Source organism: Burkholderia stagnalis (assembly GCF_039848545.1).
Classification (GTDB): domain Bacteria; phylum Pseudomonadota; class Gammaproteobacteria; order Burkholderiales; family Burkholderiaceae; genus Burkholderia; species Burkholderia stagnalis.
This window is the reverse complement of sequence record NZ_CP156685.1, coordinates 3,121,186-3,232,626: the sequence shown is the minus strand read 5'-3', so window position 1 is coordinate 3,232,626 and position 111,441 is coordinate 3,121,186. Positions and strand designations below refer to the sequence as shown.

Genomic DNA, 111,441 nt, shown 5'->3' with positions numbered 1-111,441 from the left:
GATTGCCTTCGACGTAGGACGGCGGCCCGTTGCCCTCGGCGAGCGCGACGCTCGACGCGAGCAACGACGCGCACAGTGCCGGAATCAACATGGACGACAGGCGGATATTCTTCATTTTTCGAGTCTCCATGCCGATGGAGTGAGTGGGTCGAAACAAGTCTACGAAATTGGCAAAGTCAATTGCATGAAATATCGGTGGAATTCGGGAAAGTCTGATGAGGGAAAATACGTGGAGCGCCTATGAGACGGGCGTTTTCAGGATTGACGCGCGATCGTGGAAAACCGTTTTCGTGATTTTAAGAAGGCTGACGGATAATCGGTCAATTTCGAATTGATTTGTAATGTCCAGCGTAATGCGCCGGAAAATATCCGTGACGCCGGACGTGCGTGAATCATGAATCGCTTCATGAAATTGCCGGCGCGGCGCGATTCCGCATACAGTTCAGCGTGGGCCGCATCGGCCACGCCGCATCGTCACCGAGGAGTTCCCTTGTTCCAATCGATCGTCGCGATCTTCGTCGGCGCCGGGCTCGGCGCGCTGCTGCGCTGGTTCCTGAGCCTCGCGCTCAACGCGTTCCTGCCCGAGGTGCCGCTCGGCACGCTCGCCGCGAACCTGATCGGCGGCTACGTGATCGGCATCGCCGTGGTGGTGTTCGCGACGCGCGCCGGGCTGCCGCCCGAGTGGCGGCTGTTCGTGATCACCGGCTTTCTCGGCGGGCTCACGACGTTCTCGACCTTCTCGGCCGAGGTGATGACGCATGCGCTGCAGGGCGAGTTCGGATGGGCGTTCGCGGTGGCTGCCCTACACTTGATGGGATCGTTCACGTTGACGGCCCTCGGCATGTGGACCGCCCGTGCGTGGCTCGCCGCGGCCTAGCGCCGGCGCAAGCCCGTTATTGGCGCGAACAGGCCCCAGGCGGCCGGCGTCGGAGGTGGCGATGGACAGGATCTTCTTGCGCTTCTATGTGCACGAGCAGCACCGGCTGCACTGGAAGCCGCTCTGGGAATGGCTGCTCGAGGAAGGCCGGCGCATGGGCGTCGCGGGCGGGTCCGCGTTTCGCGCGATGGCGGGCTTCGGCGCGCACCGGGTGCTGCACGAGGACCGCTTCTTCGAATTGCAGGGGTCGCTGACGATCGAGGTCGAGTTCGTCGTCACCGACGACGAGGCGCGGCGGCTGCTCGAGCGGCTCGGCCAGGAAAAGGTGCGCGTGTGCTACGCGATGATTCCGGCGCGCTTCGGCGTGATCGACACGCTCGGCGCGCCGGCGGAGCAGGCTGGCGGTTAGATGCCTAGATGCCGAACAGCGTGAGCGACACGGCGGCGCGCGTCACGATCATCAGCAGCACCTGCACGATCACGAACAGCAGGATCGGCGACAGGTCGACGCCGCCGAGGTTCGGGATCACGCGGCGCAGCGGGTTGAGGAACGGCGCGGTGAGCTGGTAGAGGATCGGCATTGCCGGCGAGCGCGGGTTCAGCCACGACAGCAGCGCCATCAGGATCGTCATCCAGATCACCAGGTTGAGCGCCCACTTCAAGACGGTCAGCAGCGCGACGATCACGATCGTCGGCACCAGCGAGGTCGGATCGACGCCGGCCATCACGATCATCAGCACCACGTACACGAACGACGTCAGCACCGCGGCGACGACGCTCGCCCAGTCGATGCCGCGCACGCCGGCGATCACGCGGCGCAACGGCAGCACCAGCCAGTTGGTGGCCTGCAGCACGGCCTGCGTGACGGGGTTGTACGGCGGCACGCGGACGGCTTGCATCCAGACGCGCAGAATCAGCGCGGCGCCGAACAGCGTAAAGACGGTATTGAGCAGAAAACGGGCGATTTCGCCGAACATCGTTGGCATCCTTTTTTTACAGTCGAGTAGCGTGCGGCCGCCAACGCCGGATGGCGGCGCATCGGCCGACACCTTATCACGCCTCGTCGCGCGCGGGGGAGGGCGGCGCGGCGGTGCGCGCGAGTGACGCTTCGACGGCGTCGGCGAGCGCCGGCAGCGACGCGGGCGGCGCCGCGCGCTGCGCCGCGAGCGCGACCGCGCGGCGCGTCATCAGCGCATAGAGCGTCGCGTGATCGCCGCCGCGCGCCTCCAGCAGCGCGAGCTGGCGTTCGACGATGCCGGTGTCGCCGCGCGACACGGGCCCCGCGAGCGCGTTCGACAGCCCCTTGTCGCGCGCCGTCTCGATCGTGCCGGCCAGCATCGGCAGCAGCGCGCGCAGCGCGGCGTCCTCGTCGAAGCCGAGCGTGCGCCACAGGTCCACCGCTTCCGCGAGTCCGCACAGGGCGAAGCTCGCCGCATAGTGCGCGGCCGCGTGGTACAGCATCCGGCCGCCGGCCGGGATCGACAGCGGATGGCAGCCGAGCGCGGCCGCGAGGCGCGCGAGCACCGCGTGCAGCGCGCCGTCGGCCTCGATCGTCACCGAGCAGCCGTCGATGCGGGTCAGGTCGGCGTCGCCGCCGCCGAACAGGTAGAGCGGATGGAACCCGCCCGTCGCCGCGCCTTGCCGTTTCGCGGGATCCAGCAGGTCGACGCTCGACGCGCCGCTGCAATGCACGAGCGCCTGGCCGGCCGCGCGCGACGCGTCGAACCGCAGCAGCGCGGCGCTCGCCGCGAGATGGTCGTCGGGCACGGTCAGGAAGATCAGGTCGGCCGCATCGACGACGTCCTGCGGCGACGCGAGCGCGCGGCAGCCGTCGATGCGCGCGGCGAGCGCCGCGGCCGACGCCGGCGTGCGGCTCGCGACCGCGACGACGGGAAAGCCGGCCTGCGCGAAACGCTGCGCGACGCAGCGCGCGAGGCGGCCGGCGCCGATGAAGCCGAGACGGGGCATGGCGGGAACGGTCATGGCAGTGGACGAAGCGAAAACGGGAAGCCGCCAGTATCGCAGGAACGGGGAGGTGGCCGCGGCAGACGGGCGGCGGCTTGAACGGTCGCGATCCGGCCCCGAGCAGCGCGCCGGCCGGCAGCGCCGCGACAGCTGTCGGCTTTTTGTCTCAAATTTGTAATCGTTCATTACGGCGGCCGGCACGCCCCGCGCGCGGCAATCGGTAAGGCTGACCTGACGACCCGTCGCCGACGGTCCGACCCGCGGATTCATGCGGTCCGCCGGGGCGCTCGGCGGGCGCGTGCGCCAGGCGGCGCGCGGCCGGCACGGGGGCGCGATTGCAATTTGCTACAAATGCAGACGACGGGCTCGAGTGCTTTTCGCTACATTGCATGCATGCGACGTGCACGCCCGCCGTTGCCGACAGGAGCGCATAAAATGATCGCTCCAGCAGGAGAATCGAAGTGAAAAAGCTCATTCCGTTCATCGCCGCCGCCGCGCTGGGCCTGGGTGCCGCAAGCGCCGCGCAGGCTCACGTGTCGATCGGGGTCGGCATCGGGATTCCGGTCGCGCCCGCGTATCCGGTCTATGCGGCGCCGCCGCCCGTGTATTACGCACCGCCGCCGCCTGTCGTCTATGCCCCGCCGCCGGTCTACTATCCGCCGCCGGCCGTGGTGGTCGGTGGATACGGTGGCTATGGCGGCTATTATGGCCGTCCGTACTGGCGCCACCATGGCTACGGCCACGGCTACTGGCGCCGCTGATTGACGCCCGCGCGGCTCGTCCGCGCGTGGCAAACGGCGCAGCGTCCCTCGCGGGAGGCTGCGCCGTTTTCTATTGGGGCGGCCGTTCGCTGCGCGTTCAGACCGCGTGTGCGATCAGGTCGCGATAGCCGCCGACGATCACGCTGTACGAGAAATACGCGAACAGCAGCGCCGACGCGACGTGGCACGCGCGCATCAGCCCCGCGCCCGCGCGCTTGCGGCCCTGGCTCGCGAGCGTGCACATGAACAGCGTCCACGCGAGGCCGCCGAGGAAGAAGCCGGACAGAAATACCGACGCGGTGGCAGGCGTGGTCGCGCCGGCTTTCGCGATCAGCGCGCCGCCGACCGCCGCGAACCACAGGATCGCGCTCGGCGACGACATCGCGAGCAGCATCCCGCGCATGAAGCTGCGCCGCGCGCTCGCGCGCGGAGGGAGTGCGCCATCCGCGGCGGCGTGGTCCGGCGCGTTGCCGGGCGCCAGCGCTTCGCGCGCCATCTTCCACGTCAGGAACAGCAGCACCGCGCCGCCGCCGATCCAGACCACCCAGCGCACCGCTTCGAACTGCAGCAGCACGGCCATCCCCGCGAGCGCGAGCGCCGCGTATACGAGATCGCCGACGCACGAGCCGATGCCGAGCCAGAAGCCCGGCCGGAAGCCGTGCGACAGCGTGAGCGACAGCATCGCGACATTCACGAGGCCGATGTCGAGGCACAGCGACAGCGACAGGAAGAACCCGTCGGACAGCATCGAGGCAGGGGGGAAGCTCATCGTCGGTCTTGTCTGGGCGCCCGGCGGGCCGGGCGCCGGTTCGCGTTACAGGCCGAGGTCCGGCCAGATCCGGTCGACGCGCGCCTTCACGGCGGCGTCCATCTCGATCGGGCGGCCCCATTCGCGACTGGTCTCGCCGGGCCACTTGTTGGTCGCGTCGAGCCCCATCTTCGAGCCGAGCCCCGCGACCGGCGACGCGAAATCCAGGTAGTCGATCGGCGTGTTGTCGACCATCACGGTGTCGCGCACCGGATCGACGCGCGTCGTGATCGCCCAGATCACTTCCTTCCAGTCGCGGATATTCACGTCCTCGTCGACGACGACGATGAACTTCGTATACATGAACTGCCGCAGGAAGCTCCAGACGCCGAACATCACGCGCTTCGCGTGGCCCGCGTAGCTCTTCTTCATCTGGACGATCGCCATCCGGTAGCTGCAGCCCTCGGGCGGCAGGTAGAAGTCGGTGATTTCGGAGAACTGCTTCTGCAGCAGCGGCACGAACACCTCGTTCAGCGCGACGCCGAGCACCGCGGGCTCGTCGGGCGGCTTGCCCGTGTAGGTCGAGTGGTAGATCGCGTCGCGGCGCATCGTGATGCGCTCGACCGTGAACACGGGGAACCACTCCTGCTCGTTGTAATAGCCAGTGTGGTCGCCATAAGGACCTTCGAGCGCGTGCTCGTACGCGGCGCTCGCGCCGTTTGCCGGGCGCGGCGGCGCGCCGGCGGGGGCGGGCGCAGGCGCGCCTTCCTGCGGGTAGATGAAGCCCTCGAGCACGATCTCCGCGCGCGCCGGCACCTGCAGCGTGTCGACGCCGGGCGTCAGGCACTTCGCGAGCTCGGTGCGGCTGCCGCGCAGGAGGCCGGCGAACTGGTACTCGGACAGCGAATCGGGCACCGGCGTCACCGCGCCGAGCGTGGTGGCCGGATCGGCGCCGAGCACGACGGCGACCGGATACGGCTTGCCGGGGTTGCGCAGCGCGAACTCGCGGAAGTCGAGCGCGCCGCCGCGGTGCGCGAGCCAGCGCATGATCAGCTTGTTGCGGCCGATCAGCTGCTGGCGGTAGATGCCGAGGTTCTGGCGCGGCTTGTTCGGCCCGCGCGTGACCGTCAGGCCCCAGGTGATCAGCGGGCCCGCGTCGCCCGGCCAGCAGGTCTGGATCGGCAGCTTGCCGAGGTCGACGTCGTTGCCTTCCCAGACGATTTCCTGGCACGGCGGCGACGACACCGTCTTCGGCGCCATGTCCCACAGCGCCTTCGCGAGCGACAGCAGCTTGCCGGCGTCCTTCAGGCTGCGCGGCGGATCGGGTTCCTTCATTGCGGACAGCAGGCGCCCGAGATCGCGCAGCGAGTCGAGCGCGGCCTCGTCGCCGGCATCGACGCCCATGCCGAGCGCGACGCGCCGCGGCGTGCCGAACAGGTTGCCGAGCACCGGGAAGTCGCTGCCGGGCGGCGCATTGAACAGCAGCGCGGGGCCGCCGGCGCGCAGCACGCGGTCGCACAGTTCGGTCATCTCGAGCACCGGCGACACGGGCTGCGTGACGCGCCGCAGCTCGCCGAGCGCCTCGAGGCGCTGGATGAAATCGCGTAAGTCTTTGTATTTCATGAATAAGGTCCGGGCCGCCCGCACAGCGGGGCGGCGATGGGCGGGCGCAGCGGCCGGCTGCGGCCCCGAATCGACCGACGATTTTACCCGGCCGGCCGCGCGGCTGCCCGGCGCAGAAAAAAGTCGACGGCGCGCAAACCCCCTACGGCAAGGGGCTCCGGCTTCTGAAGGGTCAGCTGTAATTACTTTTTGTTATGATTTCGAGTTTTTATAGTGTTGACGATCTATAAAACCCTGATAGAATCCGCTCACATTGGTTGCAGGGTAAAAGGCTTCAAGCCGCCAATCACCGATCTTTGACGCAGCGCGTCACCGTCCGCCGGAACCTGCACGGCCTGTCGACGGCTCTAGTCGTAGTCACAGCCAGCGCCTCCTGACGCTGGTTTTTTGCGTGAGTGCCACCGCATTTGCCCGCCTTGAGAAAGGCGCCGGCCCTGTCCTGCCGTGGCCTCGAACGGTACTTATACCGTTTCTCCGATGCCTGCGCGTCCAGCCATGACGTGCGGCGTCGTGATTCCGCGGCGCGTGTTCCGTCTCGCCATCGAGCAGAGCGAGCCGCATGAATCATGTTCATGGGAGATCTGAATGAACGCTTGGTTATCGTGGCGTCCCAATGAGCGGCATACGCACCTCGTGCGTGAAATGCTGCGTCGCGGGACGCGTGTCAGTCACCACTTATTCAGCGTCGTAGGTTGTCTCGCTGTTGCGGTCGCGCTTGCCCTCTGGATGCTGCCGGCCGTGCGCGGCACGCTCGCCGCGAAGTTGATGCCGGTCGTGTCCGCGGCCGTGCAGGCTGGCCCGGCCCGTTTGCTGACCGGCCATCCGCTGCCGAATTTCGCGCCCGCGGGCGCGCAGCCGCAGCAGGACGACGGTCCGGAGACCGACGCGCTGGCGGCCGATCTCGACGTCGCATCGGAAGCCGTCTCGCAGAACGACGCCGCCGACGACGCCCGCAACGGCCAGTCGCCGGTCACGCTCGCGAAGCTGATCCCGGCCCAGCGGGTGCCCGCCGATGCGCGCGACGACCGCGCGCTCGCGTCGAACCGCCAGCAGGCGCTCGTCGCCACCTACCTGTCGCGCCGCTACCGCGTCGCGCAGGAGCCGGTCGGCCAGCTCGTCAAGGCGGCGTTCCAGACCGGCCACGACGTCGGCCTCGATCCGCTGCTGCTGCTGTCCGTGATGGCGATCGAATCGGGCTTCAACCCGTACGCCGAGAGCGGCGTCGGCGCGAAGGGTCTGATGCAGGTGATGTCGAAGGTCCATTCCGACAAGTTCGAGTATTTCGGCGGCACCGGCACCGCGCTGCAGCCGCTCGCGAACATCCAGGTCGGCGCGCTCGTGCTGAAGGACTGCATCGCGCGCGGCGGCTCGCTCGCGAGCGGCCTGCGCCTGTACAACGGCTCGACGAACCCCGATGACAACGGTTACGGCTCGAAGGTGATGGCCGAGCGCGGCCGGCTGCGCGACGTGGCCCGCGGCCGCAGCGTGTCGGTGTTTGCGCCGCAGGCGCCGGCCCAGCAGGCGAAGCCGATGGTCACGGCCGCGGTGTCGTCGACGGGCGGCGCGAAGCGGGTCCGTGCCACGCTCGACAACGTGCAACCGATCGTCGCCGCCAAGTCGGCCGCGCCGAAGGCGCCGCAGCAGGACGACGCGAGCGTCGATTCCGCCAAGCAGTCGCGCGGCGATCACTCGGAGTTCGGCGCATAACGTGCGAATCCGGGCCCGGAGAAAACGAAAAAGCACCCGCGAGGGTGCTTTTTTTTCGCCTGCCGGCTTGCGCCGGCGTGCCGCGCAGCCCCGCTCAGCGCTGCCCGAACAGCGTCGCGAGCCGCTCGACCGCTTCCTCGAGGCGCGGGTACGCGGTCGCATAGGACAGCCGGATATAGTCGCGCGGCGCATGCACGCCGAAATCCATGCCCGGCACCAGCACGACGCCCGCGTCGTGCAGCATCGCCTGCGTGAGCGCCGCGCTGTCGCCGGCCGCCGGATGCGCGACGCCGCCGCAGTGCGCATATACATAGAATGCGCCGTCCGGCATGACGGGCACCGTGAAGCCGAGCCGCTCGAGCGCCGGCGCGATGAAATCGCGGCGCCGCTTGAATTCGAGGCGGCGCGCTTCGTAGATCTCGAGCGCGGCCGGTTCGAAGCACGCGAGCGCCGCGTGCTGCGCGAGCGCGGACGGGCAGATGAACAGGTTCTGCGCGAGCTTCTCGAAGGTGCCGACGAGCGCCGGCGGCACGACCAGCCAGCCGAGCCGCCAGCCGGTCATGTTGAAGTACTTCGAAAAGCTGTTGACGGTGACGACGTCGTCGCCGAACGACAGCGCCGACACGGGCGGCGCGTCGTAGCTGAGCCCCTGGTAGATCTCGTCGACGATCGTGAAGCCGCCGCGGGCGCGTACCGCCTCGACGATTCGCTTCAGCTCGTCGGGCTCGAGCGACGTGCCGGTCGGGTTCGACGGCGACGCGAGCAGCACGCCGCGCGTCCTGTCGCCCCATAGCCGGCGCACGTCGTTCGCGGTGAGCTGGAAGCGCGCGGCCGGGCCGCTCGGCACGAGCACCGCGCGGCCTTCGGCCGCCGCGACGAAATGCCGGTTGCACGGGTACGACGGGTCGGGCATCAGCACCTCGTCGTCGCGGCCGACGAGCGCAAGGCACGCAAGCAGCAGCGCGGCGGACGCGCCCGCCGTCACGACGATCCGCTCCGGGCTGACCGTGATGCCGTACGCGCGCGCATAGTGGGCGGCGATCGCCTCGCGCAGCGGCGCGATGCCGAGTGCGCTCGTGTATTGCGTGACGCCGCGGCGCAGCGCGGCGGCGGCGGCCTCGACCACCGGCTCCGGCGCGGTGAAATCCGGTTCGCCGATGCCCATGTGGATGATGTCGCGGCCCGCGGCTTCGAGCCGCTGCGCCTCCTTCACCAGTTCCATCACATAGAACGGCTGGATCGCGTCGACGCGCGCTGCGAGCGTCACGAGCGAATCGGCGGTGGTATTCATCGGTCGGTCGGAAGAGGGGAGCGTGAAATGAAAAACGGGCGCATGCGCGCCCGTCGGAGGTCAGCCGTTGCGGCGCGCCTGCGTTTCGGCGGGGCGCAGCTTCGCGGCGAGCTTGTCGAGCACGCCGTTCACGTACTTGTAGCCGTCGGAGCCGCCGAACGTCTTGGTCAGCTCGACCGCTTCATTGATGATCACGCGGTACGGCGTTTCGAGGTGATGCGTGAGTTCGAAGGTCGCGATCAGCAGCACCGCCCGTTCGATCGGGGAGAGCTGGTCGATCGGACGGTCGAGGCACGGCGTGAGCGCTTCCGCAAGCGTTGCATGCTCGCGGATCACGCCGTGCAGGATCGCGTCGAGCAGATCCTTGTCGGCCTTGTCGTAACCCAGCGCGCCGCGCAGTTGCGCGTCGATCTCGCCTGAAGACGCGTTCGACAGCAGCCACTGGTACAGGCCTTGCGTCGCCAGCTCGCGCGATTGTCGGCGGGCGCTCTTCTTCATGCGCGCTCCTCTTCGTCGTCTTCGTCCTCTTCTTCGTCTTCGTCGTCGCCGAGCTGGTCGAGCGCCATCGTCAGGTTGGCCATCTCGACCGCCACGCGCGCCGCGTCACGACCCTTCTCGGTCATGCGCGCGACGGCCTGCTCGTCGGTTTCGGTCGTCAGCACCGCGTTCGCGATCGGCAGGTTGAAATCCAGGCCGATGCGGGTGATGCCCGCGCCGCTCTCGTTCGATACGAGTTCGAAGTGGTAGGTCTCGCCGCGGATCACCGCGCCGAGCGCGATCAGCGCGTCGAACTGGCCGCTTTCCGCGAGCTTCTGCAGCGCGAGCGGGATTTCCAGCGCGCCCGGCACCGACACCAGCAGCACGTCTTCGCCGGAGACGCCGAGGCGCTCCAGTTCCTCGACGCACGCATCGGCGAGGCCGTTGCACACCGGCTCGTTGAAGCGCGATTGCACGATGCCGATACGCAGGCCGTCGCCTTCGAGATTCGGTTGGTATTGTCCGATTTCCATGATCTTTGTCCGTGGTGTGGATGAACGGTTATAAGGCGAAAGCGCCGTGACGGGTTACGCGTGCGGCGTCGAGCCGCAGGCCTTGGCTTCGCCGCCGGGCATCGGAATGAAGCCCGTGACTTCGAGGCCGTAGCCGGACATGCTGCCCAGCTTGCGCGGATTCGACAGCACCTGCATCTTGCTGACGCCGACATCGCGCAGGATCTGCGCGCCGATGCCGAACGTCTTGAAATCGACCGGCCGGCGCTTCAGCACCGCGGCCTTCTCTTCCTCGTCGAACGCCTTGAAGACGTCGACCAGATGTTCCTTCGTGTCGCCGCAGTTGAGCAGCACGATCACGCCGTGGTCGCGCTGCGCGATCTCGCGCATGGCCGCGTCGAGCGTCCACGAGTGGGTCGACACGCCGGTCTCGAGCAGGTCGAGCACCGACAGCGGCTCGTGCACGCGCACCGGGGTGTCGCGCTCCGGCGACGGCGTGCCGCGCACCAGCGCGATGTGCGGCGAGCCGGTCGGCTGGTCGCGGTACAGCACCGCGCGGAACGTGCCGTGCGCCGTCTGCATCGTGCGCTCGGCGACGCGCTCGATGATCGACTCGGTGCGGCTGCGATAGTGGATCAGGTCGGCGATCGTGCCGATCTTCAGGTTGTGCTCCTGCGCGAACTCGATCAGGTCGGGCAGGCGGGCCATCGTGCCGTCGTCCTTGATGATTTCGCAGATCACAGCGGCGGGCGTAAGGCCCGCGAGCGCCGTGAAGTCGCAGCCGGCCTCGGTGTGGCCGGCGCGCACGAGCACGCCGCCCGGCTGCGCCATGATCGGGAACACGTGGCCCGGCTGCACGATGTGCTCGGGGCGCACGTCGTGCGCGACCGCCGTGGCGATCGTGTGTGCGCGGTCCGCCGCCGAGATGCCGGTCGTCACGCCTTCGGCCGCTTCGATGCTGACCGTGAACGCGGTGCCGTACTGCGTGCCGTTGCGGTACGTCATCAGCGGCAGGTGCAGCTGCTTGCAGCGTTCCTGCGTCAACGTCAGACAAATCAGGCCGCGGCCGTATTTGGCCATGAAGTTGATCGCTTCCGGCGTCACGAACTCGGCGGCGATCACCAGATCGCCTTCGTTTTCGCGGTCTTCTTCGTCGACCAGGATCACCATCCGGCCGGCTTTCAGCTCGGCAATGATGTCGGGCGTGGAGGCGAGCGTCATAAAGGGGGAAGGGCGAGAAAGAGGAAAGTGCGTATTTTACGCCAGCCGGGCCCGGTTTCGGCTGGCGCGGGCGGCGGCCGTCGCGCCGCGGGGGCAAATGCCGGCGCAGCCGGCCGCCGGGCAGGCCCGGCCGGCGTGTTGCGCGCCGGCCGGGGCGGGGCGCCGCCGTTACGGGCGGCCGAGGAAATCGAGCTTGCCGAGCTCGACGCCGTTGTGGCGCAGGATGTCGTAGGCGGTCGTCACGTGGAAGAAGAAGTTGGGCAGCACGAAGCCCAGCAGGTACGACTGGCCGGTGAACTCCAGCGGGCCGGTGCGCATCTTGAGCACGATCTGGCGGTCTTCCGTGCCGTCGATCTGCACCGCGTCGAAGTGCTTCAGGTAGTCGATCGTCTTCTGCAGGCGCGCCTGCAGCTCGTCGAAGGTCTGCTCGACGTCCGGGTAGCTCGGAATCTCGACGCCGGCCAGCCGCGCGGCGCAGCCCTTTGCCGTGTCGGTCGCGATGTAGACCTGGCGGACGAGCGGCAGCATGTCCGGGTAGAGGCGGGCGCCGATGAACACCGACGGATCGATCTGCTTCTCGGCCGCGTGCGCCTGAGCCTTGCCGAGGATGTGCTGCAGGCTGGTCAGGCCGCGAATCAGGACAGGCACGGAGGCCTGGTACATCGAAATGGACATGGGGATACCTCGATGGAGTGCGTGAGCGCGATGGGGCGCGTGACGGTTCTCGGGATTGCGCGCTGGGCGCTTCGGCATCATAGCGCGGACGCAATGTCGCGCGCGCACGCGTGAGCGCGCGGCGCTCGCGTGCCGTCAGCCGCAGCGGTTAGAATGCGCGCACCGTTCGCACGACGTGCGGGCGGACCAGAACGCCGGGCGCGACGGATCGCGTCCGTACCGACCCGATCGCATCGCCGGCGCGCAAGCGCGGCACGCACTTTCGGCGGGGCCAGCCAGACGGCGCGACGCGCCGGGGGGCGGCACACGGGCGGCGGCGTTCGGCGATTCAGATTGGGCGCTCCGGACATGTCGACTCCCGCCGTTCTCCTGCTGATCCTGTTGATCCATTGCATCGTGTCGCTGGCCGTGCTCGGCTCGCTGCTGCGCGCCGGCCTGCCGGGCCTGCGCAGCTGGCTCGCCGCGCAGGCGCTGATGGCCGTGTCGATCGTGCTCGCGCTCGCGGACGGCACATCCACGGCCGTGGTCGGCGTGGCGGCGGCGCTGTATGCGTGCGCGACGCTCGCGGTGCTGCACGGCTTCCGGCAATTCTTCGGCGTGCGCGCCGTGTATCGCGCCGAGCTGGCCGCTGTCGCGCTGCTGATCCTGGTGCTGGTCGATTTCGCGCTGAACGGCGGCGATTCGCGCGTGCGCGTCGTGCTGATGTCCGCATTCGTCGCCTACACGCGCTTCTCGATCGGCTGGCTGGCGTGGCGTCGCCGGCCGGCGAACCGGCCCACGTACAGCTACGTGTTCGTCGCCGTCGTGGCCGCGGCCGGCGCGCTCGCCCATGCCGCACGCAGCGCCGGGTTCATGCTCGGCCACCTGCGCGACACGTCGGTGGCGAGCGTGGCCCCGGCGAACGTCGTGTTTCTCGCGCTCGGCGTGCTGAGCCTGCTGTGCCTGTCGATGGGCGTCGTGATGCTCGCGCACGACCGGGTGGCGGAACGTCTCGAGCGGCTTGCGACCATCGACGGCCTGACGGGGGCGATGATGCGCGGCGCGTTTCTCGAGCGGGCCGAGCAGCATTGCCTGCGCGCGGTGCGCACCGGCGTGCCGCTGTCGCTCGCCATCGTCGACCTGGACAACTTCAAGACGATCAACGACCGCCACGGCCATGCGGCCGGCGATCAGGCGCTCGTGCATTTCGCCGCGGTCGTGTCGGGCGGGATCCGGCCGTGCGACCTGTTCGGGCGGCTCGGCGGGGAGGAGTTCGCCGTGCTCTGCCCGGAAACCGCCGAGGGCGATGCCACGCGCGCGATCGAGCGGCTGCGTGCTTCGCTGGCGCGTGCCGCGGGCGGCGGCGGGGCGGGCGGTGTCCGGTTCACGTTCAGCGCCGGCGTGGCCGAGCGCGCGGCCGATGAACCGTTGTCGCAGCTGATGGCCCGCGCCGACGCCGCGCTCTATGCGGCGAAGGCGGCCGGGCGCGACCGCGTGACGGCCGCCGCGCACGCCGATATCGCGGCCTGAGACGCGGGCGCCCGGATGGCTCCGGGGCGCCCGCGCCGGACGGTCAGTCCTGCGGGGTGCCGGCGGGTTGCGACGCCGACAGCATCCGCTCCACGTACCGCGCGATCATGTCGACCTCGAGGTTGACCGTGCTGCCTGCCTTCAAGTGCCGCAGCGTCGTCACGTCGACCGTGTGCGGAATCAGGTTGATCGAGAATTCGCAGCCGTCCGCGCGGTCGGCGACCGAGTTCACGGTCAGGCTCACGCCGTTCACGGTGATCGAGCCCTTGTATGCGAGGTAGCGGCCGAGCTCGCGCGGCGCGACGATGCGCAGCTCGTGCGATTCGCCGACCGGCGCGAAGTGCGACACCGTGCCAAGCCCGTCGACGTGGCCGGACACGATGTGCCCGCCGAGCCGGTCATGCGCGCGCAGCGCTTTTTCCAGATTGACGTCGCCGGGCGCCGCGAGGCCGATCGTGCGGTTCAGGCTCTCGCGCGACACCTCGACGTCGAACGCGTCGGCCGACTTCTCGATCACCGTCATGCACGCGCCCTGGATCGCGATGCTGTCGCCGAGCGCGACGTCGGCGAGGTCGAGCCCGCCGGCTTTCACGGTGAGGCGCACGCCCGCGTCCGGCGACGCGCCGAGCGGCTGGATCGATTCAATGCGGCCGACGGCCGCGACAATTCCGGTAAACATCGTGACGATTCCGTTCAATGAGAGGCGTTGAGCGGCGCGAAGCGCGCCAGGATGCGCAGATCGTCGCCGATCCGCTCGATGCTGTGAAACGTGAGCCGCGCGCGCGCGTCGAGGCTGGCCGGCGCGGCGAGATCGAACATGCCGGCCGCGTCCGCGCCGAGCAGGCTCGGCGCGAGATAGACCAGCAGCTCGTCGACGCAGTGTTCGCGCAGCAGCGAGCCGTTCAGCTTGTGGCCCGCCTCGACGTGCAGCTCGTTGATGCCGCGCGCGCCGAGCGCCGCCAGCATGCCCGGCAGGTCGACCTTGCCGTGCGCGTTCGGCAGCGGCACGATCTCCGCGCCGCGCGCCTTCAGCGCGGTGGCGCGCGCTTCGCCCGCTTCGTCGAGCCGGCCGCAGAAGATCAAGAGCGGCGCGCCTTCGAGCAGGCGCGCGTCGAGCGGCAGCTCGAGGCGGCTGTCGACGAGCACGCGCTGCGGCTGGCGCGGCGTGTCGATGCCGCGCACGGTGAGCTGCGGGTTGTCCTCGCGCACGGTGCCGATGCCGGTGAGGATCGCGCAGGCGCGCGCGCGCCACGCGTGGCCGTCGAGGCGCGCGGCGTCGCCGGTGATCCACTGGCTCTCGCCGGACGGCAGCGCCGTGCGGCCGTCGAGCGACGCGGCGCTCTTCATCCGCACCCACGGGCGGCCGCGCGTCATCCGCGACACGAAGCCGATGTTCAGTTCGCCCGCCTCGTGCGCGAGCAGGCCGCAGCGCACGTCGATGCCCGCGTCGCGCAGCATCCCGAGGCCGCGCCCCGACACCTGCGGGTTCGGGTCTTCCATCGCCGCGACGACTTTCGCGACGCGCGCGTCGATCAGCGCGTTCGCGCACGGCGGCGTGCGGCCGAAGTGGCTGCACGGCTCGAGCGTCACGTAGACGGTCGAGCCCGCGACGTCGTGGCCGCGCGAGCGCGCGTCCTTCAGCGCCTGCACTTCCGCGTGATCGTGGCCGGCCGGCTGCGTGTAGCCTTCGCCGATCACGTTGCCGTCCTTGACGATCACGCAGCCGACGCGCGGGTTCGGCGTCGTCGTGTACATCCCGCGCGCGGCCAGCGCGAGCGCGCGCTGCATGTGGGCGAAATCGGTGTCGGAGAACATCCGCGCGGCCCCGCGTCAGGCTGCCAGCGCGGCGAACGCGCGGCGGGCGGCGGCGAGCGTCGCGTCGATCACCGCGTCGTCGTGCGTGCTCGACACGAAGCCGGCTTCGTACGCGGACGGCGCGAAATACACGCCTTCGTCGAGCATCAGGTGGAAGAAGCGGTTGAAGCGCTCGACGTTGCTCTGCGTGACCTCGGCGAAGCTCGTCGGCACGCGCTCCGCGAAGTAGAGGCCGAACATCGCGCCGATCGAATCGGCCGCGAACGGCACACCGGCCGCGCGCGCCTCGGCGGCGAGGCCGTCGGCGAGGCGCTTCGTCTGCGCGGTGAGCGCGTCGTAGAAGCCGGGCGCCTGGATCAGCTGCAGCGTCTTCAGGCCCGCGGCGACCGCGATCGGGTTGCCCGACAGCGTGCCGGCCTGGTAGACGCCGCCGAGCGGCGCGAGGTGGGCCATGATGTCGCGGCGGCCGCCGAACGCGGCGGCCGGCATCCCGCCGCCGATCACCTTGCCGAGGCAGGTGAGGTCGGCCTGGATCCCGTAGTGGGCCTGCGCGCCGCCGAGCGCGACGCGGAAGCCGCACATCACTTCGTCGAAGATCAGCACCGCGCCGTGCTTCGTGCACAGCGCGCGCAGCGCGTTCAGGAATTCGGGCGTGCCGCGCACGAGGTTCATGTTGCCGGCGACCGGCTCGACGATCACCGCGGCGATCTCGTCGCCGAACGCGCCGAACGCTTCCTCGAGCGCGGCGACGTTGTTGTATTCGAGCACGGTCGTGTGCTTCGCGATGTCGGCGGGCACGCCTGCCGACGTCGGGTTGCCGAACGTCAGCAGGCCGGAGCCGGCCTTCACGAGCAGGCTGTCCGCGTGGCCGTGGTAGCAGCCCTCGAACTTGACGATCCGGCTGCGGCCCGTGAAGCCTCGCGCGAGGCGCAGAGCGCTCATCGTCGCCTCGGTGCCGCTCGACACCATCCGCACCTGCTCGATCGACGGCACGAGCTTGCAGATTTCCTCGGCGATCACGATCTCGGCCTCGGTCGGCGCGCCGAACGAGAAGCCGTCGCCGAGCACCTTCTGCACCGCCGCGAGCACTTCCGGATGGACGTGGCCGACGATCATCGGCCCCCACGAGCCGATGTAGTCGATGTACTGCTTGCCGTCGGCATCCCAGAAATACGGGCCCTGCGCGCGCGCGACGAAGCGCGGCGTGCCGCCGACCGAACGGAACGCGCGGACCGGCGAGTTGACGCCGCCGGGGATGGTTTGCTGCGCGCGTTCGAAAAGGATCTGATTGTTGGACATGGGCGAAACCTGCGAGAGAAGGGCGCGGGCGGGCCGGTGCACGGGCCGCGGCGCCTGGGCGGAACGATCGTCCGATTGTACCGGAGACGCGCGCGGCGAGCCGGCGGGCGGCCCGCGGCGATTCGGCGCGCGGGGGGGCGGCGGCGCGGCGCTCAGCGCGGCGGCTTGCGCTTGCCGCCGGTCAGCTCCGCCCAGCGCTTTTCGAGCGGGCCCTCGACCATCGGCTTGATCGACGTGCCGGACGTCTGCGCGTCCCAGGTCTGCACCGAATACGGGTGGACCCGCAGCGCGTCGCGCGGGATCACGACCTCCTGGTGGCCGTCGACGAGCCAGTCGTAGACGAAATCGATGCAGAGCCGATAGCCGCGCCTGGTCGACGGATCGGGCACCTCGTACGGCGCGCGCGTCACGTAGCCGGAGCCGAACACGCCCTTGGGCTCCTTCGCGACGCGGTGCAGGAACACCCGGTCGCCCGGCAGGATGCCGCGCGCGAAGCCGCAGCCCCACGCATCGTGCACGGCCTCGCCGGCCTTCACGCGCGCGGCGACGTCGGGCAGCTCGGGCCACGGCCATTTCTTTGGGCTCCAGATCAGCAGGAAGGCGGTCATCGGTTCGGGCGGGACGCGGATTGTTCAGACAAGGGCTGCAAGCTTAATCCAATCGGCGCACGATCGCGCGCCGCGCAGTGCGATCCGCGTGGGGCCGCGACGGCGGGGCCGGCCGCCGCCGTCGCGGCCACTCGAAAAAGTTGCGCGTACAATCATGGGCTCGGCGGCGAGCCGCATCCGGCCGCCGCCTTCCGTCTCACCGCCGCGCGCCCCCCGGGGCGCACCGGCTCCTTTCCGGATCCTCATGTCTCACGTCGTCCGGCGCCGGCCCGATGCCCGGCTGATCCTGCTGCTCGGCGCGCTTGCCGCCTGCGGACCCATCGCCACCGACATGTACCTGCCGAGCCTGCCGTCGATCGCGCAAGGCTTCTCCGTGAGCGCCGGCGCCGCGCAGCGCACGCTGACGAGCTTCATGGCCGGCTTCTCGATCGGCATGCTGCTGTACGGCCCGCTGTCCGACACCTGGGGCCGGCGCCCGGTGCTGCTCGGCGGCATCGCGCTGTTCACGCTCGCGAGCATCGGCTGCGTCGTGGCCGGCTCGATCGACATGCTGATCGTCGTGCGCTTCCTGCAGGCGCTCGGCGCGGGCGCGGCATCGGTGCTCGCGCGGGCAATCGCGCGCGACGCGCACGAACCGAGCGACGCGGCGAAGGTGCTGTCGATGGTCGCGATCGTCACCGCGGTGGGCCCGCTGCTCGCGCCGCTGCTCGGCGGGCAGGTGCTGCGCTTCGCCGGCTGGCGCGGCGTGTTCGTCGTGCTCGCGGCGTTCGGCGCGCTGTGCGCGGCGACCGCCTACCTGCGCGTGCCGGAAACCTGGCCGAAGGAGCGGCGCAAGAGCGCGGCCGTGCTCGCGTCGTTCGCGTCGTACGGGCGCATCCTGTCCGATCCCGTCGCATGGGGCCACATGCTGTGCGGCGGAATGGCATTCGCGTCGATGTTCTCGTACATCACCGCGACGCCGTTCGTCTACATCGAATACTTCCACGTGTCGCCGCAGCATTACGGCCTGCTGTTCGGCCTGAACGTGGTCGGCATCATGATCGGCAACTTCACGAACACGCGGCTCGTCGGCCGCCTCGGCTCGCTGCGGATCATCGCGGCGGCGTCGCTCGTGAGCTGCGTCGCGTCGCTCGCGGTCGCGCTCGTCGCGCTGACGGGGTGGGGCGGGCTGTGGTCGATCGTGGTGTGCCTGTTCTTCGTCGTCGGCGTGGTCGGGATCCTGTCGGCGAACTGCACGACCGACCTGATGCACCGCTATCCGCACAACGCGGGCGCGTCGGCGGCCGTGTTCGGCGCGATGCAGCTCGCGCTCGGCGCGCTCGCGAGCGTCGCGATCGGCGCACTCGCGGACGGCACGCCGTTCGCGATGGGCGTCACGATCGGCGTGACGGGCATCCTGTGCTTCGCCGGGCGGATCCTCGTGCTGCGCTGGCATGGCCGGCCGGTGAAGGCCGGCGCCTGAGCGGCGCGCTGGAATGAAAAACGCCACCGGGGCATCGCACCCGGTGGCGTTTTTTTACATGCGGCCCGCGCGATGCAGCCGCGACGCGCGTCAGTCCCTCGCCGCGTCCCGCGCGGCAGGCGACGCGCCGTGGCTCAGCCAGTCGAGCACGTCGGCCGTCTCGTCGTCGCTGGCGCGCGTCTTCGCCTGCGCGACGGCCTCGCTCAGCTCCGCGTTCGGCGACGCGCGGCGGATCGCGACGCCGACCGCGAGGATGTCGATCATCAGCAGGTGCAGGATTCGCGAAATCATCGACAACTGCGATTCGCGCATCTCGATGTGATCGGTCTCGAGCGCGACGGTCGCGCGCTTCGCGAGCGGCGTGTTGCTCGACGTGATCGCGATCACCTTCGCGCCGGCCTGCATCGCGACCTCGAGCACGCGCAGCAGCTCCGGCGCGCGCCCCGACTTCGACACCGCGACGATCACGTCGCCCTTGCCGAGCAGCGCGGCCGACGCGGCCTGCATGTACAGGTCGCCGTACGCGATCGTCGGGATCCCGAAGCGGAAGAACTTGTAGTGCGCATCCTGCGCGACGATGTTCGAGTTGCCGAGCCCATAGAACTCGATGCGCCGCGCGCCGTTCAGGATCTCGATCGCCTTCTCGACGTGCTCGAAGTTCAGGTGCTCGCGCAGCTGCAGGATCGACGACACCGTGTTGTCGAGCACCTTCGCGCCGAAGTCGGTCGCGGTGTCGCCGAGATGCACCTGGCTGTGGCTCATCGGGATCGTGCCGGTGAGGCCCGTCGCGAGCTTCAGCTTGAAGTCGGACAGCCCCTGGCAGCCGAGCGAGCGGCAGAAGCGGATCACGGTCGGCTGGCTCACGTCGGCCTTGCGCGCGATGTCGACGATCGGGTCGTTGATGATCGAGCGTGGATGGTTCAGCGCGAGATCGGCGACGCGGCGCTCGGCCGGCGTCAGCGCGTCGCGCATCTGGCGGATCCGCTCGAACACCGCCGACGACGCGCCGCCCGAGCGGTTCGACAACTGCTCCGCGAGGATCGCCGACACGCCGAGGAACGCCGGATATTCGGCGGTGATCAGGTAGGTCGGCACGTTCTCGAGGTAGTGCGCGAAGCGGCCCTTCGCCTCGAAGCGCGCGCGGAACGGCGAGCGCGTGAACAGCTCGCCGAGCTTCAGCGCGACGCCGCCGCCGATGTAGACGCCGCCGAGCGCGCCGAGCGTGAGCGCGACGCTGCCAGCGAACGAGCCGAGGATCGCGCAGAAGCATTCGACCGTCTCGAGCGCGAGCGCATCGCCCGCATGCGCGCGCTCGACGATTTCGGCCGTGTCGACGCTCGCAGCGACGCGCTTCTTGTCGCGCGCGGCGAGCGCGCGATAGATGATCTCGATGCCGGGCCCCGCGCACACGCGTTCGAACGACACGTGCGGAAACTTCTTGCGCGCGTACTGCAGCACGAGATCCTCGCGCTCGTCCTGCGGCGCGAACGACGCGTGGCCGCCCTCGCTGCCGAGCGCGATCCAGCGGTCGTCGGCCGGAATCAGCCCGGACACGCCGAGCCCGGTGCCGGGCCCGAGCAGGCCGATCACGCTGTTCTGGCGGCGCGCGCCGCCGCCGATCTGCACGCGCTGCGCGTCGGTCAGGCCCGGCAGCGCCATCGCGAGCGCGGTGAAGTCGTTGACGACGAGCAGCGTGTCGAAGCCGAGCGCGCGGCGCGTCGCCTCGATCGAGAAGCTCCAGTCGTGGTTGGTCATCGTGACCTGGTCGCCGTCGACCGGGTTCGCGATCGCGATCGCCGCGTGGTTCACGCGGGCGATCTTCACGTCCTTCAGGTATTTGCGGATCGCGTCGGTGAGCGTCGGATACTCGGCGCCCGGGTAGACGCGAATCTGCGTGATCTCGCCCGGCCCGGTTTCGAGCGCGAAGCGCGCGTTGGTGCCGCCCACGTCCGCGAGCAGGCGCGGGCCGTCGGCATGTTGGCCCGCGGCGGCGGCGGCTTTACTTTGCGCACCAGTAGACATCGAGCTGGGTCCCCTTGTCGTTGGCCAGTTTCGAAATGGCGTTCTGCTGCGGCGACGCAGCGGCCGCCTCGAGCACATCGCGCTTGCGGCTGCCGGCGATCAGCAGGAACAGCCGGTCGATGCGCGTCAGCGCGTCGAGCGAAAGGCTCACGCGCGCATGCGGCGCCGCGCCGGGATGCACGGCGACGAAGCGCTCGGCGGTGGTGATCGCGTGGCCCCATTCGGGCGCGTCGGCGAAGATCGACGCGGTGTGGCCGTCCTCGCCCATGCCGAGCACCGCGATATCGGGCAGGCGGTGCGCGGGGTTCGCATTCAGCGCGGCGACATGCGCGTCGAGCGCGGCGCGCGTATCGACGAGCGGCAGGAAGGTCGCCGCCGCGGCGGCATGCTGCAGCAGTGCGCCGCGCACGAGGCTCGCGTTGCTCGCGGCGTCGTCTTCCGGCACCCAGCGGTCGTCGACCAGCGTCACGTCGACATGGCTCCAGTCGAGCGCCGCGTGCGACAACGCCTGCAGGAACGGGCGCGGGCTGGTGCCGCCGGACACCGCGAGCGTCGGGCGCGCGGGGCGGGCGAGCACCGCGCGCAGCGCGTCGCCGACGGCTTGCGCGAGCGCGTCGCTTTGCGCTTCCTGGGTGTCGAAAGCGTGGATCTCGATCACATCTCCTCCGGACTGCTGTTATCTGTTCAATCGTGTTGGGGTACGGCGGCGGGCGCCGCCTGCGCGGCGCCCGCCCGGGACATCGTCAATTCTCTTCCTCGAGCCAGCAGGTGCCGTGCTGCGCGAGCATCGCGCTCGCCGCGGCCGGGCCCCACGTGCCCGCCGCATACGGCTTCGGCGGCTTCAGCGAGCGCGCCCATTCGTTCAGGATCGGCTCGACCCAGCGCCACGCGGCTTCCTGCTCGTCGCGACGCACGAACAGGGCGAGGCGGCCGTTGATCACGTCGAGCAGCAGGCGCTGGTACGCCTCCATCTGGCCTTCCTTGAAGAACTGGTCGAACGCGAGGTCGAGGTGCACGCTCGCGAGGTTCATCCCTTCGCCGGGCTGCTTCGCGAGGCAGTACAGGCGGATCGTCTCGTTCGGCTGCAGGCGGATCACGAGGCGGTTCGCGCCGGGGCGCAGCGCGGTCGGGCCGAGCGCCGAATGCGGCACCGGACGGAAGTTGACGACGATCTCCGCGACGCGATCGGCGAGCCGCTTGCCGGTGCGCAGGAAGAACGGCACGCCGGCCCAGCGCCAGTTCTCGATCTCGACCTTCAGCGCGACGAAGGTCTCGGTCGGGCTGTCCGGCTTCACGCCCGGCTCGGTCGCATAGGCGGGCACCTGCGCGCCCTTGATCACGCCGGCGTGGTACTGGCCGCGCACCGCGACCTTGCCGATGTCGCGCGGGTCGACCGGCTTCAGCGCGCGCAGCACGCGCAGCTTCTCGTCGCGCACGGAGTCGGAATCCATCGAGTGCGGCGGCTCCATCGCGACGATCGACAGCAGCTGCAGCAGGTGGTTCTGCACCATGTCGCGCAGCGCGCCGGTGTTGTCGTAGAAATCGCCGCGCGCTTCGACGCCGAGTTCCTCGGCGATCGTGATCTGGATGCTCTCGACCCATTCGCGGCGCCACAGCGGCTCGAACAGCGCGTTGCCGAAGCGCAGCGCGAGCAGGTTCTGCACCGGCTCCTTCCCGAGGTAGTGGTCGATCCGGTAGATCTGGTCTTCCGCGAAGATCTCGCCCACCGCGTCGTTGATCGCGTTCGACGAGCGCAGGTCGTAGCCGAGCGGCTTCTCGAGCACGATGCGCGCGCCCTGGTTCAGGCCGACCGCCGCGAGCGCCTTGCAGATCGGCTCGAACAGCGACGGGCCCGTCGCGAGATAGAACACCCGGGTGCCGGGCAGCGGGTGGACCGTGTCGCGCAGCAGCGCGTAGTCTTCCGCGCGGCCGAGGTCGAGCTTCACGTACACGATGCGCTCGACGAAGCTTTTCCATGCGGCCTCGTCGAACGTGCCGCGCGACGCCTTCGCCGCGTGCGGCTTCACGTGTTCCTCGACCCATTCGAGATACCCGGCGAGATCGGCCGCGTGGCGCGCGACCGCGACGATCTTGCCGGTTTCCGCCAGCATGTTCGCGCGGTGTGCTTCGAACAGCGCCGGGAGGATCTTGCGCATCGACAAATCGCCGGTGCCGCCGAAAAGTACGAAGGTAAAGCTGGAATCGGTATGCATGTGTCTCCGCCCGGGTTGGGGTGCTGGGAAGCGATCCGTAGTGCGATAAAAATATTTTTGACACTGAATTGTAGTTTAACTACAATCCGCCGCAAGGGGTAGCACCCGGACGAAGAAAAAATGAAGCGCGGTCGATGCAACAGCGCGTTCTTCGTCGCGGGGTATGCCATGTGCCGAATGTTATCGGACATTGATGACGCGCATCGTGCGAGCGTCGTCGGCCCCGGGCTCGCGCCGCGTCGCGGTGGGCCAGAAACACAAGAGGAGACACGCCGTTGAATCTCAAGTCACGCTTTCTGTAAGAGCCCGGCCGGTCATCGGCCCCGTGCGCGCAGCGCCCTGCGGCTCGATTTCCCCGTCGTCACCAAGAAGCCGGTTCCCGCTGCGGAACCTCACGAGTTGATTCAGTCTGGAGGAGATAAGTAATGAAAGTTCGCGCGATCATGGGCGCGCTGTGCGCCGCAGGTCTGATGGTTGGCGCCGTGGCGGCGCAGGCGGCCGAAAATGTGACGGTGCTGCACTGGTGGACCTCGGGCGGCGAATCGAAGGCCGTCGGCGTACTGAAGGACGACCTGCAGAAGCAGGGCTACGTGTGGAAGGATTTCGCGGTCGCGGGCGGCGCCGGCGCGGCGGCGATGACCGCGCTGAAGACCAAGGTGATCAGCGGCGACGCACCGTCGGCCGCGCAGATCAAGGGCCCGCTGATCCAGGATTGGGCGGACCAGGGCGTGCTCGTCAACATCGACCCGGCCGCCGGCGACTGGAAGCAGAATCTGCCGCCGGAAATCGACAAGATCATGAAGTACAAGGGCCACACGGTCGGCGCGCCGTTCTCGGTGCACCGCGTGAACTGGCTCTACGTGAACAAGGCCGCGCTCGACAAGGTCGGCGCGAAGGTGCCGACCACCTGGCCCGAATTCTTCGCGGTCGCCGACAAGCTGAAGGCCGCGGGCATCCAGCCGGTCGCGATGGGCGGCCAGCCGTGGCAGGACCTGACGCTGTGGGAAGACGTCGTGCTGTCGCAGGGCCCGGCGTTCTACAAGAAGGCGATCGTCGATCTCGACCAGGCGACGCTGACGTCGCCGCAGATGCTCGACGTGTTCAACACCGTGCGCAAGATCCAGGGCTACTTCGACGCCGGCCGCAACGGCCGCGACTGGAACCTCGCGACCGCGATGGTGATCAACGGCAAGGCCGGCATGCAGTTCATGGGCGACTGGGCGAAGGGCGAGTTCGAGAACGCGGGCAAGAAGGCGGGCAAGGACTACATCTGCGCGCCGGTGCCGGGCACCGCGAATTCGTATACGTTCAACGTCGATTCGTTCGTGTTCTTCCAGCAGAAGGGGCAGAGCGCCGCGACGCCGGGCCAGGTCGCGCTCGCGAAGACCATCATGACGCCGGAATTCCAGGAGCAGTTCAGCTTGCTGAAGGGCTCGGTGCCGGTGCGCCTCGGCGTGAAGATGGACAAGTTCGACGACTGCGCGAAGAAGTCGTATGCCGACGAGCAGACCGCGATCAAGTCGGGCGGCTTCGTGCCGTCGCTCGCGCACGGCATGGCGCAGGGCGACGCAACCGCCGGCGCGATCACCGACGTCGTGACGAAGTTCATGAACTCGCAGCAGGATTCGAAGAGCGCGGTGGCCGCGCTCGCGAAGGCCGCGAAGGTGAAGTAACGCGCGCAACGCACGCCCGGCACGTCACGTTTCATCCGCCGGGCGTTTTTGCATGCGCAGCAATCGGGCCCGCCCGCCGGGCCCGCGCCGCACCCGATGCCGGCCCCGGCTTGGCCGGCATCACTCTCGTCCCAGGAGTCGAATCAAGTGGCTGCCCCTCTTAGCGGAAACGGATCCGGCGCTGCCGGCGCCCGGCGCACGTCGCCGATGTCGGCGTTCGCCGACCGCTGGATCCCGAAGCTGGTGCTCGCACCCAGCGTGGCGATCGCCGTGGTGTTCATCTATGGCTTCATCCTGATTACCGGCTATCTGTCGCTGACCCGTTCGCGGCTGTTGCCGAATTACGAGTTCGACGGCTTCGGCCGTTACTCCGACCTGTTCCAGAACGACGTGTGGTGGACCTCGGCCGCGAACCTCGGCTGGTTCGGCATCCCGTTCATCGCGATCTGCGTCGCGCTCGGGCTGTTCCTCGCGATCCTGCTCGACCAGCGGATCCGCAACGAAGGCGCGCTGCGCGCGATCTTCCTGTATCCGATGGCGCTGTCGTTCATCGTCACCGGCACCGCGTGGCAGTGGATCCTGAACCCGGGCCTCGGCCTCGAGAAGGTGATGCACGACTGGGGCTGGACGAGCTTCTCGTTCGACTGGCTCGGCGATCCGGACAAGGCGATCTTCTGCGTGGTGATCGCGGCCGTGTGGCAATCGACCGGCTTCGTGATGGCGCTGTTCCTCGCGGGCCTGCGCGGCGTCGACAGCGAGATCTTCAAGGCCGCGCAGGTCGACGGCGCGACGCTGCCGACGATCTACCGCAAGATCGTGATCCCGAGCATGCGCCCGGTGTTCTTCTCGGTGCTGCTGATCCTCTGCCACATCACGATCAAGACCTTCGACCTCGTCGTCGCGCTGACCGCGGGCGGGCCCGGCACGTCGTCGTCGCTGCCGGCGATGTTCATGTACACGTTTTCGTTCAACCGCGGCCAGCTCGGGCTCGGCGCCGCATCGTCGGTGATGATGCTCGCGACCGTGGTCGCGGTGCTGGTGCCGCTGATGTACCTGGAATCGAGGAGCACCCGCAATGCAGCCTAAGATGACCATCAGCCGCGCGGTCATTTACGCGGCCCTGATCCTGTTCGCGCTGTACTTCCTGTTCCCGATCTACGTGATGCTGTCGACGTCGTTCAAGGATCTCGACCAGCTGCGCACCGGCAACCTGCTGACGCCGCCGTCGCACTGGACTCTCGAGCCGTGGGTGAAGGCGTGGAGCGGCGCGTGCACCGGCGTGCGCTGCGACGGCATGAAGCCGTTCTTCCTGAATTCGCTGCAGATGGTGATCCCGGCCGTGCTGATCTCGTCGCTGATCGGCGCGTTCAACGGCTACGTGCTCACGCACTGGCGCTTTCGCGGCGCGGACGCGCTGTTCACGATGCTGCTGGTCGGCTGCTTCATCCCGTTCCAGGTGATCCTGCTGCCGATGGCGCGCCTGCAGGGGATGCTCGGCCTCGCCAACACGATTCCCGGCCTCGTGTTCGTGCACGTCGTGTACGGCATCGCGTTCACGACGATGTTCTTCCGCAACTTCTACGTGAGCGTGCCGGCCGAGCTGGTGAAGGCCGCGCGCATCGACGGCGCGGGCTTCTTCACGATCTTCACGAAGATCCTGCTGCCCGTGTCGCTGCCGATCTTCATGGTGTGCCTGATCTGGCAGTTCACGCAGATCTGGAACGACTTCCTGTTCGGGATCGTGTTCTCCGGCGTCGATTCGATGCCGATCACGGTCGCGCTGAACAACCTCGTGAACACGTCGACGGGCGTGAAGGAATACAACGTCGACATGGCGGGCGCGATCATCGCCGCGCTGCCGACGCTGCTCGTCTACGTGATCGCCGGCCGCTACTTCGTGCGCGGCCTGACGGCGGGCGCGGTGAAGGGCTGAGCGCGGTTTCATACGAGACGACGAACCGGCCGCGCGCGACGCGCGGCGCATCGAAACGAACCGGACGCGGCGCGCGGGGCGCGCCGCTCGAGACAGAGGATTCACAGCATGGCAAGCCTTTCCATCCGTGACGTGTACAAGACCTACCCGAACGGGGTGCCGGTCCTGAAGGGTGTCGACATCGACATCGAGGACGGCCAGTTCCTGATTCTCGTCGGCGGCTCGGGCTGCGGGAAGTCGACGCTGCTCAACATGATCGCCGGGCTCGAGACCGTCACGAGCGGCGAGATCCGGATCGACGGCAAGGTCGTCAACGACCTGTCGCCGAAGGATCGCGACATCGCGATGGTGTTCCAGTCGTACGCGCTGTATCCGTCGATGACGGTGCGCGAGAACATCTCGTTCGGCCTGAACATCCGCAAGGTGCCGAAGAGCGAGCAGCAGCAGATCGTCGATCGCGTGTCGCAGATGCTGCAGATCCAGCACCTGCTCGACCGCAAGCCGGGCCAGCTGTCGGGCGGCCAGCGGCAGCGCGTCGCGATGGGCCGCGCGCTCGCGCGCGACCCGGCGCTGTTCCTGTTCGACGAGCCGCTGTCGAACCTCGACGCGAAGCTGCGCATCGAGATGCGCGCGGAAATCAAGCTGCTGCACCAGCGCCTCGGCACGACGATCGTCTACGTGACGCACGACCAGATCGAGGCGATGACGCTCGGCGACCGCATCGCGGTGATGAAGGACGGCGTGGTGCAGCAGTTCGGCGCGCCGCAGGACATCTACGATTCGCCGTCGAACCTGTTCGTCGCGGGCTTCATCGGCGCGCCGCCGATGAACTTCATCAACGGCCGGCTGGTGGGGCAGGGCAGCGGCGTCGCGCTCGAGATCGACACGGGCGTGACGCGCGGCGTGCTGAACCTGCCGTTCGACGCGGGCAAGCTGAACGCGCACGTCGGCCGCGAGGTGATCCTCGGCCTGCGCCCGGAGCGCATCACCGACGTGCGCCACGCGCACAACGGCGACGCGTCGCACCTGCAGCCGCTCGACGTGCGCGTCGACGTGACCGAGCCGACCGGCCCCGACACGCACGTGTTCGCGCAGGTGAACGGCAAGCGCATCGTGAGCCGCGTGCATCCGGCCGCGAACCCGCAGCCCGACCAGACGCTGTCGCTGCTGTTCGACGTGTCGAAGGCGGTGCTGTTCGATCCGGCTTCCGAAGAGCGGATCGCGTAAGCGGCCGGTCCCGGCCGCCCGCGCACCCCCGGCGCCCCCTCGCGGCGCCGGGAATCTGTCCCCATCGATTTACCCCATCCGCGTTCTCGCGGGCGCCTCCGTTCGCGCGGCGCCCGGATGCCGCTTGTCTGCTTCCCGAGCCTTGAAGCGCGCAATCTTTCCCCGATTTGTCTAGACATTCTTGACGCCGACCGTCGCGCGGCGACCGCTCGTCACCCCCTCGCCGCTCCCCGCATTGCCTGTCGGACAGCCTTTTCATAGGGGCTTTCCCTCGGTTTCTGCCTTTTTTTTGATCAGCGCTTGTGGCGAATTTTTTTTCGCCGCATGCTTGTATATACAAATTCCCGATGCGGTTCGGTTGCTTGACGGGATGGGTCTTCAACGAAAGGAGAAATGACGTGTACGGCAAGCCAATCAAATCGGGAGTCCGGACGATCGCCGCGATCGTCAGCCTCGCCGCCGCCCTCGCGGTGCCGGTGCCGGGACAGGCGAAGGAATGGAAGACGGTCACGGTCGCCCTCGAAGGCGGCTACGCACCGTGGAACCTCACGCTGCCGGGCGGCAAGCTCGGCGGCTTTGAGCCGGAACTGCTCGCCGACGTGTGCGCACGCATCAAGCTGCAGTGCAACATGGTCGCGCAGGACTGGGACGGCATGATTCCCGGCCTGCAGGCCGGCAAGTTCGACGTCCTGATGGATGCGATCTCGATCACGCCCGAGCGCGAGAAGATCCTCGCGTTCTCGCGGCCGTACGCGGCCACGCCCGCGACCTTCGCGGTCACCGACACGAAGGTCATCCCGAAGAGCGACGCCGCCGCGCCGGTCGTCAAGCTGACCGGCGATGCGAAGGCCGACAAGCCGACGGTCGACACGCTGCGCAAGCAGCTGAAGGGCAAGACGATCGGCATCCAGTCGGGCACGGTCTATACGAAGTTCATCAACGACAGTTTCAAGGACGTCGCGACGATCCGCGTGTACAAGACGTCGCCCGAGCGTGATCTCGATCTCGTCGCGGGCCGCATCGACGCGTCGTTCGACGACGTCACGTACTACGCGGCGAATGCAGGCAAGAAGGAAACCGCGTCGATCGTGCTGGCCGGCCCGAAGCTCGGCGGCCCGATCTGGGGGCCCGGCGAAGGGCTCGCGTTCCGCAAGCAGGATGCCGACCTGAAGGCGAAGTTCGATACGGCGATCGGCGCGGCGCTCGCGGACGGCACCGTGAAGAAGCTCGCCGACAAGTGGTTCAAGACGGACGTCACGCCGTAACGGCGCGTCGGCCCGCGTGCGTGGCGGAAACAGCGCACGCGGGCCGACTGTCGATTCCATCCTAATCAGCAGGGGACGCACATGGCGCTCATCGAAATGCTGGGTTTCGGAACGGACGGCTGGGGCGGCGTGCTGCTGCTCGCCGCCCTGATGACGGTGGCGCTGACGCTCGTCGCGCTGGCCGTCGGCGCCGTGTTCGGCGCGCTGGTCGCCGCGGCGAAGCTGTCGCGGTATCGCGTGGCGCGCGTGCTGGGTGATCTGTATACGACCGTGTTTCGCGGCGTGCCCGAGCTGCTCGTCATCTATCTGTTCTATTTCGGCGGCTCGACGCTCGTCACGACCGTCGGGCAATGGTTCGGCGCGGAAGGCTTCGTCGGCGTGCCGCCGTTCGTGATCGGCGCGCTCGCGGTCGGGATGATCTCGGGCGCGTACCAGGCCGAGGTCTATCGCGGCGCCGTGCTCGCGGTGTCGAAAGGCGAACTGGAGGCGGCCCGCTCGATCGGCATGCCGTCGTCGATGGTGCTGCGCCGCATCCTGGTTCCGCAGGTGCTGCGCTTCGCGCTGCCGGGCATCGGCAACGTGTGGCAGCTCAGCCTCAAGGATTCCGCGCTGATTTCGGTCACGGGCCTCGCCGAGCTGCTGCGCACGAGCCAGATCGCGGCCAATTCGACGCATCAGTATTTCGTGTTCTTCGTCGCGGGCGGTGCGCTGTACCTGCTGATGACGGGCCTGTCGAACCGCGTGTTCAATCGCGCGGAAGCGTACGTCGGGCGCTCGTTCCGACGCAACTTCGCACGCAACTGACGCACGGAGCATGAACATGGATTTCGCATTCCTCGCCGACACGGTGCGCCAGCTGCTCGCGGCCGTGCCGATGACGCTCAGCCTGTTCTTCGCGTCGCTCGTGCTCGGCGGCCTGCTGTCGCTCGTCGTCGTCGCGATGCGCGTGTCGCCGCACTGGCTGCCGAACCGCATCGCGCGCGTCTACATCCTGATCTTTCGCGGCTCGCCGCTGCTGATCCAGATGTTTCTCGTCTACTACGGGCTCGGCCAGTTCGGCGTGATCCGCGAGAGCTTCCTGTGGCCGGTGCTGCGCGAGCCGTACATCTGCGCGGTGCTGTCGCTCGCGCTCTGCACGGCCGGCTATACGGCGGAGATCATCCGTGGCGGCCTGATGGCCGTGCCGGTCGGGCAGATCGAGGCCGGCTATTCGATCGGCCTGTCGGGCTTCGCGCTGCTGCGGCGCGTGATCGGCCCGATCGCGCTGCGCCAGTGCCTGCCCGCGTATTCGACCGAAGCCGTGCTGCTCGTCAAGTCGACGGCGCTCGCGAGCCTCGTGACGGTGTGGGAAGTGACCGGCATCGCGCAGCAGATCATCCAGCAGACCTATCGGACGACCGAGGTGTTCGTGTGCGCGGCGCTCATCTACCTGTGCCTGAACTTCCTGATCGTCCGCGCGCTGGGCGCGCTCGAATGGCGCCTGTCGCGTCACCTGCGCGCGCCGCTGCCGGGCGGCGCGAAAACCGCCCCGGCCGCCGAAGCGCGCCGCATCACCCCGTGACCGAACCGTCCACTTTCCGGAGCATCCGATGAACACGTCCGCGCCCGTCGCCCTGTCGGTCAGGAACATCCACAAGTCGTTCGGCAGCCATCACGTGCTGAAGGGCATTTCGCTCGACGCGCACGAAGGTGACGTCATCTCGATCCTCGGCGCGAGCGGCTCGGGCAAGAGCACGTTCCTGCGCTGCCTGAACCTGCTCGAGACGCCCGACGACGGCTCGGTCGCGCTCGCGGGCGAGACGCTCAAGATGGCGCGCGCCCGCGACGGCAAGCTGCATCCGAGCGACCGCCACCAGGTCGACCGGATCCGCTCGCAGCTCGGCATGGTGTTCCAGAACTTCAATCTGTGGTCGCACATGACGGTGCTCGACAATCTCGTCGAAGGCCCGCTGCGCGTGCAGAAACGCAGCCGCGCGGAAGCGGTCGAGGAGGCGGAGGCGCTCTTGGCCCGCGTCGGCCTCGCCGACAAGCGCGGCCACTATCCCGCGCACCTGTCCGGCGGCCAGCAGCAGCGCGTCGCGATCGCGCGTGCGCTGGCGATGCATCCGAAGGTGATGCTGTTCGACGAGCCGACGTCGGCGCTCGACCCCGAGCTCGTCGGCGAAGTGCTGCGCGTGATGCGCTCGCTCGCGGAGGAGGGGCGCACGATGCTGGTCGTCACGCACGAGATGGGGTTCGCGCGCCATGTGTCGAATCGCGTGATGTTCCTGCATCAGGGCGAGGTCGACTCGGACGGCACGCCGGACGAGGTGTTCGGCGGGCTGAAATCGGAGCGGTTCCGCCAGTTCGTGTCGAGCCATCAAGACCGCTCCGCGCACTGAGGCCACGATGACCGTCATTCGTTCCGGCCGCCCGCTCGACTGGCGGCAGATTGCGGCAATCGCGGGCGGCGCGCCGCTCGCGCTCGCCGACGACACGCTCGCGCGCATCGATGCCGCGCGCGGGCTCGTCGAGGAAATCGTCGCGCGCGGCATTCGTGCATACGGCGTGAACACGGGCGTCGGCGCACTGTGCGATGTGATCGTGTCGCCCGGCGAGCAAAGCGCGCTGTCGCGCAACATCCTGATGAGCCACGCGGTCGGCGTCGGCGCGCCGCTCGACGCGGCGCAGACGCGCGCGATCATCGCGGCGGCCGTCAACAACTATGCGCACGGGCATTCGGGCGTGCGCGTCGAGGTGGTCAGGCAGCTCGTCGCGCTGCTCGACGCGGATTGCCTGCCCGAAGTGCCCGCGCACGGCTCGGTCGGCTATCTGACCCACATGGCGCACGTTGCGCTCGTCTGCATCGGGGAAGGCCATGCGCGCTATCGCGGCGAGCGCCTGCCGGGGCGTGACGCGCTGCGGCGCGTCGGGCTTGCGCCGCTCGTGCTCGGCGCGAAGGAGGGGCTCAGCCTCGTCAACGGCACGCCTTGCGTGACGGGGCTGGCGGCGCTCGCGCTCGCCCGGGCCGAGCATCTGCTCGACTGGGCCGACTGCATCGCCGCGATGAGCTTCGAAAACCTCGGCGGCCAGCTCGCCGCGTTCGACGCGGGTTCGCTCGCGCTGCGCGTGTCGCGCGGGATCGAGCGGGTCGGCGCGAGGATGCGCGGCGCGCTCGCCGACAGCGGGATGCTGGCCGCGATGGCCGGACGGCACACGCAGGATCCGCTCAGCCTGCGCACGATTCCGCACGTGCACGGCGCGGCGCGCGACGTGTTCGATGCGACGTCGGACGTGGTCGACCGCGAGCTCGCGTCGGTCACCGACAACCCGATCGTCGCGGGCACGCGCGATGCGCCGCGCGTGCATTCGCAGGCCCATGCGGTGGGCGCGGGCATCGCGCTCGCGATGGACAGCCTCGCGGCCGCGATGGCGCAGGTCGCGGCGATCGCCGAACGCCGACTCGACCGCCTCGTCAATCCGCTCGTGAGCGGCCTGCCGGCGTTTCTCGCCGCGCCGGGCGGCACATGTTCGGGGTTCATGATCGCGCAGTACACGGCGGTCGCGCTGGTCGCGCAGAACCAGCGGCTCGCGGCGCCCGCGAGCCTGGACGGCGGCATCACGTCGGGGCTGCAGGAAGATCATCTGTGCCATGCGACGCCGGCTGCGTTGAAGGCGCTCGACATCATCGAGAATGCGACGCGCGTGCTGGCGATCGAGCTGCTCGCGGCGGCGCAGGCGTACGACCTGCAGCCCGGCGATGCGCGCCGCGCGGCGCTGACCGATACGGTGTGGCGACGTCTGCGCGGGCGCGTGCCGCCGTATCGCGACGACCGGCCGCTCGCCGACGACATCGCGGCGGCAGCGGCGTTGCTCGCGGACGCGGCGCCGCCCGTATCGTAGAGAAATTCGCCCGCGACCGCGTGCGGCGCCGCCATCCGCGATGCGCCGACCGCTGGTTCGCGGCCCGGGACCTTACCGATGGACCGATGCGAAGATGAACCATTCAGAGCAAGTGACCCGCCCATCCCCGCGCGCGCTCGGCGAAGACGCGCCGGCGCGCGCACTGCCGGCGTATCAGCAGATCAAGCGCTACGTCGTCCAGCGGATCGCCGCGGGCGACTGGAAGCCCGGCAGCGCGATTCCGACCGAGGCCGAGCTCGTGAAGGAATTCGGCGTCGCGCGCATGACCGTGTCCCGCGCGTTGCGCGAACTGACGGCCGAGCGTGTGCTGACGCGCATCCAGGGCGCGGGCACGTTCGTCGAGCCGCGGCGTTATGAATCGACCGTGCTCGAGATCCGCAACATCGCCGACGAGATCGCCGAGCGCGGCCACCGGCACACGGCGCGCGTGCTGATGCTCGAGCGCAGCGACGACGCGCACGCGATCGACGCGCTTGCGCTGGCCGCCGGCCCCGTATTTCATTCGCGGATCGTTCACTACGAGGATGGCGAACCGATCCAGTTCGAGGATCGCTACGTCAATCCGAAGGTGTTTCCCGCCTATTTGGAGCAGGACTTCACGGCCGAGACGCCGAACCACTACATGGTGCGGCTCGCGCCGATCCAGCGCGCCGAGTTCCGGATCTATGCGCAGAAGTCCGACCAGCAGGTGCGGCGGCACCTGATGATGGAGATCGGCGAGCCGTGCCTGATGCTGTGGCGCCGGACGTGGGTGGGAGAGCAGGTCGCGACGTCGGTGCAGCTCTGGCACCCGTCGTCGCGTTTTCATCTTGCGGGCCGCGTCTAGCGCGGGGGCCGCACGCCGTTCAGTGCTGGCCGCGTGCCGCAGTGCATACGGATTGGCGCGTTGCGATCATGGACTTGGCAGCGACAAGAAATACGAACCGATCGCGTGCAGCACGGGCATGAACAGGAGGCACGCGAAGACGATCGGAAAATAAAGTCGCGAGCGGCGCACCTTGGAAAACAATCCGGCCACTGCGACGAGCAGGCAAAGCGCCGCGAGTGTTCCAAACAGGTCACTATCCGCGAGTACAAGAAGTAACGCACGCATGTGTGCTCCACGGCTTATCGATTGAACGCTGCGAAATTCCAGCGATATAGCTGGAACTGCCTCAGAAAGTCTTTGACTTCCGCGCCAGTTGTCTCGTTTTTGTAGTCCCAGCCGTTCTCACTTTGGATGAATCGGCCGTTTTCGACTTGCATGCCTGCGTAGCTGGAGCTTTGCGGATCAGCGCGATTCCGGCCGAATATCCGCATGATCGTGGTGAATGGACGAACGATGACGCCGCTCGAATTGCCCTGCATGATCGAGATGGAAGATGACGACGCGCTCATGACCAATTGGACGTGGTGTCCGGTACCTGCGCGATCATTGGCCTGTACAAGCATGTCCCCGGGCAGGAGTGATTCCGGAGTTTAAAGTTGTACGGTATTCGAGTCTGTCCGCTGCGTATCAGGCGCGCCGAAAGTCAACGATACCATGTCGGCGAAACCGTACATCGTCGAATCGTATCGTTGGTGCTCGGCTTCGCCGTAGATTTCCACGTTCCGATAGCTTCGTACGCCCGTTGCCAGATTAAGTGGCAGTCCTCGCGGCGATGCGAACTGGACGAGCAGCCGCAGTGCAAAATCCTCGCACGTGAACTGATTTGCGCGAATGTTTCCGTTGCGGTCCCAGTACGTTTCCGTCTGGACCAGCCTTGCCAGTCGCGGGATCGCGCGTTGATATTCGGCGATGTCGGCGTCGGTCCATTTGCGGATCGTCTTCCAGAAGGTCTTGAATCTGACCGTGACAGGCTTCGGTGACGTGTCGCTCGTCGGCGTGGTTTCTCGCGCGTCGATCAGCTTGTATCGGCTGCCGTCGGGTGAAGTGTGCGTGCGTTCCGGCATAGTTACTCGGCGAGATAGATCTTGATATTTTCGACGTGCGGCATGGAGGCGAGTACGTGCGTTTGTCCAAATGCATCCGTTCTGCCGTATTCAAATGCCCCCGTATCACGTTGCAACGCGTAAGCGGCATTGCTCAGCGCGTTACCGGCAGCATCTCGAAGGACGAAGCGGTCGTCATAGGCGGGCGATGCAGTTGTCGCGCCGGCCGACGTGGCGGCGGCCACGGTTTGCATTCCGGTGCCGCAACCCGAGTCATCTATTTTCCATTTGCGCCCGTGCAGGGAGATGATGCGAGGGGGACGTTCACAATGGCATCGGACCCAATCTCCACTCAGGGCTTGAAGCCTTCCTCCGGAAGTGAAGTTGCGCATTCGCCTTTGGTCTGGAGAGCCCGGGGCAGCTTCGATCGTTCCGACGCTTTCGCAGGTTCTGCACCACGCCCGTTGTCCGAGGAACGTGATTCTCCGGTGTCTGCCGTCGTCGCCAGCGATCGTTCCGCAGTTGCCTCCCTCGAATACGTGGCCCCCGCTGTCCAACGGATCATCTTCGACTACCGCATAAAGGATGCCCATGCCGCTCGCCGTTCGTTTGTCGTCATTGGGGCGGAACGTAGCATGGCGCCGCTGGGGCGCGAAAGGGATATGTAAAAAACCGTGTCCGACGGATCGTAGCGGTTTGGGATCGAGAGGCCGCATACGACAAGGGGCCGTGGAAACGGCCCCTTGTGTTTCCAGTGGAGTCGGAGCTCAGTGCGGCAACCGCACGTCGAACTTGTACGTGGCGAGCCGCGCGACGAGGATGAAGCCGGTCGCCGTCAGCACGCTGTAGACGGAATCCATGTCCAGCCACACGAGCAGCAGGTAGAACCAGCAGCCGACGAACGCGCAGGTCGCGTACGGCCGCGAATCGCGCAGGATCAGCGGGATATCGTTGCACAGCACGTCGCGGATGATCCCGCCGACGACGCCGGTGATCACGCCCATCATCACCGCGATGAAGCGCGGCATCTCGGCGTCGAGCGCGATCGACGTGCCCGAGATGCTGAAGATGCCGAGCCCGATCGCGTCGGCGACGAGCAGCAGCCGTTCGGCCGATAGCCGCGACAGCATCCGCAGCACGAACGGCGCGAACAGCGCGAGCACGAAGATCGCGATCACGTAGTCGTCGTGCACGACCCAGTAGAACGGCCGGCGCTCGAGCAGGATGTCGCGCAGCGTGCCGCCGCCGAACGCGGTGGCGAGCGCGACGACGAACGTGCCGACCGAGTCGAGCCGGTTCTTGCGCGCTTCGATGAAGCCGGAGATCGCGAAGGCCAGCGTCGCGATCGCTTCGAGCACCGCGATCGCGAGCGTCAGCCTAGGATGCGGCACGCGGCCCCCGCTCGCCGGAGGCGGCCAACGGCTGCAGCAGCACGAGCACCGCGCCCGCGCCGCCGTCGTGGCCGCGCGCCTCGCAGAATGCGATCACTTCTTCCTTCTGCACGAGCCACGCGCGCACCTTGCCCTTCAGCACCGGTTCCTTGCCGGCCGAGCCGAGGCCCTTGCCGTGGATCACGCGCAGGCAGCGCAGCCCCTTCTTGCCGGCTTCGCGGATGAACTCGGCGAGCGCGTCGCGCGCTTCGTCGCGGCGCATCCCGTGCAGGTCGAGCTGCGCCTGCACGATCCACGCGCCGCTTCTCAGCTTGCGCACCACGTCGCGGCTGATGCCGGGGCGGTGGTAGTACAGCGACTCGTCGCTGTCGAGCAGCGTCTCGGGATCGAACTCGTCGGACAGCGTCGCGTTCAGCACCGCTTCCTCGTCGCGCTGCGTCTGCTTCGGCACGGGGTCGGGCTGCATGCGGCCGGACGCGGCGCGCGGCGGCGCGTTCAGCGGCCGGATCGCGCCGATCTCGTTGCGGAACAGGTTCGCGTCGGCCTCGGCCTGGCGCGTGGCCTTCGCGGTTTCGACGCGTTCGCGCTCGCGGCGCTCGGCTTCGCCCTTCAGCGCGGTGCGCAGCGCGCCGAGGCCGGCGAGGCCCTGGCCGCGCAGCGCGGCGGGCTCCGGCGCCGGCGGCGCGGCGGGGGCGGTGGGCTGGGGGCGGGCGGCGGCCTGCCGCTTCGCGGGATCGCTCGGATGGGGTTGATTCTTCGCCATGATTCACACACGCAAGGCAAATGGCGCGCGGGGCGCGCGGGCACAAAAAAGCCGCTGCGTCGGCAGCGGCTTGTCGGCAGGCATGCGTCGCGGCAGCGGACGCCATTGTAGCGCCCGCCGAGCGATTCGCTTACTTGTGGTCGTGCAGGCTCTCGAGGTAGCGCTGCGCGTCGAGCGCGGCCATGCAGCCGGTGCCCGCGCTGGTGATCGCCTGGCGATACACGTTGTCCTGCACGTCGCCCGCGGCGAACACGCCCGGCACGCTCGTCGACGTCGCGTTGCCCTGCAGGCCGCTCTTCGTCAGGATGTAGCCGTCCTTCATCTCGAGCTGGCCCTGGAAGATGTCCGTGTTCGGCTTGTGGCCGATCGCGACGAACACGCCCTGCACCTGGATGTCTTCCGTTGCGCCGGTCTGCACGTTCTTCAGGCGCAGGCCCGTCACGCCCGAATCCTCGCCCGTCACTTCGTCGAGCACGTGGTTCCACTTGATCTCGACCTTGCCTTCCTTTTCCTTCTCGAGCAGGCGGTCGACGAGGATCGGCTCCGCGCGGAACTTGTCGCGGCGGTGGATCACCGTGACCTTGCTCGCGATGCCCGTCAGGTACAGCGCTTCCTCGACCGCGGTGTTGCCGCCGCCGACCACCGCGACGTTCTGGCCGCGGTAGAAGAAGCCGTCGCAGGTCGCGCAGGCCGACACGCCCTTGCCCATGAACGCTTCCTCGGACGGCAGGCCGAGATACTGCGCGGACGCGCCGGTCGCGATGATCAGCGAGTCGCAGGTGTATTCGCCGGCATCGCCGATCAGGCGGATCGGCTTCTCGTGCAGCTTCGCGGTGTGGATGTGATCGAACAGGATCTCGGTGTTGAAGCGCTCCGCGTGCTCGAGGAAGCGCTGCATCAGGTCGGGACCCTGCACGCCCTTCGCGTCCGCCGGCCAGTTTTCGACGTCGGTCGTGGTCATCAGCTGGCCGCCCTGCGCGATGCCGGTGACGAGCACCGGGGACAGGTTGGCGCGCGCGGCATAGACGGCGGCCGTGTAGCCGGCGGGGCCGGAACCGAGAATCAGGACTTTGGCGTGTTTGGGCGTGGACATGTGCGAAATCCGTAAGGGGTGGCCGCGGCGGGCAGGATGAGCCTGCCGGACGGTCGGGGTTGACCGGGATGCCACCGTAGATGGGTATCAGACGCGCATTATAAAGGTCCTGCCGGTGCGCTGCCGAACGAGAGTTTCAATCGCGGCGATAGCATTCGGCGGGAGCGCCGCCGGGCGCGCGGGGCAGCGCAGGCGGGGGCGGGGCGCAGTCGGCCCGGGCGGTGCCGCCTCGCCGGCCGTACCTGGGCGGCCCCACCTGCGCGGCCCCCATGTAACCGTCATTTACACTTGGGCAGGCGGCGCTGCGCTTACAATATGCGGGATCGAACGATCGGCGGGCGCGCGGCGTGCGCGGCCCGCCTTTTCTATACGGATTCATGGCAAAAGCTCCTTATTCCGCTCAGGCACAGGCGTTGCCGCACCGGATGTCGAAGCTCCTCACGGAGATTCGCTGGATCCTCCAGGTCGCGCTCGGCGCGTTTCTGGTGATGGCCCTGCTGAGCTACAGCCGGCGCGATCCGAGCTGGACGCACGCGGCGCAGGTCGATCACATCACGAACTGGGCGGGCCGCGTCGGCGCATGGACGGCCGACATCATCCTGCTGCTGTTCGGCCTGTCGGCCTACTGGCTGATCGTGCCGCTCGGCCGGCGCATCGCCGCCAACTACCGCCGCATCACCGGCCACGAGGCGCTGGACGACGAGCCCGAGCGGCCGATCGGCTGGCTGACCGAGGTGCTCGCGTTCGTGCTCGTGCTGCTCGCGTGCGACGGCATCGAGGCGCTGCGCATGTGGTCGCTGAAGGTGCAGCTGCCGCGCGCGCCGGGCGGCGTGGTCGGCGAGGCCGTCGCGGGCGCGATGTCGCACGCGTTCGGCTTCACCGGCGGCACGCTGCTGCTGCTGATCGCGCTCGCGATCGGCCTGTCGCTGTATTTCCGCTTCTCGTGGCTGTCGGTGTCCGAGCGCGTCGGCGGCGCGATCCTGTCCGCCGTCAACGTCGCGAAGCTGCGCCGCGAGGCCGAGCGCGACCGCAAGCTCGGCGAGGCCGCGGCCGTGCGCCGTGAAGGCAAGGTCGAGGAAGAGCGCGTGCGCATCGAGGATCACGAGCCGGTGACGATCGTGCCGCCGGTCGTCACGCCGGTGAAATCCGAGCGCGTCGAGAAGGAGCGCCAGGTGCCGCTGTTCACCGACCTGCCCGGCGATTCGACGCTGCCGCCGGTGTCGCTGCTCGACTCGGCGCCGAAGGCGCAGGAGGCCATCTCCGCCGATACGCTCGAATTCACGTCGCGCCTGATCGAGAAGAAGCTGAAGGACTTCGGCGTCGAGGCGAGCGTGGTCGCCGCGTATCCGGGCCCCGTCGTCACGCGCTACGAGATCGAGCCGGCCACCGGCGTGAAGGGCAGCCAGATCGTCAACCTCGCGAAGGATCTCGCGCGCTCGCTGTCGCTCGTGTCGATCCGCGTCGTCGAGACGATCCCCGGCAAGAACTACATGGCGCTCGAACTGCCGAACCAGCGCCGCCAGACGGTGTTCCTGTCGGAGATCATCGGCTCCGAGGTCTATGCGGCCGCGTCGTCGGCGCTCACGCTCAGCCTCGGCAAGGACATCGGCGGCAAGCCGGTGTGCGCGGATCTCGCGAAGATGCCGCACCTGCTGGTGGCCGGCACGACCGGTTCGGGCAAGTCGGTCGGGATCAACGCGATGATCCTGTCGCTGCTGTACAAGGCGACCGCCGAGCAGGTGCGCCTGATCCTGATCGATCCGAAGATGCTCGAAATGAGCGTCTACGAAGGCATTCCGCACCTGCTGTGCCCGGTCGTCACCGACATGCGCCAGGCGGGCCACGCGCTCAACTGGACGGTCGCCGAGATGGAGCGCCGCTACAAGCTGATGAGCAAGCTCGGCGTGCGCAACCTCGCCGGCTACAACAACAAGATCGACGACGCGGCGAAGCGCGAAGAGAAGATCCCGAACCCGTTCAGCCTCACGCCGGAAGAACCGGAGCCGCTCGGCCGCCTGCCGAACATCGTCGTCGTGATCGACGAGCTCGCCGACCTGATGATGGTCGTCGGCAAGAAGGTCGAGGAGCTGATCGCGCGGATCGCGCAGAAGGCGCGCGCGGCCGGCATCCACCTGATCCTCGCGACGCAGCGGCCGTCGGTCGACGTGATCACCGGCCTCATCAAGGCCAACGTGCCGACGCGGATCGCGTTCCAGGTGTCGTCGAAGATCGACTCGCGCACGATCCTCGACCAGATGGGCGCCGAATCGCTGCTCGGCATGGGCGACATGCTGTACCTGGCGCCCGGCACCGGGCTGCCGGTGCGCGTGCACGGCGCGTTCGTCGCCGACGACGAAGTGCATCGCGTCGTCGAGAAGCTCAAGGAGCAGGGCGAACCGAACTACATCGAGGGCCTGCTCGAGGGCGGCACCGCCGACGGCGACGAGGGCTCGGCCGGCGAGGGAACCGGCGAAGGCGGCGGCGAGTCTGATCCGCTGTACGACCAGGCGGTCGAGATCGTCATCAAGAACCGCCGCGCGTCGATCTCGCTCGTGCAGCGCCATCTGCGGATCGGCTACAACCGCGCGGCGCGGCTGCTCGAGCAGATGGAGCAGTCGGGGCTCGTGTCGGCGATGTCGTCGAGCGGCAACCGCGAAATTCTTGTGCCGGCGCGCGACGCGGAATGAGTCCGCGGCGTACGCGACGCCGGCCACCCAGGGAGAAAACCGCATCATGCAGCAACATTCGTTCGCCCAATCCGTTCGTTCGACGCGGCGCTGGCTCGGCGCGGCGCTCGCCGGCGCATCGCTGATGCTCGCGGCGACGCACGCGTTCGCCGGCGGCACGGCCCAGCTGAAGGCGTTCGTGTCGCAGGTGCACGCGGCGAAGGGCGAGTTCACGCAGCAGATCGTCAAGGCGCCCGCGAAGGGCGCGAGCGCCGTGCAGGCGGCGCCGAAGGCCGGCGACAATTCGAGCGGCACGTTCGTGTTCTCGCGCCCCGGCAAGTTCATCTGGACGTACCAGAAGCCGTACCAGCAGGTGCTGCAGGCCGACGGCGAGAAGCTGTTCGTGTACGACCGCGACCTGAACCAGGTCACCGAGCGCAAGCTGGCCGGCGCGCTGGGCGCGAGCCCGGCCGCGATCCTGTTCGGCAGCAACGACCTCGACAAGAACTACACGCTGCGCGATGCCGGCGAGAAGGGCGGCATCGAGTGGCTCGAGATGCTGCCGAAGGCGCAGGACACGCAGTTCCAGCGGATCGGCATCGGCTTTCGCAACGGCACGCTCGCCGCGATGGAGCTGCATGACGTGTTCGGCAACGTCACGCTGCTGACGTTCACCAACATCCAGACCAACCCGCCGCTGAAGTCCGATACGTTCAAGTTCGTCGTGCCGAAGGGCGCCGACGTGATCACCGGCTGACCGGCGCCGCGCGCCGCTTTCGCAACGGGCCTGCCGGCGATGGCAGGCCCGTGTCGCTTCCGGGCGCGGGCACCGGGCCCGGCGGCGCCGTCGCGCGGCTGTCATAATGGCGGGTCCGGCGGCCCGTTTGGCCGCCATCGCATGATGTGGAGCCTGGGTTCATGTCCGACCTGTTTCAAGTCGAACCACGCCGGCCGCTCGCCGAGGCGCTGCGGCCGAAGACGCTCGCCGAGGTGATCGGCCAGACGCATTTGCTCGGTGAAGGCAAGCCGCTGCGGCTCGCGTTCGAATCGGGCAAGCCGCATTCGATGATCCTGTGGGGTCCGCCCGGCGTCGGCAAGACCACGCTCGCGCGGCTCACCGCGCTGGCATTCGATTGCGAGTTCATCGCGCTGTCCGCGGTGCTGGGCGGCGTGAAGGACATCCGCGAGGCGATGGAGCAGGCGAAGGACACGCTGAACCGCACCGGCCGCCACACGATCCTGTTCGTCGACGAGATCCACCGCTTCAACAAGGGCCAGCAGGATGCGCTGCTGCCGTTCGTCGAATCGGGGCTCGTGACCTTCATCGGTGCGACGACCGAGAACCCGAGCTTCGAGGTCAACTCGGCGCTGCTGTCGCGCGCGCAGGTGTACGTGCTGAAGTCGCTGACCGACGACGAGATGCGCCAGCTGCTCAAGCGCGCGCAGGAGATCGCGCTCGACGGCCTCGCGTTCGACGACAAGGCGGTCGATACGCTGGTCGGCTATGCGGACGGCGACGCGCGGCGGTTCCTGAACCTGCTCGAGCAGGCGCAGACGGCGGCGGCGTCCGCGGGCGTGACGACGATCGACGCCGAGTTCGTCAGCAGCGCGATGACGCTGAATGCGCGCCGCTTCGACAAGGGCGGCGACAACTTCTACGACCAGATCTCGGCGCTGCACAAGTCGGTGCGCGGCTCGAGCCCGGACGGCGCGCTGTACTGGTTCTGCCGGATGATCGACGGCGGCGCGGACCCGAAATACCTCGCGCGGCGGATCGTGCGGATGGCGTGGGAGGACATCGGCCTCGCCGATCCGCGCGCGATGCAGATGGCGAACGACGCGGCCGAGACCTACGAACGGCTCGGTTCGCCCGAGGGCGAGCTGGCGCTCGGGCAGGCCGTGATCTATCTCGCGTGCGCGGCGAAGAGCAACGCGGGCTACAACGCGTTCAACCAGGCGATGGCGTTCGTGAAGCAGGACAAGTCGCGCGAGGTGCCCGTGCACCTGCGCAACGCGCCGACCAAGCTGATGAAGGAGCTCGGCTACGGCCACGCGTACCGTTACGCGCACGACGAGCCGAACGCGTACGCGGCCGGCGAGACGTACCTGCCCGACGGAATGCGCGAGCCGCGCTGGTACAAGCCGGTGCCGCGCGGGCTCGAATCGAAGATCGCCGACAAGCTCGCGTGGCTGCGCGAGCTCGACCGCGAGGCCGGCAAGAAAGACTAGCGGCCGGCGGCGCGGCGCGGTTTCGCTCAGCGCTTGCGCGCCGGCTGTTTCTTCCAGTAGCCGAACGGTTCCTCGTGGCATTCGATGTCGAGTTCCGCGATGCGCGCGTGCAGGCGTTCCTGCGCGTCGGCGATTGCGAGGTTGTAGATCGCCGGCGCAATTTCCTCGACGAAGAAATGCAGCAGCGCGCCGGCCTGGATGTTGCCGATCGGCTCCTCCATGTTTTCGGTGAAATAGCGTTGCAGCGACGCGATCGCGCGGTCGCGCACGTCCTTGTCGAGTTCGATGGCCATCGGTTCTCCGGTTTCCTGCGTTGCGGTCGGCCGGCACGCGGCGCGCGTGACGGCAATGCGATACTGCCACGGCGCCGCCGTTTGCGGCCTCATCCGTCAGGCCGACGCCGTGGCGGCCGCGCGGTGCGTTAGAATCCCCGTCTTACACAACGATTTTCCTGTCCTCCCATGCTCGACATCCAGTTGCTGCGCAAAGACCTCGACGGCGTCGCCAAGCGCCTCGCCGATCGCGGCTACACCCTCGACGTCGCCGCGTTCTCCGCGCTCGAAGCGGAACGCCGCGCGATCCAGACCCGTACCGAAGAACTCCAGGCGCGCCGCAACAGCCTGTCGAAGCAGATCGGCGCGATGAAGGGCAAGGGCGAGGACACGTCGGCGGTGATGGCCGAGGTCGGCGGCATCGGCGACGAGATGAAGGCGTCGGAGGTGAAGCTCGGCGAGATTCAGACGCGCCTGTCCGACCTGCTGCTGCTGATGCCGAACCTGCCGCACGACAGCGTGCCGGTCGGCAAGGACGAGAGCGACAACGTCGAAGCGCGCCGCTGGGGCACGCCGCGCCAGTTCGACTTCGAGGTGAAGGATCACGTCGACGTCGGCACGCCGCTCGGCCTCGATTTCGAAACCGGCGCGAAGCTCGCCGGCGCGCGCTTCACGATGCTGCGCGGCCCGATCGCGCGCCTGCACCGCGCGCTCGCGCAGTTCATGCTCGACACGCATACGCAGCAGCACGGCTACAGCGAGACGTATACGCCGTACATCGTGAACCCGGACATCCTGTACGGCACCGGCCAGCTGCCGAAATTCGCGGACGACATGTTCCGCGTCGAGAAGGGCGGCGCGGAGAACACCGTCACGCAATACCTGATCTCGACGTCCGAAATCTCGCTGACGAACACCGTGCGCGAATCGATCGTCGAAGCGTCCGCGCTGCCGATCAAGCTGACCGCGCATTCGCCGTGCTTCCGCTCGGAAGCGGGCTCGTACGGCCGCGACACGCGCGGGATGATCCGCCAGCATCAGTTCGACAAGGTCGAGATGGTGCAGATCGTCGCGCCGGACGCGTCGTACGCGGCGCTCGACGAGATGGTCGGCCACGCGGAAGCGATCCTGCAGAAGCTCGGCCTGCCGTACCGCGTGATCACGCTGTGCACGGGCGACATGGGCTTCGCGGCCGCGAAGACGTTCGACCTCGAAGTGTGGCTGCCCGCGCAGAACACCTATCGCGAGATCTCGAGCTGCTCGAACACCGAGGCGTTCCAGGCTCGCCGGATGCAGGCGCGCTTCCGCAATGCGCAGGGCAAGCCGGAACTCGTGCACACGCTGAACGGCTCGGGCCTCGCGGTGGGCCGTACGCTCGTGGCCGTGCTCGAGAACTACCAGAACGCGGACGGCTCGGTCACGGTGCCCGAGGTGCTGCGTCCGTACATGGGCGGTCTCGAACGGATCGACGCGCCTGCACAGGCGTCGTGAGATTGAACGTCGACGCGTCTTCCGGGCCCTCGCAAAAAAATGCAAAAAGGGGCTTGGCAGATTCGAAGAGACCGTTCTATAATCTTGTCTTTCGCGGAAACGACCAGCCGCGAAGAGCAGTAAAAACGGAGAGGTGGCAGAGTGGTCGAATGTACCTGACTCGAAATCAGGCGTACGGTTTCCCCGTACCGTGGGTTCGAATCCCACCCTCTCCGCCAGAACACGAAACCCCTTGATTCGGAAGGATCAAGGGGTTTTTCGTTTTTGCCGATTCGATACGGTCTCGTGTTCACCGCTTCGAAACATGTTCCCCGTGGCTATACGCATCCGGTCGATCATGGTCCCGCTCATCCGGACGAAAAATCACTAGCAAATGGACGTTGCGAGAGCACGAATGGCCGTGACGGCCACCGGCCAAAAATGACGGTGACGTACCTTCCTTGAACTGCCGTGGTGCACGTGTGTTCGACTGTTGAAAGGCGATGTTGTGCGCGCTCCTTTCGTCATGCTTTCGATTGTTGACAATCGATTCCTTTGGTTCATCTTCGTCTGTAGAATCGCGCCGCACGTGTGCAATTCATGGGGTAGCCGTCCCCATCCATGAGAGCACGGGCCGCTACAGGCCCGAGATGAAAACAAGATGAAAAACGCATGAACATGATCGATTTGGTTCGGGCCATTCGTGGCGGTCTGATTCAGCAGGACCGACTGCTCAAGACCGACATACCGTCATTGCCGTTGAACACGTTGGTGCCGCGACGTGCGGTGACGTCGGCAGAACTGGGACGCGATTTCACGGTCACGCTCGATATGGTGTCTGCAGCGGGCGCGGTCGAACTCAAGACGCTGATCGCGGCACCCATGACGTTGTGGATACAGCAGGCGGACAAGTCCTATCTGCCGATCAACGGTTATATTCATACTGCCCGCCGACTCGGCGCGGACGGTAGCCTGACGACTTATCAGTTGACTTTTGCATCGTGGCTGCACTTCCTGAAGTTTCGCAGCGACATGCGCTACTGGCAGGACAAGGCGGCGGACGAAATCATCGCGGATGTGTTCAATCAGCATCCACAGGCGCGAGGGCAGTTCCAGTTCGCACTGTCGAAACCATTGCCGTCACGTTCGTATTGCCGTCAAAGCGAAACCGACTGGAATTTCGTGCACCGTCTGATGGAGGACGAGGGCCTGTTTGGTTTCTGGCAACACGACGGAGACGGCAAATCCCATCGGTTCGTTGTGACCGACACCATTCAATCACTCGACGAGATGTCGCCGCGCACGGCCCGGTTCCAGCGCACCGGCACGCGCCGCGAGACGGACGGATTCGTGCAATGGGCCGGCTCGCGAACGCTGCAGAGCGTTCTGCACACGACGCGTACGTTCGACTACAAGGCTCCGTCCGCACCGTTCAATCCCAAAGGCACGACGTTGCCGACGCGGGCCGACCAGGGAAATCTGCCGCAGCAGGCCGAGGTGTATGAATACACGGGCCCGTATACCTATCAGGACCATGGGCGCGGCGAGCATTTGTCGAAAATCCGGCTCGAGGAATGGGAGTCGCGCGCGAAGCGATATTTTGGCGTGGGCGGCCTTCGCGGTATCGACGTCGGGCGACGTTTCGTTCTGGCGGATCATCCGGACCACGATCGAGATCCCGATGGTCAACGCGAATTTGCCGCGATCAAGGTATGGCGGTATATCGAGAACAACCTGCCGCTGTCGGATCGTGAATCGAGTTTTCCCCATGGCCTGAGCCATCAGATCGCACAGGCGAAGGCCAGTCAGGCGGCGGACGCGGGGTTCCAGGTCGCGCACCACGACGGCTCGACAGGTTTTTATCTGGCCGAAGTCGAGGCCCAGCGGGTGACGGTGCCGTATCGCAGCCCGTTCGAACACAAGAAACCCGTGATGCAGCTGGAGACCGCGATCGTCGTGGGTCCGAGCGGGGAAGAGGTTTATACCGACGAACTGAACCGGGTCAAGGTCATGTTCGTCTGGGATCGCGTTAATCCCGGGAACGAGCTCGCATCGTGCTGGGTGCGCGTTGCACAATCGGATACTGGCGGCGGATACGGCGGTGTCCATGTTCCGCGCGTCGGAGAAGAGGTGATCGTCGGATATCTCGGCGGTGACTGCGATCGTCCGATGGTCCTGCATCGCGTCTATAACGGTGCCGTCAAGCCGCAATGGCACTCGAACGGCATCATGTCGGGCTATCGGTCGAAGGAATTCTCGGGCGCCGGCTACAACGAGATGGTGCTCGATGATGCGACCGCGCAAAACCGCGTGCGGCTGTTCAGCAGCAGCGCCAACAGTCTGCTTCACCTCGGCTATTTGATCGATCAGAGCGGCAACACGCGGGGTGCCTATCTTGGCAGCGGCTTCGACCTGAAGTCGGATGCTTATGGTGCTATTCGTGCGGGGCAAGGCATCTACGTATCCAGCTATTCGGCGTCGGTCAATCAGCCGATGGACGTGCGGCAGGCAGCGGCACAACTGACCAACGCGGAGAACGTCGTCAAGTCGCTCTCGGGAGCGAGCGCTGCCCACCAGGCGGAGGGGCTCGATCCCGGGTATGAATCGCTGCGTGCATTCAACGATGCCACGCAGTCCAGCGTGGCCGGCACCGCATCGGGCGGCCGCACGGCTGGAGGCGGAGCGGGGAGTGCGAACGGCTTCAAGACGCCGATCATGCTGATGGCAAGCCCGGCCGGTATCGCGATGTCGACGCGGCAGTCGACACAGATCGCCGCCGATCAGCACGTGAACGTCGTGAGCGGCGAGAGTACGCATCTGGCGGTCGGCAAGTCGCTGGTGGCGAGCGTGACCGAAAAGATCAGCCTGTTCGTGAAAAGCGCGGGGATGAAGCTGTTTTCCGCCAAAGGCAAGGTGGAGATTCAGGCACAGTCCGACGACATGGAGCTCATTGCCGACCAGGTGCTGAAACTGATCAGCGCGAAAAAGCGCATCGAGATCACGGCGGCGGAAGAAATCCTGCTGCAGGCCAGGGGCAGTTATATCCGGATCAACGGGGCCGGCATCGAGCATGGCACCCCGGCGAAGTGGGTCGCCCACGCGGCGAGCCATGCAATGCCCGGCCCGAAGTCGTTGCCGGTTTCGATCCCGGGCATGGACATGCCCAAGGCGTTCAGCAATCGTCTCGATGTCTACGACATTTACTGGCGCAGGTCGTTTGAAGAGGTCGAATATACGGCTCGGCGTGTCAGCGGCGAGGTGCTTGCCCAAGGCACGCTCGATCAGGAGGGCAGGACGTCGCGCCTTTCGACCGATCAACCGGAAACGATTCAGGTTCTGGTTGGCACGCAGGGGGCGTGGCTGGTGGAAACCGAGGCTGGCGATAACGCCAACCAGTACGACGTTTCCGGCGATGAGCTGCCAGACGATCCGTATCATTACGTCAATCAGAGTGCTTGACCGACTATGGCTACATCCAACAATACCAACGACGCTCTCTCCGCGGTCACTGTCTATTTCAAGGACCACTTTGGCCAGCCTATCCAGAATCTGAAGGTCGAGATAAAGGGTATGGAAGAGCGGCTCGACCATGTCTATCACACCGCATCGACGAACGCACAGGGCGCAGTCGAGTTTTCCGTGCGCATGGGGGAAGCCCTTTCCGTCCATGTGAAGCGATGGACCAGCGACAGCATGAAAGAAGTCGCACGGCTTGAAGCCGCACTGTCGCAAATCAAATTCCACCTGACGAGTCCGAAGACGCTGCATGACCTGCCGACGAAGACCGATGACGGAGCCGGCGGTGACTACTGGCGAGGTACCTACAAGGTCAAAGCGCATGACAACCTGACCGTGATCGCCAGGAAATATCACACGAGCGTCGATCTCCTCAAGCATGTCAATTGTCTGAAATCCGACCTGATCGTGGTTGGGCAGGTACTAAAGGTGCCGCCTGTCGATTCGAGAAAATCGGATGCGCCCGCACCGAAGAAGCCGGATCCGAAGGGGGCGCCGCCGAAGAACGATCACGACAACAACGATCGGGGAGCGCCGACGACTACGCCGCGCAAGGGCGGCGCGCCGATTATTTTCCCGATCCAGACTCGTCCATTGAATGACGAGGGAGGGAAATATGGTGACTGTTCGTGGGTCAAGCCTTTGGGCGCCGGTGGGATCACTCTGGCACGTTTCGGCACACTCCGCGATCGCGGCCGTCGAAAGCATGCCGCGCGGGACTTGTATGTCGAGGCATATACGCCGATCGTTGCGATCGCGCCAGGTGTCGTGATGAAACGGGAACCCTTTTATTGTCAGACGTGGCAGATCAGCATTCACCATAAAACTACCGACGGACGTGAGTTCATTGCGTTGTATGGAGAGGTTGATCCATCGTCGATCAAGGTGAAAGTTGGCGAATCGGTTAGCCAAGGGCAACTGATCGCCAAGAGCGGGGTTTTGCTGCACGATGACGGAACTCCGCTGACTATCGTACACGGCAAGAACGTGTCGATGCTTCACTTCGAGACCTATTCAGGCGCGCTGGGGTTTGATCCGAATTCGAAGTTGAATGGAAAGGTCTTGAAGAATATGTTCCAGCGTCGCGAAGATCTGATGGATTCGGTGGATATATTGCAGGAGGGGTATCGGGCGATATTTCTCGATGCACCGTCGCTGCCGCCGGTCGGGAATCGGATTCCAATTGCGCAACTCAAGCTCTCGGAACGCGGCAAGGACTTCATAAAAGAATGGGAAGGTGTCCATTTTGACAAGGCCAAAGAAAATACTTACTACTACGACGATAGCAAGGGCTATTGCACGGTTGGGTGGGGGCACTTGATTCGGGAAGCCAGCTGTGCGGCAAGTGGTTATGTCGCCATGTCGAGCAAGATCCCGGTGGCCGATGCGAAAAAACTGTTCGATGATGATGTGGCGGTCATAGAAGGACGTGTTCGGAACGCGATCACTGTTCCGCTCTACCAGTACGAGTACGATGCCCTCGTGTCGCTCGCATTCAATCTTGGTAGCTTGTCGAAGACACCTAATCTTCGCGCAAAATTGAATAAATGCGACTATACGGAGGCTCCCAAGGAGTTCCTGGATATCGAAAACGCGACGCGCCGGAAGCGAGAGTACGATATGTTTTGCCAGGGTGTTTATAATTCAAAGCACTGAGCCGCGTGGTCAAGATTATGAAAGAATTTAAGAAAGTTGCAGTATTTCTGAGTCTGGTGTTTTCGTTGTCGGGTTTCGCTTTCGCGCAAGACCGATACTTGATGACCGGAGCCGCTCAATTCGAAAGAACGAAGGATGATCATGCTCTTCCGTTTCCTGTGAATCCGGTTAGTTCGGGTGCACTGATTCCGAGCGATGATGGCGTGACTTTTCGGTATGTCGGGCACGAGTGCACGGTCAAGATTCAAAAGCGATTGAATTTTTATTTTGATCCGGTCATTGCGCACGCCTTCGGATCGCTTGATACGTTTGGGAAGTTTCTGAGCGATAAATTTCATATGGGCTACAAGAACATGAGTGAAATTTATCTTCTTGGAGATGCGAATGTGCCGCTTTGCTCGGGTTTGCGATTCGCAATGATTTACAAGTCGTCAGACGCTCTCGTTCTGGCGAGCGGATCGTGGATGTATGCGTTCCAACGCGAAACGCATCCTCCCATGAACGCCGAAAAGAGTTTCGATTGTGCCAAGGCCCAGACGAGTGTCGAGCGACTTATTTGCGCCAATCCTGATCTCGTGAAGCTTGATGAAACGGTGAACCGTGGATTTGTTGCGATGCAGCTGGTTCAGTCGAAGGAAATTTCTTATCAGGACCCGGTCAGAAAAGATCAGATCAATTGGATCAGAAACGTCAGGAACAAGTGTGTGAATAGCGAGTGTCTTACCGATGCCTACCGTGCGCGAGTTCAATACATCAAGGGCCGGATATCCAGTACCTATCCGTCGTATCCGGAAAAAGAGCCCGAGCAGGATGGCGATTGAGCGACGGCGCGCATCAAGTCGCAAGCGATCGCAGGGCTGACGCGTGACGAAAAAGGAGGTGTCGAGATGGCATTGCAGGTTATCGTGGTCGGTGACATGACCTCGCACGGCGGGCGAGTCATTACAGGCTCGGAAGGCCATACGATCGATGGTAAAAGGATCGCCCGGCTGCACGATCTGGTGGATTGCCCGGAAAAGTATCCTGATGGGCGTCCGCACGGCGTGAACAAAATTATCGAGTCCCATCCGACATTCACGATTGGGGGAGAGCGTGTCGCGTTGCATGGCCACCGTACCGAGTGTGGCTGTACGTTGATTGGAAGTACGGCTGCACAAGTCGGCGATTAGTCATGTAGCGCATCCATCGACCGTCGCCGATCGTTTCGTCGACCCTGGGCACAGCCCCTTGATCCGTCAGGACCAAGGGGCGTTTCGTTTTTTGGGGCCCGGAATCGGCGATGACCGGCGCATCACCTCAGTGTGGTCCGGTACGCGCCGGCTTGCGGCGAACGCCATTTGTTCGCAGCCGTTAACTATTCAGTGGACGCGACAGCCAGTCGCCCTCAAGCCGGGCGTCCTCTTCACACGCAAAGTTGTGCCCACCTCTCCAGCCAATCGCTTTCGTCTACTTTAAGCCGCCAGCCTCCCCGCCGTTAACAGGTTTCGACAAACAGGCGTCCGCGCCGCGACGCCGTCATCCCTCTGTCGATCCAAGGTCCCATGAAGCTGAGCTACAAGATTCCCCTCGCGTTTGCCGCCGCGCTGTTGCTGATGTTCTCCGGCGCGCTGTACGGCATTCACATCCTCAACCGCTCGATCGACACGTTCACGAACGACGTGCAGACGAACGTCGCCAACGAGCGGCTCGTCTCGGCGACGCTCATGCAGTTCAAGCTGCAGGTCCAGGAATGGAAGGACACGCTGCTGCGCGGCAAGCAGCCCGACAAGCTCGACAAGTACTGGAGCGCGTTCCAGACGCGCGAGCGCGCGGTCGCCACGCTCGCCGCGCAGCTCGACAAGCAGTTGCCGGCCGGCGAGAGCCGCACGCTCATCGAGCAGTTCGCGCGTGCGCACGCAGCGATGGGCGACGGCTACCGGCGCGGCTTCGACGCCTTCAAGGCGGCCGGCTTCGAGGCGGCGGCCGGCGACGCGGCGGTCGCGGGCGTCGATCGCGAGCCGGCCGCGCTGCTCGAACGGGCCGCGAAGACGATCGCCGACGAGAGCGCGGCGGTGTCCGAGCGCGCGGGGCGCGACGCGCAGCATGCGACGATCGCGAGCATTGTGCTGATGCTGGTCGTGCTGGTGGTCGCGATGATCGGCGCGTTCCTGTTCAGCCGTGCGATCCTGCGGCCGCTCGATGCAGCAGTCGCTTGCGCGAAGGCTGTCGCCGACGGCGACCTGACGCAAGCCTTCTCGGTCTCCGGCCGCGACGAGATCGCCGACCTGCTGCGCGCGTTGCAGACGATGCAGGCGGGCCTGTCGGACGTCGTGCTCGAGGTGCGCTCGCATGCGGAAGCGGTCGCGACCGCGAGCGCGCAGATCGCGTCGGGCAACCACGACCTGTCCGCACGCACCGAATCGCAGGCCGCGTCGCTCGAGGAAACCGCGGCGAGCATGGAGCAGTTGACGGGCGTCGTCCGCCAATCGGCGGAAAACGCGCAGCACGCGGCGCAGCTTGCGCACGACGCGTCCGGCATCGCGTCGAACGGCGGCAGCGTGATGACGCAGGCAGTCGAGACGATGAACGGTATCGCCGACAGTTCGGCGAAGGTCGGCGAGATCATCGCCGTGATCGACGGGATCGCCTTCCAGACCAACATCCTCGCGCTGAACGCGGCAGTCGAGGCCGCGCGCGCGGGCGAGCAGGGCCGCGGCTTCGCGGTGGTTGCGTCCGAGGTGCGCACGCTCGCGCAGCGCAGCGCCGCCGCGGCGAAGGAAATCAAGGTGCTGATCGAGCAGTCGACCCGGCGCGTCGACGCGGGCGCCGCGCTGATCGGCCGCGCGGGCGAATCGATTCACGAGATCGTCGGGGCGGTGCAGCGGGTCACGTCGATCGTCGGCGAGATTTCGGCGGCATCGCAGGAGCAGAGCGGCGGCATCGACCAGGTCAACATCGCGGTCACGCAGATGGATGAAGCGACGCAGCGCAACGCGGCGCTCGTCGAGCAGGCGTCGGCGGCGACGCAGGCGCTTGCCGAGCAGGCGCGTGCGCTGCAGCACGCGGTGGCGGTGTTCAAGCTGCCGCAGACGGCGGCCGCCTGAACGCGCGGCCGGAGCCGAGTCGGGAACGGCGCCGCGCCGCGAAGGCTCAGGCCGTCGCCGCGTACTGCGCGAGCACCTTGTCCCGGATCGACGGCTTGATGTTCGACTGCGCCATGTCGCCGCCATAGTGCGCGACGACGCGCGGGTTCATCACGCGATACCAGAGCGGCGGCACGTACGCGAGCAGGATCATCGTCGCGTAGCCGGCCGGCAGTTGCGGCGCATGGTCGAAGTGGCGCAGCGCCTGGTACGAGCGCGTCGGGTTCGCGTGATGGTCCGCGTGCCGCTGCAGCTGGTACAGGAACAGGTTCGTCACGACGTGATTGCTGTTCCACGAGTGCTGCGGCGTGCAGCGCTCGTAGCGGCCGCTCGGCAGCTTCCTGCGCCCGAGCCCGTAGTGCTCGACGTAGTTCACCACCTCGAGCAGCGATGCGCCGTATGCGGCCTGGATCAGCAGGAACGGGATCACCGCCTTGCCGAACAGCGCGATCGCGATGCCCCACACGACGGCGGTCATCGCCCACGCGTGCAGCACTTCGTTGCGCCACGTCCACGGCGACTTCCCGAGCCGCGCGAGGCGCGCCGCATCCAGGTTCCAGGCGGAGCGGATGCTGCCGATCACGGTGCGCGGCAGGAACGCCCAGAACGATTCGCCGTAGCGTGCGCTGGCCGGATCCTCGGCGGTCGCGACCCGGACATGGTGGCCGCGATTGTGCTCGACGAAGAAATGCCCGTAGGCGACCGGCGCGAGCGTGATCTTCGCGAGCCAGCGTTCGAAGCGGCTAGTCTTGTGACCGAGTTCGTGCGCGGTGTTGATCGAGATGCCCGTCGCCGCGCCGAGCGACAGCGCGAAGCCGACGTAGTCGTACCACGCGAGCGCGTGCGTGGCGACGATCCACGTACACAGGAAGAACGCGACGTACTCGACGAGCGTCGCGAGGTAGACGATGACGCGGTAATAGCGGTCGCGCTCCAGGCGGGGCACGACGTCTTCGGGCGGGTTGTCGCGATCGTCGCCGATCAGCGTGTCGAGGATCGGGATCACGCCGAACGCGAACAGCGGGCCGAACCACCAGAACACGTGCAGGCCTGTCGACAGCGCGAGCTGGGCCGAGAGGATCGGCAGCGTGATCGTCAGCACGCCGAGCAGCCAGAGGTAACGCTTGCCATCCGACCAGCTCGCGGCTGATCCGTCGGTCATTGCCATTGTCTCCCTCCTGTCGGCCGGACTTGGCACTTTAGCGCCTGGTCCGGCCCCATGCCGAGCTGTTTGAATCCGTCATTGGTCCGCGGCGAACGCTTGCGCGCGGCGCCGGGTCGCGGCCCGGTTTTGCCAGTTATACGACCGGCGTGCCCACTTTTCCAAACCCCGGCGCTAGGCGGGAAACTCCAAACGGGTGGTTGCCGGCCGCGCATGCGGGGAAGGGCGGCCGCGCCCCGATTGAAACGACCGCAAACGCGGCGGGCGACCTCGCGCCGGTTGTCGATTGTCTGACGAAACCGGAATGGCCGGCGATGCAGGCACGAAGCGCCATGCCGGACAACATATGTTGCGACGCAATAAAAAAGCGCGAGGCGAGCGGGCGTTCGTTTGATTTTCGGCAGGTGAGGCACCGGGACGATACGGAAACGTCGGCCCGGCGCGACCCGATCCGCGCGCGCACTGTCCCGCTCATCAAGGCGGCGCGCCGGCTGCGCCGGAGCGGGTCGTCGTCGTTCGCCGAGCGCAACCGAGCCCGGGCCGGCTATGCTGCACCTGCACAGCCGCGCACGTTCGACGGCCTTCGCTGGCGCCCGCAACGCCTGTTGCCTTTCGATTCGCGCCGGCGTTTGAAAATAACGATTTGACTCATGCCCCGCTTTCGGTTGAAGCTAATAGCTTGCTGTCCGAAGGGGGCTGTGCCTGCATGAGTTCGACCTTGACCGTTCGTCGTATCGCTGCCGACCAGGGCATCGTGTATCGCGAACTCCGCGCCGCGTCGCTGCGTGAGCCCTACGCACCGGGCGAGGCGCCGGAGGCCGAATTGCTGAACGTTGATTCCGACGCGGCGGCGGCCATTGCCGCGCAGCGCGCGACATCCGATCAATCGACCACGTTCCTGCTGTACACCGAAGGTCATCCGGCCGGCATGATCGGCGCGTATTTCGACAATACGCCCGAACGTCGCGCATTCGTCAGCGAGCTGTGGGTCGCGCATGCGGTGCGCCATCTGCGCGGCGGCGTGCTGCTCGTCGAAACGGCGACCGCCTGGCTCGCCGAACGCGGCGCGCAGGAAGTCTTCGCATGGATCGCGGACGCGAACCGCAACGCGATCCGGTTCTACGAGCGCGCGGGCTTCGGCAACACCGGCGAACATGCGCCGATCGCGCGGATGCCCGGCGCGATGAAGACGCTGTTCGTGTCGCAGGCGAAACACTGACCGGCGGGCCGTTCCCGCCGGCGCCGGCGCACCTTTCTCCCCGCGGCGGCCCGACGTCGATCGCCGCGACGCCTGTTGCGCGACGCCCAAAAATAATGGCTGGTCGCGTGGACGCCTGTAAAATACGCAAAAATTTTTTGCAGAGTGTCCATGTCGCTTAAAAAATCGCCATTCTTCGAACTGCGCAGCGGCTCGGTCGATACGTTGCTGTTCACCGTGAAGACGACCGATCTCGACGCGTTGCGTGCCGAACTGGTCAAGCGCTTCGAAGCGACTCCCGAGTTTTTTGCCGACGATGTCGTCGCGATCGACGTCCGCCGTCTTGCGGACGGCGAACGCGTGGCGCTGGCCGACATCCGCCAGATGCTCAGCGACGTGCGGATGCGCCCGGTGGGCGTCGTCGCGCTGGCGTCGCAGGGCTGGGCGGGCGAGGCGGGGCTGCCGCTGCTCGAGGCGCGCGACCGCCGCGCGCCGTCGGGGAAGGCGGCCGGCGACGCGGACGCGGCACCAGCGGCCGACGCGGCTGCCGACCAGGCGCCGGCCGTAGCAGCGGAGCCCGAGCCGGCACCGGCGGTGGCGCCGGCCGGCGGCCAGACGCTCGTGATCGACAAGCCGTTGCGCTCGGGGCAGCAGATTTACGCGAAAGGGGACCTCGTGGTGCTCGCGCCGGTCAGTCATGGCGCCGAGATCATTGCGGAAGGCAATATCCACATCTACGCGCCGTTGCGCGGCCGCGCATTGGCGGGCGTGCACGGCAATCACGACGCGCGCATCTTCTGCACGTGTCTGGAGCCGGAACTGATTTCGATTGCGGGTATCTATCGAACGACCGAGAACCCGCTGCCCGCCGACGTGCTGGGCAAACCGGTGCAGATCCGGCTCGAAGAGGAAAAACTGATGATCGAACCGTTGCGCCTGACGTGAAGCACGCGGCGCACACCGGATCGATCGGCTCTCATTGACGAACACAGGGTATAGGGTAAATGGCAAAAATCATCGTGGTGACTTCCGGCAAGGGCGGCGTTGGCAAGACGACGACGAGCGCGAGCTTCGCGTCCGGTATCGCGCTGCGTGGCCACAAGACGGCCGTGATCGACTTCGACGTCGGCCTGCGCAACCTCGATCTCATCATGGGCTGCGAGCGCCGCGTCGTGTACGACCTCGTGAACGTGATCCAGGGTGAGGCGAACCTGAACCAGGCGCTGATCAAGGACAAGAAGTGCGAGAACCTGTACATCCTGCCGGCGTCGCAGACCCGCGACAAGGATGCGCTGACGCGCGACGGCGTCGAGAAGGTGCTGAACGACCTGGCCGGGATGGATTTCGAGTACATCATCTGCGATTCGCCGGCGGGCATCGAGGCCGGTGCGCTGCACGCGATGTACTTCGCGGACGAGGCGCTGATCGTCACGAACCCGGAAGTGTCGTCGGTGCGCGATTCGGACCGCATTCTCGGCATCCTGTCGTCGAAGACGAAGCGCGCGACCGAAGGCAAGGACCCGATCAAGGAACACCTGCTGATCACCCGCTACAGCCCGAAGCGCGTCAACGAAGGCGAGATGCTGTCGCTCGAGGACATCAGCGAGATCCTGCGCATCAAGCTGATCGGCGTGGTGCCGGAATCGGAAGCGGTGCTGCACGCGTCGAACCAGGGCCTGCCGGCCGTGCACCTCGACGGCACCGACGTCGCCGAGGCGTACAAGGACATCGTCGGGCGCTTCCTCGGCGAGGACAAGCCGCTGCGCTTCACCGAATACCAGAAGCCGGGCCTGCTGCAGCGCCTCTTCGGCAGCAAGTAACGGAGGCCGCCCATGTCCATTCTGTCGTTTCTCCTCGGCGAGAAGAAAAAGTCCGCGTCGATCGCGAAGGAGCGCCTGCAGCTCATCATCGCGCACGAGCGGGTGGGCGGCAAGCCGCCCGCCGACTACCTGCCGGCGCTGCAGAAGGAGCTCGTCGCCGTGATCTCGAAGTACGTGCAGATTTCGAACGATGACATCCGCGTGAGCCTCGAGCGTCAGGACGATCTCGAGGTGCTCGAAGTGAAGATCGAGATTCCGCAGGCCTGACCTGCGTCGCTCCCGTTCCGCACGGCGGCTTCAGGCCGCCGTGCGCGTCTTACGCCCTGTTGCACTTTCGGGCACGCCGTAACACGGCGCCTGTCGGCCGTAACCCCTGCCTCCGCATTGATTGAATACGCTCGCGTTGCTTGTTCAATCAGGAGGTTGTGATGGCTGTCTCATCGATTCGTCGCGTTGTCCTTGCGTTCGCCGCCGCTGCGGCGGGCGTGTCTGCATTCACCGCGCCGCTTGCCGCGCGCGCGGATGAAATTCTCGTCGCCACGCCGGTCGTCACCCGGCCCGGCGAAGTCGTCATCGCCGAGCCCGCGGCGGCGCGCGCCGAAGAGGTCGTGATCGTCGCACCGAACGCGCCGCCGCCGATTCGCTACGAAGTCGTACCGGAAGCGCGGGTCGGCTACGTGTGGGAACGCGGCCACTGGCGCTGGGATCATGGCCGCTACGTGTGGATCGGCGGCCACTGGGAAACCGAGCGGATCGGCATGCACTGGGTGCCGGGCCACTGGGCCCAGCGCGGCCCGAACTGGTTCTGGACGCGCGGCCACTGGGCGTAACGGAGGCGCGAGATGAAGAAGACCGTATTCGTGATCGCGCTCGTGGCCGTCACGCTCGCCGGCTGCATCGTGGTGCCGGCCCGGCCCGTCTACTACCGGCCGGCGCCGGTGGTGATCTACTGAGTGTCGCGCGGGCCGGCCTGCGTCGTGGCGGAAGGCGCCGCGGCGTCGGCCGGTTCGTCGTCGACCTCGCCGCCGCGCTCGTCGCGCAGCGTATCGAGCGGATCGGCCGGTGCGGCGTCCGCATCCTGCGGCGTGGTGATGCCGGATGCCGCCGGAGCGGCGGCTGCCGGCGCGTCGGCTGGCGCGGGCGGTGCGAGGTAGCGCTGCGCGAGCGTCTCGTACAACGGCGGCGCGAAGAAGCGCGACACGCGGCTCGCGATCAGCGCGGTGGCCATCAGCGAAATCACGAGCGCATGGCCGTTGATCATTTCCATCACGATCACGAACGACGTGATCGGTGACTGCGTGACCGCGGCGAGGTAGCCGACCATCGCGAGCGCAATCAGCACCGGCAGGCGCATGTCGCCGAACACGAGGTGCAGCAGGTTGCCGAACCCCGCGCCGATCGACAGCGACGGCGCGAAGATCCCGCCCGGTATGCCCGGCAGGTACGACGCGACCATCGATACCATCTTCAGGAACGGATAGAACACGGACAGCTGCTCGCGGCCGTCGAGCAGGCCGCGCGCTTCCGCGTAGCCGCTGCCGAACGTCGTGCCGCCCGACACGAGGCCGACCACGGCGATCACGAAGCCGCACAGCGCGGCGAACGCGATCGGCCGCTCGCGATACAGCGCGAGCAGCCGGGGCGGCAGCCAGCGGCCCGTATTGAGCAGCAGCCATGCGAACAGCCCGCCGGCGATGCCGGTCACGAGCGCGGCGACGAGCACCGCGACCGCGAGCAACTTCGGGAAATGCGGGCCGGCGTCGATCGTGCCGAAATACGTGTAGTTGCCGTTCAGCCCGAGCGCGACCACGCCGGCGATGATGATCGCCGTGATCAGCACCCCGCTCGCGCGTGCGGAAAAGCTGCGCGTCAGCTCCTCGATCGCGAACACGATGCCGGCGAGCGGCGTGTTGAACGCGGCCGACAGGCCGGCCGCCGCGCCCGCGAGCACGAGCTGGCGCTCGATCTGCGCGTTCGAGCGCGGATAGAAGCGCCGCAGGTTGAACATCAGCGCCGCGCCGACCTGCACGGTCGGCCCTTCGCGGCCGATCGTGAAGCCGCCAAGGATCCCGAACCACGAAATCAAGACCTTGCCGAGCAGGATGCGCAGCGTCAGCAGCCGCGCGCCGAACGCGCTCGGGCGCGCGTGCAGCGTCGCGATCACCTGCGGGATGCCGCTGCCCTCCGCGCCGCGAAAGAAGCGACGGGTGAGCCAGACGGAGCCGGCCGCGATGGCCGGAGTCAGAAAGAGCGGCACCCAGGGCGCGTGCTGCCGCAGCGTGCGGAACGTGTCGTAACCCCAGTCGATCAGCCGCGCGTAGAGCACGGCGGTCAGGCCGACGGCAATTGCGCCGAGCCAGAACACGCCGTACTGGCGCCAGAGGCGCTGGGTGCGGCGGGTGAGGGTGGGAAACAAGTTGGCAGGGGACATCGGCGGGGGCGTCGGACGAGAAAGGATGACAAAAAGAGCGCGGGGAACCGCACGGTGTTCTACACTCTTTCACACTTGCGCCGCATATCGTTACAAATGTAATTGCGCTGTAATGCTAGCGGGGCCGGGAATCACTAGTATGCCGAAATGGCACGCTCTCGCGCACTGACAACAAACGTGAAACGCATCCTCATCGTGAAAGTGACGTCGCTCGGCGACGTCGTCCAGACCTTGCCGGTCGTTGCCGATCTACATCGCGAATTTCCCGGCGTCACGGTCGACTGGGCTGTCGACGAGTCGTGCGCGGAAGTGGTGCGTTGGCACCCTGGCGTGAGCAACGTGCTGTGCGCGCCGCTGCGGCGGTTCAAGAAGCTGCGCAACGGCGGCGACCTGAAGGCGATCTGGGCCTCGATCAGCGCGTTGCGCGCACACCGCTACGACGCGGTCGTCGATCTGCACGGCGTCTACAAGAGCGCGATCATTTCGGCGTTCGCGCGCGCCGCGCGCCGCGTTGGCTACCAGACCCAGGATCTCGGCGAAACCGGCGCACGCTTCGCCTATTCGCACCGTTTCGGCCCGCGGCGCGGTTTCAATGCATGGCACGGGATGCGCGTGAGTGCGGGCGAGGCGTTCGGCTACGATCCGCAGGGCATCGCCGATTACGGAATCGTCACGCCGCAGGGCGTGAGCCTGCCGGACGCCGTGACCGATGGCACGCCGTTCATGATGATGTTCCATGCGACGTCGAACGACGAGAAGCGATGGCCGGCCGAGCGCTGGGCGGCACTCGCGACGGAGATGATGGCGCGCGGCGTGCGCGTGCTGTTGCCGTGGGGCTCGCCGGGCGAGCACGATGCCGCGCAGGACATCGCCGCACGAGCGCCGGGAGCGGTCGTGCTGCCCGCGCTGTCGGTGCGCGAGCTCGGCGCGGCAATCGGCCGGGCCGCGCTGGTGGTGGGTGTCGACACGGGGTTCGTTCACATGGCGCACGCGCTGCGTCGGCCGACCGTGATGATCTTCGTGGCAACGTCGCGCCAGCACTTCGGCATCGGCGGCGCGCCGAATGCCTGCTCGATTGGCGATTCGGGCGCCGCACCGTCGGTCGACGACGCGCTGGAGGCGATCGAAACGGTCAGTCCGGCCTACGGCAGGCGTCGTACGCCCGTCGCGGCCTGACGCACAAGCGCGGCGCGCGCTCACGCGAGCAGCGCTTCGACCGCAAGTACCGTCGCGACGGCGGCCACATTCGCGACCAGCGCCTCGATCGCGACGCCGCGCCAGGTCTTCGGCCGGAAGCGCGTCGCGAGCAGCAGCGCACAGCTCAACGCAAGCATCAGGATCAGGATGAGATCGGCATTGCCGAGGCGGATGCTCATGGTCGCTCCCTGGCGATCGCGGCGCAGCCGGCGGCGCGCCCGGTTGCCAGTATGGGAGGGCGCCGGCCGCCATACAACCCGGGCGGCCCCGGGTATCAGACGAGCGATGCGTCGCGCGTCTCGCGCATCAGCAGCACGCCGAGCAGGCTGATCGCCGCCGCGGCCGACACATACCCGCCGACCCACGACAGGCCGCCCTGCGCGGCCAGCAACTGCGCAATGTACGGCGCGATCGACGCGCCCAGGATCCCGCCCAGGTTGTACGCGACGCCCGCGCCCGTGTAGCGGACGTTGGTCGGGAACAGCTCCGGCAGCAGCGCACCCATCGGCGCGAACGTCACGCCCATCAGGAACAGTTCGAGCGTCAGGAACAGCGCGACGAGCGGGATCGAGCCGCTGCCGAGCAGCGGCGCCATCGTGAAGCCGGACAGCAGCGCCGCGATCGCGCCGGCGGCGAGCACCGGCTTGCGGCCGAAGCGGTCCGATGCCCAGGCCGACAGCGGCGTCGCGAGCCCCATGAACACGACCGCGAAACACAGCAGGCCGAGGAAGGTCTGGCGCGGGATGTGCAGCGTCGCGACGCCGTACGACAGCGAGAACACCGTCGAGATGTAGAACAGCGTGTAGCAGACCACCATCGCGAGCGCGCCGAGCAGCGTCGGCCGCCAGTGATGCGTGACGAGCGTCGCGACCGGCACGCGCACGCGCTCGTTGCGATCGAGCGCGGCCTGGAAGGCGGGCGTCTCGGCGATCTTCAGGCGCACGTACAGGCCGAGCGCGACGAGCACGGCGCTGACGAGAAACGGAATGCGCCAGCCCCAGCTGCGGAACTGCACATCGGACAGCGACAGCGCGAGCGCGAAGAACAGCCCGTTCGACATCAGGAAGCCGACCGACGGGCCGAGCTGCGGGAACATCCCGAACCAGCCGCGCTTGCCCTGCGGCGCATGCTCGGTTGCGAGCAGCGCAGCGCCGCCCCATTCGCCGCCGAGGCCGATGCCCTGGCCGAAGCGCAGCACGCACAGCAGTACCGGCGCGAGCGTGCCGATCGCGTCGTAGCCGGGCACGAGGCCGATCGCGGTGGTCGACACGCCCATGACGAGCAGCGACGCGACGAGCGTCGACTTGCGGCCGATGCGGTCGCCGAAATGGCCGAACAGGAACGAGCCGATCGGCCGCGCGATGAACGCGATGCCGAACGTGACGAACGCGGACAGCGCCTGCGCGGTTGCCGAGCCGTGCGGAAAGAACACCGGGCCGATCACGAGCGCGGCGGCGGTCGCGTAGACGTAGAAATCGTAGAACTCGATCGCGGTGCCGATGAAGCTCGCGAACACGATGCGACGGTGGCTGACGGCGCCGGCCGGACTGGTTGCGTGCGCAACGGCCGGTGGGGATGCGGACATGGAGGTCTCCGTGATGTTCTGGGGAAGGGGGTGGCCAGGCGGCCGGCGCCTGCCGGAATGGCCGGGCGCGACGCGGTGGCGGCGTGGACGCGCGCCGCCGATCGTCATCCGCCGGTCGACGCGGGAGACGGGCAGGTCGCCGCCGCCCGGTGCCGGCATGGTCGGTTCGCGGGCCGGGTGAGGTGCGAACGCGCACGCGGCGTGATGGCCGCGCGGGTGCGGAAAATTATAGCCAGCGGCGGCGCGCACCGGCAATCGCGCGCGGCACGCGCATTCAGTCGATCGACTGGGCCTGTGCCGACGCCGTGCTTTGCAGCTGGAACTTGCCGTTGTCGTTGAAGAGCCAGCCCTCCATCAGCTCCAGCTGGCCTTTGCCGTCGAGCAGCTTCGCGGGCGGCGGCGGCAGCGGCGCCGAACGGCGCAGTGACGCGAGCGCGAGCGCTTCGGCTTCGCTGTCGCCATTGCTGCGATATACCGACGCGTGCACGAGCTGGCCGTTGCGGTCGACGGTGAACGCGACCACGACGAGCGAGCGCAGCATTGCCTGCGGCGTGCCGTGCAACATGCCCGACGGATTGCTTTCGGCGACGCGTTCGGCGACTTCGGTGCGGTATTGGGCGATATTTGCGCTGCGCGTGATCGACGGCAGTATCACCACGGAATGCGGAGCGGGCGGCGTGACCGTGATCGTGCAGGCGGCGAGCGCGGCAACGCCGGCCAGCGCGGCGATGCGCAGGCGGACGACGCTCGGGCGGAGCGGGATGACCATGGAAAGGTGGGCAGGTCTGACTATACACAGATGATAGTCGCGGGCCCGTGCCGCGACATCGGGGGAAACACATATCGCGCGGCGTGCGCATTACGGTGGCGGACGATGATGCCGGCAAACGCACGCGGCGCGCGACGGTGCCGAAGCGGAACCTGCCTGACACTGCTGCGCGCAGGCGAGCGGGGCGAGTCAGCGGCGTGCGCGCACGCCGGGATGGCGCGATAAATGCATGACGTGAACGGCGGCGCTGATCGGCATCGAAAGGTGACGCGTGCCGCCTGCTTGCGCAACGGCATCGTGCCGCATCGGCGCGCTATCGGACGTGTCGGACGGTGCCTCAGTAGCCGTGGGTGACGAGCGACAGCACCGACAAGTCGGGATGCGTGCCGTCGACGATGCTGCGTCCGACGTGCACCGCTTCGTGGATCGCTTCGTCGAGACTGGGGAAGCTTTCTTCGCCGTCGGCATGGAACGGCACCGCATGGCCGGGCAGCGCCGGATTCGCGCCGGGGTGGCACACGTAGCCGGTGTAGGTGAAGCGCGTGTCGTCGCCCGGCAGCGGGGCCGGCACCACGTGAATCTCGAAACCTTCGTAATCGACGTGGCGGATGGGAGTCGACTGTTCGGACATGACGGTCTCCGTGTGCGGCGCGAGCGGGTAAGCTCGCGCGGCATCGAATGCGCGGCGGCGTTCGTGTCGCCGGTCTGATCCGAATTCTAGGCGATGGCGGTGCAACGCGCGCATTGCCGCGGCGCGTGGCCGACGGCCGCGCAAAAGAAAAATCCCGCCTGGCTGCGCGAGCGTCGGCGGGATGTTCTGGCGGAAGCGGTGAGATTCGAACTCACGGACAGTTGCCCGTCGCTGGTTTTCAAGACCAGTGCCTTAAACCGCTCGGCCACGCTTCCGGAGGCGGCATTGTAACCGAAATGCCGCGCATGTAGACCGGAGACGGTACCTGGGTGCCGACTCCGGTCGCAGAGCGATGCGGCCGTGGTGGTCAATCGTCGCGCAGGAACAGTTCCTGCAGATCGTTGAGGAAACGCTGGCCGAGCGGCGTCGGCGCAATCTGCGTGAAGTCGCGCGTGATCAGCCCGCGCCGCTCCGCTTCCTTGAGCGCCGGCTCGATCGTGCTCATCGGCAGCCCGGTGCGCTCGGCGAAGCTGTGCACCGGGAAGCCCTCGACGAGCCGCAGCGTGTTCAGCATGAACTCGAACGGCAGGTCGCGCGCGCCGACTTCGCGCTCCTCCTGCACCGGGGTGCCGGCCAGCGCCTGCTCGATGAAGGTCGCCGGGTGCTTGTAGCGCGCCTGCCGCACGATGCGGTTCGGGAACGACAGCTTCGTGTGCGCGCCGGCGCCGATGCCGAGATAGTCGCCGAAGCGCCAGTAGTTCAGGTTGTGCTTGCACTGGTGGTGCGGCTTCGCATACGCGGACACCTCGTAGCGCTCGTAACCGGCCTCGGCCGTGCGCGCGTGGATCCATTCCTGCATGTCGGCCGATGCGTCGTCGTCCGGCACGGCAGGCGGAAACTTCGCGAACAGCGTGTTCGGCTCGAGCGTCAGGTGATACAGCGACAGATGCGGCGGCGCGAACGCGAGCGCCGTCTCGACGTCGGTGCGGCATTCGTCGAGCGTCTGGTTCGGCAGCGCGAACATCAGGTCGAGGTTGAAGTTGTCGAACGTCCGCGCCGCGACCTCGACGGCCGCGCGCGCCTGCGCGGCGTCGTGGATACGGCCGAGCGCCTTCAGGTGTGCCTCGTTGAAGCTCTGGATGCCGACCGACAGGCGGTTCACGCCGCTCGCGCGGAACTGCGCGAACTTCGCGGCCTCGAAGGTGCCCGGATTCGCCTCGAGCGTGATCTCGGCATCCGCGTCGAGCGGCAGCAGCGCGCGCACGTCGGACAGCAGGCGGTCGAGGCCGGCCGCGGACAGCAGGCTCGGCGTGCCGCCGCCGATGAACACGGTATGCACCTGGCGGCCCCAGACGAGCGGCAGCGCGTGCTCGAGATCGGCACGCAGCGCGTCGAGATACTCGGTTTCCGGAAACCGTTCACCCTTCCACTCGTGCGAGTTGAAGTCGCAATACGGGCACTTGCGCACGCACCACGGGAAATGCACGTACAGCGCGAGCGGCGGCAGCGACGTGAGCCGCACCTGGCCGGGCGACGTGAAGGTCGCGACGACGCGCGCGCCGGTGTCCGCAGCCTGGCTCATTCCACCTCCGCGAGCCGCGCGAGCAGCGCCTTGAGCGCGAGCGCGCGATGGCTGAGCGCGTTCTTCACGGGCGGCTCCAGTTCGGCCGCCGTCGCGCCGAGCGACGGCAGGTAGAAATACGGGTCGTAGCCGAATCCGTGCGCACCGCGCGGCGCGTCGACGATCTCGCCGTGCCAGCGGCCTTCGGCGAACAGCGGCTCCGGATCGTCGGCATGGCGCACGAGCGCGAGCACGCAGCAGTAATACGCGCGGCGATCGTCGACGCCGCGCAGCTGATCGACGAGATGCGCGTTGTTCGCCGCGTCGCCTTTCTCGAGCCCCGCGCGCTGCGCATAGCGCGCCGAATAGACGCCCGGCGCGCCGCGCAGGGCGCGCACGCACAACCCGGAATCGTCGGCGATCGCCGGCAGCCCGGTGAGCTGCGACGCGTGCCGCGCCTTCGTCAGCGCGTTCTCGATGAACGTGCGGTGCGGCTCGTCCGCTTCGGGCACCGCGAGGTCGCCCTGCGGAATCACGTCGATGCCGACGGTGGAGAACATCGCCGTGAATTCGCGCAGCTTGCCCGCGTTGTTCGACGCGAGCACGATGCGCGACAGCGGCGGCGTGATGCGATCGTCAGACATGGCTCACACCCAGCGCGTCCTTCTGCAGCCGCACGAGCTCGCCGATCCCGCTTTGCGCGAGGTCGAGCAGCGCGTTCATCTCGTCGCGCGAGAACGGCACGCCTTCTGCGGTGCCCTGGACTTCGACGAAGCCGCCCGCGCCCGTCATCACGACGTTCATGTCGGTGTCGCAGCGCGAATCTTCCGGGTAATCGAGATCGAGCACCGGGGTGCCCTCGAACACGCCGACCGAAATCGCGGCGACGTGGTCGGTGATCGGCGAGCGTGCGAGTTTGCCGGCGGCGATCAGCTTCGACACCGCATCGTGTGCGGCGACGAATGCGCCGGTGATGCTCGCGGTGCGCGTGCCGCCGTCGGCCTGGATCACGTCGCAGTCGATGTGGATCGTGCGCGGGCCGAGCGCTTCCAGGTCGAACACCGCGCGCAGCGCGCGGCCGATCAGGCGCTGAATTTCCTGCGTGCGGCCCGTCTGCTTGCCGCGCGCCGCCTCGCGATCGCTGCGCGTATGCGTTGCGCGCGGCAGCATCCCGTATTCGGCGGTCAGCCAGCCTTGCCCGCGGTCGCGCAGGAATTCGGGCACGCGCTCGGCGACGCTCGCCGTGCAGATCACCTTGGTATCGCCGAATTCGACCAGCACGGAGCCTTCCGCGTGCTTCGTGTAGTGGCGGGTGAGGGTGACCTTGCGCAGTTCGTCGGCGCGGCGGCCGCTCGGCCGGGAAGTGGATTGCGTCATGAGGGAAAGATGGCAGAGAGGAAACCCTGATTTTAGCGCCGAACGGCTGGCGTGCCCGGCGGGGTCTGCGCCAAAAATGGGATAATGCCCGTTTCCCGCCCCGCGCTTGCGAATGCGCCGGGCGCCTCGACTTATCCCCGGCCCGCGAGGGCATCCAGACGGCGAGACGAACCATGATCTACAGCATGACGGGCTATGCGAGCGCCACGCGCGAACTCGCGGCGGCGACGGGCAACGGCGGCACCAGCGTGTCGGTCGAATTGCGCACCGTGAACTCGCGTTTCCTCGACCTGAATTTCCGCATGCCCGACGACGTGCGCGCCTGCGAGCCCGCGCTGCGCGAGATGCTGATGAACAAGCTGTCGCGCGGCAAGGTGGACGTGCGCATCAACCTGCAGCGCGGCGAGCAGAGCATCGGCGCGGGCGCGCTGAACCAGGCGGCGCTCGGCCAGCTCGCCGATCTCGAGCGCACGGTGCTCGAGTCGTTCCCGGGCGTCGGCCGCCTGCGCGCGGGCGAGATCTTGCGCTGGCCCGGCGTGATCGCCGAAAGCGGCGTGTCGGCCGACGCGATCCGCGATGCGGTGCTCGCGTGCGGCAAGGAAGCGATCAACGAGCTGGTCGTCGTGCGCTCGCGCGAAGGCGCGCAGCTCGCCGCGATGCTGCTGTCGAACGTCGCCGAGATGGAGGCGATCGTCGCGCGCATCACGCCGCTCGTGCCGGAGCTGATCGCGAAGCACCAGCAGAAGATCGTCGAGCGGCTGCAGGAAGCGCTCGGCATCGCGGCGCCGGAAGGCAGCGCGCCGATCGTGACGCGCGAGGAGGCCGCGGAGCGCATCCGTCAGGAAGTGACGATGTACGGGATCCGGATCGACATCGCGGAAGAGCTGTCGCGGCTCACCGCGCACCTGAACGAAACGCGTCATGTGATCGAGAAGGGCGGCCGCGTCGGCAAGCGCCTCGACTTCATGATGCAGGAACTGAATCGCGAAGCGAACACGCTCGGCTCGAAGGCGGCGGCCAAGGAACTGGCCGACGCGTCGATGGCGCTGAAGCTGCTGATCGAGCAGATGCGCGAGCAAGTGCAAAACCTGGAGTAACGCAACATGACCCAACCCACCCACGACGGCCACGCCGCGCATTCGCTGCACGGCGGCGTCTATCCCGGCAACCTGTTCATGGTCGTCGCGCCGTCGGGCGCCGGCAAGTCCACGCTCGTGAACGCGCTGCTGTCGAAGGACAGCGACATCTGCCTGTCGATCTCGTACACGACGCGCAAGCCGCGCCCCGGCGAGCAGGACGGCCAGCACTATCATTTCACGACGGTCGACGATTTTCGCACGCGCCACGCCGCGCACGAATTCCTCGAGAGCGCGGAAGTGCACGGCAATTACTACGGCACGTCGCGCGTGTGGATCGAAGAGCAGATGATGAACGGCCACGACGTGCTGCTCGAAATCGACTGGCAGGGTGCGCAGCAGGTGAAGAAGCAGTTCCGCAATGCGGTCGGCATCTTCATCCTGCCGCCGTCGCTCGACGCGCTCGAGGAGCGCCTGAAGAAGCGCGGCCAGGACGAGCCGAACGTGATCACGCGCCGCTTGCTCGCGGCGGGCAGCGAGATGGCGCACGCGTCCGAAGCGGAGTACGTCGTGATCAACGAGAATTTCGATCGCGCGCTCGCCGAGCTCGAATGCATCGTCGCCGCGACACGCCTGCGCTTTGCTTCGCAGTACGCGCGACACGCGGAGCTGTTCATCGAGCTCGGCATCCACCTGCCGCATGTGGAATGACGGCGGCGGACAAGGGACATAAGGTAGAATAAGCACTATATTCAGAAGGAATTACCCACCATGGCTCGCATTACTGTCGAAGACTGCCTGAAGCAGATCCCGAACCGCTTCGAACTGGCGCTTGCCGCCACCTATCGCGCGCGTCAGCTCGCGCAAGGCCACACGCCGAAGATCGAAAGCCGCGACAAGCCGACCGTCGTCGCGCTGCGCGAGATCGCGGCTGGCCAGGTTGGCGTCGAGATGCTGAAGAAGGTGCCGGTCTAACCGCACCGCTTCACGCCAGCCATGTAGTCCACGCGCGCAACGATTGCTGACCGAGGAGGCGAATATGAGCACCACCCCATCGTCCGCCTCCGCGGATCCGACCACCGAAGCCACGGCACAATCGCCTGTGCGCCAGTACATCGACGCGGTCCTCGAACAGTCCTTCCGGCATCTGTTCGGGCCGACCGCCACCCCGGAGCAACCGCGCAAGCACGGCGTCGTTTCGATCGCGAATCTGACTGCCGCGCTGGCCGAGTATCTCGCTCCGGAGGAAATCAAAGAGGTCAAGGCGGCGTTCCACTTCAGCGACGAAGCCCACCTCGGTCAATATCGCCAGAGCGGCGAACCCTACATCACCCATCCTGTCGCCGTCGCGGAAATCTGCGCTGGCTGGAAGCTCGACGCGCAGGCGGTCATGGCCGCGCTGCTGCACGACGTGATGGAGGACCAGGGCGTCACCAAGAGCGAGCTGGCCGAACGGTTCGGGCCGAAGGTCGCCGAGCTGGTCGACGGGCTGTCCAAGCTCGACAAGATGGAATTCCGCAGCCGCGAGGAAGCGCAGGCGGAGAACTTCCGCAAGATGCTGCTCGCGATGGCGCGCGACGTGCGGGTCATCCTCGTCAAGCTCGCCGATCGCCTGCACAACATGCGCACGCTCGGCGCGGTGCCGATGGAAAAGCGCCGCCGCGTCGCGCGCGAGACGCTCGACATCTATGCGCCGATCGCGCACCGCCTCGGTCTGAACAATACGTATCGCGAGCTGCAGGACATGAGCTTCGCGAACTTCAATCCGCATCGCTACGCGACGCTCGAGAAGGCAGTGAAGGCCGCGCGCGGCAACCGCCGCGAGGTGATCGGCAAGATCCTCGAAGCCGCGCAGCGCGCGATGGCGGACGCGAAGATCGACGCCGAGATCACCGGGCGCGAGAAGACCATCTACAGCGTGTACCGGAAGATGCGCGACAAGCAGCTGTCGTTCTCGCAGGTGCTCGACGTGTACGGCTTTCGCGTCGTCGTCGAGAATCCGCTCGACTGCTACACGTGCATCGGCGCGCTGCATGCGCTCTACAAGCCCGTTCCGGGCAAGTTCAAGGACTACATCGCGATCCCGAAGATCAACGGCTACCAGTCGCTGCATACGACGCTGGTCGGCCCGTTCGGCGCGCCGATCGAGTTCCAGGTGCGCACGCGCAAGATGCACGAGATCGCCGAGGCGGGCGTGGCCGCGCACTGGCTGTACAAGAACGGCAGCAGCGCGGATCTCAGCGACGTGCAGAAGCGCGCGCACCAGTGGCTGAAGTCGCTGCTCGACATCCAGAGCGAGGCCGGCGATTCGAGCGAATTCCTCGAGCACGTGAAGATCGACCTGTTCCCGGATGCGGTCTACGTGTTCACCCCGAAGTCGAAGATCATGGCGCTCCCGCGCGGCGCCACGGCGCTCGACTTCGCGTATTCGATCCACAGCGATCTCGGCAATCAGTGCGTCGCCGTGAAGATCAACAACGAGCTGCTGCCGCTGCGCACCGAGCTGAAGAGCGGCGACATCGTCGAAGTGATCACCGCGCCGTATTCGAAGCCGAACCCCGCGTGGCTCGGCTTCGTGCGCACCGGCAAGGCCCGTTCGGCGATCCGTCACTACCTGAAGACGATGCGCCTGAACGAGTCGGTGCAGCTCGGCGAGCGGCTCGTCGACCAGAGCCTGAAGGGCTACGGCCTCGCGCTCGCCGACGTCACGCCGGAAGTGTGGGAAAAGCTCGTGCAGTGGACGGGCAACAAGAGCCGCCAGGAAATCTTCGCGGATATCGGCCTCGGCCGCCGCGTCGCCGCGGTGATGGCCAAGCGCATCGAGGTGCTGATGAGCGGCCGCGATGCGGACGACGACCTGCCGAAGGCAGAGCGCCATGCCGCGCATCATGCGCCGCCGGTCGTGATCACCGGCACGGAAGGGATGTCGGTGCAGTTGTCCGCGTGCTGCCGGCCGATTCCGGGCGACGCGATCATGGGCTATATCGGCATCGGCCTCGGGATGGCGATTCATACGACCGATTGCCGTGTCGCGCAGCGCATCCATCGCCGCGATCCGGGCCGCTGGATCGATGTCGAGTGGGCGCCGCAGCCGGGCCGCCTGTTCGACGTCGCGGTGAAGGCGCTCGTGAAGAACACGAAGGGGATTTTCGCGCGGGTTGCGGCGGACATCACGTCGGCCGACGCGAACATCGTCCACATCGCGATGGACGAGGATCTCACGCACGAATCGACGGTGCTGCGCTTCGTGATCCAGGTCAGCGACCGCGTCCACCTCGCGAACGTGATGCGGCGCGTGCGGACCAATCCGGACGTGATGCGGATCATGCGCGAGCGTTCGACCGACGACGGCACGCATGCGCGTCACGACGGCGGGATGCGGATCGAGCGCGAGCGGCAGGATTACTGACGCGCGGGCGTCTGATGCGTGCGATACGACGGCGGCCTCGGGCCGCCGTTTTTATGTGCGCCCAGCATGGGCGCACTCCTGCGGGTGGAAGTCCCGCCATAAGCTGGTCACGGCAAATGAAGCGAAGCGCAACTGCATGAGGGCGACCGAGTGTGGGGAGGAAGCGTGGAGCGTAAATCGCGAGCCGATGGACAAGAACCGCATAGAAGGCGTTGCTGAGCAGGGCGAGCGGGCATGAAGCCGCGAAGCTCTCGTGATCAAGGCGAGGCGGCGTAAATGCGGCGGTTGTGCGATGAAGGAGTGCGTTCTTACCTGGGGAGAACTCGCCTTATGCCTGAAAGGGCGACGGTGTCGAGCCGGAGCGAGAAGTCAGCAGAGGCCGTAGTAGCCGCTGGTTGAGGGCGAAGGGCTGAACGAGCAGGAGGGCCGAAGGCCGTGTCGTTCGGACGTGCAGGGCACCAGAAGGCTACGCAGGTAGCGCGCAACGCGGGATGGCGAGGTGAAGCCGAGCCGGAAGCGAGGCGTGATGAAGCACGGACGGCGCGACACGAAACCGGAGGCTTGGGGCGGGACAGTCTGCTGTCGCAGGCGCTCGCGAGAGCGAATCTGGTGATGGCGTGGAAACGCGTCAAAGCCAATCGTGGCAGTGCCGGGGTGGATGGGAAGTCGATTGCCGAGACGGCGGCACACCTGAAGACGCACTGGCCCCGGATTCGGGAAGCGTTACTGGAGGGAAGCTACCGGCCCGCGCCGGTGCGGCGAGTCCAGATTCCGAAGCCTGGTGGCGGGATGCGTGAACTGGGGATTCCGACGGTGACGGATCGGCTGATCCAGCAAGCCCTGCTGCAAGTCTTGCAACCCATCATTGATCCGACCTTCTCCGAACACAGCTACGGCTTCCGGCCGGGGCGTCGAGCGCGTGACGCGGTGCTGATGGCGCAACGGCACGTACAGGACGGCTACCGGGTGGTGGTCGATGTGGACCTGGAGAAGTTCTTCGATCGGGTCAATCACGACATCCTGATGGAGCGACTATCGAGGCGCATTGAGGACAAAGCCGTGCTGCGGCTGGTTCGGCGCTACCTCGTGGCCGGGATCATGGATGGCGGAGTGGTCATGGAGCGACACGAAGGCACGCCGCAAGGCGGGCCGCTGTCGCCGCTGCTGGCCAATGTGCTGCTGGACGAGGTGGACCGGGAACTGGAGAAGCGAGGCCACCACTTCGTGCGTTACGCCGACGACTGCAATGTGTACGTGCGCAGTCACAGCGCGGGCGAACGGGTGCTGAATGGTTTGCGCAAGCTCTACGACCGACTTCACCTGAGGGTCAACGAGGCGAAGACGGCGGTTGCACAGGCGACCGGTCGCAAGTTCCTGGGCTACGAACTGTGGCGCGGTACGGGCGGCCGGATCAAATGTGCGGTGGCCCGAAAGACCCTGAAGACCTTCAAGCAACGCATCCGGGAACTGACCCGCCGCTGGGGCGGGAGAAACTTGCCAGAGGTAGCGGAGCGATTGAGGGCTTACGTGCCGGGCTGGAAGGCGTACTTCCACTTGGCACAAACGCCCAAGGTGTTCCGTCAACTCGACGAGTGGATCAGGCACCGGTTGCGTGCGATGCAGCTCAAGCACTGGCGCCGTGGCACGACGATGTATCGGGAGTTGCTGGCCATGGGAGCCTCGGCCGAAGATGCGCGCAGGGTGGCGGCGAACAGCCGCTGCTGGTGGCGCAACAGCTATCAGATGCTGAACCGAGCGATGCCCGTGGCCTACTTCGACCGGCTCGGGGTGCCCCGGCTCTCATAACCTCAACTGCTCGAACCGCCCGGTGCGGACCCGCATGCCGGGTGGTGTGGGAGGGGATCGGTCAGGCTGCTGCCTGACCGCCCCTATCCCGATTGGGGCGTACCGGGTGAAGGCCGTGTCGGCAATTCGTGCGAAGGGAAGGGGAAAAGAAAAAGGGCCTTCCCGGAGGAAGGCCCTTCTGAAGTGGCGCGGCTGGCAGGATTCGAACCCACGACCCCTTGGTTCGTAGCCAAGTACTCTATCCAACTGAGCTACAGCCGCACGCAAAGCGATACTACTTCAAACTGCCAGGACCTTCTGCGATGGGAAGGCCCCTTAAAGATGGCGCGGCTGGCAGGATTCGAACCCACGACCCCTTGGTTCGTAGCCAAGTACTCTATCCAACTGAGCTACAGCCGCACGCAAAACGGTACTACTTTGAACTGAAAGGGCCTTCGGTTTGGAAGGCCCTCGAAAAAAGTGGCGCGGCTGGCAGGATTCGAACCCACGACCCCTTGGTTCGTAGCCAAGTACTCTATCCAACTGAGCTACAGCCGCACGCAGAAGAGGGATTATAGCAGGGTTATATAAAAAGGGAAGCCTTATTCGCAAAATGCTGGAGGCGGGCTTGCGCGGCTACGCATCGTGTACCCTTGAAGCATCCGCAATCCACGTTGAATGTGCATCATGAACAAGGCGTTTGTCAAAGAGTCGGACGGCGACGACGACGATCTCGACCAGGCCCACACGGCGATCCCGGCGGGCTCGAAGAACTACATCACGCCCGTGGGGCACAAGCGCCTCAAGGACGAACTGCTGAGCCTGATCGATACCGAACGGCCCGAGGTCGTGCGGCTCGTGTCGTGGGCGGCGTCGAACGGCGATCGTTCCGAGAACGGCGACTATATCTACGGCAAGCGGCGGCTGCGCGAGATCGACCGGCGCATCCGCTTCCTGACGAAGCGGCTCGACATCGCCGAAGTGGTCGACGCGAGCCGGCAGGAGAATACCGACCAGGTGTTCTTCGGCGCCACCATCGACTATGCGACGCCGGATGGCGAGGAACATACGATCACGATCGTCGGCATCGACGAGGTCGATCTCGACCGCGGGCATGTGAGCTGGATCTCGCCGGTGGCGCGCGCGCTGCTCAAGGCGAAGATCGGCGACACCGTCACGCTGATGACGCCCGCCGGCCCGCAGCCGATCGACGTGCTCGACGTGCGCTATCCGGAGCCGGGGGCGGCCTGAGCGCGTTGGCGGCGCGGTTGCCGCGTCATGAAAAAAGCGCCCCGCGTGGGGCGCTTCGTCGTGCCGGCGGCGACCGCGCGGCGCCGTTCAGAAACGGTGGCGCAGGCCGGCCGTCACCGCGACCTGCTTGTTGTTCGACGACGCCGTGCCGAGGCCGTTGATGTTCGCGCGCAGGTGCAGGCCGTCCGTGTTGACCTTCTGGTATTCGCCCTGCAGGTAGACGTCGGTGCGCTTCGACAGCGCGTATGCCGCCTGCAGGTTGAACTGGTGCCAGTTCGGGCTCTGGCCGACGATGCGGCCGTCGGTGTACGTGTACGACCCGGCCAGCGAGAGCGCCGGCGTCAGCGCGTAGCGGCCGTTCAATTCGTAGTTGTTGAAGCGCACGCCACCCGCGAGCCCGACGCCGCCCGTCACGCCCGATTGGCCGGCGCTGATCGCGACGCTATCGGTGAGGCGGGTCTGCGTGAACACGAAGCCAGCCGTTGCCGGACCAAACGTGTAGTTCAGGCCGGCGCCCCAGGTGCGCTGCCGTGCGGCGGCAAACGTCCAGTCTCCGGCAACCGCGCCGGGATCGCTGACCGTCTGCGCCAGTCCGTTCACGTTATTGTTCAACTGCAGGTACGCGGCCGCGACGTTGAAGCCCATGAAGTTGTACGACACGCCGACGCTGTACGCGCGGTTGTTGGCAAAGCTGGTCGAATTCGAGAAGCCGTACAACGCGCCGAACTTCAGGCCGTTGTAGTTCGCGCTCTGGTATTTGACCGAGTTATTGATCCGGAACGAATTGTTGAGGTTGTCGTTGTCGAACGGATGCGCGAATTGCGTGCCGCCGAATTGCGTGCCGGTCAGCGACAACGGGCCGAGATAGTCGACGACGCTGTCATATTGGCGGCCCAGCGTGAGCGAGCCGAACTGGTTGTGGGCGAGCCCGACGAATGCCTGGCGGCCGAATTCGCGGCCGTTCTGTTTCAGCGTGCCGTTATTGATGCCGAAGCCGTTTTCCAGCGTGAAGATCGCTTTCAGGCCGCCGCCGAGGTCTTCGGTGCCGCGCAGGCCCCATCGGCTGCCGTTGACCGAGCCGGTCGACTGCTGCCAGGCGCTGTGGCCGCCCTGGTTGTTGGTGTACGTGATGCCGGCGTCCAGCAGGCCATACAGCGTCACGCTGCTTTGTGCGTGCGCCGCGGTCGCGAACACGCTCGACAATGCCGCGACGATCAGAGTCCTTTTCATTGATCTGTCTCCAAACCGGATGAAGGGAAGCGAACCTGTTGCGGGCTCCGGTGCGGCGCGCGACATCGGCGCTACTGCACGGGCGGGCTTGTTGCTCTTGTCTCAAAATTCAATTTCAGTGTAAGAAGCGGCTCCGAATGGCGAGGAAGCCACTTTAAGCAATACTGTATTTTGGAATGCGCAATGATTTTCGGTCGGCCCGGGAGCCTTGCGGATCAAGGCTTTGCGGCGCTGCGGCAGATTGCGGGCAAGGGGTGGTGCGGGTGTCAGGCGTTGCGCAGTCGCGACAGCGGCCAGTCGGCCACGCCCATTGCGTCAGCGTCATTATTGTCGCTTCGGCAATAGAGGTTTGTGCGTAGCATGGATAATGAAAGGATGTTATCTCGCTATACTGCGATCTCTGCTTTCCGAAGCAGACTTTTTCGTTGACGGAAAAGATCTCCAAACCTTTGTCGGCGCGACTTCCCAGTCGCGCTTTTTTTTTGCCCGTCGGGCCCGCTTCTATTGTTCGTACCAGCGGCGGCGCTTGCGCCTGCCGGGTGGCGGCGCGTCCCGGTTTTCCTCGGCTGGGGGCGGGGTATAGGTCCAGTCTTCCATCACGTAGTGGCGCGCATCGAGCGGCGACGCGAGCAGGTTCTGCCAGTGGTCGCCATGCCAGGTCGTATCGAATTCGGCGTCGCAGGGCTTTTCGCGGGCGGCGTCGGCAAGTGCGCGGGACTTGCGGCGAACGCGGCCGAGCCGGCTAGCGAAGCGCTTGATTCCGTCCAGCCACATGACTTTCTCCGTCGCGTCGATGTGACGTTCAGCATCGCAACGTCCGCCGTTTTCTGCAACCCGGAAAAATACCGAGCATTTTGCCGATGCGATTCGACCCCGGTAGGTTTTTCGCGGCGCGGATTATGGCCATGTCGAACCCGGTAATAGTGACAGGTTTTTGTGTGGAATCGATTTATCGAAATCGATCGGGTACCGATTCCACCGGCATTAGCGTAATTTTTATAATACGTTCGCTAAAAATCCTCTTGACGCAATGGGATTGTCCAATTTATAAAGTCACCACTCCGTCCTCGGGCGGCGTGTGTAGCTGGTGTCAGAGGCGACGCTTCGAGATTTCGGGAAACGGCTATAACAGTAGCTTTTTTGAACAAAATAGAGTGGGGAACGAAGGTATGGATACCGGTATCGTGAAATGGTTTAACGATGCTAAAGGTTTCGGCTTTATCACGTCGGACAACGGCGGCGAGGATTTGTTTGCGCATTTTTCCGAAATCAAGATGGACGGCTTCAAAACGCTGAAGGAAAATCAGCGTGTTTCGTTCGACGTGAAAGTCGGGCCGAAAGGCAAGCAGGCAGCGAATATCCAGGCGATCTGACGCGCCACGTATTGCCGATCACGTCCGAGCCCCCGCGATGCGGGGGCTTTTTGCATTATTGCGGCCCGGAATTGTCGCGCGGCCGCTTCGGGCTGGCCGCGGACCGGCCTGCCGGTGCATACTCACGGGAGCACCGATTCCCAGTTCCTTCATGTCCGATTCCCGCTCGCCCGATCCCGCCTGCGAACAACCGCTCGTTTTTGTCGACCTCGAAACCACGGGGGGCTCGTCCGCCGAACACCGGATCACCGAAATCGGCGTGGTCGAGATCGGCCCGTCCGGCGTGTCGACGTGGGCCTCGCTCGTCAATCCCGGGCAGTCGATCCCGCCGTTCATCCAGCAACTGACAGGCATTTCGGATGCAATGGTGCGCGATGCGCCATCCTTTGCGTCGCTTGCGCCCGCGCTGTTCGAGCGGCTCGACGGCAAGCTGTTCGTTGCGCACAACGCAAGTTTCGACCGAGGTTTCCTGCGCGCCGAGTTCGAGCGGGTGGGGTTTGCGTTCAATCCCGATGTGCTGTGTACCGTGCGCTTGTCGCGTGCGTTGTTTCCGCGCGAATCGCGGCATGGCCTCGACGCGCTGGTCGAACGGCACAGCCTCGTGCCGTCAGCGCGGCACCGGGCGCTCGCGGATGCCGACCTGATCTGGCAGTTCTGGCGGCAATTGCACGAGATCGTGCCGCTCGAGCGGCTGCGCGAGCAGATCGCGCGCACGACGCGCCACTTCCGCCTCGCGGGCGGCCTGACCGAGGCATGGCTCGATACCGCGCCGGCCGGGTGCGGCGCGTATGCGTTGTTCGGCGAAGCGGACGAGCCGCTCTATGTCGCGCGCAGCGTGCGCGTGCGGCAGCGGCTTCGCGCGTTGTTGACCGGCGAGCGGCGCTCGGCGAAGGAAATGCGGCTGGCGCAGCAGGTGCGTCGTGTCGAGTGGCGGGAAACCGGCAACGAACTCGGCGCGATGCTCGCCGAGGCGCAGTGGATCGCGCGCCTGCGCCCGACGTTCAATCGCCGTCCGGCGGCGGAGGCGCGCGCAGGCGCGGCGGCACCCTGGCCATTCGACGGCGCGGTGGCGTTCGAGGCGCACGGCGAGCGCCAGATGTTCCATGTGATCGATGGCTGGCGCTATCTCGGCGCCGCGGCGTCGCTCGAAGCGGCCGCGCGGCTGGCCGCCGACGATACGGCCGGGCCGTTCGAACCCTTCACACATCGGCTGCTCCAGACGCACCTGGCGCGCGGCCTGCAGTTGATCCCGCTCGCCGCGCTCGCGACGACGGCGGAGTAGGCGCTGCGGGTCAGCCGATCGCGCTTGCGCCGCCCGCCGCACAGACGTGCGACAGCGCGGTATTGAGCGCCTGCGCCTGGTTCGCGTCGTAGCGCGTCAATGTCTTCCAGTTGGCGATGCTGCGTGCGAGCCGTGACTGGCAGTCGGGCGCATTTCGCAACTGACCGACCTGCGCGAGCCCCGCGAGCATCGCCTGCGTGAGTCGGTCCAGCTTCGGCCGCGTGCCGGTCGCGAGATCGGGCGGCGTGCCTTCGGGTGGCCGCGTCGCCCGCCACGTCGCAAATAGCGCGTTCTGCACGTCCTTGCTGGCCGCGATCTGATCGGCGAAGAACGTCCTGGCGAAGGCCGGATCGACGCCGGCTTGTGCCGCCCGCTTCTCGACCGACGCGAGCAGTTCCGCTTCGCGTGGACGATCCTCGATCGGCTTGCCGTTCGCCCATTTCCAGCGGGCGACCGGCTCGGCGAGCGCGAGGCGTTGCGACGCGAGCGCGACGAGGTTGGTCAGGGCCGTGTCGTCGCCGTCGGCGGCGGCGATGCGTGGCGAGGAGACGAGGGCGAGGCCGAGTGCTGCCGCGGCGAGGCCGGCGCGAATAGCATGCTTCATCGGAACGATCGGAGGCCGGGCGGGCCGGAAGTGGAAAACCAGAAGAATAGACGAAGACAGTCGCGCGGCGTGGCGTCGCGACCCAGGAATCAGCGGACGAGCTGACCCGGCACCGTCAGGCCGTTGCGACCCGGGTGCAATGCGAACTGCGGCAGATGCGCAGCAATGAACCGCACGATGTCGACTGGCGTCACGCAGCGGTTAAAGCGCGGAATGGCCGTTCACTTCGGCGCGTACAGCTTGTGCTGCTCGTCGAAGAACGCCCGCACGTGATCGGGCAGCTCGGCGAGGAATTCCACGCCAACGGGTTCCGGATCCGGGCTCATCACTTGCTCCGGGGGCGGCACGCGGGTCGGTTTTTCGTCCATGATCGTTTCTCCAACAGGTTCAATGATTATCGACCTCGTGCTCAGATTTATGCCAGCAACGAATCGTTAGATTTTGTCTCTGTTGTATTAACGGCACATGCGCTGCCATGCCGATCATACGGTCAGCGGAATCGGCAGCGCGGGCCTGCTTGCTATACTTGCGCGCACTTTTTCCTGGACCGCGATGAAACGAACGACGCGATGGATCGGCCTCGTCTGGCTGGCGCTGGTACTGAACGTACTGTCGCCCGTCGTCGGCTACGCGCGTCTTGCGTCGAGCGGGTCGGGAGCACTCACGCTCGAATTGTGCAGTGCAGCGGGCGCGCGTCATGTCGTGCTCGCGCAGGCAGGCGACGATCGCAGCGCGGCGTCGGTCGATCACGCAGGCGTACCGCATTGCGTGTATTGTCCCGGCTTCGCCGCGAACCTCGCGCTTGGCGCGAGCCTGCCCGCAATGCCGGGTTTCGTGCGGACCTTCGCGGTTCGCACGCCCGCACCGTCTTTGCCCGTCTTCGTGCGCAAGGGCATCCGCCTTGCCCAGCCGCGCGCCCCGCCTGAAACCGTCTCGATCTGATTTCGCGCGCGCCTGACGGCGCGCTGTCCGCACGCGGCGCCGGCCGCGCGCCGCGCCGGTTCGTGCGCGCTGCGCAGCCCGGCGCCCGGCGGTGTTCGATCACGTTTTCAGGAAACGATTCATGTCATTCACCCTTGCCGCGCGGCCGTCGCGCGGCCGGATCGCGCTGGCATGCGCGGCCGCTTTCGCATGGCCCGCCGCGTATGCGGCGCAACCGGACGGCGCGCGTGCCGAGCCGGTATCGGAATCCGTCGCGGAGACCAGCCGGGCAGCCGCCGCGGCGCCCGCTGCCACGCGTCCGGCGGCGGTTGCGCCTGCCGGCGGCGATACGCTCGCCGCCGTCAGCGTGACCGCGCAACGGCGGCCGGTCGACCCCGATACGCCGGCCGTCGTCGAGTCGATCACGCGCGAGCGGATCGACGCGCACACCAACGTCAACACCGAGGACGCACTGAAGTACGCGCCGAACCTGATGGTGCGCAAGCGCTACATCGGCGATCGCAACGCGGTATTCGCGGGCCGCGATTTCAACGAATTGCAGAGCGCGCGCGGGCTCGTCTATGCCGACGGCGTGCTGCTGTCGAACCTGCTCGGCTCGAGCTACGCGTATCCGCCGCGCTGGTCGCTGATTCCGCCCGACGACATCGCGCGGGTCGACGTGCTGTACGGCCCCTTTTCCGCGCTGTATCCGGGCAATGCGATCGGCTCGACCGTGCTGCTGACCACGCGGCGGCCCGAGCAGCTCGAGGCGTCGCTGTCGACGCAGTTCTTCACGCAACGCTATCGCGACGGCTACGGATTCGCCGACAGCTTCGGCGGCAATCACCAGACCGCGCGGATCGCGAACCGCGTCGGCCGCTTCTGGTTCGCGCTGTCGCTCGACCGGCTCGAGAACAACGGGCAGCCGATGCAGTACGCAAGCCCGAACGCCGCGTACAACCCGAAGCTTGGCCGTGCGGTGCCGGTGACGGGCGCGGCGACCGACGTCGGGCCGAACGGCAAGCCGCGCACGATCGTCGGCGCCCAGTCGCTCGAACGCACCGAGCAGATCAACGGGACGGTGCGGATGGGCTACGCATTCACCGATCACGTCGACGCGACGCTCACGCTAGGCCACTGGGAAAACCATTACCGGCAGCACGGCGAGACGTTCCTGCGCGACGCGGCGGGCAACCCCGTGTACGGCGGCAACGTGTCGATCGGCGGGCAGAACATGACCGTGGCGCCGAGCGCGTTCGCGCCGCAGCGCGGCGACCAGGAGAACTGGCTGTATGCGCTCGGGGTGAACGCGCGTCTTGACTCGGGCTGGCGGCTGTCGGGCGTCGTGTCGGCGTACGACGTGTCGCGCGACGTGCTGCGCGCGGCGTCGACCGCGCAGGGCGGCGCGGGTACGCAGTTCCAGGGCGACGGCACCGGCTGGCGCACGCTCGACCTGAAGGCGGAAGCGCCGGAAGTGAAGGGGCATGCGTTCACCTTCGGCTATCACTACGACAACTATTTCCTGCGCAACGTCACGTACAACACGGCGGACTGGCTGAACGGGCCGACGACGTCGCTCGCGAGCATCTATCGCGGCGACACGCGCACGCAGGCGCTGTTCGCGCAGGACGCGTGGCGCTTCGCACCCGGCTGGCTCGCGACGCTCGGGCTGCGCTACGAGCGCTGGGATGCATACGGCGGCGCGCTCGGCAACGCGAGCGGCACGCTCGGTTATGCGGGCCGCAGTGCGAATGCGCTGTCGCCGAAGGTGGCGCTGCAGTGGGACGCCACCGACGTCTGGCGTTTCCGGCTGTCGTTCGCGACGGGCACGCGCTTTCCGACGGTCGGCGAACTGTTCCAGGGCACGATCTCGAACAACGCCATCGTCAACAACAACCCGAACCTGCGTCCGGAAAAGGCGATCGACTGGGATTTCACCGCCGAGCGCGACGTGGGCGTCGGTGTCGTGCGCGCGAGCGTGTTCCAGAGCGACCTGCGCGACTCGATCTACAGCCAGACGACGGTGTCGGGCGCGTCGACGGTCACGAACATCTCGAACGTCGATCGCGTCCGCGTGCGCGGCGTCGAGCTCGCGTTCAGCGGGCAGAACGTCGGGCTCAGGGGGCTCGACGTCGATGCGAACGTGTCCGCGAGCAATGCGCAGATCCTGTCCGACGCGGCGAACCCCGCGTATGTCGGCTCGCGGTTCCCGCGGATTCCGCGCATGCGCGCGAACCTGCTCGCGTCGTACTGCTTCGACGAGCACTGGCTCGCGAGCGTCGGCGTCCGCTACTCGGGGCGCCAGTTCAACACGCTCGACAACAGCGACGTGAATCCCGGCGTCTATGGCGGCACCAGTTCGTACACGGTCGTCGACCTGAAGGCGCGCTACCGCTTCGACCGGCACTGGGTTGCATCGGTCGGCATCGACAACCTGACGGACCGCCGCTACTACGTGTTCCACCCGTATCCGGGCCGCACTTTCTATGGAGAACTGAAATGGTCGCTGTGAAATCATTCGCGGCAGGCTGCGCGCTGTGGCTCGCGGGGCTGTCCGCTGCCGGCGCGCACGACGCGGCGAAGCCCGCCGATCCGCACGCCGCGCACATGGGCATGCAGGCGGCGGTCGCGTCGCAGAAGCAGCCGCTCGCCACCGGCGCCGCGTTCGATGCGCGGCATCGGTTGTGGGCCGCGTGGGTCGAGGGCGAGCATGTGGTCGTCGCGCATTCCGACGACGCGGGCCGCACGCTGTCTGCCGCGGTGACCGTCAACGCGATGCCGGAACCGATCTACACCAGCGCGGAAAACCGTCCGAAGGTCGCGGCGAGCCCGGACGGCCGCGCGATCTACGTGTCGTGGTCGATGCCGCTCGACGCGCCTTATACGGGGATGGTGCGCTTCTCGCGCTCGCTGGACGGCGGCGCGACGTGGAGTGTGCCGATCACCGTGCATCGCGACAGGCAGATGATCACGCACCGCTTCGACATGATGGCGGTCGACCCCGCGGGACGGATCTATCTGGCCTGGATCGACAAGCGCGACCTGACCGCCGCGAAGGCGGCCGGGCAGGCGTACGACGGCGCGGCGATCTACTACGCGGTGTCGCGCGACGGCGGCGTATCGTTCGAGCCGGAGCGCAAGGTGACCGACCACACCTGCGAATGCTGCCGGATCGCGATGGCAATCGACCCGGCCGGGCGCGTGGAGGCTGCGTGGCGCAACGTGTTCCCGGGCCAGATTCGCGATCACGCGCTTGCGGTGCTGCCGGCCTCGGCCGATGCACCGGTTGCGCCGCTGCGCGCGACGTTCTCGAACTGGCACGTCGAGGCGTGCCCCGACCATGGTCCGGCGCTCGCGATCACGTCGGACGGCACGCGGCATCTTGCGTGGTTCGGCGTGGTCGACGGCCGTGCCGACGTGTTCTATTCGCGGATCGCCGCGGACGGCCGGCCGCTCGGCGCCGCATGGGCGTTCGGCGCGAATCCGGCCGCGCCGGGCGAGCAGGCTTCGCATGCGGCGATGGTCGCGCGCGGCGATGTCGTGTGGCTCGCGTGGAAGGCGTTCGACGGCGACACGATGCAGATCAAGCTGCGCCGCTCGGACGATCGCGGCGCGCACTGGTCGGAGCCGCGCGTGATCGCGTCGACGTCGGGGGCGAGCGACAATCCGCAACTGCTCGACGATGCGGGGCGCGTCTACTTGTCATGGCGCACGCGCAACGACGGTTACCGGCTGATTGCGGTGGAGGGCGGGCAATGAAGCGCCTGATCGTGCTGGCGAGCCTGGTGCTCGCGTGCGGGCCGGTGCTGGCCGGCGCGCTGCAGCCGCTGCGCGCGGCCGATGTCGGCCGGTTGTTCGAGCGTGCGCACGAGCGGCCGTTGGTGGTCGAAATCTGGTCGCTCGACTGCGGGTACTGTCGCGAGAATGCCGCGCATCTCGTCGAATGGCAGCGCCGTCACCCGGAGGTGCGCATCGCGATGGTGGCCATGGATGCGTACGACGAGAACGGCGCGGCGATCGGACAGGTGCTCGCGCAGATGAACCTGCCGCCGCACGTCGCGCAGTATGCGAACGCCGAGGCGATGCCGGAACGCCTGCGCACGGCGCTCGATGCGGGATGGCGGGGAGAACTGCCGCGCACCGTATGGATCGGCCGCGACGGCGTGCGCGACGCGCGCAGTGGATTGCTGACGCCCGCCGTGCTCGATGGCTGGCTGCGCGCGGCGCCGCGTCGTTGAGAGGGTGGGGCGGCGCACGGCGATCGGGCCGTGCGCCGGTGACTGCGAAAGCGCGCCCGATGGCGCGCACGAAGGCTTGCGAAGCGGAGCGACAGGCGCGTCAGGTGGCTCGCTTGAACAGGCGGATCACGAACAGCAGGATCACCGCGCCGATGACCGCGACGATCACGGAGCCGAAGAAGCCGCTGCCGATGCTGATGCCGAGCAGCCCCGCGAGCCAGCCGCCGATGATCGCGCCGACGATCCCGACGATGATGTCGACGATGAGCCCGAAGCCGCCGCCCTTGACGAGCACGCCGGCAAGCCAGCCGGCAATCGCGCCGATGATGAGCCACATAATCAAGCCATGAGTCATGGTTGTCCTCTCCTTGTAACGAATCGATAAGACCGGACGCCGTGCGGTGTGCCGGCCAGCGCGGTACGTCGACTACGCAGCGTCGCCCACGCAATGTAGCGCGATAGGCGGGTCAGGATCGTTAAGTAATGTTATGTACTCCGATCGGGATTTTCCAGGGGATTTGTCCGCGCAGCGCGCGAGTCGAATCTTGTGGAGGAGGACGTTGACCGCAGCGAGTGCTGCGATGCGATGAGTGCGTTTATCGCTTTCCGGCGCGGAAAACGATAAAGGCCTGACAAGCGATTGCTTGTCAGGCCTTTTTATCTTGGTGCCGGAGATAGGAGTCGAACCTACGACCTTCGCATTACGAATGCGCTGCTCTACCAACTGAGCTACACCGGCAGCAGAGAAATGAAATTATATGGTGGAATCTTCGATCTTGGCAATAGGTTTTGCGAAAAATTTTTCAGCTTTTTTTTCGGCTGCTTCGCAAAACCCCTGCTTCGACAGGTCTTCCAATTTCATTTCACCGCGATGCGACCCCTTAGGGCTGCATCGCGAGGCGCGATTGTACGTGCGTCTCGCGACGCCGTCCAGTGTTGCAGTGCAATCAATTGCCTTCGGTGTGATAGCGCGTCACGCGCTCGACTTCGTGCTTCGAGCCGAGGAACACGGGCACGCGCTGGTGCAGGCCGGTCGGCTGCACTTCCATGATGCGCTGCGTGCCGGTCGTCGCCGCGCCGCCCGCCTGTTCGACGATGAACGACATCGGGTTCGCCTCGTACATCAGGCGCAGCTTGCCCGGGCGATCCGGCGTGCGCTTGTCGGCCGGGTACATGAAGACGCCGCCGCGGTTCAGGATGCGGTGCACGTCGGCGACCATCGACGCAATCCAGCGCATGTTGAAGTTGTCGCCGCGCGGGCCGTCCTTGCCGGCGTTCAGCTCGTCGATGTAGCGCTTGACCGGGTCGTACCAGTGGCGCGCGTTCGACGCGTTGATCGCGTATTCGCGCGTCTCTTCGGGAATCCGCATGTTGCTCTGCGTGAGCACCCACGAGCCGACTTCGCGGTCGAGCGTGAAGCAGTTCACGCCGTTGCCGGTCGTCAGCACGAACACCGTCTGCGGGCCGTACACCGCATAGCCGGCCGCGACCTGCTCCGTGCCCGGCTGCAGGAACGACTCCTCGGTTGCCTGCTTGCCGTCCGGGCAGCGCAGCACCGAGAAGATCGTGCCGATCGACACGTTCACGTCGATGTTCGACGAGCCGTCGAGCGGATCGAACACCAGCAGGTATTCGCCACGCGGGTAGTTCGACGGGATCGGGAAGAACGTTTCCATTTCCTCGGACGCCATCGCGGCGAGGTTGCCGCCCCATTCGTTCGCGTCGAGCAGGATTTCGTTCGACAGGATGTCGAGCTTCTTCTGCACCTCGCCCTGGACGTTTTCGCTGCCGGCGGTGCCGAGCGCGTCGCCGAGCGCGCCCTTCGACACGTTGTAGCTGATCGCCTTGCAGGCGCGGGCGACCACTTCGATCAGGAGGCGCAGGTCGTAGGGGAGGTTGTTGGTCGCACGCTGCTGTTCGATCAGGAACTTGGACAGCGTGGTGCGGCGGGCAATGGACATGACAGACTCCGAGAGGCCAAATAATCCTTGAATTGCCTCGATTTTACCCGTCGTGCCTCACGCAACGACCGCTTTTTTCGTCCGGTTACACGGCCGGGCGGCCCGATCCCGCCGCGCCGGCCGGCCGGGGGCGCAAAAAAAAGCCGGCGCCGCATCGCGCGGCGCCGGCTTTGCCATGCGCGGCGAACGAGCCGCGGGCGACGCCGTCAGGCGAGCGCCTTCTCGACGATCTCGCGTACGTCGCGCGACTTCGCGCCGGCGGCAACCTGTTCGAGCGCCGTTTTCATCCGGTCGCGCAGCGCCGGTGTGAAGCGGCGCCACAGTTCGAGCGAGCGGGCGAGGCGCGCGGCGACCTGCGGGTTGATCGCGTCGAGCGCGAGCACCTGTTCGGCCCAGAACGCGTAACCGGAGCCGTCCGCCGCGTGGAACTGCGCGGGGTTCGCCGCGCAGAAGCTGAAGATCAGCGAGCGCGCCCGGTTCGGGTTCTTCAGGTTGAACGCCGGATGCGCGAGCAGCTTGCGTACCTTGGCGAGCGTCGGCTGCGCGGGTGTGCCGCGCTGCGCAGCCTGCATCGCGAACCATTTGTCGATCACGAGCGCTTCCTTCTCGAAGCGCCCGTAGAAATCGGCCAGCGCACGCTCGGCCGGCGCGTTCGCGCCCGCCGCGGCGGCCGACAACAGCGCGCCGAGCGCGGCCGCGCGATCGGTCATGTTGTTCGCCGCGTCGTATTGCGCGTTCGCGAGACGCACCGCGTCGGCCGGATCCTCAAGCTCGGCGAGGTACGCGAGCGCGAGGTTCTTCAATGCGCGGCGGCCCGACGCGTCCGGCGTCGGCTCGTACGTGCCGGGCGTCTGGCTGCTTTCGTACGCGGCAAGCCACTCGGCGCGCAGCGCGGTCGCGAGCTGGCGGCGCACGAACTGGCGCGCGCGGTGGACGGCGGCCGGATCGGACTCGGCCATCTGGTCGGCGAGGTAGGTCTCCGACGGCAGCGTCAGCGCGAGTTCGCGGAACGCCGGCGACAGCGTGTCGTCGGTCAGCACGCGGCGGAACGCGGCGACGAAGTTCTCGCCGAGCGCGAGCGGCTCGTTCGCGGCTGCGCGCGACGCGAGCGTCAGCAGCGCGCGCGTCGCGAGGCGCTGGCCCGCTTCCCAGCGGTTGAACGGATCGCTATCGTGCGCGAGCAGGAACGCGAGGTCGTCGTCGCTGTAGTCGTACTCGACGATCACCGGCGCCGAGAAGTTGCGCAGCAGCGACGGCAGCGGCTGTTCCGGTACGTCGACGAACGTGAAGGCCTGTTCGACGTCGGTGAACTCGAGCACGCGCGTCGTGCCCGATGCGGCCGCGTCGCCGTCGAGGCGCAGCGGCAAATCGCGGCCGTCGCGGCCGATCAGGCCGAGCGCGAACGGAATCAGCAGCGGCCCCTGCTGCGTTTCGCGCGCGGCGGGCGACGCGTCGCCGTAGCCCTGCGCGAGCGTGACCGTGTAGCGTCGCGCGGCCGCGTCGTATGCGGTCTTCACCGTCACGCGCGGCGTGCCGGCCTGGCTGTACCAGCGCTCGAACTGCGCGAGGTCGCGGCCGTTCGCGTCGGCCATCGCGTGACGGAAATCGTCGCAGGTCACCGCGTGGCCGTCGTGACGCTGGAAGTACAGGTCCATCCCCTTGCGGAAGCCGTCGCGGCCGAACAGCGTCTGGTACATCCGCACGACTTCCGAGCCTTTCTCGTAGACGGTCATCGTGTAGAAGTTGTTGATCTCGACGTAGCTTTCCGGACGCACCGGGTGCGCCATCGGGCCCGCGTCCTCGGCGAACTGCAGCTGGCGCAGCACGCGCACGTCCTCGATGCGCTTGACCGCGCGGGCCGCCGAGTCGACGTCGTCGCCGGCGGCCATGTCGGCCGAGAACTCCTGGTCGCGGAACACCGTCAGGCCTTCCTTCAGGCTCAGCTGGAACCAGTCGCGGCAGGTCACGCGGTTGCCCGTCCAGTTGTGGAAGTACTCGTGGCCGACCACCGATTCGATGTTCGCGAAATCGGTGTCGGTCGCCGTTTCGGGGTTCGCCAGCACGTACTTCGTATTGAAGATATTGAGCCCCTTGTTCTCCATCGCGCCCATGTTGAAGTCGCCGACCGCGACGATCATGAAGCGGTCGAGATCGAGCTCGAGGCCGAAGCGCTTTTCGTCCCAGCGGATCGAGTGGATCAGCGAGTCCATCGCGTGGCGGGTTTTGTCGAGGTCGTGCGCCTCGACCCATACCTGCAGCAGCTTGTCCTTGCCGGAACCGGTCGTGATCGTCTCCTCGATCGCGACCAGCGTGCCCGCGACGAGCGCGAACAGGTAGCTCGGCTTGCGGAACGGGTCTTCCCATTTCGCGAAGTGGCGGCCGTCGGGCAGGTCGCCCGAGTCGACCAGGTTGCCGTTCGACAGCAGCACCGGGTATGCGGCCTTGTCGGCGCGCAGCGTCACCGTATACGACGCCATCACGTCGGGCCGGTCGAGGAAGTAGGTGATGCGGCGGAAGCCTTCGGCCTCGCACTGCGTGAAGAAATTGCCGCTCGACACGTACAGGCCGGACAGCGTCGTGTTCTGGTCGGGCGCGCAGGCGCTATCGATCGTCAGCTCGAATGCGTCGGGCACGTTCTCGACCGTCAGCCCGTGCTCGTGCGCGCGGGCCGTGCAGGGCGCGCCGTCCAGCCGCGCGCCGACGAATTCGAGTGCCTCGCCCATCAGCTCCAGATGCGGGGCCGGGGCGGCGTCGGGGTTGCGGCGCACGCGCATCGTATTCCTGACGATCGTGCGAGCCGGTGCCAGGTCGAACTCGAGGGCAACGGAATCGATGAGGAAGGCCGGCGGCGTGTAGTCGGCGCGGCGGATCACGGCGGAATTGGCGTTGTCGGACATGGTCGTCGAGGTCGGGGGAATCGGGGGCGGGCGCGCGGCGCGGCCCGGTGAACCGGCCCATTGTACAAAGGCTTGAGTTTGCGTGCCGTGCGAACTTTTTACCGCGCCGGACAGTCCGCGTATTATCGGCATCCCGTCCGCGTCGCGCGATGCGGCCAGCGGGTGACGGATTGACGAGGATGATCATGAAACGCGAATGGATTCAACGCGGTGCGGGATGGGCGGCGGCGCTGTGCGTGGCGCTGCTGGCGGGCTGCACCAGCTACGTGACGACCCAGGTCACGGCCTTCTCCGACTGGAGCGGCAGCGATGCGACACGCACGTATGCGTTCGCGCGCAGCGACGCGCAGAAGAACAGCATCGAGCAGTCGACCTACGAGCCGATCGTCGCGAACGAGCTGTCCGCGTACGCGTTCCGGCAGGCGCCGCAGGCGAGCGCCCGCTACCTGGTCGGGCTGACGTACGGCGTCGGCAGCGACCTGGTGACGGTGCCGCAGCCGGTCTATTACGACCCGTGGTTCCCGGGGCCGTACTGGCGCCGCGGGCCGTGGGGCCCGTGGGGGCCCTGGGGCCCGATGCCGACCGGCTACGTGAACCAGACTTACCAGGTGTTCGACTACATGCTCGGGATCCGGATCACCGAGCGCGCGACGGGCAAGGAGGTCTATAACGTCACCGCGCGCACGACCGGCGACAACGGTGCGCTGCTGTATGCGATGCCGTTCCTCGCACGCAGCGCGCTCGCCGATTTCCCGCTCGGCAACGGCGCGGTCAGGACAGTGCGCCTGCCGGTCGACAAGCGGGGCGGGCCGGCCGCGCCGGCGTCGAACGAACGCGTGGTGCCGGCCGCGCCCGCGTCCGGCGCGGCGGCGGCCAAGTAACGCGCGCGGCGGCGGATGCCGGCACGCCGGTTCGCCGGGCTCCGCCTGCCGCCGCCTGCCGCCACCTGCCGCCACCTGCCGCCACCGCGGCGCCGGTCACATTCCGGCGCCGAACAGCGCGAGCGCGCCGAGCACGATGAACAGCACCGCCGCGATCCCGTGCACGACCGTGGTCGGCAGGCGGTGCGCGAAACGGTCGCCGAGCAGGATCGCCGGCACGTTCGCGAGCATCATCCCGAACGTCGTCCCGGCGACCACGCCGATGTAGTCCTGGAAGCGCGCGGCGAGCGCGACGGTCGCGAGCTGGGTCTTGTCCCCCATCTCGGCGAGGAAGAACGCGACGAAGGTCGCGCCGAACACGCCGAGCCGCGTGCGGTTCGCGTTGGCTTCGTCGGCGTCGAGCTTGTCCGGCACCAGGATCCACAGCCCCATCCCGATGAACGAGAACGCGAGCGCCCAGCGCATGATCGACGGCGTGACGAGCGCGCCGAGCCATTCGCCGAGCGCGCCGGCGCACGCGTGGTTGACGAGCGTCGCCACCAGCACGCCGAGGATGATCGGCACGGGCTTGCGGTAACGCGCGGCGAGCACGAGGGAAAGCAGCTGGGTCTTGTCGCCGATTTCTGCGAGAGCGACGGCGCCGGTGGAGATCAGGAAGGCTTGGGTCACGACGGGGGTTCCACGGGCCTGTTGTTGTGCGTGCGAGCGACGATCCACCGCGCGCCGGGCCCTGATGCGGCGCACTGTGAACCATCGGTCTCGCCAGGCCTTCGGTGGCTGCGTCCGCCATGGCCGAACGGCCAAGTCTGTTGACGGACGCCTCCGTCACGATGCGCGCCGGTGGCGCGAGGCATCGAGCGGAGCGGCTACTCCCCAATGAGGAGCGGATTCTAGCACGGCGCATGTGGCGCGGAAAGCGGCCGGGGGCCGCTTCGCGGCGAGCGGAGGCCGCAAAGGGCGCGGCCGGGCAGCCCGGAAATGCGGCATGACCGCGGCACGGGCAAAACAAACGGACGCCATGCGCCCGTCCAAAACACCCGACCCGTGCGGCACGCGACGCGTGACGCGCGCAGGCAGGCGTACCGTCAGGCCGCGCGGCGCACGGCGCCGCGTTCGTGCACGCAGCGGCCGGCCGCGTAGGTCCGGTACACGGCCCGGTCGTCGCCGAGCAGCGCGAACGCGAACAGCAGTTCCTCGAGCGATTCCGCGCGCTTCGTGCGGCGCGCGAGCAGCGGCGTCGCCTGCGGATCGAGCACGACGAAATCGGCCTCGGTGCGCGGCGCGAGCGTGCCGACCGTATCCGCGAGATCGAGCGCCTGCGCGGCGCCCGTGGTCGCGAGCCAGAACATCCGCGTGGCGCTCAGGTGGTGGCCCGACAGCCGGGCCACCTTGTGCGCCTCGTTCATCGTCTGCAGCATCGAGAACGACGTGCCGCCGCCGACGTCGGTCGCGAGCGCGACCGGCACGCCGTATTCGCCCGCCTTGTCGAAATCGAACAGCCCGCTGCCGAGGAAGAAGTTCGACGTCGGGCAGTGCGCGACCACGGTGCCCGTCTCGGCCATCCGGCGGCGGTCCTCGTCGTCGAGGTGGATGCAGTGGCCGTACACCGCGCGGCGGCGCAGCAGCCCGTAGTGATCGTAGATGTCGAGGTAGCTGCGGTGGCCGGGGAACAGCTCGGCCGCCCACTTCACTTCGTCGACGTTCTCCGCGACGTGGCTCTGCACGAACACGTCCGGATGGCGGCGCGCGAGTTCGCTGCAAGCCTCGAGCTGCGCGTCGGTCGAGGTCGGCGCGAAGCGCGGCGTGAGCGCGTACATCTGACGGCCGCGCCCATGCCAGCGGCCGATCAGCTCCAGGCTGTCGTCGTAGCCCGACTGCGCGGTGTCGCGCAGGAATTCGGGGCAGTTGCGGTCCATCAGCACCTTGCCCGCGATCATCCGCAGGTCGCGCGCATCGCTCGCCGCGAACAGCGCGTCGGCCGACTGCTTGTGCACCGTGCAGTAGACGAGCGCGCTCGTCGTGCCGCACGCGAGCAGCTCGTCGACGAAGAACTCGGCGACCTCGCGCGCATGCTCGGCGTCGCCGAACTGCCGCTCGGTCGGGAACGTGTACTTGTCGAGCCACGGCAGCAGGCCGGGCGCCGGCGACGCGATCATGTCCGTCTGCGGATAGTGGATGTGCGTGTCGATGAAGCCGGGCACGATCAGCTTGTCGCGCAGGTCTTGCACGTGCGCGTCGGGCGCGAGCGTCGCGGTGAGCTGCGCGTGCGGGCCGGCCGCGACGACCTTGCCGTCGTCGACGATCAGGAGGCCGTCGGCCTCGTAGTGCGCGGCCTGGTCGGATTGCGCCGGGTCGCCGCTGAAGGTCAGCAACTGGGCGCGGAAAGCGGATTGCGTCATGACGAATGGTCCTGCGTGGAAAAAACGGTCAGCGTGGTGCGAGCGGCGGCGCGGGGTGGGTTCGACGGCCCCCGCCGCCTCGGATATCAATCGGAAAAGCGCTCCTCAAGGTCGGTCGCCGTGACCGCGGCAGTCCGCATTCGTCGGGTGCATCGTCAGGCGGCGTGCCAGTACGCGTCGAGGCGCGCGGTCAGCGCGTCGCGCTGCGCCGCGTCGACGAACGAGGCCTCGAAGCCGTTGCGGATCACCGCGTGGACTTCCGCGTCGGTCAGGCGCAGCCCTTCCACGGTCGCGAAATAGTTGTCGTTGACGTAGCCGCCGAAGTAGGCCGGATCGTCGGAATTGATCGTCACCGCGACGCCCTGGTCGAGCAGCGCCTTCAGCGTGTGCTTCGCCATGTCGTCGAATACGCACAGCTTCAGGTTCGACAGCGGGCAGACGGTGAGCGCCATGCGCGATTGCGCGAGTCGCTCGACCAGCGCCGCATCCTCGATGCTGCGCACGCCGTGGTCGATCCGGTCGACCTTCAGCACGTCAAGCGCTTCGTACACATAGGCGGGCGGGCCTTCCTCGCCCGCATGCGCGACGAGCTTCAGGCCGAGCGAGCGCGCCTTCTCGAACACGCGCGCGAATTTCGACGGCGGGTTGCCGCGTTCGGACGAATCGAGCCCGACGCCGATCAGACGATGCTTGTACTGCTCGAACAGCGGCAGCGCGGCGTCGAACGTCGCCAGCGCATCCTCTTCGGACAGATGGCGCAGGAAGCACAGGATCAGCCGGCTCGACAGGCCGCGCTGCTCCGCGTCGGCGAGCGCGCGCTCGATCCCCGCGACGACCGTCGCGATCGGCACGCCGCGCTCGGTGTGCGTCTGCGGATCGAAGAACAGCTCGGTGTGGACGACGTTGTCCGCGAGCGCCCGCTCGCAGTACGCGGCGGTCATGTCGTAGAAATCCTGCTCGGTGAGCAGCACGCTTGCGCCCGCGTAGTAGATGTCGAGGAACGACTGCAGGTCGGTGAACGCATACGCGGCGCGCAGCGCGTCGATCGAGTCGTACGCGAGCTTCACGTCGTTGCGCTGCGCGAGCGCGAAGATCAGCTCCGGCTCGAGCGAGCCTTCGATGTGGATGTGCAGCTCGGCTTTCGGCGCACGGGCAATCTTGTCCTTGAATGTCGGGGTCATGGCGTTTTTCTTGGTCGGTCAGAAAGTAGGGGAAGCCTGCGCGGACGCATTCGCTTCGACGGCCTGCAGCAGCTGCGCGGCCACCGAGATCGCGATCACTTCGGGCGCCTTGTCGACGATGCCTTCGACGCCGATCGGGCAGTGCATCCGCATGATTTGCGCCGGATCGATGCCGATCGCCGCGAGCCGGTGGTCGAACTGCACGCGCTTCGTGTGCGAGCCGATCATCCCGAAGTACGCGTAGTCGCCGCGCCGCAGGATGCGCTCGGCCAGCGCGAAATCGTGCGCGTGGTCGTGCGTCATCACGACGAAGTAGCTCTGCGGCGGGGCGGCGTCGACTGCTTCCTCGGGCGTGTCGCGCGCGTCGATCGTCAGGTTGCCGATGCCGGCGAGCACGTCGGGCGGCGGAAACGCGGCGTCGCGCCGGTCGACCCAGCGCACGCTGCACGGCAGCGTCGCGAGCACCTTCACGAGCGCGGCGCCGACGTGTCCGGCGCCGAACAGCACGACGGGGAACGCGTACGGCGCGATCGTTTCGGTCATCAGCGACACGCCGCCGGTTTCCCACAGCAGGCAATCGGCGCGCGCGGCCGACGGCTCGGGCTCGCTCAGCAGCGGGGCGCCCGGCGAGGGGCCGAATGATACGCTACGCACGGTCGCGGCGCCTGCCGCGACGCGCTTCGCGAGCGACATGATCCACCCGAGGTCGCCCACGTCGAGCCGCTCGAACGCGAGCACCACCGCGCCGCCGCAGCACTGGCCGAGGCTCGGGCCGAGCGAGAGCCGCTCGAGCTTGCGCGCGTGGGGCACGTGCGCGCCGTCTTTCAGCAGATGCCGCGCGATTTCGATCGCTTTCCATTCCAGATGGCCGCCGCCGATCGTGTAGCGCGCGGTGTCGCGCGTCACGAGCATCTTGGTGCCGGCTTCGCGCGGCGCGGAGCCGTCGGTGTGCGCGACGGTCACGAGCACGGCCGCCTCGCCGTGCGCGAGCAGTTGCTGAAGATCGCCAAGCCAGGGTTCCATCAGCACGCTCCCGGTTGGTCGGTGCGCATGGCGCGGCGCGGGCTGGCGGGCGCAGTGGCGACGGTGGCGATGGTGGACGGCAGCGGGCCGGGCCGGGCGGGCACGCGCCGCGCGGTCGCGGCGGCGGGCCCGGGGCGGGGCGCGTGGGCAGCGCCGCCGAATGCGCGGACGCCATGAGGGTGACAGAAGCGGATGGTGTGCGTTGTCATGATGAGTCCAGTCGACATTGCGGATCAGGCGCGCGTTACGCAGGGGTCGAGACCGCCCGGCCTCGCGCACGTAGATCGCCATCCAGCCAGCACGATAGCACTGCAAAAAAGCCGGAAGATGGTCCGGCGCTGATGCGTGCTATCAGACGGCGATCATGTCGATCATAGGCGCGTCGCGGGACGCTGAGGGCCCGATGGCGGGGCAGCGGCTCGAAACGCAGGCCCGGCGGGGCTCGGTGGAGCGCGACGATGCAGCGGAGCGGGACGCGAGCCGCCCGGAATGGCGGGGCGTCACGGGGTAGGGGTTTACGCGCGGCGGGCGAGGTGCAGCAGGCCAGGTGCGGCGTCAGGTGCGGCCCGGCTAGGCTCGGCAGGCCGGCCGCCGCGACATGCGCGAAAGCGGCCGGCCGACATACGGCCGGCTCAGGCCGCGAGCTTGCGGCGATGGCGCCAGAGGCTCGCGACGACCGCGATCAGGATCACGGCAAAGCCGATCAGCGCCCAGCCGGGCAGCAGGATGCCGAGGATCGGCGGATAGACCGTTTCGCACAGCCCCGCGACCTTGAACATGCCGGGGAACCACTGCGCGGGCGGCAGGCTGTCGACGATCGGCTGCAGCGTGTCGAAGCCGCAGCTGAAGCCGGGGTTCATCTGGATCGTCAGGTGCCGCGCGGCGGTGCCGGCGCCGCCGGCCGCGGCGATCGCGATCAGCAGCTCGAGCAGCCAGATGCCGCGCCAGTTCCGCATCCCGGCGGCGAGGAACGCGAAGATGCCGATCGCCGCGAAGAAGTAGCGCTGGATGATGCACAACGGGCACGGATCCTCGTTCTTCACGTACTGCAGATAGAGCGCGCCTGCCAGCAGGGCAATGCAGACCCATCCAAGCAGCATCAGCAGACGGCGTTCGCGGCGCAGCGCAAGCGTGAAATCGTTCATGGTCGGCGGGGTTCCTCGTCGGTCGGTCCGGAAAACAATCGCGCGATTTTAGCGCGAACCCGCTGGCACGAAACTGACAGCGCGCGTGCGGCGCGCCGCCGCATCCGGCCGCCTGCGTCAGCGGATCGTGTTCAGCACCGCTTCCACCGCCTGGCCGATCGCGAGCAGCGCGTCGTCGCGATGCGGCGCGGCCGCGAGCATCAGGCCGACCGGCGCCGCGTCGCGCGGATGGCATGGCAGCGACAGCGCGCACGCGTCGAGGAAGTTGAACGCGCTCGGGTTGCGCAGGATCAGCGCGTTGGTGCGTGCGAACGCGTCGTCGTCGGCTTCCAGCTCCGCGATGCGCGGCGGCACGACCGGCACCGTCGGCGCGACGAGCGCGTCGAAGCGCGACCAGACCGTGTGCGCCGCTTCGTCGAGCATCGCGTCGCGCGCGGCGACGAGGTCGAGGTAATCGGCCGCGCTCGCGGGCTCGCCTTTCAGAATTCGCGACAGCACGCGCGGGTCGTACCGGTCGCGATGCTGCGCGAGCAGCGGCCGGTGCCATGCGTACGCCTCGATCGGCGAGAAGCCGAAGCGGTTGACGTCGGGCAGCCGGTCGAGCGCGGCGAAGCGCACTTCGGTGACGACCGCGCCGGCCGCCTCCAGGTGCGTGAGCGCGGTGTCGAGCGCGGCGGCGACATCGGCGTCGACGCCGTCCGTCACGTAGTTGGTCAGCACGCCGAGCCGCACGCCCTCGAGCGGGCGCGCCGCGGGCACGTGCGGCTCGAGGCCCGCGAGCACCCGGTCGACGAGCGCGCAGCAGGCGACCGTCAGGCCGATCGGGCCGAACGAGTCGAGCGTCGCCGACAGCGGCACGCCGCCTTGCTTCGGAATCCGGCTCGCGGTCGGCTTGAAGCCGGTCAGCCCGCACAGCGCGGCCGGGATGCGGATCGATCCGCCCGTGTCGGTGCCGAGCGCGACGGCGGCCATGCCGTCGGCGACGGACGCGGCCGCGCCGGATGACGAGCCGCCGGCGATCCGCGCGTCGCCGGGCACGTCGCGCCGGAACGGCGAGCGGGGCGTGCCGAAATGCGGATTCAGTCCGAGCCCGGAGAACGCGAACTCGCTCATGTTGGTGCGGCCGACCAGCACCGCGCCCGCGCGCCGCAGCCGCGCGACGGCGACCGCGTCGGCGGTGGCCGGCGGCGCGCCGTCGAGCACCCGCGAGCCGGCGCGCGTCACCTGGCCGGCGACGTCGAACAGGTCCTTCACCGACACTGGAATGCCCGCGAGCGGCGACAGCACGGTGCCCGCGTTGCGCAGGCGATCGTGCGCGTCGGCGGCCGCGCGCGCGTTGTCGGCATCGACCTCGGTGAAGACGACGGCGCCCTGGCCGGCCGGATCGGCGATCCGTTCGAGCGCGGTGTCGACGAGCGCGCGGCTCGTCGTGCGGCCCGCGGCGAGGTCGGCGGCGAGCTGGGCGAGCGGGGGGAAAGGCGTGAAGGTGGTCATGATCGGGTCAGGGGCGAAGGCGTTGAAGAAGCGTGGCGCGGAACGAATCGATATGGCGCTCGACGGCCGCGCGCGCGCCGGCGGCGTCGCGTGCGCGCAACCGCTCGAACAGTTCGCGGTGCTCGCGCTGCACGTCGGCGAGGTGATGCGGTTCGGACAGCGTGACGAACCAGAAGCGCAGCGAGCGCTCGTGCAGCCCGCGCAGGATCTCGGCCAGCACCGGGTTGCGCGCGGCCGCGCCGATCGTCAGATGAAACGCGCGGTCGAGATCCATCATGCCCTCGATGTCGTGCGCGTCGGCGCAGGCCTGGCCGTCGTCGAGCAGCGTGGACAGGTGCGCGAAATCGTCGGGCGTCGCGTGGCGCGCGGCCAGCTCGGCGCAATGCGCTTCGTTGATGCGCCGCACGTCGATGACTGCGACGATGTCGTCGAGCGACAGCGGCTGCACCAGCAGCCCCTTGCGCGGCATCACCGACAGCAGCCCTTCGAGCACGAGCCGATGCACGGCCTGGTGGACCGGCGTGCGGCCGATGCCCGTGCGTGCGACGAGGTCGGCTTCGTTGAGCGCGGCGCCGGGCTTCAGGCGCATCGTGATGATGTCGCGCTGGATCAGCGCGTACGCGCGTTCGGCGAGGGAGGCGTCGGGCCGGGCGCGCGGCGCGTCGGTCAGCGCATTCATGAGAGCGGCGGCGTGGCGGCCGGAAGAGGCGTAGGCATGCGCGGGATCCGGGCGCGTGGCGGTGCATGGATACTATTGTGATATATCACTGGTGTCCAGTGCCGTGCGGCAGCCGCGATCCGTCTGGGGATTGGCCGGGCGCCTGCAACAATATCGACAAGATGTTGCCGGTTTGCCGCGCGATCGTGCACTGAAGCATAATGAATCCTCATCTATCCTCCCGCGTGAGCGACGCACCAGACCATCGTCATGAGCGAAAACACGCCTTCCACTGCCGGTTCGGCCGGCACGTCTTCCGCTTCTTACCGCTCCGTCCACCCGACACCGGCGCATCCGCCGTCCGGCGCCGCGAGCGACGCGTCTGCCGGCGCGGCCGCGCAGGCGTCCGCGACGCAGGATGTCGCGGACGCGGGCGCTTCTCCCGTTACCGAGGGGTCCGAACCGGGCGCGCCGGGCACGGCCGCCGCGCCCGGCGCAGCGACGCACGAGCGCAAGCCGGGCTCGCCGCCGCCGGGATTCGGCGCACCGCCCGATTTCGACACGCCTCGGCCGCCGCCCGCGGGCGCGCCGATCGCGCCGCCGGCCTACCTGAAACAGAGCGACACGCCGTGGTCGGTGTTCGGCCGGATCATCGCGGCGCGTGCGCGCCGCCTGTTCGATCGGGCCGGCCAGCGCATCACGCAGCGCACGCTGCGCATCGGCGTATCCGCGCGTATCTTCCACCCGGAGCCCGGCGCGAAGGGGCTGCGCGGCAAGACACTGCAGTACCTCGAGGAATCGATCGCGCACTGGGTGATGTCGCGCGACGTGCTGGTGTTCATGATTCCGACGGTCGGTCACCAGGGCATGCTGCACCCGAGCAACATCCGCCTGCGCGACTATGCGAAACATCTCGACGGCCTGCTGCTGCAGGGGGGCGCCGATGTGTCGCCGCAGACCTACGCCGCATCGGACGCCCATCCCGAATGGCCGGGCGACCGCGTGCGCGACATGTACGAGCTCGAGCTGCTGCACGAATTCGTCGAATCCGGCAAGCCGGTGCTCGGCGTGTGCCGCGGCTGCCAGTTGATCAACGTCGCGTTCGGCGGGTCGCTGTACCAGGACATCGCGACCGACGTGCCGACCGCCAACGCGCACGTGAGCGAGCATTACGACCAACATCGCCACGCGATCCGCTTCCCCGACAGCTCGACGCTCGCGAGCATGTTTCCGGGGCGCAGCGAGGCGATCGTCAATTCGATCCATCATCAGGCGATCCGCGACCTGGGCCGCGACCTGAACATCGAGGCCGTGTCGGCCGGCGACGGGATCATCGAGGGCATCCGCTACCGACGCGCACCGTTCGTCGTCGGCGTGCAGTGGCACCCCGAATTCCATCGCGCGGGCGGCGCCGAACTGCTCGACTGCACGCCGCTGCTCGACGCGTTCCTGCGTGCCGCGCGCGAGACCCGCCTGTAAGACTGTCGAACTTTGTGGCGGCGGCCGCATCCCGACTGAATTCGAGATGCGGCCCTGGCGTTTTGAACGATAATCGCGACTTTCCGATTCATCCGCCGGAGTCTGACGTTGGCCTTCCGAGATATTTCCCCTGTCCGATGCGCAACGTGGGTCGTTGCGATTGCCGCGTGCGCGCACGCCGCGGCGGCGTGGTCCGCCGACGATACGGCACCCGTCGCGGGCACGCGTCCGGCCGTGACGAGCCTGAGCGGCGATGCCGCGCCCGGCGCGAGCGGCGCCGCACAGGGCAACGTCGCCGAACTGACGCAGATGCTGCGTGACGGCAAGGTCGTCGAAATGCGCACGACCTACAACGGCAGCTACGGCGCGAGCCTGATGTTCGATCCGCGGGAAATGACGTACTACGTCGCGCTGTTCCAGGACAAGCATCTGTGGCGTGTGCTCAAGTCGCAGGACAAGAGCCGCGCGGATATGGTGTATGCGAACTTCGTGCAGCAGACGGTGCAGTTGTCGGACATCGAAATCCGCCGGACCGAATTGCAGGCGCAGAAGGCGTTTCTCGAGCGTGTGATCGCGCTGTCGTCGAGCCGCGCGCAGCAGCTGCAGGCCGACCTGAGCGTCGCGCGCAGCCAGCAGGCCGAGGTCGCGCAGCGGCAGAAGTCGGCGCAGGAGCAGGCGCACGCGCTGCAGATCGAGAAGCGCGCCGCGCAGGCGCAACTGCGCGAGTTGCAGCAGCAGGTGCAACAACTCGAACGACAGACCGAATCGGGGTTGCCGACGCACAAGTGACGGCGCGCACGACGCTCTGACCGACACACGACAAAGCCCGGCGAAGCGGATCTTCGCCGGGCTTTTTGCTGGGCGCGCGTCAGCGCGTGAACGCGTCCGGCGAGTCGGTCAGGCGTCGATGAGACAGCCGGGATGTCCAGTCGAAGCTGGCGTCGGGCGATGCCGACGGCGTGGCAGCGGGCTGTTCGGCGCGCAATGCGCGCGCCATCGCGATCAGCGTACGCGAATCGTCGAGTGCCTCGGGCGCGGGTGCCGGGACTGCAGAGAGACGCGGCACGGCACGCTGCAATTGCGGCATTGGTCGGACGTGGGCAGCCACGCGCGCCGCGGTGGGCACGGACCTCGCGGTCACGTATTGCGGCGGCATCGCACGAGCGCCCGTCGCGCGCGGCTGCGGCGCGGTGGCGGGCCGTTGCGCGTGGCGTGTCGGAACCGGGCGCGTGGGCGCGGGAGGTTGCGGGGCGACCACGATCGGGGGCGATGGCCGGGCCGCGATGGCGGTCGGTGTACGTGACGCAGCGGCCGGCTGCAAGGCCGGCGTGGCAACGTGCGCCACCGGTTGCGCTGGCTGCTGGACGATAACCGCGCCCGATCGCGCGAAGTGCAACGACGCGTCGGTGCCCGATTGGGGCGCGTGTGCCGCGACGAGCCAGCCGATGATGCCAAGGGCGCCGACGGTCCAGCACGCAGCAAGCATCGCGCGTCTCGATCCGCCGGCGGAGGCCGCGTGGGGAAGGGGCAATGCGGGCCCGGGTGCGGGCGGGCGTTGCAGCCGTAACGGCAGCCAGTTGCACGCGCGATGCGGGAACGTGACGTCGATGCACGAGGTGACGATCCGGGCGACGGGGGCATTGTCGGCATGTGCGTCCGACGCACCGCGAAATGTCCATTCGCGACCGAACGGGATACCGTCGAGCGGCGTGAATCGGGGGCGGGCGATTTCGCCTTCGACGGGAACGAGCGACGATGGATTCATGGCAGCGAGGCGCGGCATGGAAAGCCAGGATGCGGCCGGCGCCGGAGCAAATTCTTAATCCGAAATTGTGGGCGCTGGCAGGTTGGCCGTCGATCAGACGAATTCGATTTTTGGGGTCTGCTTTTTGACGACGGGACGTGATGCGCACCGCCGGATTTTCGCTCGCGTACAGCCGAACGACGACGATCGGCGGCTTCATGCCCGCGATCTCGACGCGCCTGATCCATCAAACGGACAACGAGGCAACGCTGGGGCGGTGGCGCTCCGGCGCGGCGCTGTGCGGGCTGATCGCGACGTTCATGCCGTATCGCACGCCGGCGGCGTGCGGTCAGTACAAGTCGGCCTGCGGCCGGCGCGCCGGTGCCGCGTCGGCGCTCAGGCGGCGCGCAGCGCGGCGGCGACTTCCTCGACGACCTCGCGCCATTGCCCCGGCGCGGGCTGGCGCACGAGCCGGGCTTGCGGATACCACGGGCAGTCGGGGCCCGAGAACCAGCGCCAGTCGGCCGCGAACGGCAGCATCAGCCACAGTGGCTTGCCGAGCGCGCCCGCAAGGTGCGCGACCCCCGTGTCGATCGACACGACGCCGTCGAGCCGCTCGATCAGCGCCGCCGTGTCGGCGAAGTCGGTCAGCCGGCCGCCGAACGGGTGCACGCGCGGATGCGCGTCGAGGCTCGCGCGCTCGTCGTCGTCGATGTCCGGTTGCAGCACGATCCAGTCGACGTCGGGCAGCGCGAACAGCGGCTCGAGCGCGGAAAGCGGTATCGCGCGGTTGTCCTGCGCGAGGCGCCGGCCGGACCAGACGATCGCGAACTTGCGTCTCTGCTGTCCGCCGAGCGAGCCCCGGAAGCGCCGGCGGGCGTTCTCGGGCGCATCGAGGTAGCGCGTACCGGACAAGATGTCGTCCGGCTGCAGCCCGAGCGCGAACGGCAGGCTCAGCAGCGTGCATGCGACGTCCGCGGCGGGTGCCTTCGCCGCGCCCTGCGCGACGAGCGTCACGCGCCAGCGCGCGGCGGCCGGCTCGAGCAGCGCGACGAGTTCCGGCTGCACCTCGAGCACGACGCGCGCGCAGCGCGCGCGGGCAAGCGGCACGAAGCGGACGAATTGCAGCGTGTCGCCGAAGCCCTGTTCCGCGCGGATCAGCAGCGTGCGCGACGTAATCGGCTCGCCCTGCCAGCGCGGCAGCGCGCCGAGTGGTGTCGCGCCCGGCGTGGCGTGACGCGCCTCGTACGCGGGCAGTCCGCGGGTGAAATCGCCGAGCGTCAGCAGCGTGACCGCGCGATGCAGTTGCGCAAGCGTGAGATCCGGCGCGACGCGCAGCGCCTGGTCGAATGCGCGCAGCGCCATTTCGTGCGCGCGGAGCGCGTGATGCGCATTGCCGAGGTTCAGCCACGCGAGGCCGAATGACGGATCGAGCCCGACCGCGCGCTCGTAGTAGGGCAGCGCGTCGCGGTGACGGCCCTGCGCGGACAGCGCGTTCGCGAGGCCGAACAGCGCGAGCGGAAACGGCGCATGCAGCGCGAGCGCGGCTTCGAACGCGGCGGCCGCTTCGGCGTGGCGGCCGATCGCGTCGAGCGTGTTGCCGAGGTTGAAATGCGCGGCGACGAAGCGCGGCTGCGCGGCGATCGCCGCGTTGAAATGCGCGATCGCGTCGTCGGCGCGGCCCATTGCGGCGAGCGCCATCGCGAGATTGTTGTGCGCGCCGGCATGGCCCGGCTTCAGTTCGAGCGCGCGGTGGAATGCGGCCAGCGCGTCGTCGTGGCGGCCGAGCGCGTTCAGCGCGTTGCCGAGGTTGTTGTGGATCGACGCGTCGTCCGGTGTCAGCCGGAGCGCGCGGCCGAACGCGTCGATCGCATCCTCGTGACGCTGCAGCGCCGCATACGCATTGCCGAGGTTGTAGTGTGCGAGCGGAAATTCGGGCGCGAGCGTCAGCGCATTGCGGAAGCGGTCGATCGCTTCGTCCAGGCGGCCGAGCGCCTTCAGCGCATTGCCGAGGTTGAGCTGCAGTGCGGCATCGCCCGGGCGCAGCGCGACCGCGCGGCCGACGAGGTCGGCCGCTTCGGCATGCTGGCCCTGCTGATGCCGGAGCACGCCGAACAGATGCAGCGCGTCGGCGTCGGCGGGATTGGCGTCGAGCGCGGCGCGGTAGCCGTGCTCGGCGTCGGCGAGTTGGCCCGCGCGGTGCGCGGCATACGCTCGGTCGAATGCGGATTCCATGACGCGAAAACTGGCGGAAAACGCGTATTTTCCCACACCCGTCCGGGCGGCCCCGCTCGGCCGTCCGGCATATGGTCCCGTCAGGCGGAGCGGCGTAGACTTGCAGGGTCGCGTGTCATCGAGGTTCTCATGGTCGACGAACTGCTCGATATCCCACCCGTGCTGATCGTCGGCGCGGGGCCGACTGGCCTGGCCGCCGCGATGAGCCTTGCCCGCGCGCGGGTGCCGGTGCGCATCATCGACATGGCCGGCGCGCCCGTGCCGTATTCGCGCGCGATCGGCATCCAGGCGCGCACGCTCGAACTGCTGGAGCAGCATCGCGTGGTCGAGCCGTTCCTCGCGAACGGGCATCGCGCACACGCGGCAGCGCTGCATGCGGACGGCCGCGTGATCGCGCGGCTCGACTTCGATCCGCTGCAGACGCGCTATCCGTATCTGCTGCTGCTCGACCAGAGTGTCACGGAGCGCCTGCTTGCCGAGCATCTCGAAGGGCTCGGCGTCACCGTCGAGCGCGGCCGCACGCTCAGCGCGTGCGATGCGGGCGGCACGTCGCTCGACGTGACGATCCGCGATGCGCGCGGCGCGGAGGAGCGCTTCGCGCCGTCATACCTGATCGCCGCCGACGGCGCGCACAGCACGGTGCGCCACCTGCTCGGCGTGAGCTTTGCCGGCCGGCCGTTCGAGCAGACGTTCCTGCTCGCCGATCTCGCCGCGATTCCCGACTGGCCCGACGACGAGATTCATTTGTTCACGACGGCCGACGGCCTCGCGGGCCTGTTCCCGATGGGCGGCGGCCGCTACCGGCTGGTCGCGGACCGGCCGCGGGAAAACGGTCCGCTGCCTGACGAACGCGGGCCGACGCTCGCGCAGTGCCAGGAGATCGTGCGCGCGCGTGTGGGGACGTCGATCGTGCTGAGCGACCTCACGTGGTCGTCCTATTTCCATCTGCACAGCCGGATGGTCGAGCGCTTGCGGCTCGGCCGCGTGTTCTTCGCGGGCGATGCCGCGCACGTCCACAGCCCGGCGGGCGCGCAAGGCATGAACACGGGCATCCAGGAGGCGTTCAATCTCGGCTGGAAACTGGCGAGCGTGCTGGGGGCGGGCGCGCCGGAACGGCTGCTCGACACGTATCACGCGGAGCGTCACCCGATCGAGCGCGACGTGCTGCGGCAGACGAGTGTCCTGACGCAGATCGTCGAGGCGGACCGGGGGCCGATGAAGCTGCTGCGCGACCACGTCGTGCCGATGCTGTCGTCGTTCGGGCCGATGCGCGATGCGGTGCGGCGCACGGTCAGCGAGCTCGGGGTGCAGTACCGCAAGAGCCCGCTCACGCTCGAGCGCGTGCTCGACGGCGGCCCGCGCGCGGGCGAGCGGGCGCCCGATGCGCTCGTGCATGTGCTCGACGGGCCGCTCGGGCAGGCGCCCGGCGTCGCGCGGCTGTTCGACCTGCACGAGCCGGCCGGCTTCACGCTGCTGCTGCTCGAGGAGCCCGCGCAGCCGGGCGGGGCGGGCGATGCGCCGCCCGCTGGCGACGCGGCGCATGTGCTCGTGGAATCGCTCGAGCGGATCATGCCGGGCGCGGTGCGGGTGTGGCGCGTTACCGATGCCGAAGGCGACGGCGCGGCGGGGCTGGCGGACGTCTACGGCCGCTCGCGTCCGTCGTTCTATCTGCTGCGGCCTGACGGCTACATCGCCGCGCGCGGCCGGCTCGCGTCCGACGCGAACGCGCTGCTGCGCCACTGCGAAGGCTGGTTTGCCGGGGTGTCGTTGCCGGCATAGCAGCAACGTCTGCGGCAACGGCAGCGCGGGGCGGTCAGGCAGGCGCGGCGGCGGGCGTCAGCGTGTCGCGGTAGCGCGCGATCGCGTCGCGCACGATCGGGTCGGCACGCTGTGCCGCGTCGCCGGCCGGGTCGTCGAGCGCCGCGAGCAGCGCGCGGCGCATCCGCGGTTCCCAGAAGCGCCGGATATGGTCGGCGATGCCGGCCAGCGCTTCGTCGCGATCGGGCATCGACGCGAAGAACGCGCCGATCTGGTTGGCCATGTCGATCAGGTGCACGGTGTCCATGGCGTCCTCACTTGCCCGTCGTCACGGTCGCGGCCGGTGCCGCGCGGCGCTCGAGCAGGTCGAGCTGCTCGGCGTTGAAGCGCGCGTACGCGCGCTGCCAGTCGGACGGCTGCGCGACCGGCATCACCTGCACCGCCGTCACCTTGTACTCGGGGCAGTTCGTCGCCCAGTCCGAGCTGTCGGTGGTGATCACGTTCGCGCCCGACTCGGGGAAGTGGAACGTCGTGTACACGACGCCCGGCTGCATGCGCTCGGTCACGAGCGCGCGCAGGACGGTCTGCCCGGCGCGCGATTCGATGCCGACCCAGTCGTCGCTGCGGATCCCGCGGTCCTGCGCGTCGTGCGGATGGATTTCGAGGCGATCCTCCTCGTGCCACCGGACGTTCTCGGTGCGGCGCGTCTGCGCGCCGACGTTGTACTGCGACAGGATGCGGCCCGTCGTCAGGATCAGCGGATAGCGCTGCGTGACCTTCTCCGGCGTCGGGATGAACTGCGTGATCACGAACCTGCCCTTGCCGCGCACGAAGGCATCGATGTGCATCGTCGGCGTGCCTTCCGGCGCGGCGTCGTTGCATGGCCACTGGATGCTGCCGAGCGCGTCGAGCTTCGCGTACGACACGCCGGTGAAGGTCGGCGTGAGCCGCGCGATCTCGTCCATGATGTCCGACGGATGCGCGTAGTCCATCTCGTAGCCGAGCGCGCGCGCGAGCATCAGCGTCACTTCCCAGTCGGCATGGCCGGCGAGCGGCGGCATCACCTTGCGCACGCGCGAGATGCGGCGCTCCGCGTTCGTGAACGTGCCGTCCTTCTCGAGGAACGACGAGCCGGGCAGGAATACGTGCGCGTACTTCGCCGTCTCGTTCAGGAAGATGTCCTGCACGACGATGCATTCCATCGACGACAGCGCGGCCGCGACATGCTGCGTGTTCGGGTCCGACTGCACGATGTCCTCGCCCTGGCAGTACAGCCCCTTGAAGCTGCCGTCGAGCGCCGCGTCGAACATGTTCGGGATGCGCAGGCCCGGCTCGGGCTGCAGCTTCGCGTGCCACGCGTCCTCGAACAGCGCACGCACGCTCGCGTCGCCGATATGCCGGTAGCCGGGCAGCTCGTGCGGGAAGGAGCCCATGTCGCACGAACCCTGCACGTTGTTCTGGCCGCGCAGCGGATTCACGCCGACGCCTTCGCGGCCGATGTTGCCGGTCGCCATCGCGAGGTTCGCGATGCCCATCACCATCGTCGAGCCTTGCGCATGTTCGGTCACGCCGAGGCCGTAGTAGATCGCCGCGTTGCCGCCCGTTGCATACAGGCGCGCGGCCGCGCGCACCTGCTCGGCCGGCACGCCGGTCACGTCGGCGGTGGCTTCCGGCGAATTCTCGGCGCGTGAGACGAACTCGCGCCATTGCTCGAACGCGCGCGTCTCGCAGCGTTCGGCGACGAACGCTTCGTTTACGAGCCCTTCGGTGACGATTACGTGCGCGAGCGCATTGACCATCGCGACGTTGGTGCCGGGGCGCAGCTGCAGGTGATGCGACGCCTTCACGTGCGGGCCGTCGACGACGTCGATGCGGCGCGGGTCGACCACGACCAGCTTCGCGCCTTCGCGCACGCGGCGTTTCAGCCGCGAGCCGAACACCGGGTGGCCGTCGGTCGGGTTCGCGCCGATCACGACGATCACGTCGGCCTTGCCGACCGACGCGAAGGTCTGCGTGCCGGCCGATTCGCCGAGCGTGGTCTTCAGGCCATAGCCGGTCGGCGAATGGCACACGCGCGCGCAGGTGTCGACGTTGTTGTTGCCGAACGCCGCGCGCACGAGCTTCTGCACGAGATAGGTTTCCTCGTTCGTGCAGCGCGACGACGTGATGCCGCCGATCGAATCGCGGCCGTATTTCGCCTGCAGCTTGCGGAACTGCGTCGCCGCGTAGGTGATCGCTTCTTCCCAGCTCACCTCGCGCCACGGATCGGTGATCCGGTCGCGGATCATCGGCTTCGTGATGCGGTCCTTGTGCGTCGCGTAGCCCCACGCGAAGCGGCCCTTCACGCACGCGTGGCCTTCGTTCGCGAGCCCGTTCTTGTACGGCGTCATGCGCACGACCTGATTGCCCTTCATCTCCGCCTTGAATGCGCAGCCGACGCCGCAGTACGCACAGGTCGTCACGACCGAGTGCTCGGCCTGGCCGAGCTGCACGACCGATTTCTCCTGCAGGGTCGCGGTCGGGCATGCGGCGACGCACGCGCCGCACGACACGCATTCGGAATCCATGAACGACTCGCTCTCGCCGGCGGCGACGCGCGATTCGAAGCCGCGTGCGGCGATCGTCAGCGCGAACGTGCCTTGTGTTTCCTCGCATGCGCGCACGCAGCGGTTGCAGACGATGCACTTCGACGGGTCGTACGTGAAATACGGATTCGACTCGTCCTTTTGGTCGCGCAGGTGATTCGCGCCGTCGAAGCCGTAGCGCACCTCGCGCAGCCCGACCACGCCCGCCATGTCCTGCAGTTCGCAGTCGCCGTTGGCGGGGCAGGTCAGGCAGTCGAGCGGGTGGTCGGAGATGTACAGCTCCATCACGTTGCGGCGCAGCGCCTGCAGCCGGTCGGATTGCGTACGCACCTTCATGCCCGCTTCGGCGGGCGTCGTGCACGACGCCGGGTAGCCGCGCCGGCCTTCGATCTCGACGAGGCACAGGCGGCACGAGCCGAACGGTTCGAGCGAATCGGTCGCGCAGAGCTTCGGCACGTTGACGCCGGCTTCGATCGCCGCGCGCATGACCGATGTGCCGGCCGGCACCGTCACCGGCTGGCCGTCGATCTCCAGCGTGACGTCGATGTCGGCATGGCGCTGCGGCGTGCCGTAGTCGGTGTCGTCGAACGGATCGCGCGCGCGCGCCTGCGCGGCGCTCTTGCACGCGCATTGGCCCGAGCCGCAGCCGCCTTGGCGGACGTTGTTCGTGTCGAGGGACATGTGGGGCTCCTTCGTGGTCAGGCCGCAGCCTTGGCCGGGCCCGGCGCGGCGTCCTGGCCGGCGGCGAGACCGAAATCTTCGGGGAAGTGATCGAGCGCGGACAGCACCGGATACGGCGTCATCCCGCCCATTGCGCAGAGCGAGCCGGCGAGCATCGTGTCGCACAGGTCGCGCAGCAGCGTGACCTGTCGTTCCGACGTGTCGCCCCGGCGGATGCGCGCGATCGTCTCGACGCCGCGCGTGGAGCCGATCCGGCACGGCGTGCATTTGCCGCACGATTCGATCGCGCAGAATTTCATCGCGTATTCGGCGAGCTCGGCGAGGTTCGACGTGTCGTCGTGCAGCACGATGCCGCCGTGGCCGACCACTGCGCCGATCGCCGCGTAAGCCTCGTAGTCGAGCGGCACGTCCCACTGATGCTCGGGCAGGTAGGTGCCGAGCGGGCCGCCGACCTGTGCGGCGCGCGCGGGCCGGCCGGACGCGGTGCCGCCGCCGAAGTCGAACAGCAGCTCGCGCAGCGTGACGCCGAACGCGAGTTCGACGAGGCCGCCATGCCGGATGTTGCCGGCGAGCTGGAACGGCAGCGTGCCGCGCGAGCGGCCCATGCCGAAGTCGCGGTAGAACGCGGCGCCGCGCGCGAAGATCACCGGCGCGGTCGCCAGCGTGATCACGTTGTTGATGACGGTCGGCTGGCCGAACAGCCCAGACAGCGCCGGCAGCGGCGGCTTCGCGCGCACGACGCCGCGCTTGCCCTCGAGCGATTCGAGCAGCGCGGTTTCCTCGCCGCATACGTACGAGCCCGCGCCTTTCGCGACATGCAGCTCGAACGCGTGCGCGGAGCCGAGCACGCTCGCGCCGAGCCAGCCGGCGTCGCGCGCCCGCGCGATCGCCGCCTCGAGCGTCGCGATCGCATGCGGATACTCGCTGCGCACGTAGATGTAGCCGATCGTCGCGCCGGTCGTGATGCCCGCGATGATCATCCCTTCGATCAGGCAGTACGGGTCGCATTCCATGATCAGGCGGTCGGAGAACGTGCCCGAGTCGCCTTCGTCCGCGTTGCAGACGATGTACTTCTGCGTTGCGCTCGCGTGCCGCACCGTGCGCCACTTGATGCCGGCCGGGAACGCCGCGCCGCCGCGTCCGCGCAGGCCCGATTCGATCAGCGCGTCGCATGCGGCGTCGCCGTCGAGCGCGAGTGCGCGCTTCAGGCCGGCGAGGCCGTCATGCTGCAGGTAGTCGTCGATCGACAGCGGGTCGGTCAGGCCGATGCGCGCGAACGTGAGGCGCTGCTGGCGGGCGAGATACGGCAGCGCGTCGACGAGGCCGACGCCGCTCGGGTGCGCGCCGCCTTCGAGCCAGCCGGCATCGAACAGCGCGGGCACGTCGGCGGCCGACAGGTTCGCGTAGCCGACGCGGCCGGCCGCCGTGCCGACTTCGACGAGCGGTTCGAGCCACAGCAGGCCGCGCGTGCCGTTGCGAACGAGTTCGATCGCGGCGCCGCGCCGTTCGGCTTCCGCGACGATCGCGGCGGCGAGCGCGTCGGCGCCGAGCGCGAGCGCGGACGAATCGCGCGGGACGTAGATGCGGGTCGTCATGCGGCCTCCCCGGTATGAGCGACGGCGTCGGCCAGCAGCGCGTCGAATTTCTCCGGCGTGACCTTCGCGTGCAGCACGCCGTTGACCGTCATCGACGGCGACTGCGCGCAGAGCCCCAGGCAGTAGACCGATTCGAGCGCGACGGCGTCCGGCGCATCAGCGTGCGGTGCGTCGCCGTGCGCCGCATCGAACGTACAGCCGGTGCGCGCCTGCGCATGGGCCGCGAGCGCTTCGCAGCCCATGCTGCGGCACGCTTCGGCGCGGCACATCTGGATCGTCACGCGCGCCGGCGGTGCGGTGCGAAAGTGGTGGTAATAGGTGAGGACGCCGTGCACTTCGGCACGCGACAGGTTCAGCGCTTTCGCGAGCGGCGCGACGCAACCGGCGGGCACGTAGCCCGCGTCGTCCTGGATCGCGTGCAGGATCGCGACGAGCGACCGGCCGGCGCGCGCGTGACGCTCGACGAGCGCATCGGGCGCATGGGAATTCGGGGACATCTGCTATGCTCCTCCAAAGTCTCATATGTGCTGGCAATTCATATACAGCACATGCAGACTTCGTTCTGATGGATTTTGGCCAACGATAAGCGGAACTCTGGATGGTCGCAATAGGAAGTCCGGGTGCATAAATGATTCGAGTCGAATGCGACGCGCATTTGATCGTGCGCGACAGCCAGGGGCGCACGGCGAGCCTGTCGGACGTGGTGCCGCTGCTCGAGCTGGTTGCCGAGACGGGCAGCATCGCGCAGGCGGCGCAGGCCAAGGGGCTGTCGTACCGGCATGCATGGGGCGTGCTGCGCGCGCTCGAGGCCTGCGTCGGCGGGGCGTTGATCGAGACCGCGCGGGGCAAGGGATCGACGCTGTCGGAGCTGGGGCGGGCGGTGGTCGACGCGCAGCGCCTTGCGCGCAGCCGGCTCGACGGGAACCTGCGCGCGCTGGCGGCTGAAGTCGCCAGCGACCTGAACCGGCGGCTCGCGCAGCGCGACGGGGCCGTGCGGATCCACGCGTCGCACGGTTATGCGGTCGCGGCGCTCGTTTCCGCGCTGGTCGATGCGCATGCGGCGGTCGACATCAAGTATCGCGAGAGCGTCGAGGCCGTGAAGGCGCTTGCGCGCGGCGAGTGCGAACTGGCGGGGTTTCATCTGCCGCGCGGCGCGTTTCGCGAGCAATGCGCTCAGATCTACCGGCCCTGGCTCGACGACACGCGCCATGTGCTGATTCACCTGACCCGGCGCAAGCAAGGGCTGTTCGTGCCGCGCGGCAATCCGAAACAGGTGCGCGGCCTGTCCGACCTCGCGCGCGACGACATCCGCTTCGTCAATCGCCAGCCGGGCTCGGGCACGCGCATGCTGCTCGATCTCGCGCTTCGACGAATCGGCGTCGATCCCGAGCGCATCAACGGCTACGCGTCGGCCGAGCTGACCCACTCGGCGATCGCGGCGTTCGTCGCGAGCGGCATGGCGGATCTCGGCTTCGGTGTCGAGCCGGCCGCGCATCATTTCGGGCTCGATTTCATCCCGGTGATCGACGAGGATTACTACTTTGCGTGCGAACGTGCGCGGCTCGACGAGCGGCCGCTCGCCGGTGTCCTGGCGCTGCTGCGCGACGCGCGCTATGTCGAGCGGGTCGCGCATCTCGACGGCTACGATCCGGCGGCGTGCGGCACGCTGACGAGCGTCGCCGCGGGGCTCGCCGGCGCGGACGTGTAGCGCTCGCGCGGCGGTCACGCACGGCAATTGCGCCAGGCGCGAGCCCCGCTGCAGCAGCGGGGGATTTGCGCTACGCTTTCCGCTTGATCAACGTTCCAACAAGCACGCCGGCAAGGCGTCGTCCCGCCATGAAACTTTCCGTTCCCCTTTCCGCGGCAGCGTTGACCGCGGGCCTTCTGATTGCCGTTTCGCCGTTCGCGCTTGCGCAGAATTCGCCCGGCGTGCCCGGCGGCATCCTAAAT

105 protein-coding genes, 6 tRNA genes, 1 pseudogene and 1 riboswitch (2 of these 113 cut by a window edge) are annotated in these 111,441 nt (G+C 67.5%); of the genes and pseudogenes, 52 read left to right on the top strand and 60 right to left on the bottom strand.

All coding sequences use genetic code 11. The features are described 5' to 3' along the window. Both ABFO07_RS15005 and ABFO07_RS15000 read right to left on the bottom strand, forming a co-directional pair. Window positions 1-115 carry the 5' end (the start) of a S53 family peptidase gene (locus tag ABFO07_RS15005; RefSeq protein ID WP_347467777.1) on the bottom strand. Its footprint begins 1,097 nt before the window's first position, so the window shows 115 of its 1,212 coding nt (coding positions 1-115); its start codon is at window positions 113-115; its stop codon lies beyond the left edge, outside the window. 140 nt (window positions 116-255) lie between these two features. After that, window positions 256-465, bottom strand: coding sequence for a hypothetical protein (locus tag ABFO07_RS15000; protein WP_155635960.1), 210 nt, complete (start codon window positions 463-465; stop codon window positions 256-258). 25 nt (window positions 466-490) lie between these two features. Here ABFO07_RS15000 and crcB point away from each other — a divergent pair, with 25 nt between their 5' ends. Both crcB and ABFO07_RS14990 read left to right on the top strand, forming a co-directional pair. Next, complete coding sequence (gene crcB / locus ABFO07_RS14995) at window positions 491-877, top strand: fluoride efflux transporter CrcB (protein ID WP_059891578.1); 387 nt, start codon at window positions 491-493, stop codon at window positions 875-877. 61 nt (window positions 878-938) lie between these two features. After that, a complete protein-coding gene (locus ABFO07_RS14990; protein ID WP_059565506.1) occupies window positions 939-1,286 on the top strand; it encodes a DUF190 domain-containing protein in 348 nt (115 codons plus the stop codon). 4 nt (window positions 1,287-1,290) lie between these two features. Here the strand turns inward: ABFO07_RS14990 and ABFO07_RS14985 are convergent, their stop codons facing one another. Both ABFO07_RS14985 and ABFO07_RS14980 read right to left on the bottom strand, forming a co-directional pair. Then, on the bottom strand, window positions 1,291-1,854 hold the full coding sequence (locus ABFO07_RS14985) for a YggT family protein (protein ID WP_059960898.1): 564 nt from the start codon (window positions 1,852-1,854) through the stop codon (window positions 1,291-1,293). Window positions 1,855-1,930: 76 nt separating this feature from the next. Next, window positions 1,931-2,860, bottom strand: coding sequence for a Rossmann-like and DUF2520 domain-containing protein (locus tag ABFO07_RS14980; RefSeq protein ID WP_059993274.1), 930 nt, complete (start codon window positions 2,858-2,860; stop codon window positions 1,931-1,933). Between the two features lie 443 nt (window positions 2,861-3,303). Here ABFO07_RS14980 and ABFO07_RS14975 point away from each other — a divergent pair, with 443 nt between their 5' ends. Beyond that, complete coding sequence (locus ABFO07_RS14975) at window positions 3,304-3,603, top strand: hypothetical protein (RefSeq protein WP_059565399.1); 300 nt, start codon at window positions 3,304-3,306, stop codon at window positions 3,601-3,603. Window positions 3,604-3,700: 97 nt separating this feature from the next. On the opposite strand, the gene ABFO07_RS14970 is transcribed toward ABFO07_RS14975, so the two are convergent. Then, on the bottom strand, window positions 3,701-4,372 hold the full coding sequence (locus tag ABFO07_RS14970; protein ID WP_059884956.1) for a LysE family translocator: 672 nt from the start codon (window positions 4,370-4,372) through the stop codon (window positions 3,701-3,703). 45 nt (window positions 4,373-4,417) lie between these two features. Continuing rightward, the gene (locus tag ABFO07_RS14965; RefSeq protein ID WP_347467773.1) at window positions 4,418-5,974 is read right to left on the bottom strand and encodes a UbiD family decarboxylase; all 1,557 of its coding nucleotides are present in this window, start codon (window positions 5,972-5,974) and stop codon (window positions 4,418-4,420) included. A gap of 585 nt (window positions 5,975-6,559) precedes the next feature. Between ABFO07_RS14965 and ABFO07_RS14960 the strand changes: the two genes are divergently transcribed. Continuing rightward, complete coding sequence (locus ABFO07_RS14960; RefSeq protein WP_347467771.1) at window positions 6,560-7,681, top strand: lytic transglycosylase domain-containing protein; 1,122 nt, start codon at window positions 6,560-6,562, stop codon at window positions 7,679-7,681. A 94-nt stretch (window positions 7,682-7,775) separates the two neighbouring features. Here ABFO07_RS14960 and ABFO07_RS14955 read toward each other — a convergent pair whose 3' ends face one another. From ABFO07_RS14955 to ABFO07_RS14935, 5 genes are all read right to left on the bottom strand, one after another. Continuing rightward, entirely contained in the window at window positions 7,776-8,972 is a 1,197-nt protein-coding gene (locus ABFO07_RS14955) for a pyridoxal phosphate-dependent aminotransferase (protein ID WP_059565403.1), read from the bottom strand. Between the two features lie 60 nt (window positions 8,973-9,032). After that, window positions 9,033-9,470 carry a transcription antitermination factor NusB gene (gene nusB / locus ABFO07_RS14950; RefSeq protein WP_059565404.1) on the bottom strand — a complete coding sequence of 146 codons (438 nt, stop codon included), beginning with the start codon at window positions 9,468-9,470 and terminating at the stop codon, window positions 9,033-9,035. Further along, entirely contained in the window at window positions 9,467-9,982 is a 516-nt protein-coding gene (gene ribH, locus ABFO07_RS14945) for a 6,7-dimethyl-8-ribityllumazine synthase (RefSeq protein WP_059960906.1), read from the bottom strand. The genes nusB and ribH overlap by 4 nt, the downstream gene beginning before the upstream one ends. Before the next feature lie 54 nt (window positions 9,983-10,036). Next, window positions 10,037-11,182, bottom strand: coding sequence for a bifunctional 3,4-dihydroxy-2-butanone-4-phosphate synthase/GTP cyclohydrolase II (gene ribBA / locus ABFO07_RS14940; protein WP_059565406.1), 1,146 nt, complete (start codon window positions 11,180-11,182; stop codon window positions 10,037-10,039). Window positions 11,183-11,350: 168 nt separating this feature from the next. Further along, on the bottom strand, window positions 11,351-11,857 hold the full coding sequence (locus tag ABFO07_RS14935) for a DUF1993 domain-containing protein (protein WP_347467768.1): 507 nt from the start codon (window positions 11,855-11,857) through the stop codon (window positions 11,351-11,353). Between the two features lie 348 nt (window positions 11,858-12,205). Between ABFO07_RS14935 and ABFO07_RS14930 the strand changes: the two genes are divergently transcribed. Then, on the top strand, window positions 12,206-13,366 hold the full coding sequence (locus tag ABFO07_RS14930) for a GGDEF domain-containing protein (protein ID WP_059960908.1): 1,161 nt from the start codon (window positions 12,206-12,208) through the stop codon (window positions 13,364-13,366). Between the two features lie 43 nt (window positions 13,367-13,409). Here ABFO07_RS14930 and ABFO07_RS14925 read toward each other — a convergent pair whose 3' ends face one another. The 4 genes from ABFO07_RS14925 to ABFO07_RS14910 all read right to left on the bottom strand — a co-directional run bounded on the left by ABFO07_RS14925 (window position 13,410) and on the right by ABFO07_RS14910 (window position 17,088). After that, complete coding sequence (locus ABFO07_RS14925; RefSeq protein ID WP_059987656.1) at window positions 13,410-14,045, bottom strand: riboflavin synthase; 636 nt, start codon at window positions 14,043-14,045, stop codon at window positions 13,410-13,412. A 14-nt stretch (window positions 14,046-14,059) separates the two neighbouring features. After that, window positions 14,060-15,181, bottom strand: a complete 1,122-nt coding sequence (ribD, locus tag ABFO07_RS14920; protein ID WP_059565411.1) for a bifunctional diaminohydroxyphosphoribosylaminopyrimidine deaminase/5-amino-6-(5-phosphoribosylamino)uracil reductase RibD — start codon at window positions 15,179-15,181, stop codon at window positions 14,060-14,062. A gap of 15 nt (window positions 15,182-15,196) precedes the next feature. Then, the gene (gene hemL / locus ABFO07_RS14915) at window positions 15,197-16,480 is read right to left on the bottom strand and encodes a glutamate-1-semialdehyde 2,1-aminomutase (RefSeq protein ID WP_059565413.1); all 1,284 of its coding nucleotides are present in this window, start codon (window positions 16,478-16,480) and stop codon (window positions 15,197-15,199) included. Between the two features lie 152 nt (window positions 16,481-16,632). Next, entirely contained in the window at window positions 16,633-17,088 is a 456-nt protein-coding gene (locus ABFO07_RS14910) for a hypothetical protein (RefSeq protein ID WP_059802327.1), read from the bottom strand. A gap of 244 nt (window positions 17,089-17,332) precedes the next feature. On the opposite strand from ABFO07_RS14910, the gene ABFO07_RS14905 reads away from it, so the two are divergent. Beyond that, on the top strand, window positions 17,333-18,550 hold the full coding sequence (locus ABFO07_RS14905) for a Bcr/CflA family multidrug efflux MFS transporter (RefSeq protein ID WP_059802325.1): 1,218 nt from the start codon (window positions 17,333-17,335) through the stop codon (window positions 18,548-18,550). Window positions 18,551-18,640: 90 nt separating this feature from the next. Here ABFO07_RS14905 and ABFO07_RS14900 read toward each other — a convergent pair whose 3' ends face one another. The 3 genes from ABFO07_RS14900 to zwf form a co-directional block, all read right to left on the bottom strand. After that, a complete protein-coding gene (locus tag ABFO07_RS14900; RefSeq protein ID WP_059802323.1) occupies window positions 18,641-20,572 on the bottom strand; it encodes a bifunctional transcriptional regulator/glucokinase in 1,932 nt (643 codons plus the stop codon). Continuing rightward, window positions 20,550-21,230, bottom strand: coding sequence for a 6-phosphogluconolactonase (pgl, locus tag ABFO07_RS14895; RefSeq protein WP_060351117.1), 681 nt, complete (start codon window positions 21,228-21,230; stop codon window positions 20,550-20,552). The genes ABFO07_RS14900 and pgl overlap by 23 nt, the downstream gene beginning before the upstream one ends. Window positions 21,231-21,315: 85 nt before the next feature. Continuing rightward, window positions 21,316-22,785, bottom strand: a complete 1,470-nt coding sequence (gene zwf / locus ABFO07_RS14890) for a glucose-6-phosphate dehydrogenase (protein WP_059802319.1) — start codon at window positions 22,783-22,785, stop codon at window positions 21,316-21,318. A gap of 425 nt (window positions 22,786-23,210) precedes the next feature. Between zwf and ABFO07_RS14885 the strand changes: the two genes are divergently transcribed. From ABFO07_RS14885 to hutC, 10 genes are all read left to right on the top strand, one after another. Beyond that, entirely contained in the window at window positions 23,211-24,458 is a 1,248-nt protein-coding gene (locus ABFO07_RS14885; RefSeq protein WP_059565424.1) for an ABC transporter substrate-binding protein, read from the top strand. A 147-nt stretch (window positions 24,459-24,605) separates the two neighbouring features. Beyond that, entirely contained in the window at window positions 24,606-25,544 is a 939-nt protein-coding gene (locus tag ABFO07_RS14880; RefSeq protein ID WP_059565427.1) for a carbohydrate ABC transporter permease, read from the top strand. Then, window positions 25,534-26,391 carry a carbohydrate ABC transporter permease gene (locus ABFO07_RS14875; protein ID WP_059565429.1) on the top strand — a complete coding sequence of 286 codons (858 nt, stop codon included), beginning with the start codon at window positions 25,534-25,536 and terminating at the stop codon, window positions 26,389-26,391. Before ABFO07_RS14880 ends, ABFO07_RS14875 begins: the two co-directional genes overlap by 11 nt. A gap of 108 nt (window positions 26,392-26,499) precedes the next feature. Continuing rightward, complete coding sequence (locus ABFO07_RS14870) at window positions 26,500-27,618, top strand: ABC transporter ATP-binding protein (RefSeq protein WP_059909843.1); 1,119 nt, start codon at window positions 26,500-26,502, stop codon at window positions 27,616-27,618. Window positions 27,619-28,016: 398 nt separating this feature from the next. After that, window positions 28,017-28,883, top strand: coding sequence for a transporter substrate-binding domain-containing protein (locus tag ABFO07_RS14865; RefSeq protein ID WP_081059581.1), 867 nt, complete (start codon window positions 28,017-28,019; stop codon window positions 28,881-28,883). An 81-nt stretch (window positions 28,884-28,964) separates the two neighbouring features. After that, window positions 28,965-29,687 carry an ABC transporter permease gene (locus tag ABFO07_RS14860; RefSeq protein WP_017333000.1) on the top strand — a complete coding sequence of 241 codons (723 nt, stop codon included), beginning with the start codon at window positions 28,965-28,967 and terminating at the stop codon, window positions 29,685-29,687. Between the two features lie 10 nt (window positions 29,688-29,697). Next, window positions 29,698-30,444, top strand: a complete 747-nt coding sequence (locus ABFO07_RS14855) for an ABC transporter permease (protein WP_059960916.1) — start codon at window positions 29,698-29,700, stop codon at window positions 30,442-30,444. Window positions 30,445-30,472: 28 nt separating this feature from the next. Next, the gene (locus tag ABFO07_RS14850; protein WP_322245459.1) at window positions 30,473-31,264 is read left to right on the top strand and encodes an ABC transporter ATP-binding protein; all 792 of its coding nucleotides are present in this window, start codon (window positions 30,473-30,475) and stop codon (window positions 31,262-31,264) included. A gap of 7 nt (window positions 31,265-31,271) precedes the next feature. Then, window positions 31,272-32,765 (top strand): aromatic amino acid ammonia-lyase, encoded by a 1,494-nt coding sequence (locus ABFO07_RS14845; RefSeq protein ID WP_322245461.1) that lies wholly within the window; start codon window positions 31,272-31,274, stop codon window positions 32,763-32,765. Window positions 32,766-32,859: 94 nt separating this feature from the next. Next, a complete protein-coding gene (gene hutC, locus ABFO07_RS14840; RefSeq protein ID WP_059565441.1) occupies window positions 32,860-33,612 on the top strand; it encodes a histidine utilization repressor in 753 nt (250 codons plus the stop codon). Between the two features lie 66 nt (window positions 33,613-33,678). Here the strand turns inward: hutC and ABFO07_RS14835 are convergent, their stop codons facing one another. From ABFO07_RS14835 to trxB, 7 genes are all read right to left on the bottom strand, one after another. Next, complete coding sequence (locus tag ABFO07_RS14835) at window positions 33,679-33,879, bottom strand: hypothetical protein (RefSeq protein WP_347467764.1); 201 nt, start codon at window positions 33,877-33,879, stop codon at window positions 33,679-33,681. A gap of 14 nt (window positions 33,880-33,893) precedes the next feature. After that, the gene (locus ABFO07_RS14830) at window positions 33,894-34,163 is read right to left on the bottom strand and encodes a hypothetical protein (RefSeq protein ID WP_347467762.1); all 270 of its coding nucleotides are present in this window, start codon (window positions 34,161-34,163) and stop codon (window positions 33,894-33,896) included. Window positions 34,164-34,244: 81 nt separating this feature from the next. Continuing rightward, window positions 34,245-34,718 (bottom strand): hypothetical protein, encoded by a 474-nt coding sequence (locus ABFO07_RS14825; RefSeq protein WP_347467761.1) that lies wholly within the window; start codon window positions 34,716-34,718, stop codon window positions 34,245-34,247. A 2-nt stretch (window positions 34,719-34,720) separates the two neighbouring features. Continuing rightward, window positions 34,721-34,951 carry a hypothetical protein gene (locus tag ABFO07_RS14820; RefSeq protein ID WP_059982502.1) on the bottom strand — a complete coding sequence of 77 codons (231 nt, stop codon included), beginning with the start codon at window positions 34,949-34,951 and terminating at the stop codon, window positions 34,721-34,723. A 513-nt stretch (window positions 34,952-35,464) separates the two neighbouring features. Continuing rightward, window positions 35,465-36,088, bottom strand: a complete 624-nt coding sequence (locus ABFO07_RS14815; protein ID WP_059565449.1) for a trimeric intracellular cation channel family protein — start codon at window positions 36,086-36,088, stop codon at window positions 35,465-35,467. Beyond that, window positions 36,075-36,851 (bottom strand): Smr/MutS family protein, encoded by a 777-nt coding sequence (locus tag ABFO07_RS14810; protein WP_059802308.1) that lies wholly within the window; start codon window positions 36,849-36,851, stop codon window positions 36,075-36,077. Before ABFO07_RS14810 ends, ABFO07_RS14815 begins: the two co-directional genes overlap by 14 nt. Window positions 36,852-36,981: 130 nt before the next feature. Then, on the bottom strand, window positions 36,982-37,944 hold the full coding sequence (gene trxB / locus ABFO07_RS14805) for a thioredoxin-disulfide reductase (RefSeq protein WP_059565453.1): 963 nt from the start codon (window positions 37,942-37,944) through the stop codon (window positions 36,982-36,984). A 377-nt stretch (window positions 37,945-38,321) separates the two neighbouring features. Between trxB and ABFO07_RS14800 the strand changes: the two genes are divergently transcribed. From ABFO07_RS14800 to ABFO07_RS14790, 3 genes are all read left to right on the top strand, one after another. Next, a complete protein-coding gene (locus ABFO07_RS14800; protein WP_059909856.1) occupies window positions 38,322-40,631 on the top strand; it encodes a DNA translocase FtsK in 2,310 nt (769 codons plus the stop codon). A 46-nt stretch (window positions 40,632-40,677) separates the two neighbouring features. Next, window positions 40,678-41,367 (top strand): outer membrane lipoprotein chaperone LolA, encoded by a 690-nt coding sequence (lolA, locus tag ABFO07_RS14795; protein WP_059565511.1) that lies wholly within the window; start codon window positions 40,678-40,680, stop codon window positions 41,365-41,367. Between the two features lie 161 nt (window positions 41,368-41,528). Continuing rightward, complete coding sequence (locus ABFO07_RS14790) at window positions 41,529-42,839, top strand: replication-associated recombination protein A (protein ID WP_059565457.1); 1,311 nt, start codon at window positions 41,529-41,531, stop codon at window positions 42,837-42,839. A gap of 26 nt (window positions 42,840-42,865) precedes the next feature. Here the strand turns inward: ABFO07_RS14790 and ABFO07_RS14785 are convergent, their stop codons facing one another. After that, the gene (locus ABFO07_RS14785; protein WP_059565459.1) at window positions 42,866-43,132 is read right to left on the bottom strand and encodes a DUF2164 domain-containing protein; all 267 of its coding nucleotides are present in this window, start codon (window positions 43,130-43,132) and stop codon (window positions 42,866-42,868) included. A 168-nt stretch (window positions 43,133-43,300) separates the two neighbouring features. Here ABFO07_RS14785 and serS point away from each other — a divergent pair, with 168 nt between their 5' ends. The 7 genes from serS to ABFO07_RS14750 all read left to right on the top strand — a co-directional run bounded on the left by serS (window position 43,301) and on the right by ABFO07_RS14750 (window position 52,836). Then, on the top strand, window positions 43,301-44,602 hold the full coding sequence (gene serS / locus ABFO07_RS14780; protein WP_059565461.1) for a serine--tRNA ligase: 1,302 nt from the start codon (window positions 43,301-43,303) through the stop codon (window positions 44,600-44,602). A 127-nt stretch (window positions 44,603-44,729) separates the two neighbouring features. Then, window positions 44,730-44,820, top strand: a tRNA-Ser gene (locus ABFO07_RS14775). A 433-nt stretch (window positions 44,821-45,253) separates the two neighbouring features. Next, window positions 45,254-48,040, top strand: a complete 2,787-nt coding sequence (locus ABFO07_RS14770) for a type VI secretion system Vgr family protein (RefSeq protein ID WP_347467757.1) — start codon at window positions 45,254-45,256, stop codon at window positions 48,038-48,040. A gap of 6 nt (window positions 48,041-48,046) precedes the next feature. Continuing rightward, entirely contained in the window at window positions 48,047-49,753 is a 1,707-nt protein-coding gene (locus ABFO07_RS14765) for a glycoside hydrolase family protein (RefSeq protein ID WP_059565464.1), read from the top strand. Window positions 49,754-49,758: 5 nt separating this feature from the next. After that, on the top strand, window positions 49,759-50,574 hold the full coding sequence (locus tag ABFO07_RS14760; protein ID WP_230941816.1) for a lysozyme inhibitor LprI family protein: 816 nt from the start codon (window positions 49,759-49,761) through the stop codon (window positions 50,572-50,574). 66 nt (window positions 50,575-50,640) lie between these two features. Next, window positions 50,641-50,922, top strand: a complete 282-nt coding sequence (locus ABFO07_RS14755) for a PAAR domain-containing protein (RefSeq protein WP_081059580.1) — start codon at window positions 50,641-50,643, stop codon at window positions 50,920-50,922. A gap of 372 nt (window positions 50,923-51,294) precedes the next feature. Then, window positions 51,295-52,836 (top strand): methyl-accepting chemotaxis protein, encoded by a 1,542-nt coding sequence (locus ABFO07_RS14750; RefSeq protein ID WP_059884936.1) that lies wholly within the window; start codon window positions 51,295-51,297, stop codon window positions 52,834-52,836. A gap of 46 nt (window positions 52,837-52,882) precedes the next feature. On the opposite strand, the gene ABFO07_RS14745 is transcribed toward ABFO07_RS14750, so the two are convergent. Then, window positions 52,883-54,043, bottom strand: a complete 1,161-nt coding sequence (locus tag ABFO07_RS14745) for an alkane 1-monooxygenase (RefSeq protein ID WP_347467754.1) — start codon at window positions 54,041-54,043, stop codon at window positions 52,883-52,885. A gap of 194 nt (window positions 54,044-54,237) precedes the next feature. On the opposite strand from ABFO07_RS14745, the gene ABFO07_RS14740 reads away from it, so the two are divergent. The 6 genes from ABFO07_RS14740 (at window position 54,238) to ABFO07_RS14715 (ending at window position 57,885) form a co-directional block, all read left to right on the top strand. Further along, window positions 54,238-54,684 carry a hypothetical protein gene (locus tag ABFO07_RS14740; RefSeq protein WP_347467752.1) on the top strand — a complete coding sequence of 149 codons (447 nt, stop codon included), beginning with the start codon at window positions 54,238-54,240 and terminating at the stop codon, window positions 54,682-54,684. Window positions 54,685-54,743: 59 nt separating this feature from the next. Then, on the top strand, window positions 54,744-55,256 hold the full coding sequence (locus ABFO07_RS14735; RefSeq protein ID WP_026044892.1) for a GNAT family N-acetyltransferase: 513 nt from the start codon (window positions 54,744-54,746) through the stop codon (window positions 55,254-55,256). A gap of 150 nt (window positions 55,257-55,406) precedes the next feature. Beyond that, window positions 55,407-56,180: a septum site-determining protein MinC gene (minC, locus tag ABFO07_RS14730; RefSeq protein WP_059564852.1), complete on the top strand. Its 774-nt coding sequence runs from the start codon at window positions 55,407-55,409 to the stop codon at window positions 56,178-56,180. 59 nt (window positions 56,181-56,239) lie between these two features. Then, the gene (gene minD, locus ABFO07_RS14725; RefSeq protein ID WP_017333028.1) at window positions 56,240-57,055 is read left to right on the top strand and encodes a septum site-determining protein MinD; all 816 of its coding nucleotides are present in this window, start codon (window positions 56,240-56,242) and stop codon (window positions 57,053-57,055) included. A gap of 12 nt (window positions 57,056-57,067) precedes the next feature. Beyond that, window positions 57,068-57,322 carry a cell division topological specificity factor MinE gene (minE, locus tag ABFO07_RS14720; RefSeq protein ID WP_010091676.1) on the top strand — a complete coding sequence of 85 codons (255 nt, stop codon included), beginning with the start codon at window positions 57,068-57,070 and terminating at the stop codon, window positions 57,320-57,322. Between the two features lie 161 nt (window positions 57,323-57,483). After that, the gene (locus ABFO07_RS14715) at window positions 57,484-57,885 is read left to right on the top strand and encodes a YXWGXW repeat-containing protein (protein WP_347467748.1); all 402 of its coding nucleotides are present in this window, start codon (window positions 57,484-57,486) and stop codon (window positions 57,883-57,885) included. A 116-nt stretch (window positions 57,886-58,001) separates the two neighbouring features. Here ABFO07_RS14715 and ABFO07_RS14710 read toward each other — a convergent pair whose 3' ends face one another. Then, window positions 58,002-59,486: a chloride channel protein gene (locus ABFO07_RS14710; RefSeq protein WP_347467747.1), complete on the bottom strand. Its 1,485-nt coding sequence runs from the start codon at window positions 59,484-59,486 to the stop codon at window positions 58,002-58,004. A 177-nt stretch (window positions 59,487-59,663) separates the two neighbouring features. On the opposite strand from ABFO07_RS14710, the gene waaC reads away from it, so the two are divergent. Continuing rightward, the gene (gene waaC / locus ABFO07_RS14705; protein WP_060292098.1) at window positions 59,664-60,662 is read left to right on the top strand and encodes a lipopolysaccharide heptosyltransferase I; all 999 of its coding nucleotides are present in this window, start codon (window positions 59,664-59,666) and stop codon (window positions 60,660-60,662) included. A 20-nt stretch (window positions 60,663-60,682) separates the two neighbouring features. Here the strand turns inward: waaC and ABFO07_RS14700 are convergent, their stop codons facing one another. The 8 genes from ABFO07_RS14700 to rph all read right to left on the bottom strand — a co-directional run bounded on the left by ABFO07_RS14700 (window position 60,683) and on the right by rph (window position 66,606). Then, window positions 60,683-60,862 (bottom strand): hypothetical protein, encoded by a 180-nt coding sequence (locus ABFO07_RS14700; protein WP_060351121.1) that lies wholly within the window; start codon window positions 60,860-60,862, stop codon window positions 60,683-60,685. Between the two features lie 95 nt (window positions 60,863-60,957). Then, complete coding sequence (locus tag ABFO07_RS14695; RefSeq protein WP_059564857.1) at window positions 60,958-62,268, bottom strand: MFS transporter; 1,311 nt, start codon at window positions 62,266-62,268, stop codon at window positions 60,958-60,960. Between the two features lie 274 nt (window positions 62,269-62,542). Next, a complete protein-coding gene (locus ABFO07_RS14690) occupies window positions 62,543-63,037 on the bottom strand; it encodes an energy transducer TonB (protein ID WP_059884923.1) in 495 nt (164 codons plus the stop codon). 337 nt (window positions 63,038-63,374) lie between these two features. Beyond that, a complete protein-coding gene (locus tag ABFO07_RS14685; protein WP_017333036.1) occupies window positions 63,375-63,668 on the bottom strand; it encodes a hypothetical protein in 294 nt (97 codons plus the stop codon). A 187-nt stretch (window positions 63,669-63,855) separates the two neighbouring features. Continuing rightward, a tRNA-Ser gene (locus ABFO07_RS14680) sits at window positions 63,856-63,943 on the bottom strand. A gap of 92 nt (window positions 63,944-64,035) precedes the next feature. Beyond that, window positions 64,036-65,250, bottom strand: a complete 1,215-nt coding sequence (hemW, locus tag ABFO07_RS14675) for a radical SAM family heme chaperone HemW (protein ID WP_059884921.1) — start codon at window positions 65,248-65,250, stop codon at window positions 64,036-64,038. Beyond that, on the bottom strand, window positions 65,247-65,873 hold the full coding sequence (rdgB, locus tag ABFO07_RS14670) for an RdgB/HAM1 family non-canonical purine NTP pyrophosphatase (RefSeq protein WP_059960948.1): 627 nt from the start codon (window positions 65,871-65,873) through the stop codon (window positions 65,247-65,249). The genes hemW and rdgB overlap by 4 nt, the downstream gene beginning before the upstream one ends. Then, entirely contained in the window at window positions 65,866-66,606 is a 741-nt protein-coding gene (gene rph, locus ABFO07_RS14665) for a ribonuclease PH (RefSeq protein WP_059560991.1), read from the bottom strand. Before rph ends, rdgB begins: the two co-directional genes overlap by 8 nt. Window positions 66,607-66,779: 173 nt before the next feature. On the opposite strand from rph, the gene ABFO07_RS14660 reads away from it, so the two are divergent. The 5 genes from ABFO07_RS14660 to ltrA all read left to right on the top strand — a co-directional run bounded on the left by ABFO07_RS14660 (window position 66,780) and on the right by ltrA (window position 72,897). Beyond that, window positions 66,780-67,703 carry a YicC/YloC family endoribonuclease gene (locus ABFO07_RS14660; RefSeq protein ID WP_059561001.1) on the top strand — a complete coding sequence of 308 codons (924 nt, stop codon included), beginning with the start codon at window positions 66,780-66,782 and terminating at the stop codon, window positions 67,701-67,703. 6 nt (window positions 67,704-67,709) lie between these two features. After that, the gene (gene gmk / locus ABFO07_RS14655) at window positions 67,710-68,393 is read left to right on the top strand and encodes a guanylate kinase (protein ID WP_017333043.1); all 684 of its coding nucleotides are present in this window, start codon (window positions 67,710-67,712) and stop codon (window positions 68,391-68,393) included. Between the two features lie 60 nt (window positions 68,394-68,453). Beyond that, window positions 68,454-68,657, top strand: a complete 204-nt coding sequence (gene rpoZ, locus ABFO07_RS14650) for a DNA-directed RNA polymerase subunit omega (RefSeq protein ID WP_006025620.1) — start codon at window positions 68,454-68,456, stop codon at window positions 68,655-68,657. A 64-nt stretch (window positions 68,658-68,721) separates the two neighbouring features. Then, window positions 68,722-71,091 carry a RelA/SpoT family protein gene (locus ABFO07_RS14645; RefSeq protein ID WP_347467740.1) on the top strand — a complete coding sequence of 790 codons (2,370 nt, stop codon included), beginning with the start codon at window positions 68,722-68,724 and terminating at the stop codon, window positions 71,089-71,091. Window positions 71,092-71,526: 435 nt separating this feature from the next. Beyond that, window positions 71,527-72,897 carry a group II intron reverse transcriptase/maturase gene (gene ltrA, locus ABFO07_RS14640; RefSeq protein WP_060327413.1) on the top strand — a complete coding sequence of 457 codons (1,371 nt, stop codon included), beginning with the start codon at window positions 71,527-71,529 and terminating at the stop codon, window positions 72,895-72,897. A gap of 184 nt (window positions 72,898-73,081) precedes the next feature. On the opposite strand, the gene ABFO07_RS14635 is transcribed toward ltrA, so the two are convergent. The 3 genes from ABFO07_RS14635 to ABFO07_RS14625 all read right to left on the bottom strand — a co-directional run bounded on the left by ABFO07_RS14635 (window position 73,082) and on the right by ABFO07_RS14625 (window position 73,434). Further along, window positions 73,082-73,158: transfer RNA gene (locus ABFO07_RS14635), tRNA-Arg, on the bottom strand. A 61-nt stretch (window positions 73,159-73,219) separates the two neighbouring features. Then, window positions 73,220-73,296 (bottom strand) — tRNA-Arg (locus ABFO07_RS14630). A 61-nt stretch (window positions 73,297-73,357) separates the two neighbouring features. Further along, window positions 73,358-73,434, bottom strand: a tRNA-Arg gene (locus tag ABFO07_RS14625). 129 nt (window positions 73,435-73,563) lie between these two features. On the opposite strand from ABFO07_RS14625, the gene greB reads away from it, so the two are divergent. Beyond that, window positions 73,564-74,127 carry a transcription elongation factor GreB gene (greB, locus tag ABFO07_RS14620; RefSeq protein WP_059802562.1) on the top strand — a complete coding sequence of 188 codons (564 nt, stop codon included), beginning with the start codon at window positions 73,564-73,566 and terminating at the stop codon, window positions 74,125-74,127. Window positions 74,128-74,214: 87 nt separating this feature from the next. Here the strand turns inward: greB and ABFO07_RS14615 are convergent, their stop codons facing one another. Further along, on the bottom strand, window positions 74,215-75,357 hold the full coding sequence (locus ABFO07_RS14615) for a porin (RefSeq protein WP_059802266.1): 1,143 nt from the start codon (window positions 75,355-75,357) through the stop codon (window positions 74,215-74,217). A gap of 501 nt (window positions 75,358-75,858) precedes the next feature. Next, window positions 75,859-76,131, bottom strand: a complete 273-nt coding sequence (locus tag ABFO07_RS14610) for a hypothetical protein (protein WP_059563380.1) — start codon at window positions 76,129-76,131, stop codon at window positions 75,859-75,861. Window positions 76,132-76,526: 395 nt separating this feature from the next. Between ABFO07_RS14610 and ABFO07_RS14605 the strand changes: the two genes are divergently transcribed. Both ABFO07_RS14605 and ABFO07_RS14600 read left to right on the top strand, forming a co-directional pair. Further along, a complete protein-coding gene (locus ABFO07_RS14605) occupies window positions 76,527-76,730 on the top strand; it encodes a cold-shock protein (protein WP_010091695.1) in 204 nt (67 codons plus the stop codon). A gap of 151 nt (window positions 76,731-76,881) precedes the next feature. Then, a complete protein-coding gene (locus tag ABFO07_RS14600; protein WP_059802262.1) occupies window positions 76,882-78,012 on the top strand; it encodes an exonuclease domain-containing protein in 1,131 nt (376 codons plus the stop codon). A 10-nt stretch (window positions 78,013-78,022) separates the two neighbouring features. Here ABFO07_RS14600 and ABFO07_RS14595 read toward each other — a convergent pair whose 3' ends face one another. Both ABFO07_RS14595 and ABFO07_RS14590 read right to left on the bottom strand, forming a co-directional pair. Beyond that, entirely contained in the window at window positions 78,023-78,616 is a 594-nt protein-coding gene (locus ABFO07_RS14595) for a chorismate mutase (protein WP_059563382.1), read from the bottom strand. 221 nt (window positions 78,617-78,837) lie between these two features. Then, window positions 78,838-78,984 (bottom strand): hypothetical protein, encoded by a 147-nt coding sequence (locus ABFO07_RS14590; protein WP_017333050.1) that lies wholly within the window; start codon window positions 78,982-78,984, stop codon window positions 78,838-78,840. A gap of 184 nt (window positions 78,985-79,168) precedes the next feature. On the opposite strand from ABFO07_RS14590, the gene ABFO07_RS14585 reads away from it, so the two are divergent. The 4 genes from ABFO07_RS14585 (at window position 79,169) to ABFO07_RS14570 (ending at window position 83,775) form a co-directional block, all read left to right on the top strand. After that, window positions 79,169-79,558: a DUF2946 domain-containing protein gene (locus ABFO07_RS14585; protein WP_059563383.1), complete on the top strand. Its 390-nt coding sequence runs from the start codon at window positions 79,169-79,171 to the stop codon at window positions 79,556-79,558. 121 nt (window positions 79,559-79,679) lie between these two features. Continuing rightward, on the top strand, window positions 79,680-82,049 hold the full coding sequence (locus ABFO07_RS14580; RefSeq protein ID WP_347467733.1) for a TonB-dependent receptor: 2,370 nt from the start codon (window positions 79,680-79,682) through the stop codon (window positions 82,047-82,049). After that, a complete protein-coding gene (locus ABFO07_RS14575) occupies window positions 82,037-83,296 on the top strand; it encodes a sialidase family protein (protein ID WP_347467731.1) in 1,260 nt (419 codons plus the stop codon). Before ABFO07_RS14580 ends, ABFO07_RS14575 begins: the two co-directional genes overlap by 13 nt. Continuing rightward, window positions 83,293-83,775: a TlpA family protein disulfide reductase gene (locus ABFO07_RS14570; protein ID WP_347467729.1), complete on the top strand. Its 483-nt coding sequence runs from the start codon at window positions 83,293-83,295 to the stop codon at window positions 83,773-83,775. Before ABFO07_RS14575 ends, ABFO07_RS14570 begins: the two co-directional genes overlap by 4 nt. A gap of 100 nt (window positions 83,776-83,875) precedes the next feature. Here the strand turns inward: ABFO07_RS14570 and ABFO07_RS14565 are convergent, their stop codons facing one another. From ABFO07_RS14565 to pepN, 4 genes are all read right to left on the bottom strand, one after another. After that, window positions 83,876-84,130, bottom strand: coding sequence for a GlsB/YeaQ/YmgE family stress response membrane protein (locus tag ABFO07_RS14565; protein WP_059802254.1), 255 nt, complete (start codon window positions 84,128-84,130; stop codon window positions 83,876-83,878). A gap of 308 nt (window positions 84,131-84,438) precedes the next feature. Further along, a tRNA-Thr gene (locus tag ABFO07_RS14560) sits at window positions 84,439-84,514 on the bottom strand. Between the two features lie 208 nt (window positions 84,515-84,722). Beyond that, a complete protein-coding gene (locus ABFO07_RS14555; protein ID WP_059909878.1) occupies window positions 84,723-85,736 on the bottom strand; it encodes a class 1 fructose-bisphosphatase in 1,014 nt (337 codons plus the stop codon). Between the two features lie 206 nt (window positions 85,737-85,942). Continuing rightward, on the bottom strand, window positions 85,943-88,633 hold the full coding sequence (gene pepN, locus ABFO07_RS14550; RefSeq protein ID WP_347467726.1) for an aminopeptidase N: 2,691 nt from the start codon (window positions 88,631-88,633) through the stop codon (window positions 85,943-85,945). 185 nt (window positions 88,634-88,818) lie between these two features. Here pepN and ABFO07_RS14545 point away from each other — a divergent pair, with 185 nt between their 5' ends. Beyond that, window positions 88,819-89,514, top strand: coding sequence for a DUF4136 domain-containing protein (locus ABFO07_RS14545; protein WP_059563438.1), 696 nt, complete (start codon window positions 88,819-88,821; stop codon window positions 89,512-89,514). A gap of 96 nt (window positions 89,515-89,610) precedes the next feature. Here the strand turns inward: ABFO07_RS14545 and ABFO07_RS14540 are convergent, their stop codons facing one another. The 7 genes from ABFO07_RS14540 to ABFO07_RS14510 all read right to left on the bottom strand — a co-directional run bounded on the left by ABFO07_RS14540 (window position 89,611) and on the right by ABFO07_RS14510 (window position 97,435). Then, window positions 89,611-90,183, bottom strand: a complete 573-nt coding sequence (locus ABFO07_RS14540) for a TMEM165/GDT1 family protein (RefSeq protein WP_059802250.1) — start codon at window positions 90,181-90,183, stop codon at window positions 89,611-89,613. A gap of 79 nt (window positions 90,184-90,262) precedes the next feature. Continuing rightward, window positions 90,263-90,401, bottom strand: a riboswitch (yybP-ykoY riboswitch). A gap of 198 nt (window positions 90,402-90,599) precedes the next feature. Beyond that, window positions 90,600-91,913, bottom strand: coding sequence for a guanine deaminase (gene guaD / locus ABFO07_RS14535; protein ID WP_347467722.1), 1,314 nt, complete (start codon window positions 91,911-91,913; stop codon window positions 90,600-90,602). Between the two features lie 155 nt (window positions 91,914-92,068). After that, the gene (locus ABFO07_RS14530; RefSeq protein ID WP_347467720.1) at window positions 92,069-93,094 is read right to left on the bottom strand and encodes an adenosine deaminase; all 1,026 of its coding nucleotides are present in this window, start codon (window positions 93,092-93,094) and stop codon (window positions 92,069-92,071) included. An 18-nt stretch (window positions 93,095-93,112) separates the two neighbouring features. Further along, entirely contained in the window at window positions 93,113-94,117 is a 1,005-nt protein-coding gene (gene xdhC / locus ABFO07_RS14525) for a xanthine dehydrogenase accessory protein XdhC (RefSeq protein WP_347467718.1), read from the bottom strand. Between the two features lie 632 nt (window positions 94,118-94,749). Beyond that, window positions 94,750-95,262 carry a disulfide bond formation protein B gene (locus tag ABFO07_RS14520; RefSeq protein WP_059563394.1) on the bottom strand — a complete coding sequence of 171 codons (513 nt, stop codon included), beginning with the start codon at window positions 95,260-95,262 and terminating at the stop codon, window positions 94,750-94,752. A gap of 117 nt (window positions 95,263-95,379) precedes the next feature. Next, window positions 95,380-96,756 carry an amidase gene (locus tag ABFO07_RS14515; protein WP_059993403.1) on the bottom strand — a complete coding sequence of 459 codons (1,377 nt, stop codon included), beginning with the start codon at window positions 96,754-96,756 and terminating at the stop codon, window positions 95,380-95,382. 7 nt (window positions 96,757-96,763) lie between these two features. After that, complete coding sequence (locus ABFO07_RS14510; protein WP_347467716.1) at window positions 96,764-97,435, bottom strand: GntR family transcriptional regulator; 672 nt, start codon at window positions 97,433-97,435, stop codon at window positions 96,764-96,766. Window positions 97,436-97,684: 249 nt separating this feature from the next. Between ABFO07_RS14510 and ABFO07_RS14505 the strand changes: the two genes are divergently transcribed. Together ABFO07_RS14505 and ABFO07_RS14500 are read left to right on the top strand one after the other, a co-directional pair. Further along, window positions 97,685-98,893, top strand: coding sequence for a gamma-glutamyl-gamma-aminobutyrate hydrolase family protein (locus ABFO07_RS14505; RefSeq protein ID WP_059563397.1), 1,209 nt, complete (start codon window positions 97,685-97,687; stop codon window positions 98,891-98,893). 108 nt (window positions 98,894-99,001) lie between these two features. Further along, entirely contained in the window at window positions 99,002-99,682 is a 681-nt protein-coding gene (locus ABFO07_RS14500; RefSeq protein WP_347467714.1) for a DUF2968 domain-containing protein, read from the top strand. Window positions 99,683-99,761: 79 nt separating this feature from the next. On the opposite strand, the gene ABFO07_RS14495 is transcribed toward ABFO07_RS14500, so the two are convergent. Then, complete coding sequence (locus ABFO07_RS14495; protein WP_347467713.1) at window positions 99,762-100,658, bottom strand: hypothetical protein; 897 nt, start codon at window positions 100,656-100,658, stop codon at window positions 99,762-99,764. Between the two features lie 140 nt (window positions 100,659-100,798). Here ABFO07_RS14495 and ABFO07_RS14490 point away from each other — a divergent pair. Further along, window positions 100,799-101,002: pseudogene (locus ABFO07_RS14490) on the top strand (MFS transporter); the annotation flags it as partial. A gap of 31 nt (window positions 101,003-101,033) precedes the next feature. Here the strand turns inward: ABFO07_RS14490 and ABFO07_RS14485 are convergent. Continuing rightward, the gene (locus tag ABFO07_RS14485) at window positions 101,034-102,908 is read right to left on the bottom strand and encodes a tetratricopeptide repeat protein (RefSeq protein ID WP_230961605.1); all 1,875 of its coding nucleotides are present in this window, start codon (window positions 102,906-102,908) and stop codon (window positions 101,034-101,036) included. A gap of 93 nt (window positions 102,909-103,001) precedes the next feature. Here ABFO07_RS14485 and ABFO07_RS14480 point away from each other — a divergent pair, with 93 nt between their 5' ends. Continuing rightward, window positions 103,002-104,651 carry an FAD-dependent monooxygenase gene (locus tag ABFO07_RS14480; protein ID WP_347467711.1) on the top strand — a complete coding sequence of 550 codons (1,650 nt, stop codon included), beginning with the start codon at window positions 103,002-103,004 and terminating at the stop codon, window positions 104,649-104,651. Between the two features lie 34 nt (window positions 104,652-104,685). Here ABFO07_RS14480 and ABFO07_RS14475 read toward each other — a convergent pair whose 3' ends face one another. Genes ABFO07_RS14475 through ABFO07_RS14460 form a run of 4 tightly spaced genes read right to left on the bottom strand, consistent with a single transcriptional unit; the run spans window position 104,686 to window position 109,988 of the window. Beyond that, complete coding sequence (locus ABFO07_RS14475) at window positions 104,686-104,937, bottom strand: formate dehydrogenase subunit delta (protein ID WP_059563402.1); 252 nt, start codon at window positions 104,935-104,937, stop codon at window positions 104,686-104,688. Window positions 104,938-104,944: 7 nt separating this feature from the next. Beyond that, window positions 104,945-107,896 carry a formate dehydrogenase subunit alpha gene (gene fdhF / locus ABFO07_RS14470; RefSeq protein ID WP_059909915.1) on the bottom strand — a complete coding sequence of 984 codons (2,952 nt, stop codon included), beginning with the start codon at window positions 107,894-107,896 and terminating at the stop codon, window positions 104,945-104,947. A 17-nt stretch (window positions 107,897-107,913) separates the two neighbouring features. Then, complete coding sequence (locus ABFO07_RS14465) at window positions 107,914-109,491, bottom strand: formate dehydrogenase beta subunit (protein ID WP_347467708.1); 1,578 nt, start codon at window positions 109,489-109,491, stop codon at window positions 107,914-107,916. Beyond that, entirely contained in the window at window positions 109,488-109,988 is a 501-nt protein-coding gene (locus ABFO07_RS14460; protein ID WP_059920416.1) for an NAD(P)H-dependent oxidoreductase subunit E, read from the bottom strand. Before ABFO07_RS14460 ends, ABFO07_RS14465 begins: the two co-directional genes overlap by 4 nt. Window positions 109,989-110,119: 131 nt before the next feature. Here ABFO07_RS14460 and ABFO07_RS14455 point away from each other — a divergent pair, with 131 nt between their 5' ends. Beyond that, entirely contained in the window at window positions 110,120-111,199 is a 1,080-nt protein-coding gene (locus tag ABFO07_RS14455) for a substrate-binding domain-containing protein (RefSeq protein WP_059884876.1), read from the top strand. 128 nt (window positions 111,200-111,327) lie between these two features. After that, window positions 111,328-111,441, top strand: the 5' end (the start) of a protein-coding gene (locus ABFO07_RS14450) for a hypothetical protein (protein WP_059563407.1). It continues 156 nt past the right edge of the window; the window shows 114 of its 270 coding nt (coding positions 1-114); its start codon is at window positions 111,328-111,330; its stop codon lies off the right edge, out of view.

What these genes read in the sequence shown, in the direction of transcription:
- hemW (WP_059884921.1), bottom strand. Translation starts at nt 65,250, where the DNA reads ATGAGCCAGGCTGCGGACACCGGCGCGCGCGTCGTCGCGACCTTCACG.
- ABFO07_RS14830 (WP_347467762.1), bottom strand. Translation starts at nt 34,163, where the DNA reads ATGAGCGCGTCGTCATCTTCCATCTCGATCATGCAGGGCAATTCGAGC.
- ABFO07_RS14495 (WP_347467713.1), bottom strand. Translation starts at nt 100,658, where the DNA reads ATGAATCCATCGTCGCTCGTTCCCGTCGAAGGCGAAATCGCCCGCCCC.
- ABFO07_RS14465 (WP_347467708.1), bottom strand. Translation starts at nt 109,491, where the DNA reads ATGACGACCCGCATCTACGTCCCGCGCGATTCGTCCGCGCTCGCGCTC.
- ABFO07_RS14955 (WP_059565403.1), bottom strand. Translation starts at nt 8,972, where the DNA reads ATGAATACCACCGCCGATTCGCTCGTGACGCTCGCAGCGCGCGTCGAC.
- pepN (WP_347467726.1), bottom strand. Translation starts at nt 88,633, where the DNA reads ATGTCCGACAACGCCAATTCCGCCGTGATCCGCCGCGCCGACTACACG.
- serS (WP_059565461.1), top strand. Translation starts at nt 43,301, where the DNA reads ATGCTCGACATCCAGTTGCTGCGCAAAGACCTCGACGGCGTCGCCAAG.
- ABFO07_RS14570 (WP_347467729.1), top strand. Translation starts at nt 83,293, where the DNA reads ATGAAGCGCCTGATCGTGCTGGCGAGCCTGGTGCTCGCGTGCGGGCCG.
- ABFO07_RS14755 (WP_081059580.1), top strand. Translation starts at nt 50,641, where the DNA reads ATGGCATTGCAGGTTATCGTGGTCGGTGACATGACCTCGCACGGCGGG.
- ABFO07_RS14970 (WP_059884956.1), bottom strand. Translation starts at nt 4,372, where the DNA reads ATGAGCTTCCCCCCTGCCTCGATGCTGTCCGACGGGTTCTTCCTGTCG.
- hutC (WP_059565441.1), top strand. Translation starts at nt 32,860, where the DNA reads ATGAACCATTCAGAGCAAGTGACCCGCCCATCCCCGCGCGCGCTCGGC.
- ABFO07_RS14765 (WP_059565464.1), top strand. Translation starts at nt 48,047, where the DNA reads ATGGCTACATCCAACAATACCAACGACGCTCTCTCCGCGGTCACTGTC.
- ABFO07_RS14845 (WP_322245461.1), top strand. Translation starts at nt 31,272, where the DNA reads ATGACCGTCATTCGTTCCGGCCGCCCGCTCGACTGGCGGCAGATTGCG.
- ABFO07_RS14575 (WP_347467731.1), top strand. Translation starts at nt 82,037, where the DNA reads ATGGTCGCTGTGAAATCATTCGCGGCAGGCTGCGCGCTGTGGCTCGCG.
- ABFO07_RS14460 (WP_059920416.1), bottom strand. Translation starts at nt 109,988, where the DNA reads ATGTCCCCGAATTCCCATGCGCCCGATGCGCTCGTCGAGCGTCACGCG.
- ABFO07_RS14835 (WP_347467764.1), bottom strand. Translation starts at nt 33,879, where the DNA reads ATGCGTGCGTTACTTCTTGTACTCGCGGATAGTGACCTGTTTGGAACA.
- ABFO07_RS14590 (WP_017333050.1), bottom strand. Translation starts at nt 78,984, where the DNA reads ATGGACGAAAAACCGACCCGCGTGCCGCCCCCGGAGCAAGTGATGAGC.
- minE (WP_010091676.1), top strand. Translation starts at nt 57,068, where the DNA reads ATGTCCATTCTGTCGTTTCTCCTCGGCGAGAAGAAAAAGTCCGCGTCG.
- minC (WP_059564852.1), top strand. Translation starts at nt 55,407, where the DNA reads ATGTCGCTTAAAAAATCGCCATTCTTCGAACTGCGCAGCGGCTCGGTC.
- ABFO07_RS14695 (WP_059564857.1), bottom strand. Translation starts at nt 62,268, where the DNA reads ATGTCCGCATCCCCACCGGCCGTTGCGCACGCAACCAGTCCGGCCGGC.
- ribH (WP_059960906.1), bottom strand. Translation starts at nt 9,982, where the DNA reads ATGGAAATCGGACAATACCAACCGAATCTCGAAGGCGACGGCCTGCGT.
- greB (WP_059802562.1), top strand. Translation starts at nt 73,564, where the DNA reads ATGAACAAGGCGTTTGTCAAAGAGTCGGACGGCGACGACGACGATCTC.
- ABFO07_RS14810 (WP_059802308.1), bottom strand. Translation starts at nt 36,851, where the DNA reads ATGGCGAAGAATCAACCCCATCCGAGCGATCCCGCGAAGCGGCAGGCC.
- ABFO07_RS14875 (WP_059565429.1), top strand. Translation starts at nt 25,534, where the DNA reads ATGCAGCCTAAGATGACCATCAGCCGCGCGGTCATTTACGCGGCCCTG.
- ABFO07_RS14770 (WP_347467757.1), top strand. Translation starts at nt 45,254, where the DNA reads ATGAACATGATCGATTTGGTTCGGGCCATTCGTGGCGGTCTGATTCAG.
- ABFO07_RS14645 (WP_347467740.1), top strand. Translation starts at nt 68,722, where the DNA reads ATGAGCACCACCCCATCGTCCGCCTCCGCGGATCCGACCACCGAAGCC.
- ABFO07_RS14900 (WP_059802323.1), bottom strand. Translation starts at nt 20,572, where the DNA reads ATGTCTACTGGTGCGCAAAGTAAAGCCGCCGCCGCCGCGGGCCAACAT.
- minD (WP_017333028.1), top strand. Translation starts at nt 56,240, where the DNA reads ATGGCAAAAATCATCGTGGTGACTTCCGGCAAGGGCGGCGTTGGCAAG.
- ABFO07_RS14565 (WP_059802254.1), bottom strand. Translation starts at nt 84,130, where the DNA reads ATGACTCATGGCTTGATTATGTGGCTCATCATCGGCGCGATTGCCGGC.
- ABFO07_RS14745 (WP_347467754.1), bottom strand. Translation starts at nt 54,043, where the DNA reads ATGGCAATGACCGACGGATCAGCCGCGAGCTGGTCGGATGGCAAGCGT.
- ABFO07_RS14605 (WP_010091695.1), top strand. Translation starts at nt 76,527, where the DNA reads ATGGATACCGGTATCGTGAAATGGTTTAACGATGCTAAAGGTTTCGGC.
- ABFO07_RS14610 (WP_059563380.1), bottom strand. Translation starts at nt 76,131, where the DNA reads ATGTGGCTGGACGGAATCAAGCGCTTCGCTAGCCGGCTCGGCCGCGTT.
- ABFO07_RS14800 (WP_059909856.1), top strand. Translation starts at nt 38,322, where the DNA reads ATGGCAAAAGCTCCTTATTCCGCTCAGGCACAGGCGTTGCCGCACCGG.
- ABFO07_RS14545 (WP_059563438.1), top strand. Translation starts at nt 88,819, where the DNA reads ATGAAACGCGAATGGATTCAACGCGGTGCGGGATGGGCGGCGGCGCTG.
- ABFO07_RS14965 (WP_347467773.1), bottom strand. Translation starts at nt 5,974, where the DNA reads ATGAAATACAAAGACTTACGCGATTTCATCCAGCGCCTCGAGGCGCTC.
- ABFO07_RS14735 (WP_026044892.1), top strand. Translation starts at nt 54,744, where the DNA reads ATGAGTTCGACCTTGACCGTTCGTCGTATCGCTGCCGACCAGGGCATC.
- ABFO07_RS14600 (WP_059802262.1), top strand. Translation starts at nt 76,882, where the DNA reads ATGTCCGATTCCCGCTCGCCCGATCCCGCCTGCGAACAACCGCTCGTT.
- ABFO07_RS14685 (WP_017333036.1), bottom strand. Translation starts at nt 63,668, where the DNA reads ATGTCCGAACAGTCGACTCCCATCCGCCACGTCGATTACGAAGGTTTC.
- ABFO07_RS14960 (WP_347467771.1), top strand. Translation starts at nt 6,560, where the DNA reads ATGAACGCTTGGTTATCGTGGCGTCCCAATGAGCGGCATACGCACCTC.
- ABFO07_RS14515 (WP_059993403.1), bottom strand. Translation starts at nt 96,756, where the DNA reads ATGACCACCTTCACGCCTTTCCCCCCGCTCGCCCAGCTCGCCGCCGAC.
- ABFO07_RS14510 (WP_347467716.1), bottom strand. Translation starts at nt 97,435, where the DNA reads ATGAATGCGCTGACCGACGCGCCGCGCGCCCGGCCCGACGCCTCCCTC.
- ribD (WP_059565411.1), bottom strand. Translation starts at nt 15,181, where the DNA reads ATGTTCTCCGACACCGATTTCGCCCACATGCAGCGCGCGCTCGCGCTG.
- rdgB (WP_059960948.1), bottom strand. Translation starts at nt 65,873, where the DNA reads ATGTCTGACGATCGCATCACGCCGCCGCTGTCGCGCATCGTGCTCGCG.
- ABFO07_RS14660 (WP_059561001.1), top strand. Translation starts at nt 66,780, where the DNA reads ATGATCTACAGCATGACGGGCTATGCGAGCGCCACGCGCGAACTCGCG.
- fdhF (WP_059909915.1), bottom strand. Translation starts at nt 107,896, where the DNA reads ATGTCCCTCGACACGAACAACGTCCGCCAAGGCGGCTGCGGCTCGGGC.
- ABFO07_RS14750 (WP_059884936.1), top strand. Translation starts at nt 51,295, where the DNA reads ATGAAGCTGAGCTACAAGATTCCCCTCGCGTTTGCCGCCGCGCTGTTG.
- ribBA (WP_059565406.1), bottom strand. Translation starts at nt 11,182, where the DNA reads ATGACGCTCGCCTCCACGCCCGACATCATTGCCGAGCTGAAAGCCGGC.
- ABFO07_RS14615 (WP_059802266.1), bottom strand. Translation starts at nt 75,357, where the DNA reads ATGAAAAGGACTCTGATCGTCGCGGCATTGTCGAGCGTGTTCGCGACC.
- ABFO07_RS14925 (WP_059987656.1), bottom strand. Translation starts at nt 14,045, where the DNA reads ATGTTTACCGGAATTGTCGCGGCCGTCGGCCGCATTGAATCGATCCAG.
- ABFO07_RS14855 (WP_059960916.1), top strand. Translation starts at nt 29,698, where the DNA reads ATGAACATGGATTTCGCATTCCTCGCCGACACGGTGCGCCAGCTGCTC.
- ABFO07_RS14860 (WP_017333000.1), top strand. Translation starts at nt 28,965, where the DNA reads ATGGCGCTCATCGAAATGCTGGGTTTCGGAACGGACGGCTGGGGCGGC.
- ABFO07_RS14455 (WP_059884876.1), top strand. Translation starts at nt 110,120, where the DNA reads ATGATTCGAGTCGAATGCGACGCGCATTTGATCGTGCGCGACAGCCAG.
- ABFO07_RS14850 (WP_322245459.1), top strand. Translation starts at nt 30,473, where the DNA reads ATGAACACGTCCGCGCCCGTCGCCCTGTCGGTCAGGAACATCCACAAG.
- nusB (WP_059565404.1), bottom strand. Translation starts at nt 9,470, where the DNA reads ATGAAGAAGAGCGCCCGCCGACAATCGCGCGAGCTGGCGACGCAAGGC.
- xdhC (WP_347467718.1), bottom strand. Translation starts at nt 94,117, where the DNA reads ATGGAACCCTGGCTTGGCGATCTTCAGCAACTGCTCGCGCACGGCGAG.
- rph (WP_059560991.1), bottom strand. Translation starts at nt 66,606, where the DNA reads ATGACGCAATCCACTTCCCGGCCGAGCGGCCGCCGCGCCGACGAACTG.
- ABFO07_RS14530 (WP_347467720.1), bottom strand. Translation starts at nt 93,094, where the DNA reads ATGACCCCGACATTCAAGGACAAGATTGCCCGTGCGCCGAAAGCCGAG.
- ABFO07_RS14820 (WP_059982502.1), bottom strand. Translation starts at nt 34,951, where the DNA reads ATGCAAACCGTGGCCGCCGCCACGTCGGCCGGCGCGACAACTGCATCG.
- ABFO07_RS14555 (WP_059909878.1), bottom strand. Translation starts at nt 85,736, where the DNA reads ATGTCCATTGCCCGCCGCACCACGCTGTCCAAGTTCCTGATCGAACAG.
- ABFO07_RS14710 (WP_347467747.1), bottom strand. Translation starts at nt 59,486, where the DNA reads ATGTCCCCTGCCAACTTGTTTCCCACCCTCACCCGCCGCACCCAGCGC.
- ABFO07_RS14480 (WP_347467711.1), top strand. Translation starts at nt 103,002, where the DNA reads ATGGTCGACGAACTGCTCGATATCCCACCCGTGCTGATCGTCGGCGCG.
- lolA (WP_059565511.1), top strand. Translation starts at nt 40,678, where the DNA reads ATGCAGCAACATTCGTTCGCCCAATCCGTTCGTTCGACGCGGCGCTGG.
- ABFO07_RS14980 (WP_059993274.1), bottom strand. Translation starts at nt 2,860, where the DNA reads ATGACCGTTCCCGCCATGCCCCGTCTCGGCTTCATCGGCGCCGGCCGC.
- ABFO07_RS14990 (WP_059565506.1), top strand. Translation starts at nt 939, where the DNA reads ATGGACAGGATCTTCTTGCGCTTCTATGTGCACGAGCAGCACCGGCTG.
- ABFO07_RS14585 (WP_059563383.1), top strand. Translation starts at nt 79,169, where the DNA reads ATGAAACGAACGACGCGATGGATCGGCCTCGTCTGGCTGGCGCTGGTA.
- ABFO07_RS14825 (WP_347467761.1), bottom strand. Translation starts at nt 34,718, where the DNA reads ATGCCGGAACGCACGCACACTTCACCCGACGGCAGCCGATACAAGCTG.
- ABFO07_RS14790 (WP_059565457.1), top strand. Translation starts at nt 41,529, where the DNA reads ATGTCCGACCTGTTTCAAGTCGAACCACGCCGGCCGCTCGCCGAGGCG.
- ABFO07_RS14910 (WP_059802327.1), bottom strand. Translation starts at nt 17,088, where the DNA reads ATGACCGCCTTCCTGCTGATCTGGAGCCCAAAGAAATGGCCGTGGCCC.
- rpoZ (WP_006025620.1), top strand. Translation starts at nt 68,454, where the DNA reads ATGGCTCGCATTACTGTCGAAGACTGCCTGAAGCAGATCCCGAACCGC.
- ABFO07_RS14885 (WP_059565424.1), top strand. Translation starts at nt 23,211, where the DNA reads ATGAAAGTTCGCGCGATCATGGGCGCGCTGTGCGCCGCAGGTCTGATG.
- ABFO07_RS14580 (WP_347467733.1), top strand. Translation starts at nt 79,680, where the DNA reads ATGTCATTCACCCTTGCCGCGCGGCCGTCGCGCGGCCGGATCGCGCTG.
- ABFO07_RS14785 (WP_059565459.1), bottom strand. Translation starts at nt 43,132, where the DNA reads ATGGCCATCGAACTCGACAAGGACGTGCGCGACCGCGCGATCGCGTCG.
- ABFO07_RS14475 (WP_059563402.1), bottom strand. Translation starts at nt 104,937, where the DNA reads ATGGACACCGTGCACCTGATCGACATGGCCAACCAGATCGGCGCGTTC.
- ABFO07_RS14595 (WP_059563382.1), bottom strand. Translation starts at nt 78,616, where the DNA reads ATGAAGCATGCTATTCGCGCCGGCCTCGCCGCGGCAGCACTCGGCCTC.
- hemL (WP_059565413.1), bottom strand. Translation starts at nt 16,480, where the DNA reads ATGTCCAACAATCAGATCCTTTTCGAACGCGCGCAGCAAACCATCCCC.
- guaD (WP_347467722.1), bottom strand. Translation starts at nt 91,913, where the DNA reads ATGACGCAATCCGCTTTCCGCGCCCAGTTGCTGACCTTCAGCGGCGAC.
- ABFO07_RS14930 (WP_059960908.1), top strand. Translation starts at nt 12,206, where the DNA reads ATGTCGACTCCCGCCGTTCTCCTGCTGATCCTGTTGATCCATTGCATC.
- ABFO07_RS14690 (WP_059884923.1), bottom strand. Translation starts at nt 63,037, where the DNA reads ATGGTCATCCCGCTCCGCCCGAGCGTCGTCCGCCTGCGCATCGCCGCG.
- trxB (WP_059565453.1), bottom strand. Translation starts at nt 37,944, where the DNA reads ATGTCCACGCCCAAACACGCCAAAGTCCTGATTCTCGGTTCCGGCCCC.
- ABFO07_RS14520 (WP_059563394.1), bottom strand. Translation starts at nt 95,262, where the DNA reads ATGAACGATTTCACGCTTGCGCTGCGCCGCGAACGCCGTCTGCTGATG.
- ABFO07_RS14985 (WP_059960898.1), bottom strand. Translation starts at nt 1,854, where the DNA reads ATGTTCGGCGAAATCGCCCGTTTTCTGCTCAATACCGTCTTTACGCTG.
- gmk (WP_017333043.1), top strand. Translation starts at nt 67,710, where the DNA reads ATGACCCAACCCACCCACGACGGCCACGCCGCGCATTCGCTGCACGGC.
- ABFO07_RS14700 (WP_060351121.1), bottom strand. Translation starts at nt 60,862, where the DNA reads ATGAGCATCCGCCTCGGCAATGCCGATCTCATCCTGATCCTGATGCTT.
- ABFO07_RS14935 (WP_347467768.1), bottom strand. Translation starts at nt 11,857, where the DNA reads ATGTCCATTTCGATGTACCAGGCCTCCGTGCCTGTCCTGATTCGCGGC.
- ABFO07_RS14505 (WP_059563397.1), top strand. Translation starts at nt 97,685, where the DNA reads ATGAGCGAAAACACGCCTTCCACTGCCGGTTCGGCCGGCACGTCTTCC.
- zwf (WP_059802319.1), bottom strand. Translation starts at nt 22,785, where the DNA reads ATGCATACCGATTCCAGCTTTACCTTCGTACTTTTCGGCGGCACCGGC.
- ABFO07_RS14905 (WP_059802325.1), top strand. Translation starts at nt 17,333, where the DNA reads ATGTCTCACGTCGTCCGGCGCCGGCCCGATGCCCGGCTGATCCTGCTG.
- ABFO07_RS14870 (WP_059909843.1), top strand. Translation starts at nt 26,500, where the DNA reads ATGGCAAGCCTTTCCATCCGTGACGTGTACAAGACCTACCCGAACGGG.
- ABFO07_RS14715 (WP_347467748.1), top strand. Translation starts at nt 57,484, where the DNA reads ATGGCTGTCTCATCGATTCGTCGCGTTGTCCTTGCGTTCGCCGCCGCT.